At 74.4% G+C, this 92,534-nt stretch carries 43 protein-coding genes and 1 pseudogene; 29 read left to right on the top strand and 15 right to left on the bottom strand.

All coding sequences use genetic code 11. From position 1 onward, the window contains the following. Positions 1 to 118 precede the first annotated feature (118 nt). The 9 genes from ACFVIU_RS14915 to ACFVIU_RS14875 all read right to left on the bottom strand — a co-directional run bounded on the left by ACFVIU_RS14915 (position 119) and on the right by ACFVIU_RS14875 (position 13,088). A complete protein-coding gene (locus tag ACFVIU_RS14915) occupies positions 119 to 1,315 on the bottom strand; it encodes a pyridoxal phosphate-dependent aminotransferase (protein WP_385842845.1) in 1,197 nt (398 codons plus the stop codon). Further along, the gene (locus ACFVIU_RS14910; protein WP_385842844.1) at positions 1,312 to 2,133 is read right to left on the bottom strand and encodes an S-methyl-5'-thioadenosine phosphorylase; all 822 of its coding nucleotides are present in this window, start codon (positions 2,131 to 2,133) and stop codon (positions 1,312 to 1,314) included. Before ACFVIU_RS14910 ends, ACFVIU_RS14915 begins: the two co-directional genes overlap by 4 nt. Before the next feature lie 44 nt (positions 2,134 to 2,177). After that, entirely contained in the window at positions 2,178 to 2,867 is a 690-nt protein-coding gene (gene mtnB, locus ACFVIU_RS14905; protein WP_385842843.1) for a methylthioribulose 1-phosphate dehydratase, read from the bottom strand. Continuing rightward, positions 2,864 to 4,426 (bottom strand): S-methyl-5-thioribose-1-phosphate isomerase, encoded by a 1,563-nt coding sequence (mtnA, locus tag ACFVIU_RS14900; RefSeq protein ID WP_385842842.1) that lies wholly within the window; start codon positions 4,424 to 4,426, stop codon positions 2,864 to 2,866. The genes mtnB and mtnA overlap by 4 nt, the downstream gene beginning before the upstream one ends. Then, positions 4,423 to 5,646 carry a methionine adenosyltransferase gene (gene metK, locus ACFVIU_RS14895; protein ID WP_385842841.1) on the bottom strand — a complete coding sequence of 408 codons (1,224 nt, stop codon included), beginning with the start codon at positions 5,644 to 5,646 and terminating at the stop codon, positions 4,423 to 4,425. Before metK ends, mtnA begins: the two co-directional genes overlap by 4 nt. A gap of 43 nt (positions 5,647 to 5,689) precedes the next feature. Continuing rightward, positions 5,690 to 6,442: a thioesterase II family protein gene (locus ACFVIU_RS14890; RefSeq protein WP_385842840.1), complete on the bottom strand. Its 753-nt coding sequence runs from the start codon at positions 6,440 to 6,442 to the stop codon at positions 5,690 to 5,692. Then, a complete protein-coding gene (locus tag ACFVIU_RS14885; protein ID WP_385842839.1) occupies positions 6,439 to 7,650 on the bottom strand; it encodes an aminotransferase class V-fold PLP-dependent enzyme in 1,212 nt (403 codons plus the stop codon). Before ACFVIU_RS14885 ends, ACFVIU_RS14890 begins: the two co-directional genes overlap by 4 nt. A 74-nt stretch (positions 7,651 to 7,724) precedes the next feature. Then, the gene (locus ACFVIU_RS14880) at positions 7,725 to 11,285 is read right to left on the bottom strand and encodes an SDR family NAD(P)-dependent oxidoreductase (protein WP_385842838.1); all 3,561 of its coding nucleotides are present in this window, start codon (positions 11,283 to 11,285) and stop codon (positions 7,725 to 7,727) included. A gap of 6 nt (positions 11,286 to 11,291) precedes the next feature. Continuing rightward, entirely contained in the window at positions 11,292 to 13,088 is a 1,797-nt protein-coding gene (locus ACFVIU_RS14875; protein ID WP_385842837.1) for an amino acid adenylation domain-containing protein, read from the bottom strand. 374 nt (positions 13,089 to 13,462) lie between these two features. Between ACFVIU_RS14875 and ACFVIU_RS14870 the strand changes: the two genes are divergently transcribed. The 6 genes from ACFVIU_RS14870 to ACFVIU_RS14845 all read left to right on the top strand — a co-directional run bounded on the left by ACFVIU_RS14870 (position 13,463) and on the right by ACFVIU_RS14845 (position 20,130). Next, positions 13,463 to 14,056: an acireductone dioxygenase gene (locus ACFVIU_RS14870; RefSeq protein ID WP_385842836.1), complete on the top strand. Its 594-nt coding sequence runs from the start codon at positions 13,463 to 13,465 to the stop codon at positions 14,054 to 14,056. Then, positions 14,053 to 14,778, top strand: a complete 726-nt coding sequence (mtnC, locus tag ACFVIU_RS14865) for an acireductone synthase (RefSeq protein ID WP_385842835.1) — start codon at positions 14,053 to 14,055, stop codon at positions 14,776 to 14,778. Before ACFVIU_RS14870 ends, mtnC begins: the two co-directional genes overlap by 4 nt. Next, positions 14,775 to 16,055: an ATP-grasp domain-containing protein gene (locus ACFVIU_RS14860; RefSeq protein ID WP_385842834.1), complete on the top strand. Its 1,281-nt coding sequence runs from the start codon at positions 14,775 to 14,777 to the stop codon at positions 16,053 to 16,055. The genes mtnC and ACFVIU_RS14860 overlap by 4 nt, the downstream gene beginning before the upstream one ends. A 193-nt stretch (positions 16,056 to 16,248) precedes the next feature. Beyond that, positions 16,249 to 17,490, top strand: a complete 1,242-nt coding sequence (locus ACFVIU_RS14855) for an ATP-grasp domain-containing protein (protein ID WP_385842833.1) — start codon at positions 16,249 to 16,251, stop codon at positions 17,488 to 17,490. Beyond that, positions 17,487 to 18,791, top strand: coding sequence for an MFS transporter (locus tag ACFVIU_RS14850; protein ID WP_385842832.1), 1,305 nt, complete (start codon positions 17,487 to 17,489; stop codon positions 18,789 to 18,791). The genes ACFVIU_RS14855 and ACFVIU_RS14850 overlap by 4 nt, the downstream gene beginning before the upstream one ends. Before the next feature lie 109 nt (positions 18,792 to 18,900). After that, positions 18,901 to 20,130 (top strand): cysteine desulfurase, encoded by a 1,230-nt coding sequence (locus ACFVIU_RS14845; protein WP_385842831.1) that lies wholly within the window; start codon positions 18,901 to 18,903, stop codon positions 20,128 to 20,130. A gap of 101 nt (positions 20,131 to 20,231) precedes the next feature. On the opposite strand, the gene ACFVIU_RS14840 is transcribed toward ACFVIU_RS14845, so the two are convergent. After that, positions 20,232 to 20,822: a helix-turn-helix domain-containing protein gene (locus ACFVIU_RS14840; protein ID WP_385842830.1), complete on the bottom strand. Its 591-nt coding sequence runs from the start codon at positions 20,820 to 20,822 to the stop codon at positions 20,232 to 20,234. Between ACFVIU_RS14840 and ACFVIU_RS14835 the strand changes: the two genes are divergently transcribed. The 9 genes from ACFVIU_RS14835 to ACFVIU_RS14795 all read left to right on the top strand — a co-directional run bounded on the left by ACFVIU_RS14835 (position 20,821) and on the right by ACFVIU_RS14795 (position 72,331). Then, on the top strand, positions 20,821 to 21,342 hold the full coding sequence (locus ACFVIU_RS14835) for a GNAT family N-acetyltransferase (protein ID WP_385842829.1): 522 nt from the start codon (positions 20,821 to 20,823) through the stop codon (positions 21,340 to 21,342). The genes ACFVIU_RS14840 and ACFVIU_RS14835 overlap by 2 nt on opposite strands. A gap of 295 nt (positions 21,343 to 21,637) precedes the next feature. Beyond that, complete coding sequence (locus tag ACFVIU_RS14830; protein ID WP_385842828.1) at positions 21,638 to 22,870, top strand: cytochrome P450; 1,233 nt, start codon at positions 21,638 to 21,640, stop codon at positions 22,868 to 22,870. A 360-nt stretch (positions 22,871 to 23,230) separates the two neighbouring features. Continuing rightward, positions 23,231 to 35,983, top strand: coding sequence for a type I polyketide synthase (locus ACFVIU_RS14825; RefSeq protein WP_385842827.1), 12,753 nt, complete (start codon positions 23,231 to 23,233; stop codon positions 35,981 to 35,983). Positions 35,984 to 35,995: 12 nt separating this feature from the next. After that, entirely contained in the window at positions 35,996 to 46,321 is a 10,326-nt protein-coding gene (locus ACFVIU_RS14820) for an SDR family NAD(P)-dependent oxidoreductase (RefSeq protein WP_385842826.1), read from the top strand. A 20-nt stretch (positions 46,322 to 46,341) separates the two neighbouring features. Next, positions 46,342 to 62,736, top strand: coding sequence for an SDR family NAD(P)-dependent oxidoreductase (locus tag ACFVIU_RS14815; RefSeq protein WP_385842825.1), 16,395 nt, complete (start codon positions 46,342 to 46,344; stop codon positions 62,734 to 62,736). Continuing rightward, the gene (locus ACFVIU_RS14810) at positions 62,736 to 68,216 is read left to right on the top strand and encodes a type I polyketide synthase (protein WP_385843020.1); all 5,481 of its coding nucleotides are present in this window, start codon (positions 62,736 to 62,738) and stop codon (positions 68,214 to 68,216) included. Before ACFVIU_RS14815 ends, ACFVIU_RS14810 begins: the two co-directional genes overlap by 1 nt. Further along, complete coding sequence (locus ACFVIU_RS14805; RefSeq protein ID WP_385842824.1) at positions 68,213 to 69,718, top strand: FAD-dependent oxidoreductase; 1,506 nt, start codon at positions 68,213 to 68,215, stop codon at positions 69,716 to 69,718. Before ACFVIU_RS14810 ends, ACFVIU_RS14805 begins: the two co-directional genes overlap by 4 nt. A 43-nt stretch (positions 69,719 to 69,761) precedes the next feature. Further along, positions 69,762 to 70,997: a cytochrome P450 gene (locus tag ACFVIU_RS14800; protein ID WP_385842823.1), complete on the top strand. Its 1,236-nt coding sequence runs from the start codon at positions 69,762 to 69,764 to the stop codon at positions 70,995 to 70,997. A gap of 101 nt (positions 70,998 to 71,098) precedes the next feature. Beyond that, positions 71,099 to 72,331 carry a cytochrome P450 gene (locus ACFVIU_RS14795; protein WP_385842822.1) on the top strand — a complete coding sequence of 411 codons (1,233 nt, stop codon included), beginning with the start codon at positions 71,099 to 71,101 and terminating at the stop codon, positions 72,329 to 72,331. Between the two features lie 70 nt (positions 72,332 to 72,401). Here ACFVIU_RS14795 and ACFVIU_RS14790 read toward each other — a convergent pair whose 3' ends face one another. Continuing rightward, entirely contained in the window at positions 72,402 to 73,661 is a 1,260-nt protein-coding gene (locus tag ACFVIU_RS14790; protein ID WP_385842821.1) for a S8 family serine peptidase, read from the bottom strand. 242 nt (positions 73,662 to 73,903) lie between these two features. On the opposite strand from ACFVIU_RS14790, the gene ACFVIU_RS14785 reads away from it, so the two are divergent. The 7 genes from ACFVIU_RS14785 (at position 73,904) to ACFVIU_RS14755 (ending at position 81,822) form a co-directional block, all read left to right on the top strand. Beyond that, complete coding sequence (locus tag ACFVIU_RS14785) at positions 73,904 to 74,719, top strand: TrmB family transcriptional regulator (protein WP_385842820.1); 816 nt, start codon at positions 73,904 to 73,906, stop codon at positions 74,717 to 74,719. 168 nt (positions 74,720 to 74,887) lie between these two features. Next, positions 74,888 to 75,454 carry a histidine phosphatase family protein gene (locus ACFVIU_RS14780; protein ID WP_385842819.1) on the top strand — a complete coding sequence of 189 codons (567 nt, stop codon included), beginning with the start codon at positions 74,888 to 74,890 and terminating at the stop codon, positions 75,452 to 75,454. A gap of 46 nt (positions 75,455 to 75,500) precedes the next feature. Beyond that, positions 75,501 to 76,466 (top strand): D-2-hydroxyacid dehydrogenase family protein, encoded by a 966-nt coding sequence (locus ACFVIU_RS14775; protein ID WP_385842818.1) that lies wholly within the window; start codon positions 75,501 to 75,503, stop codon positions 76,464 to 76,466. Between the two features lie 286 nt (positions 76,467 to 76,752). Continuing rightward, positions 76,753 to 77,493 (top strand): class I SAM-dependent methyltransferase, encoded by a 741-nt coding sequence (locus tag ACFVIU_RS14770; protein WP_385842817.1) that lies wholly within the window; start codon positions 76,753 to 76,755, stop codon positions 77,491 to 77,493. 390 nt (positions 77,494 to 77,883) lie between these two features. Further along, positions 77,884 to 79,941: an elongation factor G gene (gene fusA / locus ACFVIU_RS14765; RefSeq protein ID WP_385842816.1), complete on the top strand. Its 2,058-nt coding sequence runs from the start codon at positions 77,884 to 77,886 to the stop codon at positions 79,939 to 79,941. Between the two features lie 565 nt (positions 79,942 to 80,506). Then, positions 80,507 to 81,070: a hypothetical protein gene (locus ACFVIU_RS14760; protein ID WP_385842815.1), complete on the top strand. Its 564-nt coding sequence runs from the start codon at positions 80,507 to 80,509 to the stop codon at positions 81,068 to 81,070. A gap of 41 nt (positions 81,071 to 81,111) precedes the next feature. Continuing rightward, positions 81,112 to 81,822, top strand: coding sequence for a YcnI family protein (locus ACFVIU_RS14755; protein WP_385842814.1), 711 nt, complete (start codon positions 81,112 to 81,114; stop codon positions 81,820 to 81,822). Between the two features lie 78 nt (positions 81,823 to 81,900). Here the strand turns inward: ACFVIU_RS14755 and ACFVIU_RS14750 are convergent, their stop codons facing one another. Then, positions 81,901 to 82,671, bottom strand: coding sequence for a CDP-alcohol phosphatidyltransferase family protein (locus tag ACFVIU_RS14750; RefSeq protein ID WP_385842813.1), 771 nt, complete (start codon positions 82,669 to 82,671; stop codon positions 81,901 to 81,903). A 129-nt stretch (positions 82,672 to 82,800) separates the two neighbouring features. On the opposite strand from ACFVIU_RS14750, the gene ACFVIU_RS14745 reads away from it, so the two are divergent. The 5 genes and pseudogenes from ACFVIU_RS14745 to ACFVIU_RS14725 form a co-directional block, all read left to right on the top strand. Next, positions 82,801 to 83,784 carry a zinc-binding alcohol dehydrogenase gene (locus tag ACFVIU_RS14745; protein WP_385842812.1) on the top strand — a complete coding sequence of 328 codons (984 nt, stop codon included), beginning with the start codon at positions 82,801 to 82,803 and terminating at the stop codon, positions 83,782 to 83,784. Positions 83,785 to 83,924: 140 nt separating this feature from the next. Further along, entirely contained in the window at positions 83,925 to 84,323 is a 399-nt protein-coding gene (locus tag ACFVIU_RS14740; protein ID WP_385842811.1) for a 6-pyruvoyl tetrahydropterin synthase family protein, read from the top strand. Beyond that, positions 84,320 to 85,501, top strand: coding sequence for a glycosyltransferase family 4 protein (locus ACFVIU_RS14735; RefSeq protein ID WP_385842810.1), 1,182 nt, complete (start codon positions 84,320 to 84,322; stop codon positions 85,499 to 85,501). Before ACFVIU_RS14740 ends, ACFVIU_RS14735 begins: the two co-directional genes overlap by 4 nt. Beyond that, positions 85,498 to 86,448: a hypothetical protein gene (locus tag ACFVIU_RS14730; protein WP_385842809.1), complete on the top strand. Its 951-nt coding sequence runs from the start codon at positions 85,498 to 85,500 to the stop codon at positions 86,446 to 86,448. The genes ACFVIU_RS14735 and ACFVIU_RS14730 overlap by 4 nt, the downstream gene beginning before the upstream one ends. Further along, positions 86,445 to 87,404: pseudogene (locus ACFVIU_RS14725) on the top strand (lysylphosphatidylglycerol synthase transmembrane domain-containing protein); the annotation flags it as partial. The gene ACFVIU_RS14730 and the pseudogene ACFVIU_RS14725, both read left to right, overlap by 4 nt. Positions 87,405 to 87,457: 53 nt before the next feature. On the opposite strand, the gene ACFVIU_RS14720 reads toward ACFVIU_RS14725, so the two are convergent. Further along, the gene (locus ACFVIU_RS14720) at positions 87,458 to 88,249 is read right to left on the bottom strand and encodes a creatininase family protein (protein ID WP_385843019.1); all 792 of its coding nucleotides are present in this window, start codon (positions 88,247 to 88,249) and stop codon (positions 87,458 to 87,460) included. 39 nt (positions 88,250 to 88,288) lie between these two features. On the opposite strand from ACFVIU_RS14720, the gene ribA reads away from it, so the two are divergent. Next, positions 88,289 to 88,960, top strand: coding sequence for a GTP cyclohydrolase II (gene ribA / locus ACFVIU_RS14715; RefSeq protein ID WP_385842808.1), 672 nt, complete (start codon positions 88,289 to 88,291; stop codon positions 88,958 to 88,960). 78 nt (positions 88,961 to 89,038) lie between these two features. Next, positions 89,039 to 90,184, top strand: coding sequence for an NAD(P)/FAD-dependent oxidoreductase (locus ACFVIU_RS14710; protein ID WP_385842807.1), 1,146 nt, complete (start codon positions 89,039 to 89,041; stop codon positions 90,182 to 90,184). 13 nt (positions 90,185 to 90,197) lie between these two features. On the opposite strand, the gene ACFVIU_RS14705 is transcribed toward ACFVIU_RS14710, so the two are convergent. Beyond that, positions 90,198 to 91,421 (bottom strand): serine hydrolase domain-containing protein, encoded by a 1,224-nt coding sequence (locus ACFVIU_RS14705; RefSeq protein WP_385842806.1) that lies wholly within the window; start codon positions 91,419 to 91,421, stop codon positions 90,198 to 90,200. Positions 91,422 to 91,485: 64 nt separating this feature from the next. Further along, positions 91,486 to 92,343 (bottom strand): MFS transporter, encoded by an 858-nt coding sequence (locus ACFVIU_RS14700; RefSeq protein ID WP_385842805.1) that lies wholly within the window; start codon positions 92,341 to 92,343, stop codon positions 91,486 to 91,488. Positions 92,344 to 92,534: the final 191 nt, after the last annotated feature.

The raw sequence follows: 92,534 nt of genomic DNA, 5'->3' as shown, positions 1-92,534 counted from the left end.
TCCGCGTGGTGGGTTTGGTCTGAGTGTGATCCGGGGGGGGGGCCGCCCGGGTAACCCCGGGACTCCTCGGCCGGGCCCGCGGGGGCCGGTCGGAGGAGTCCGTGATGTGCGCGCCGTACTAGGCGAGCGCCGTGAGCCGCTGTACGGCTTCCTCCAGCACCGCCGTCCGCTTGCAGAACGCGAACCGCACAAAGGGCGCGCCCGCCTCCCGGTGGTCGTAGAAGACCGCGTTGGGGATGGCGACGACCCCGGCACGCGCCGGCAGCGTCCGGCAGAACGCGAAGCCGTCGCTCTCGCCCAGCGGGCGGATGTCGGTCGTGACGAAGTACGTGCCCACGGGCCGGAACACCTCGAAGCCCGCCCGGGACAGGCCCGCCGCCAGCAGGTCCCGCTTGGCCCGCATGTCCTCCCGCAGCGCCTCGAAGTAGCTGTCGGGAAGCGCGAGCGCCTCCGCGACGGCGTACTGGAACGGCCCCGACGAGACGTACGTCAGGAACTGCTTCGCGGAGCGGACCGCCGTGAGCAGATGGGGGGCCGCCGTCACCCAGCCGACCTTCCAGCCGGTGAAGGAGAACGTCTTGCCCGCAGAACTGATGGCGACCGTCCGCTCGCGCATGCCGGGCAGCGCGGCGAGGGGCTGATGCCGGACGCCGTCGAAGACCAGGTGCTCGTACACCTCGTCGGTCACCACGAGGAGGTCCCGCTCCACGGCGAGCTCCGCGATGGCGGTGAGTTCGGCGTGGTCCAGGACGGTGCCGGTCGGATTGTGCGGGGTGTTGACGAGGAGCAGCCGGGTGCGGTCGGTGACCGCGGCCCGCAGTTCGTCGGGGTCGAGGCGGAAGCTGCCGTCGTACGGCCTCAGGGTGACCGGCACCCGGGTGGCGCCCGCCATCGCGATACAGGCCGCGTACGAGTCGTAGTACGGCTCCAGGGCGATCACCTCGTCGCCCGGCTCCAGCAGGGCGAGCAGCGCCGCGGCGATCGCCTCGGTGGCTCCCGCGGTGACCAGGACCTCGGTGTCGGGGTCGTAGGACAGGCCGTACCACCGTTGCTGGTGGGCGGCGATCGCCGTACGCAGTTCGGGCACCCCCGGCCCCGGCGGGTACTGGTTGCCGCGACCGTCGCGCAGGGCGCGTACGGCTGCCTCCCTGATCTCCTCCGGGCCGTCCGTGTCCGGGAAGCCCTGGCCCAGGTTGATCGCCCCGGTCCGCGCGGCCAGGGCGGACATCTCCGCGAAGATCGTCGTCCCGAACTCGGCGAGCCGGCGGTTCAGCGGGCCGCGCGGCTGGGTCCGCGGCGGTGTCGCGGCGGTCACGGGAGTTCCAGCGGCAGCTGCATTCCGTCCAGCGCCGTGGAGCAACGGCACCGGCGCTCTTCGGGCAGGCGCTTGACGGCTTCGAGGACGATGCCGCGCAGGTGTTCGATGTTCTGTGCGAACACCTTGAAGACCTCCTCCTGGGCGACGCTCTCCTCGGCGTCGATGCCGGCGTCCAGGTCCGTCACCAGGGCCACCGAGGTGTAGCAGAGGGCCAGTTCACGGGCGAGGACGGCCTCCGGGTGCCCGGTCATGTTGACCAGGGACCAGCCCTGGGCGGCGTACCACTGGGACTCCGCACGCGTGGAGAACCGGGGCCCGTCGATGACCACCATGGCGCCACCGTCGATCGCCTCGGCGCCGCGGGCGGCCGCCGCCTTCAGAACGGTGTCACGGCCGTCCGCGCAGTAGGGATCCGCGAAGGACACGTGGACCGCGTTCTCGTCGTAGTACGTCTGGATCCGGCCGCCGGTGCGGTCCACCAGCTGGTCGGGCACCACCACGGACCCGGGACCCAGCTCGCGGCGCAGCGAACCGACCGCGCACGGTGCCAGGATCTGACGGACGCCGAGGGAGCGCAGTGCCCAGAGGTTGGCCCGGTAGTTGATCTTGTGGGCGGGGAACGCGTGGTCCTTGCCGTGCCGCGGCAGGAACGCCACCCGGCGGCCCGCGACGCTGCCGACGGCGACCGCGTCCGACGGCCGGCCGTAGGGGGTCTCCACCTCGACGCGCTCGGCGTCGTCCAGCAGCTGGTAGAAGCCGCTGCCGCCGATCACCGCCACCTCGGCCACGGGGGTGTTATCGGATGTACCGCTCATGTGATGTCATGCCTCTTTGTGTCGAGTTCGTGATGATCGGGGGATCAGGGCCGCGTCCGCAGGTCCGCCGCGCCGAGGGTGAGCAGCTGGCAGATGGCCTCGAAACACTCCAGACGGTTGCGCGCCTGAGCGAGGTCCTCACCCCACACGGTGATGCCGTGGTCCACGATGAGCAGTCCCGGAACCACCTCCGTACGGCTGCTCACGTGCTCGGCGACCTCGGCTGCGATCCGCGGCACGTCCGGCCAGTTCGGGAAGACGGGCACGTCGGCCCGGGAGGGATCGGCGAGGCCGAGTCCCTTGAGGAGCTCGAAGTGCGTGAGTTCCAGCGTCGTACGACGGGACCGGTCACCCGCGCGGCAGGCCACCACGGTGGAGTACGGCGCATGGACGTGGATGACCGCGCCGGCCCGCGTGGTGCGGTAGACCGCGGAGTGGATCGAGGTCTCCGCCGACGCGCGCAGTCCGTCGGGCGCCAGGACCGTCTCACCGCTCTCGGCGCCGACGACGACCATGTGCTGGGCGGCGAGTTCGCCCTTGCCCAGCCCGCTGGCGGTGATCAGCGCCTTGTCCTGGTCGCTTCCGGCCAGACGCACCGACAGGTTCCCGGAGGTTCCCGGCATCCAGCCGCGCAGGTACAGGTCGCGGGCGAGCGCGGCCAGATCGGCCGCGGCCCGGTGGTCCCCGGGGTGTTCGCGGACGTCCCGGGCGTCGTGCCCGGTGGATGTCGTCATGCCGGCACCTCGCAGAGGGACAGCACCTCGTGCGACGCCAGCCGCTCGGCCCCGCCGAGTCCGGTGAGCTCGACCACCACCGCCATCCCGGCGACCTGCGCGCCGCAGGCTTCGGTCAGTTCGGCCGCGGCACCGAGGGTGCCACCGGTGGCCAGCACGTCGTCCACACACAGCACCCGGTCGCCCGGACCGATGCCGTCCTTGCGCACCTCCAGCCGGTCCTCCCCGTATTCCAGCGCGTAGCTCGCCGAGTGCACCGCCCCCGGCAGCTTCCCCGGCTTGCGCGCCAGGGTCAGCGGGACACCGGCGTGCGCGGCCAGGGCGCTGCCCAGCAGGAAGCCGCGGGCCTCGACGGCCAGGACCCGGTCGTACCGGCCACGGAACTCGTCCGCGACCCGGGCCGCCATCGCTGCCAGCAGCCCCGGTTCGGCGTAGAGACCGCCCAGGTCACGGAAGACCACGCCCGGGGTCGGATGGTCGGGAAACTCCTCCAGCAGCCCCGCTATCCGCTCCGCCAGAGCGGTGGTCCCCGCTGCCCGGCCGGCCGAGTGGCCCGGCCGGAACACCCGCTGCTCGGTCACGATCGCGGTGATCAGTTCGGCGGGTGTGACGTCGAAGGCGGGGTTGTACGCCTTGGCCCCGGCCGGTGCGCTCGGGCTCCCCTGCCAGCCGGTGACCTCGGCGTCGGCCCGCTCTTCGATCACGATCCCGGAACCGTCGGCCAGCCCCTCGTCCCAGGTGGACTCCGGGGCCACGACCACGAACGGGACGCCGTGCCGGGCCGCGGCCACGGCGAGCCCGTAGGTGCCGATCTTGTTGGCGGTATCGCCGTTCGCCGCGATCCGGTCCGCGCCGACCAGGACGCAGTCGACCAGCCCCTGCGACATGGCCGCCGCGGCGGCCGAGTCGATGCACAGGCGGTACGGGACCCCGGCCTCGCCGAGCTCCCAGGCCGTCAGGCGGGCGCCCTGGAGCAGCGGACGGGTTTCGTCGACGAGCACCTCGGCCACGCGCCCGCGCGCCGCGAGTTCCAGGATCGCGCCCAGCGCCGTCCCCACGGCGGCGGTTGCCAGCCGGCCGGTGTTGCAGTGCGTCAGGAGCCGCAGCGGCCGGGCGGGCGCGATCGACTCCACCAGCTCCACGGTCCGGGCGACGGCGGCCGAGTTCACCGCGATGTCCTCGTCCAGCATGGCCATGGCCTCGGCCAGCACGGCCTGCGGTCCCTCGTCCAGTCTGCCGAGCACGCGGCGTACTGCCCAGGCGAGGTTCACCGCGGTGGGGCGTGCCGCGGCGATGCGTTCGGCGTCGGCCCGCACCGCCGACTCGTCCCGGCGCCCGCCGGCCCAGTGCCGGTGGGCACTCTGGGCCACGCCCAGGGCCCCGGCCAGGCCGATGGCGGGGGCCCCGCGCACGGCGAGCGACGTGATGGCCTCGATGAGCTGGTCGGTGTTCTCCAGCCGCAACTGCCGGTACTCGTGCGGGAGTCCGCGCTGGTCGACGGCCACGATCGTGCCGTCGTCCCAGGCGAGTGACGCCTTGGAGGTGAGGGCGGCGCTCATGCCGACACCGCCGCACGGAGCGCCTCGGCCCGGTCGACCCGCTCCCAGGTGAAGTCGGGCAGTTCACGGCCGAAATGACCGTAGGCCGCGGTCCGGGCGTAGATCGGGCGGAGCAGGTCCAGGTCGCGGATGATCGCGGCCGGCCGCAGGTCGAAGACCTCGGTGACCGCCCGCTGGATCTCCAGCACCGGCACGGTCTCGGTCCCGAAGGTCTCCACGAACAGGCCCACCGGCTCGGCCTTGCCGATCGCATAGGCGACCTGCACCTCGGCACGCCGGGCCAGACCCGCCGCGACGATGTTCTTGGCCACCCAGCGCATCGCGTACGCGGCCGAGCGGTCGACCTTGGACGGGTCCTTGCCGGAGAAGGCGCCGCCGCCATGGCGGGCCATGCCACCGTAGGTGTCGATGATGATCTTGCGGCCGGTCAGGCCCGCGTCACCCATCGGGCCGCCGATCTCGAAGCGGCCGGTCGGGTTCACCAGCAGGCGATAGCCGGCGGTCTCCAGCTTGATCCCGTCGTGCTCGCACTCGGCCAGCACATGCTCGACGACATGGGTGCGGATGGCAGGCGTCAGCTGCGCGTCGAGGTCGACGTCGGCCGCATGCTGACTGGACACCACCACCGTGTCGAGACGAACGGCCCGATCGCCGTCGTACTCGATGGTGACCTGCGTCTTGCCGTCGGGGCGCAGGTAGGGAACGGTGCCGTTCTTGCGCACCTCGGTCAGCCGGCGGGACAGCCGGTGGGCCAGGGTGATCGGCAGCGGCATCAGCTCAGGGGTCTCGTCGCTGGCGTAGCCGAACATCAGCCCCTGGTCGCCGGCACCCTGCCGGCTCAGCTCGTCGGAGTCGCCCGGCCGGTCGGCGTCCTTGGTGCGGACCTCGTGTGCCGAGTCCACACCCTGCGCGATGTCCGGCGACTGAGCGCCGATCGACACCGAGACACCGCACGAGGCGCCGTCGAAGCCCTTCTGCGAGGAGTCGTAGCCGATCTCCAGGATCTTGTCGCGCACCAGCTGGGCGATCGGCGCGTAGGCCGTGGTGGTCACCTCACCGGCCACATGGACCTGGCCGGTGGTGATCAGGGTCTCCACGGCGACCCGCGAGGACGGGTCGGCGCTCAGCAGCGCGTCGAGGATGGTGTCGCTGATCTGGTCGGCGATCTTGTCGGGATGTCCCTCGGTGACGGACTCCGAGGTGAAAAGGCGGCGGGACACGGTGCTCCAGGGATGTGATGAGGAAAGGGGGGATGACGTCCGCTCAGCCGGCGCTGTCCAGCGCTTCCAGGCCGAGACTCTCGCGGATGAGCCGCTGCACCGTGGCACGCTCGTCGTTGAGGAAGAAGTGGCCGCCGGGGAACACCTGAACCCGGCAGTCGCCGCTGGTCAGTTCGGCCCAGCGGCCCAGCGAGCCGACCGGCGCCAGGGGGTCGGCGTCGCCACCCATGACCGTGACGGGACAGGTGAGCTTCTCGGGCTGCTGCCAGCGGTAGTTCTCGTACGCGGCGAAGTCGGCACGGATCGACGGCAGCATGAGCCGCATCAGATCGGCGTCCTGCCAGATCACCTCGGGAATGCCGTCGTAGGTACGACGCACCTCCGCCAGGAACTCCTGGTCCGGCAGATGCGAGACCGGGGGTTCGTCCTCCAGACGATGCGGTGCGGACGAGGCGGAGGCGAACAGGTGGCGGGGCCCGGTCGGCAGCAGCTGTGCGGTCTCGTAGGCGATGACCGCGCCCATGCTGTGCCCCAGGAAGGCGAACGGCCGGTCCAGCAGGGAGCCGACCTCCTCCGCCACCCGCTTCGCGATCAGGTGCATGTCGTCGAGCGGCTGTTCGCGCAGCCGGGACTCGCGGCCCGGCAGGTGCACCAGGCAGACCTCCACGTCGGGCGCCAGTTCCGGGATCCAGCGGGCGAACGAGGAGGGGCCGCCACCGCCGTGCGGTACGCAGAACAGCCGTGCCTGCGCGTCGGGGAGCGGCCGCGGGCGCTTGATCCACAGCGAGGTCGTCACGCGACCACCTGCGCGACCCGGCGAACCGTCATGATCTCTTCCAGGGCCGTACACAACCGGGCCAGCTCCTCCGGCGAGTTGTAGTAGTGAGGGGAGATGCGGAGCAGGGTGCTCAGGTCGCGCTGCTGCATGTCGACGCAGGCCGCGTTCTCCAGACACACCCAGGTGTTGATACCGGCGCGCTGGAGGCCCTCCCGGACCTCGTACGCGTCACGGTCCTCGAACGTCAGCGCGATGTTGGCGCAGCGTTCCCGGCCCCGGTCCGCCACGATGACGCCCGGGATGCCGGCGAGATCCTGGCGCAGCTTCCGCGTGAGCCGCCGGAGCAACCCCGAGGTGCGCTCCACGCCCCAGCCGAGCGCGTAGTCGATGGCCACACCCAGGCCGATACGGGAGGCGCAGTTCGTCTCCCAGGTCTCGAACCGGCGGGCACCGGGGGCCAGCCGGTAGGTGCCGGAGAGCCACTCGGCGCCGTCGAGGCCGAGAATGGCCGGCGTCAGCTGGTGGGCGATCTCCTGGCGCACATAGAGGAAGCCCGTCCCGCGCGGCCCGCGCAGATACTTCCGGCCGGTGCCCACCAGCAGGTCACAGCCGATCTCGGCCACGTCCACCGGCAGTTGGCCCACCGACTGGCAGGCGTCCACCAGGTAGGTGATGCCATGCCGACAGGCGACCCGGCCGATCTCGGCGACCGGGTTGATCAGGCCGTCGTGCATCGGTACATGGGCCACGGCTATCAGGCGCACGCGTTCGTCGAGCCGCTGCTCCAGCTCCGCCACGTCCACGAGGCCGTCCTCGTCGACCGGCAGGACCTCCAGCTCCAGATCCAGCCGCTGGGCGAGATGGAGCAGGGATATGTAGTTGCTGCCGTACTCGACCGCCGAGGTGAGAATCCGGTCGCCCGCGCGCAGCGGGATGCTGGACAGCGCCATGGCCCAGGCCCGGCTGGCGCTGTCCAGGATCGCGACCTCGAACCGGGTGCAGTTGAGCAGTGCGGCGATGGCGTCGTGCGTGTGGTCGATCGCCTCCTGGGCGTGCTCGGCCGCCTCGTACGAACCGATGCGGCTCTCCAGGTTCAGATGGCTCGTCATGGCGTCGACCACCGGCCGCGGTGCCAGCGCGGCACCGGCGTTGTTCAGATGGACCACGTGCTCCACACCGGGTGTGTCCGCGCGTGCCCTGGCCAGATCGAACGTGTCGTAGAACAAAGAGGACCCCCGTCTGGTGTTTCTGCGTGAGGCATGGCGAGTTGCAAGCTCCTATGGACCGGCCGGGCAACGCCTTAGCCGACCAGGTAGCGGAGCGCCTCCTGCCCGGCGTCTTCTGCGGCGTCCGTGTCCTCGGCGACCGGGGCGACGGCCTGCCAGCTCACCTCGACCAGTTCGCCGACGGTGGTACAGCCCCAGAACTCCGCCAGGGGCACCTTCGTCCGGAGGGCGCTCTCCGCCCGGGTGACCACCTCGAGCAGAGCCAGCGAGTCGCAGCCGACGGCCAGCAGCTCGTCCTCGTCCGCCACGTCGCCCGCCTCGGTGACCTCGGAGACGATCCGGCGGACCGTCACCCCGACCTCCTCACGGGAGAGCTGGACCTGCGGCTCGGCGCCGGTCGCCACGGCCTCCCTGCGCCGGGCGAACGAGGCGTTCACCCGCTCGATCCGCTCCGCCAGTGGAACCGTCGACACCACGCACTGGGGTTCGCCGGACAGGACGATCGCCCCCAGCAGTTCCCCACCCTGATCGGCCCTGATCGCGGTCCGGGCCGCCGCGGCACCGATCCGGGCGCTGCCGGACGCGTCGAAGCGCCACGAGTCCCAGTCGATGCTCACCCAGGGAGCACCCTGCGCCCGCCGTCGGTGGGCGTAGCTGTCGAGGTAGCGGTTGGCCGTCGTGTAGATGCCGAACGCGATACCGCCCAGGAGGGTGTCGAGGCTGGAACAGAGCAGACAGAAGTCGAGAGGCTGCGAGCGGGTGACCCGGTCCAGCACGGCGATGCCGGGAACCTTGGGCCGCAGCGCGGCGACCGCCCGTTCGGTGCTGGTGTCGGCGATGAGCGAGAAGTTCTGGCCCTCCTCGATACCGGCCGCGTGCACCACGCCGTTGATCGGCCCCCATCGCTCGTTGACCTCGGCCACCACCCGGCTCATCTGCTCTTCGTCGGCGACGTCCGCGGCGAAGGCGGCGACCTCCGCACCCAGGTCCCGCAGCCGGCGAAGCGGATCCGGGGCGTCGTCACCCTGCGCCGGCGCGCCACGACGGGAGACCAGGGCGATCCGCACGTCGCCCGACCGGGCGAGCTGCTCCGCGATCACCTGCCCGATCCGCCCCGATCCACCGGTGATCAGATAGACCCCGCCGGACTGGAGGGGGAGCGGCGCACCGGTCTTGACCTCGACCGGTTCCACGGTGCCGACCAGGCGATCCACCCCGCGGTACACCACTTCCAGCTCGTCGTCCGGGTTCGCCATCTCGGCCAGCAGCCGCGGCACCACGTCCGTCTTGGTGCTGCCGGTCGAGAAGTCGACGCAACGGCAGCGGATACCGGGGTGCTCCTGCGGGATGACACGGCACAGACCGAGCAGAGCGGAGGCCTCCAGATGGAGGGAGTGCGCGGCGCCCTGGGCGGCCTGGGCGTTCTCGGTCACCACCCAGAGCTCGGGAGTCTGGCGGGCTGCGGCGAGGGCCTGGACCACGGCCAGCACGGTCAGCGTGCCCCGTCGTATCCCGGCGTCCTGGCCGCCGAGCTGCGGGCCGTACGACCAGAGGTGGATCACCTTGCGGACCGGACCCGTCCCGGCCACGGTCCACTCGACCAGCCTGGCCGCGTCCCGCGCCTCCCCGGGGCGCACACTGACCCGGTCGGCGGCGAGGACCTGGAACCCGTCTCCCTGCTCGACGAGCACGGTGGTCAGACCCGCCGCGGCCAGCTCCGCGCGGAGCGCCTCCGTCAGCTGTCCGCCGTCGCCGAACACCAGGCATGCGCCGTCGGTCTCCGGCAGGTCGCCCAGATGGTACGGACGCGGCAGCGAGGTCCGGGACCAGGCCGGACGGTAGAGCCATTCGGCGAGCGGTGCCTGCTCCTCGGGCTCGAGCAGTCCGGCGGCGTCGGCGCTCGCCCCCGCGGCGCTCTCCACCCAGAGCCGCTCGCCCTGCCAGGGGTAGGTCGGCAGCGGAACCCGCCGGCGCCGCTCGTCCCGGTAGAGCACGGCCCAGTCCCTGGACTCGCCGCGTACCCAGCTCAGGGCGAGGCTCTCCGGCGTGACCTCGTCCGGCTCCGCGCCCTGCGCGCCGGTGTCGGGGCTGTCGCCCGTCTCGAGCCCGGGTATGTCCCCGGTGCCGTCGAGAGCGGCCGCCAGTTCCTCGGCCGAGCCCACCACGGCCGCCCAGCGGTGAGCCAGCGGGCGGCGGCCCGCGGCGAGCGTGAACGCGATGTCGGCGAGTTCGGCGTCGGGCCGTGCGGTCAGCCAGGTGCGCAGCCGCCCCTTCACCTCCGCCAGCGCTTCCTCGGTCCGGGCGGACAGCAGCACCGCGTGGCGCCGCACCGCGCTCGGCGCGGCCGGCTGCGGCGCGGGCGCCTGCTCCAGCACGAAGTGGGTGTTGGTGCCGCCCATGCCGAAGCTGCTCACGCCGGCCCGGCGCGGGCTCTGTTCCCAGGGACGCAGTTCACGGTTGAGGTAGAACGGCGTCGCCTCGAAGTCGATGTCGGGGTTGCTCTCCTCGAGGACGGCCATCGGCGGCAGCTCGGCGTTCTTCAGACAGAGAATCGCCTTGAGCAGACCGGCGATGCCGGAGGCGAAGCAGAGGTGTCCGATGTTCGCCTTCACCGAACCCAGCGAGCAGTAGCCACGCTCGTCCGTGTGGCGACGGAACGCGCGGGTCAGCGCGCGCACCTCGATCGGGTCGCCGACGAGGGTGCCCGTGCCATGTCCTTCCAGCAGCCCGATGGACTCGGCCGACACCCCGGCTTCGTCGAGCGCGGCCTGGATGACCCGGGCCTGCCCCTCGACGCTGGGCGCCGAGAAACCCGCCTTCACCCGCCCGTCGTTGTTCATGGCGCTGCCCTTGATGACCGCGTGGATGTGGTCGCCCGCGGCCAGCGCGTCCTCCAGGCGGCGCAGTACCAGCACGCCGACGCCGTCCCCCTCCACATACCCGGACGCCTTGCTGTCATAGGCCCGGGTGCTGCCGTCGGCGGAGAGGATGAAGCCTTCCTGGTGCTCGTAGGCGAGGGTCTCCGCGGTGCCGATGCTGGCGGCGCCCACCAGCGCCATCCCCGCCCGGCCCTCGCGCAGTGCCTCACAGGCGAGGTGTACGGCGGCGGCCGCGGAGGAGCAGGCGGACTGGACGTTGACGCTCTCGCCGGTCAGGCCGAGCTTGTAGGAGATCCTGGTCGGGACGGTGTCCGGACCGTTGGAGAGCTGGATCAGCATCCGCTCGGCGGCCGAGCGCTGACCGAAGTCCCGTCCCTCGTAGTAGGTGTTGGGCCCGACCGAGGTGTAGACGGCGACGTCCTGGCCCACGCGGTACGGGTCGTAGCCGGCGTCCTCCATCGCGTTCCAGGCGCACTCCAGCAGGTGCCGGTGTTGCGGGTCGAGCACCTCGGCCTCGCGCCGCGGGATGCCGAAGAACTCCGCGTCGAAGCGTCGGATGTCCTCCAGCACACCCCGGGCGAAGACCCAGCGACGGCCGCTGCTGTCCTCCTTGACCCGGGGAGAGCCGTGGCGGATGGATTCCCTGCCCGCGCGGATGTTGGCCCAGAAGTCGTCCAGGTCCGCCGCGTCGGGAAGGGTGGCTGCCATACCGATGACGGCGATCTCGGGTCGGTTCCGGCCTGTGGTCCGGTTCACTGTCGTCTATACCTCGGAGTTCTTGATGGCCTGGGCCAGGTACCGGACGGTCGGGTACTCGTAGAGCGCGGTGCTGGGCAGCCTGATGCCGAGCCGTGCCTCCAGCTGCGTCTGCGCCTGCTTGATCGAGAGTGAAGTCCCGCCCAGGTCGAAGTAGTTGTCGTCGATACCGATGGCCGGCGTCTTCAGGATGCCGGACCAGATCTCGCCGATGATCTGCTCCAGCTCGGAGACGGCGGGGATGAACGCGACGCCGAGGGGCAGTTCGTCCGCCGGCACACCGGCGCGCAGTGCGTTGCGGTCGGTCTTGCCGTTGCCGTTCATCGGCAGTCGGCCGAGACGGAACAGCTTCGACGGGATCATGTACTCGGGGAGGCGCTTGGCCAGCCGTTGCCGGAGGTCGGTGACGGTGGGGCTGGTTCCTTCGGCGGGGACCAGATAGGCGACGAGGACGCGTTCGGCGCCCTGCTGCCGGTCGACCACGGCGGCCTGCTGCACCTCGGGCGCCTCCAGCAGTGCCGACTCGACCTCGGTCAGTTCGACTCGGTTGCCGCGGATCTTCACCTGGCTGTCCAGGCGGCCCAGGATCTGGATCAGGCCGCCGGGCAGCGCACGGGCGAGGTCGCCGGAACGGTACACGCGCGCCCCCGTGCCGTCCTCGAACGGGTTCGGCAGAAAGGCCTTCTCGGTCAGGTCCGGCCGCCGGTGGTAGCCGTGGGCGAGGGCGTCGCCGCCGATGTACAGCTCGCCCAGCTCTCCCTCGGGCACCGGCCGGAGCTGTTCGTCCAGGACCCAGACGCGGGTGCCGGGCAGCGGCGGGCCGACCGGCGGCGGCGAGTACGCCAGGTCGGACTCCTCGAACACCTTGCAGCAGGTGAACACACCGGCCTCGGTGGGACCGTAGCCGTTGGAGAAGCGGATGTCCGTCGTGTGCATCGCCTTGGCGAGGTGCGGGGTGGAGACCACCTCGCCGCCGATGACGACCTGACGCAGACCGGTACCCACGAGCAGACCGTCGTCGACGATCTGGTTGAACAGGGTCGGCGTCAGCCACAGCGTGGTGACTCCGTAGCGGCGCACGGCGTCGATGACGGCGTCGGACGAGACCCGCTGATCCGGCAACAGCACCAGTCTGCCGCCGTTCGCCAGGGCGCCCCACACCTCGAGCACCGAGGCGTCGAACGAGAGGGGACAGGCCTGGAGAAAGGTCTGCTCGGCGTCGAAGTCCCCGTAGACGCCGGTACGGACGATCCTGGCGGCGGCCCGGTGCGGGACGGCGACGCCCTTGGGGGTGCCGGTCGTGCCGGAGGTGTAGATGACGTAGGCGAGATTCTCGGCCGTGGGGTGGTCCCAGGACTCGGCGGAGCCGATCCCGGAGATCTCGGGTGCGGCGTCCGCCCGGACCCGGGTGCCGTCGAGGGCGGCCAGCCGGCCGTCCGTCGTGGCAGAGGTCAGCACCACCTCCACCCCGGCCTCGCCGAGAATGGTCGACACCCGCTCGACCGGGTCGTCGGTGCGCAGGGGCAGATACGCGCCGCCGGCCTGAAGGATCCCCAGCATGCCGGTCACCATGGCGATGGAGCGCTCGACGTAGAGCCCGACGACCACATCGGGGCCTACGCCCAGCTCGCGCAGTCGCGAGGCGAGAAGGCGGGCCCTGGAATGCAATTCTCCGTATGTGACGGACTCTTCACCATGGACGACGGCGGTGGCCTCCGGAGCCGTTTCTGCATGCTTCGCAAATTGTTCATGAAGGCAGGATGTCGACCTTCCCTGAACCCGTATATGAGCGTCCTGAATCATCCAGACATCTCCCCCGTTATGTCCCACATAAGCACGCTGAATTGTCGATCCGATCTGAAGTGGACAACAGGATTATTCGCTCCGTCAAGGAGATTCCCGAGGCGAGTGGCTTGAGTCACAACGTCGGCTCGGTCGAGTCAATGGCTTGTTTTTGCCCATCCGTAAAGGGTGGAAAACCGGACAAAGAGATCCCTGTCATCTGATTCGAGGACGCCGAGTCCGGCGGTAGGCGGAGGTGATTTTCGACGTGACACAAAGCTGAAACATTTGCCCTCGCGCAAGGTGTGGGGTACGTATAGTTTCACGGGGGAGGTATCCAGTTCGTATTCGGGCCGGGTGGTACGCCCCTACGTTCCGAACCACTGGAGACTTCAATGACTCTGCTGACCACATGGGTGGATTCCGAACCGCGGAAAGCCGTCCTCCGCACGACTGATCCATCCGAGATCGCGGCAGCTCTCTCGGGGATCGGTGTGCGCTATGAACAGTGGCCGGTCCGCGACGACCTGCCCGACGGCTCCGACAGCGCCACCGTGCTGGCCGCCTACCGCGCCGAGGTCGACAAGCTGGTGGCGGAGGAGAGCTTCACCACGGTCGACGTCGTCTCGCTGTTCCCCAGCGACGCACCGGACTGGCCGGACACCGCCAAGGCCGCCCGGGAACGGTTCCTGCGCGAGCACACCCACGACGATGACGACGAGGTCCGCTTCTTCGTGGCCGGTGCCGGCATCTTCTACCTGCATGTGAACGGCGAGGTGCACGCGGTCTACTGCGAGAAGGGCGATCTGCTCGGCGTACCGCGCGGAACCACCCACTGGTTCGACATGGGCACGGTGCCCGCGTTCACGGCGATCCGCTTCTTCCACGAAGAGGACGGCTGGATCGGCAACTTCACCGGCAGTGACATCGCCACCCGCTTCCCCGACTTCGACGAGATCCACGCGGGGTACCGGGGAGAGACCCCTTGAGCCAGCGGTTCGAAGCGGACTGTGTCGTTCTCGACATCGAGGGCACCACGAGTGCCACGGGCTTCGTCGTGGACGTGCTGTACCCCTATGCGCAGGCACGGTTCGGCGCACTGCTCAGCGAGCGTGCCGACGACCCCGATGTCCGGGACGCCGTCGACCGGATCCGGGAACTGGCCGGGGAACCGGATGCCGACGCCGCACGGATCGAGCAGGTGCTGGGCGCATGGGTGAGTGAGGACCGCAAGGCCTCGCCGCTGAAGAAGCTCCAGGGCATCCTGTGGTCCGAGGGCTTCGCCAAGGGCGAGCTGGTCTCGCACTTCTACGACGATGTCATCCCGGCGATACGGGCCTGGCACGCCCGGAGGGTCCGGCTCTTCGTCTACTCCTCCGGGTCGGTCGCCGCCCAGCGGTCGTGGTTCGCGCACAGCCCCCACGGCGACCTGATGCCGCTGGTGGAAGGGCTCTTCGACACCGAGAACGCCGGGCCCAAGGTGTCGTCCGACTCCTACCGGGCGATCTCCAAGTCCATCGCCGCGGCCCCGGAACGGACTCTCTTCCTGTCCGACCGGACAGCCGAACTGGACGCCGCCCGGTCCGCGGACTGGCTGACGCTGCGGATCCGGCGCCCGGGGGAGCCGTACTACGAACAAGACACCGGTGAACACCCCGAGGCCCTGTCTTTCGCCGACATTGACGTCACCAGCGCAAGGAGTGCCCGATGACAGCGGAACACATCGATCCGGCCTCGACCGGGTCCCAGCCGGTCGCGGTGGTCGTCGACAGCTACACCACGGCCAACCACCTGCCTCCGGCCTTCGCCCGGCTCGGCGTGGCCGCTGTGCACGTACAGAGCACCCCCGAGCTGCTGACCTCCATGCCGGCCCCGAACCTGGCCGCCTACCAGGCCAACTTCATCTGCGACACGCCCGAGGACACCGCCGCCCGGCTGGCTCCGCTGGACCCCGTCTGTGTCGTGGCCGGCCAGGAGGGGCCGGGAGTGAACCTGGCCGACACCCTCTCCGCGCTGCTGGACGTGCCGACCAACGGAACCGCTCTCTCCCTCGCCCGGCGCGACAAGTTCCTGATGATCGAGACGCTGCGCCGGGCCGGGGTCCGCTGTGCCGACCAGTTCCGCAGCAGCGATCCCGGCGACCTGGTGGCCTGGGCCGAGGAGCGCGGCTCGTACCCCGTCGTGGTCAAGCCGCTGCGGTCCGCGGCGAGCAACGGTGTGGCCGTGTGCGCAGGCCCGAGCGAGATCCGCAAAGCGGCCGAGGAGATCCTCGGCGTACCGGACTTCTTCGGTCAGCCCAACCGGGAGGTGCTGATCCAGTCCTACCTGGCGGGCGAGGAGTACAAGGTCGACATGGTGTCCTACGAGGGACGCCGGTACACCTGTGGCGTCTGGCGGTACGGAAAGAGGCTCGTCGGCACCCGCAACATCTACGACCGTGACTCCCTGTGCGCGCCCGATGAGGGTCCGGTGCCCGAGATCATCGCGTACGTGGACACCGTACTGGCGGCTCTCGGCATCGAGTTCGGCCCCAGCCATGCCGAGGTCATCGTCACCCCCGAGGGTCCCACCCTGGTCGAGGTCGGCACCCGGATCGCCGGGGGCACGGTCCCGGACTTCCACGACCTGTGCCTGGGCACCAACCAGGCCGATGCGACCGCCCTCGCCTACGCCAGACCGCAGGAGTTCCTGAGCCGTCTCGCCGGACGCTCCTACCGGCGGCTCCGGCACGCGAGCCAGTACCTGGTGCCGACCACCGCGGAAGGCGTGGTCGCGGGCGTCGACGAGCAGGTGGTCCAGGAGATCGAAGCTCTGGAGACGGTCTTCCGGCTCACCGTCAAGCTCACGGCGGGGGACCGGATCCGGCCGACCGTCGACCTGCCCAGCGCGACCATGGTGGTCCACATGGCCGGTGACCACCCCGCCGCCCTGGAACGCGACCACGAGCGCATCCGGCAGCTCAAGGACCGGGTCTACCGGCTCGCCTAGGGCCTTTCTTTCGGATCAGGTCGGCTTCGGCTGGCGGTGCCTTCTCGGCCGACCTGTGCGTGCCAGGGCCCGCGACGCCGGCACGATCCGAAAGAGAGGCCCTAGTTCGCACCGGAGCACGGCCGGGTCTGGTCCGCAGCCGCTTCCCACCCTTACCGAGCCACCCAGGCAGAACCACCCAGGAGACCTCAGCATGCCCACAGAACCGAACCCCTCTACGTTGCTGCTGGTCGGCGGGGCCCGAGCGATTCCGCTCAGCATCGACATGACGGTCCAGGCCCTGTCCCAGGCCGGTTCCCGCGGGATTCGTGCCCATGTGACCAGTGAGGCGGCCTCCCTGGCGGGCACGCCGGACGTCGTGGCGCTGGCGGACGCCGCTTCCGCGGTGGACTTCTCGCAGCCCGGGACGACCGCGCAGTGGGCCGCGGACCGGGTGGCCGAGGGCGACCGCTTCGACCTGGTGTTCGGCATCCAGGAAATGGCACAGACCGCGGTCGCCGAGACCGCCGAGGCGATCGGCGCACCGGGCAACCCGCCCGAGGTGATCCGGCGGATCCGCACCAAGGACGCCTGCCGGGAGGCACTTGCCGCGGCGGGGTTCCCGCAGCCCGCCGTACGGCTCTGCGCCGACCAGGCGGAGGCGGCCGCGTTCCTGAGGGAGACGGCCGGCCCCTGGATCGTCAAGCCCCGCGACGCGATGGGCAGCGTCGGGGTGAGCCAGGTCTCCGACCCCGCACAACTTCCCGCGGCGCTGGCGCTGTTGCCGAGCGCCGAACCGTTCCTGGTGGAGGAGTTCGTCGAAGGCCCGGAGTACAGCGTGGAGGGCGTCTTCCAGGGCGGGAAGCCCACCATCCTCGCCATCACCGCGAAGGAGAAGGTCGCCCCGCCGTTCTTCGTCGAGGTGGGGCATGTGCTGCCGGCCGAGCTGGATCCGGCCGTGCAGACCGAGATCGAACAGCAGGTCGGCGACGCTCTGACCACGCTGGGGCTGCGCTTCGGAGGCTTCCACGTCGAGCTGTGGCTCACACCGGCCGGCGTGGTGCTCGGCGAGGTGCACGGCCGGTTCGGCGGCGACTGGATCCACCGGATGCTCGCCCACGCCATCCCCGGACTGGAACTCTTCGGCGTCATCTACGACGACATGCTCGGCCGAGCCGACACCTCCCACGAACTGCGGCCGGTACGCGGCGCGGCGGCCCGCTACCTGACACCACCTCCCGGCCGGCTGACGGCAGTCGAGGGCTGGGACGAGGTGCGGGCGCATCCGGCCGTGCTGTACGCCGCCCTCACGGTCGAGGTCGGTGACCGGATCAACCCGGTCCAGAAGTCCGGCGACCGGGTGGGAGTGGTGGTCGTCGGAGCGGACACCCCCGCCGCCGCCCGGGAACTGGCGCTGGAGCTGACGTCCTCCGTGCGTTTCGTGGTGGAGTCATGAGCACCACCACACCGGCCCGGCCGAGCAGGGGACCGGTGGCCAAGGCCTTCGGCTCACTCGGCCGTTCGCTGGTCCCGGGCTCGAAGCAGGGCCGTATCGTGGCCGTCGGCGCGGCGGCGGACTCGATCGCCAACGGCCTCTATCTCGCCGCGGCGACGCTCTACTTCGTGCACTTCCTCCATGTGTCCGCCGTGGCCATCGGCAGCGCCATCGCGCTCGCGAACGTCGTCGGCCTGGCCACGCCGATGATCTTCGGTCCGCTGGCGGACCGGTACGGCTCGCGCACCGTCTACGTGGGGCTGACCCTGGTCCGGGCGGCCGGCTTCGTCGCCTACGGGTTCGTCACGAACTACGTCGGCTACCTGATCGTCACCTGCCTGGTCACCGGTGCCACCCGGGCCTGCTCACCGCTGCTCCAGGTCATCGTGGGCGAGTTCGAGGCGGGCACCGAGCGGACCCGGACGATGGCGTCGCTGCGTGCGATCGGCAACATCGGCCTGACCGTCGGGTTCTTCCTGGCGGCCGTGGTGCAGGCGGCCCAGTCCCGGATCGCCTTCATCGCGTTCTTCTGCTTCAACGCGGTCGTGTTCGTGGGCGTCGCCCTCTCCGTGGTGACGGCGGGACGGGTGGCCGCCCCCGCCGCTCCGGCGCCCGTCGAGGCCACGCCGCACGGCGCCGATCCACCCGCCGCGCCCGCCAGGTCGCCGTACCGCGACCTGAGGTTCCTCGTCGTCACCTGCGCCAACGGCGTGCTGATGCTGCACGACTGCGTGCTGTTCATCCTGCTGCCGCTGTGGATCGTGCAGCGGGCCGGGCTGCCGGCCAGCGTCAGCTCCGGGCTGCTGGCCGTGAACACCGTGCTGACCGTCGTCTTCCAGATGGCCATCGGCCGGCTCGCCCAGGGCGTGGACAAGGCGCTGCGCATCCTGCGGTTCGCCTGTGTGTGTCTGGTGCTCGCCTGTGCCTGCTTCGCGGGCGCGGACGGGCGCAGCACACTGCCGGCGCTGGGCGGAGCGGTCGTGGCCGTCGCCCTGCTCACCGCGGGGGAGAACCTGCACGCGGTCGCGCGCTGGGAACTCTCGTACGAGATGTCACCGCCCAAGGCCCGCGCCCAGTATCTCTCCCTCTTCAGCACGGGCATGAGTGTGCAGCTCGTGGTGGGCCCCTTCCTGATGACCGCCGTCCTGCTGCCGATCGGTGCCCTCGGCTGGCTCGCGCTCGCCGGACTGTTCGCCGTGGCGACTCTGGTCACCGTGGTCGCGGCCCGGCCCGCGTCCGTGGCCACGGAACGCAGCGGTTAGGATGCCGGCCGGGTGCCCCGGCTTCTGCTGTCCTTGTCTTCTTCAGGACAGACGGCATTTCCCAGAGCGAAGCAAGTGAAGAGCGAACTCGCGCGAGAGGCGGCTCGTCTTGGCTGTTGATTTCGATGCGCTCCGTAAGGACTTTCCGATCCTCGAGCGGAGGATCCGCGACGGAGCGCGCCTGGTCTACCTGGACTCCGGTGCGACCACCCATAAGCCGCTCCAAGTCCTCGACGCCGAGCGGGAGTTCTACGTGACGCGGAACGCCGCTGTGCACCGGGGCGCGCACCAGCTCGCGGAAGAGGCCACAGAGGCCTACGAGGAGGCGCGGGCGACGATCGCCCGATTCATCGGGGCCGCGGAGAACGAGATCGTCTTCACCAAGAACGCGACCGAGAGCATCAATCTCGTCGCCTACGGGCTCGGCAATTCCCGATTCGTCGGACCCGGTGACAAGATCGTGGTCACCGAAATGGAGCACCACGCCAACCTGGTGCCCTGGCAGCAACTGGCCGAGCGGACCGGGGCCCAGCTCGACTGGTTCGGGCTGACGGACGACGGACGGCTCGACCTGGACGGCATCGACCGGCTGATCGACGACCGCACCAAGGTCGTCGCCCTCACCCACCAGTCGAACGTCCTCGGCACGCTCAACCCGGTCCGGCTCATCGCCGACCGAGCGCACGCCGTGGGTGCGCTCGTGCTGGTCGACGGCGCCCAGTCCGTGCCGCACCGCCCGGTCGACGTCACGGAGCTCGGCGCGGACTTCGTCGCCTTCTCCGGCCACAAGATGCTCGGTCCCAGCGGGGTCGGCGTCCTGTGGGGCCGGCGTGCGGCTCTGGAGTCCCTGCCGCCGTTCCTCACCGGCGGTTCGATCGTCGAGATCGTGGAGATGGACCGGACCACGTTCCTGCCGCCGCCGCAGCGGTTCGAGGCCGGTGTGCCGATGACGGCACAGGCGGTGGGGCTGGCCGCGGCCGTCGACTACCTGAGCGCGGTCGGTATGGCCGAGGTGGCGGCGCACGAGGAAGCGCTGACCGCGCGCACCCTGGAACTCCTCACCGAGATCCCCGGGGTGCGGATCGTCGGCCCGACCGACCTCGTCGACCGGGGGTCAGCGGTCTCCTTCACCGTCGAGGGCATCCACCCGCACGACCTCGGGCAGGTGCTGGACGACCGGGGCGTGGCCGTCCGGGTCGGTCACCACTGCGCCCGCCCGATCACCCGCCGCTACGGCGTTCCTGCCACGGCACGGGCCACCTTCTATCTGTACAACACCTTGGACGACGTGGACGCGCTGGCGGCCGGCGTCCGGGCGGCGCAGGCGTACTTCGGCTGAGACGGCGACCGGTAGCCCCCATCAGCCGTACGTGCGTGAGCAGTTGAGGTGGCGGCGCTGCGGGCAGGCGCCGAACCGGCGGCGCGCCGAGCGCGGGCGGGTCACGGGGTCGTGCTCCGGGTGAGGATCACGGCGTACCGGCACTCGGTGTCGGTGGTGTTGGCGAAGACGCGGTCGGTGGGCTCGCCCAGCTCGACGGTGTCGCCCGCCTCGAGTTCGTGCACCGTGCCGCCGTCGTGGAAGGTGAGGCGGCCGTCGAGGACCCAGACGAGCTGTCGTACGAAGGCGAAGGCGGCGGCCGGATACGGCACCCGGGCGCCGGCCGGCAGCCGGATCTCGGCGACCTCGGCGGGGAAGCGCGCGCTGGTGATCTGGCGGCGCCGGTAGCCGGTCGCCGGGTCGCGCCACTCCGCCCGGTCCGCCACGCGGCGCACGCCCGCCACCGGCTCGCCGTCGTCCGGTGTCCCCTCGGCGAGGGCGAGCAGCGAGGCCACGCTGAGCCGGAAGGCGGCGGACAGCTTGCCCAGCACGACCGCGGTGGGGCTGCTCTCCGCGCGCTCGATCCGGCTGATCATCGCCTGCGACACCCCGGAGGCCTCGGCGAGCTGGGCCAGCGTCCACCGGCGGCGTTCCCGTTCGGTCCGGACACGGGCTGCGATCCGCTCCACCAGGGGATCTACTATGTTGGACATGGCTGCAATATACGCAAGAGACGGTGCCGTCGTGACGGTGCGTCCCGCCCGGCCCGGCGACGTGGAGGCCGTCCGCGCGATCCGCAACCACGCCATCGAGCACTCGACCGCCCTGTGGACGCAGACCCCGCAGACCTCCGCCGAGGCGGTCGCCTGGCTGGCCGCCCACCTCGCACGCGGTTCGGCCTTCGTCGCCGAGACCGGTGGCGAGGTCGCCGGGTTCGCCGTCTACGGCCCCTGGCGGCCGCTGGACGGCTACCGCCACACGGTGGAGAACTCGGTCTACGTCCGCGAGGGCCGGCACGGACTCGGCATCGGCTCCGCCCTGCTGGCCGCCGTCGTCGCCGCCGCCCGGGACGCCGGCCACCATGTCATGATCGCCGGCATCGAGGCCGGGAACACCGCCTCGATCCGGCTGCACGAGCGGTTCGGGTTCCAGCACGCCGGCACGGTCGCCGAGGCCGGTACCAAGTTCGGCCGCTGGCTGGACCTGACGCTCATGCGGCTGCCGCTGGACTGAGCCGAGGGCGCGTGCCCGGGGCCGCGCGGCCACCGGCGTTCGCCGCCGACGGCCCCAACCCTGCACGTCCGTACGCATGTTGCCCGGTCCACGCGGCAACAAGCGTACGGCGTACGGAGATCCACGACACCTCGGCAAGTGCTTGACGGAATTTCCACCACCGGGTGACACTGCTGCTGCTTTTGACGTCCCTCGCTACGTCAGTGCACAACCTGGAGAGCTCATGTCCGTGGAACAGCCCGCCCTCCCCTTATCACGAAGCGCCACCGAGGTTCGCCAAAGCGACCTACCCGCCGTGCTCGACGGGTTCGACCTCAGCGATCAGGACCGGTTCGGCGACGGTTTTCCCCACGAGGTCTTCGCCCGGCTCCGCCGGGAAGCCCCCATCCTGCTGCACCCGCCCGGCCGTACCCGCGACGGCGAGAACTTCTGGGTGCTCTCCCGCTACGCCGACGTGGTCGAGGCCGCGGCCCATCCGCTGCTGTCCTCCCAGGGTGGCGGCGACCGCAAGGGCGGCGGAACCCACCTCGACGACCTGCCCGCCGGCACCTACTCCGGCGCGATGCTCAACATGATGGACGACCCGCGCCACCGGCTGCTGCGCGACCTCGTCACCCCCTCGGTCACCGGCCCCGTACTGGACGCCCTGACCCCGCTCATCACCGAACGCGCCGAGCGAATCGTCTCCGAGGTCGTGGAGCGCGGCTCCTGCGACTTCCAGAACGACGTCGCCGGCCGGTTCTCCGTCGAGGTCATGGCCGCACTGCTCGGCGTACCGCGCGCGGACTGGCCGCAGTTCGTCGACTGGACCGAAGTGGTGATGGGCTACGAGGACCGCGAGTCCGGCGAGGCCTCCTCCCGCAGCCAGGCCGCCCTGCTGGCCATGTACGAGTACGGCGTGAAACTGATCGCAGAGAAACGGGCGAACCCGGCACAGGACTTCCTGTCCCTGGTCGCCGTCGGCGACCTGCCCGCGGACCAGGGCGAACCGCCGCTGCGCGAGTACGAACGCGAGGTGTTCGTCAACCTGCTCACCCTGGCCGGGAGCGAACCCACCCGCAATGTGATCGCGGTGGGACTTCAGGCCCTGGCCGAACGGCCGGACCAGTGGCAGGCGCTGCGCGCCGACCGCTCCCTGCTGGGCAGCGCGGTCGAGGAGATGATGCGCTGGTCCACGCCGACGCCGTACAACCGGCGGACCGCCACCGAGGACTTCACCTTCCGCGATGTGCAGTTCCGCCGCGGGGACAAGGTGACGCTGTGGTGGTCCTCGGCCAACCGGGACGAGAGCGTGTTCACCGACGCCATGACCTTCGACGTGCGCCGGGACCCCAACCCGCACCTGGCCTTCGGCTGGGGGCCGCACAGCTGCCTCGCCACCGATCTGGCCCGCCTCGAACTACGCACGCTGTTCGGCGCGTTGCTCGACCGGGTCGCCGAGGTGCGGCTCACCGGCCCGGTGCCCTGGGCCAACAACAGCAAGCACACCGTGGCGCTGCGCGTGCCGGTGGAGTTCGTCCGGGCCTGACGCCGGCCGGGCCCTGGCGGCAACGCCCTGAGCGGAGAGACGCCGAGCACACGGGCGTCGAGTAGACAGGCGGCGAGCGGAGAGGCGCCGGGCGGAGCGGCCCCTTGGCGGGGCCCAGGCCGCCCCATGCCCTGCCGCACGCGGCGGACGCCGTGACCACGACCGCCGCGGCGGTCCGGGGAACCGTGGTCACGGCGCGCCCGCCGCCCGCACGCGCCGGGTGGGGAGCGCCCGTACGACCGGACGCTCCGGCCTGCCCGCGACGCCGCCGGCGCGGTCCGCCCCGAGCGCGCGCCTGCCCGGCAGTTCCGACGTGTCGCCGTCGAGGCGACCTGGGGGGAAATTCAGGTGGGTAACCGAGTGGGTAACGCTGCTGTCCAGGAACCGGTCGCGATCGTCGGCCTGGCCTGCCGGCTGCCGGGGGCGCCGGATCCGGCCGCGTTCTGGCAGCTGCTGCGCGACGGCCGGGACGCCCTCGGCGAACCCGGTCCGGGGCGCTGCCGTCCGGACGGCCCGGCCGCGCCCGCGCTGCCCTCCGGCGCGCCGGTACGGGCCGGATTCCTGGACCAGGTCGACTCCTTCGACGCCTCCTTCTTCGGCATCTCACCGGGTGAGGCCGCGGTGCTGGACCCCCAGCAGCGGCTGGCGCTGGAGCTGGCCTGGGAAGCCTTCGAGGACGCCGGGATCGTCCCCGGCGACCACGGCACCGACGGCGGCACCGGGGTGTACATCGGCGCCACCTACGACGACTACGCCGCCCTGCGCGGCACCCGGCTCAGCCCGCACTCGGCGACCGGCCGCAACCGGGCGATGATCGCCAACCGGGTCTCCTACGCCCTGGGCCTGGGCGGACCGAGCCTGGTGGTGGACAGCGCCCAGTCCTCCTCGCTGCTCGCGGTGCACCTGGCCTGCCGCGCGCTGGCGGCGGGGGAGTGCACGGTGGCGCTGGCCGGCGGCGTCCAGCTCAACATCACCCAGGACGGCTATGACCTGACCCGGGCGCTCGGCGCGATCTCACCGGACGGCCGCTGCCACACCTTCGACGAACGGGCCAACGGGTTCGTGCGCGGCGAGGGCGGCGCCGTGCTGGTGCTCAAACCGCTCGCGGCAGCCCTGGCCGACGGGGACACCGTGCACGCCGTCATCCGGGGCAGCGCCACCAACAACGACGGCGGCGGAGACACCCTCACCGCCCCCCGCCAGGAAGCCCAGACCGAGGTGGTGAGGCTGGCCTGCGCCGCCGCCGGGATCACCCCGGACGAGCTGCGCTACGTCGAACTGCACGGCACGGGAACGCCGTTGGGCGACCCGGTCGAGGCCGCGGGGCTCGGCGCGGCGGCCCGCCGCGCACAGCCGCTGGCGGTCGGCTCGGTGAAGACCAACATCGGCCACCTGGAGGGCGCGGCCGGCATCGCCGGACTCCTCAAGACGGTCCTCTGCCTGTCCCACCGGGAACTGGTCCCCAGCCTGAACTTCCGCACCCCCAACCCGCGCATCCCGCTGGCCGAGCTGGGGCTGCGGGTGGTCACCGAGACCGGGCCGTGGCCCGCCGGGGACGGCCCGCTGCTGGCCGGGGTGAGCGCGTTCGGCATGGGCGGCGCCAACTGCCATGTCGTCCTGGCCGAACCGCCGGCCCCGGACGCGGTGCCGCCCAGCGAGACCGGGCGGTACGACGGCCCGGTGCTCGTGCCGCTGTCCGCGCGGTCCCCGGCGGCGCTGACCGAGCTGGCCGGCCGGCTCGCCGAACCGGCCGCCGCGAACCCGGTGGATGTGGCCTACTCGCTGGCCACCACGCGCACCCCGCTGGACCGGCGCGCCGTGCTGGTCGCCGAGTCGGCCGAGGAGGTGCCCGGCCTGCTGGCGGCGCTGGCCGGCGACACGGCGAACGCACGGGTGGTGCGCGGCACCCCGGTCGAGGGGCGGACCGTGTTCCTCTTCGCCGGCCAGGGCAACCAACGGCCGGGAATGGGCCGGGAGATCTACCGGCGCCACCCCGTGTTCGCCGCCGCCGTGGACGAGGTCTGCGCCGGCCTGCGCCCGCATCTGCCCCGGCCGCTGCCGGAGGTGCTCTTCGCCCCGGAGGGCTCCGCCGAGGCGGCGCTGCTGGACGAGCCGCTGTACACCCAGCCGGCGCTGTTCGCCGTACAGGTCGGGCTGTTCCGGCTGGTGGAGAGCTGGGGGATCACCCCGGACGCGGTGCTCGGCCACTCCTTCGGCGAGCTGGCCGCCCTGCATGTCGCCGGGGCGATGTCCCTGTCCGACGCCTGCGCGCTGGTCGCCGCCCGCGGCCGGCTGATGCAGGACATCCCGCCCGGCGGGGCGATGGTGCTGGTGGAGGCGTCCGAGGCCGAGCTGCTGCCGGACGTCGAAGGCACCGCCGGACTGGTGTCGGTCGCCGCCCTCAACAGCCCCACGGCGACCGTGATTTCGGGCGACGAGGACGCCACGCTGGCGATCGCCGGCCGCTGGGCCGCGCAGGGCCGGCGGACCCGGCGGATCCAGGTCCCGATGGCCAGCCACTCGGCCCATGTGGACGGCATCCTGGACGGGATGCGCGCGGCCGCGGCCCGGGTGGACTGGCGGCGGCCGGACCTGCCCGTCGTCTCCTCGCTGACCGGCGCCGAGCTGGACGTGACCGGGCTGGACTGGCCGGAGTTCTGGGCGCGGCACACCCGGGGCACGGTCCGGTTCGCCGACGCGATCGCCACGGCCTGCGCGGGCGGCGCGCGCACCTTCCTGGAGCTGGGCCCGGACGGCACGCTGTGCGCGATGGGCCCGGGCAGCGCACCGGAGGACGTCGCGTTCGTCTCCGCGCTGACCGGCGGGGAACGCCCGGACGAACGGTCGCTGCTCACCGCGGTCGCCCGGCTGCACACGCGCGGGGTGCCGGTGGACTGGGCGCGGTTCTACGCCGGTTCCGGCGCCCGGCGGATCCCGCTGCCCACCTATCCGTTCCAGCGGCGCCGGCACTGGATCACCGGGGTGACGGGCACCGACAGCACGGTGCCCGCCGCGTCGGCGGCGCCGGCGCCCGAGGTGTCCCGGCTGGCGGCGCTGCCCGCGGACGAGCGGGAGCAGGCGGTGCGCGCGCTGGTGCGGGCCGAGGTGGCCGCCGCGCTGGAACTGGACTCCGCCGAGGCCGTGGACGGACACCGCCCGTTCCGGGAGCTGGGCTTCGGTTCCCTGATGGCGGTGGAACTGGGGCAGCGGCTGGCCGAGTCGGCCGGACTGCGGCTGCCCGCCACCGTCGTACTGGACCACCCGACCCCGGAGCGGATCACCGCGTACCTGATCGACCGGCTGGCCGCCCAGGCCCCGGCGACCACCGAGGCACCGGTGGCCACCGCGGCCGCCGCAGAGGCTCCCGCCGTACCGGTGGCCGCCGACGAGCCGATCGCCATCGTCGGGATGGCCTGCCGGTTCCCCGGCGGGGTCGGCTCACCGGCGGAGCTGTGGGACCTGGTGGCCGCGGGCGGCGACGCGATCGGCGCCTTCCCCACCGACCGCGGCTGGGACCTGGACGGGCTGTTCGACCCGGACCCGGACCGGCCGGGCCGCAGCTACGCCCGCACCGGCGGCTTCCTGTACGACGCCGCCGAGTTCGACGCGGGTCTGTTCGGCATCTCGCCGCGCGAGGCGCTGGCCATGGACCCGCAGCAGCGGTTGCTCCTGGAGACCTCCTGGGAGGCGCTGGAGCGGGCCGGGATCGACCCGCTGTCCCTGCGCGACACCGCGACCGGGGTGTTCGCCGGGATGATGGCGCAGGACTACGGCCCGCGGATGCACGAGGGCGCCGCCGGCCTGGACGGCTATGTGCTCACCGGCACCACGGCCAGCGTCGCCTCCGGCCGGATCGCCTACAGCCTGGGCCTGCGCGGCCCGGCCGTCACCGTGGACACCGCGTGCTCCTCGTCGCTGGTCGCGGTGCACCTGGCGGCGCAGGCGCTGCGCGCGGGGGAGTGCTCGCTGGCCCTGGCCGGAGGCGTGACGGTGATGTCCACGCCGGGCATCTTCGTGGAGTTCTCCCGGCAGCGCGGCCTCGCGCCGGACGGGCGGTGCAAGTCCTTCGCGGCCGCGGCCGACGGCACCGGCTGGGCGGAGGGCGCCGGACAGCTGGTGCTGGAACGGCTCTCCGACGCACGGGCCAACGGCCACCCCGTGCTGGCGGTGCTGCGCGGCTCGGCGGTGAACCAGGACGGCGCCTCCAACGGGCTCACCGCCCCCAACGGCCCCGCACAGGAGCGCGTGATCCGCTCCGCGCTGGCCGCCGCCGGTCTCTCCCCGGCCGACGTCGACCTGGTCGAGGCGCACGGCACCGGCACCACCCTCGGCGACCCGATCGAGGCCCAGGCCCTGCTCGCCACCTACGGCCAGGGCCGCACCGGTGAGCCGCTCTGGCTGGGGTCGCTCAAGTCCAACATCGGCCACACCCAGGCCGCCGCCGGCGTCGCCGGGGTGATCAAGGTCGTGGAGGCGCTGCGGCACGGGGTGCTGCCGCGCACCCTGCACGTGGACGAGCCCTCGCCGTACGTGGACTGGTCGGCCGGCGGGGTACGGCTGCTCGACGAGGCCCGGCCGTGGCCGGAGCACGACCGGCCGCGCCGCGCCGCGGTGTCCTCCTTCGGCATCAGCGGCACCAACGCCCATGTCGTCATCGAACAGGCCGCGCCCGCGACCGTCTCCCCGGCGACACCGCACCCCGTGCTGCGCTCCGGCCCGGTGCCGGTGGTCGTGTCCGGGCACACCGCCGCCGCGCTGCGCGCCCAGGCCGAGCGGCTGGCCGTCCATCTGGAACAGCTGGAGCCGGAGTCCGCGCCGGCCCTGGCGGACATCGCGCGCGCCGCCGCCACCGGCAGGGCCGGGCTGGCCCACCGCGCCGTACTCACCGCCACCGACCACGCCGACCTGGTACGCGGCCTGCGCACCCTCGCCGCCGACGCCGACGCGCCTGCCCTGGTGCGCGGAGTCGCCGACGCGGACGGCCGTACGGTGTTCGTGTTTCCGGGGCAGGGGGCGCAGTGGGCGGGGATGGCGGTGGAACTGCTGGACTCTTCCCCGGTGTTCGCGGCGCGGATGGCGGAGTGTGCGGAGGCTTTGGGGGAGTTCGCGGACTGGTCGCTGCTGGGTGTGTTGCGGGGGGAGGCGGGTGAGCCGGGGCTGGACCGGGTGGATGTGGTGCAGCCGGTGTCGTTCGCGGTGATGGTGTCGTTGGCGGCGTTGTGGCGGTCGTTCGGGGTGGAGCCGGATGCGGTGGTGGGGCATTCGCAGGGGGAGATCGCGGCGGCCTGTGTGGCGGGGGCGCTGTCCCTGCGCGACGCCGCCGCGGTGGTGTGCCTGCGCAGCCGCGCGCTGACCCGACTGTCCGGCCAGGGCGGCATGATGTCCGTGTCGCTGCCGGTCGCCGAGCTGGAACCCCGGCTGGCCCGCCGGGCCGACCAGGTGTCGGTGGCCGCGGTCAACGGGCCCGCCGCGGTGGTGCTGTCCGGCGCCCCCGGCCCGCTGCGCGAACTCGCCGCCGAGCTGACCGCCGACGGAGTGCGGGCCCGGCTGGTCGCCGTGGACTACGCCTCGCACTCCCCGCAGGTGGAACGTATCCGCACCGAACTGCTGGACCGGCTCGCCGGCATCCGCCCGCGCACCGCCGAGATCCCCTTCTACTCCACGGTGACCGGCGAACGGCTGGACACCGCGGGCCTGGACGCCGACTACTGGTACCGGAACCTGCGCGGGACCGTCCGCTTCGAGGAGACCGTCCGCGCCCTGGACCGGGCCGGGCACCGGGTGTTCGTGGAGGCCAGCCCGCACCCCATCCTCACCGCCGCCGTGCAGGACACCGTCGAGTCAGCGGGCAGCACCGCCGTGGTGGTCGGCTCCCTCCGCCGCGACCAGGGCGGCCCCGGCCGGTTCCTGCTGTCGCTGGCCGAGGCCCATGTGCGCGGCGTCCGGGTCGACTGGACCGCCGCCCTCGGCGCCACCGGCCGACGGGTGGAACTGCCCACCTACGCCTTCCAGCGGGAGCGCTACTGGCTCGCCACCCCGGCGGGCGGCACGGACCCGGCCGGGTTCGGACTGGACGCCACCGCACACCCGTTGCTCGGCGCGGCCGCACCGGTGGCCTCCACCGGGGAACTGCTGCTGACCGGGGAGCTGTCCCGGCAGCGCCACCCCTGGCTTACCGACCACACGGTGTTCGGAACCGCCGTGCTGCCCGGCACCGCCTTCGTCGAACTGGCCGTACGGGCCGGGGACCAGGCCGGCTGCACGGTCCTGGAGGAGCTGACCGTGCACGCCCCGCTGCCGCTGCCGGAGCGCGGCGGCGTACGGGTGCAGGTGGTGCTCGGCGCGCCCGGCGAGGACGGCGGCCGCACCGTGGACGTGTACTCCCGGCCGGGCGGCGCCGAAGCGGCCCTGGCACCGGGGTCCGGCGGCCCGCAGTGGACGCACCACGCCACGGGCCGGCTCGGCGTGGCCGAGGCACCCGCACCCGCACCCGTAGCCGGCGGCTGGCTGCCGGACGGCGCCACCCCGGTCGATCTCACCGGCCACTACCCGGAGCTGGCGCGCCGCGGCTACGGCTACGGACCGGCGTTCCAGGGCCTGCGCCGACTGTGGCGGCACGGCGAGGAGCTGTACGCCGAGATCGCCCTGCCCGAGCCGGAGGCACCGGACGCGGCAGCCTTCGGCCTGCACCCGGCACTCCTGGACGCGGCGCTGCACGCGGCGGTCCCGGCCGAGGGCACCGGTGCGTCCGCCGACGGCACCGCCGCCCTGCCCTTCGCGTTCTCCGGGGTCCGGCTGTACCGGAGCGGTGCCGCCGCGGCCCGGGTGCGGCTGCGGCCCGCGGGCGCGGGGGCCGTGTCGCTCACCGTGACCGACGCGGCGGACCAGCCCGTCATGGCGATCGACTCGCTGGCCTTCCGGCCGGTGCACGCCGGACAGCTCGCCGCCGGGCGCCGGGACCACCTGTACCGCACCGACTGGGTGCCCGTGCCGGCCCCGGCGCAGGCCGGTGCCGTACAGCTGACGGCGGGACCGGAGGGGCTGGACGAGCTGGGCGACCGGGTGCCCGCCGCGGTGGGCGTTCCGGTGGCCGACGTGACCGAGGCCCTGGTCGTGGCCCAGCGCTGGCTGGCCGAGGAGCGGTTCGCCGCATCCCGGCTGGTGCTGCTCACCCGCGCCGCGGTCGCCACCCGGACCGGGGAGCCGGCCGACCCCGAGGCCGCGGCGGTGTGGGGCCTCGTCCGCAGCGCCCAGACGGAACACCCGGACCGTTTCGTGCTGCTGGACAGCGACGGCAGCGTGCCCGACGGGGTCGCCCTGACCACGGGTGAGCCCCAACTGGCGGTGCGAGACGGACAGTTGCTGGTGCCTCGGTTGGTGCGGGTGACGGAGGCGGCGCCCGAGTCGACGCCCTGGTCGGCGGATGGCACGGTGCTGGTGACTGGGGCGAGTGGCACGCTCGGTCGGCTGGTGGCGCGGCATCTGGTGGAGCGGCACGGGGTGCGTGCCCTGGTGCTGGCGTCCCGGCGGGGCGGTGACGCGCCCGGCATGGGTGAGCTGCTCGCCGACCTCGCGGAACTCGGCGCCTCGGCGCGGGCTGTGGCCTGCGATGTGGCCGACCGGGACGCGGTGGCCGCGCTGCTCGCCGAGCACCCGGTCACGGCCGTGGTGCACACCGCCGGAATCCTCGACGACGGCGTACTGGCCGCGCTCACCCCGCAGCGGGTGGCCGAGGTCTGCCGCGCCAAGACGGACGGCGCCCGGCACCTGGCCGAGCTGACCGGCCCGGACCTCACCGCCTTCGTCCTGTTCTCCTCGGTGGCCGGCACCCTGGGCAACGCCGGGCAGGCCGCCTACGCGGCCGCCAACGCCGCACTCGACGCCCTGGCCGCCCAGCGCCGCGCCGCCGGACTCCCCGCCACCTCGGTGGCCTGGGGACTGTGGGCCGAAACCAGCGGGATGACCGGCCGGATGGCGGACACCGACCGGACCAGGCTGGCCCGCGCCGGGGTCGTACCGCTCGACTCCGGCACCGCGCTCGACCTGTTCGACGCGGCCACCGCACGGCACGAACCGGTACTGCTGGCCGCCCGGCTGGACCCGGCGGCCCTGCGCGAACGGGCGGCCGAGGGCGTGCTCGCCCCGGTGCTGCGCACCCTCGTACCCGCGGTGCGCCGTACCGCAGCCGCGGACGGGGCGGCGGACGGCGGGGACGCCCTGCGCCGGCGGCTGGCCGAGGGCGAGCCGCTGCGGGTGCTCCAGGACCTGGTGCTGACCCAGGCCGCGGTGGTCCTCGGCCACACCGACCCCGGCGGCCTGTCACCGGACCGGCCCTTCAAGGACTTCGGCTTCGACTCGCTCACCGCGGTGGAGCTGCGCAACCGGCTGGGCCGCGCCACCGGGACCCGGCTGCCCGCGACGGTCGTCTTCGACCACCCCACCGCCGCCGCACTCGCCGCCTACCTGCACGCCGAACTCGTCGGCGACACCGCCCCCGCGGCCCACGCCCCGGCGCCGGCCGTGACCGCGGACGAGCCGATCGCGATCATCGGCATGGCCTGCCGGTTCCCGGGCGGCATCGCCTCTCCCGAGGACCTGTGGAACCTGGTGGCCGCCGGCGGCGACGCCATCGGCGGCTTCCCCACCGACCGCGGCTGGGACGTGGCCGGCCTGTACGACCCGGACCCCGACCGGGCCGGCCACACCTACACCCGGCACGGCGGCTTCCTCCACGACGCCGGCCTCTTCGACGCCGGACTGTTCGGGATCTCGCCGCGCGAGGCGCTGGCCATGGACCCGCAGCAGCGGCTGCTGCTGGAGACCTCCTGGGAGGCGCTGGAGCGGGCCGGGATCGACCCGACCTCCCTGCGCGGCAGCCGCACCGGCGTGTTCACCGGCGTGATGTACCACGACTACGCCAGCACGCTGCGCGAACTGCCCGAGGGCGTCGAAGGACACCTGCTCACCGGCACCGCCGCGAGCGTCGCCTCCGGCCGGGTCGCCTACACCCTCGGCCTCCAGGGCCCCGCGGTCACCCTGGACACCGCCTGCTCCTCCTCGCTGGTGGCCCTGCACCTGGCGGCGCAGGCACTGCGCGCGGGCGAGTGCACGCTGGCCCTGGCCGGAGGCGTCACGGTGATGGCCGAGCCGACCACCTTCACCGCGTTCTCCCGGCAGCGCGGGCTCGCCGTGGACGGCCGGTGCAAGTCCTTCGCCGGGGCGGCCGACGGCACCGGCTGGTCCGAGGGCGTCGGCCTGCTGCTGCTCGAACCGCTGTCCGCGGCCCGCCGGGCCGGCCACCGCGTGCTGGCCGTGCTGCGCGGCTCGGCCGTCAACCAGGACGGCGCCTCCAACGGCCTGACCGCCCCCAACGGCCCCTCCCAGGAACGCGTGATCCGCGCCGCCCTCGACGCCGCCGGACTGACCCCCGCGGACGTCGACGCCGTCGAGGGCCACGGCACCGGCACGCCGCTCGGCGACCCCATCGAGGCCCAGGCGCTGCTCGCCACGTACGGCGCCGAGCGCGACCGGCCGCTCTGGCTGGGCTCGGTCAAGTCCAACATCGGGCACGCCCAGGCCGCCGCCGGCGTCGCCGGGGTGATCAAGGTCGTGGAGGCGATGCGGCACGGGGTGCTGCCCCGCACCCTGCACGTGGACGAGCCGTCCCCGCACGTGGACTGGGCGTCCGGCGAGGTGCGGCTGCTCACCGAGGAACAGCCCTGGCCGGACACCGGCCGCCCGCGCCGCGCCGCGGTGTCCTCCTTCGGCATCAGCGGCACCAACGCGCACGTCGTCGTCGAGCAGGCCGACGACACCGAACCCGCCGCGCCGGAACCGGCCACCGGGCCGGTGCCGCTGCCGCTGCCGGTCGCGCTGTCCGGCCGGACCGAGGACGCCCTGCGCGCCCAGGCCGCCCGGCTCGCCGGCCATCTCGCCGGCCACCCGGGCACCCCGCTGCTGGACATCGCCTGGTCCAGCGTGACCGCCCGGGCCGCCCTGGAACACCGCGCGGTCGTGCTGGCCGACGGCAGGGAGCAGCTGGCCGAGCGGCTCGGCGCGCTGGCCGAGGGCCGGGACACCCCGGGCGTGCTGCGTGGCACCGCGGCCGACGCGGCCCGACGGGTGGCGTTCGTGTTCCCCGGGCAGGGCGCGCAGTGGGCCGGCATGGCCCTGGAACTGCTGGACTCCGCACCGGTGTTCGCCGCCCGGTTCGCCGAGTGCGCCGCCGCGATCGAGACCCACGTGGACTTCTCGGTGCTGGACGTCCTGCGCGGCGCCCCCGGCGCGCCCCCGCTGGAACGGGTGGACGTGGTGCAGCCGGTGACCTTCGCCGTCACCGTGTCGCTGGCCGCGCTGTGGCGCGCCTACGGCGTCGAACCCGAAGCGGTGATCGGCCACTCGCAGGGCGAGATCGCCGCGGCCTGCGTAGCCGGGGCGCTGTCCCTCGCCGACGCCGCCGCGGTGGTGTGCCTGCGCAGCCGCGCGCTGACCGAGCTGTCCGGCAAGGGCGGCATGATGTCGGTGGCCCTGCCCGCCGAGGAGGTCCGCGCGCTGTTCGCCGACGACCGGCTCGCGGTGGCCGCGGTCAACAGCCCCACCTCCACCGTCGTATCCGGCGACCCGACCGCCCTGGAGGAACTGGCGGCCGACTGCGCGGCCCGCGGGGTACGGACCCGGCGCATCGCCGTGGACTACGCCTCGCACTCCCCGCAGGTCGCCGCCGTCGAGGACAGCCTCGCCGGGCTGCTCGCCGGGATCACCCCGCGCGCCGCCCGCACCGAGCTGTACTCCACCGTCACCGGGCAGCGGCTCGACACCCGCGAGCTGACCGGCGCCTACTGGTACACCAACCTGCGCGAGACCGTCCGCTTCGCCGACGCGGTACGCGCCGCGCTGGACGCCGGGATCGGCACCTTCCTCGAGGTCAGCCCGCACCCGGTGGCCGCCCCGGGCGTCCAGGAGACCGTGGACGCCGCCGGCGCGCGGGCCGCCGTCCTGTCCACGCTGCGCCGCGACGACGGCGGCTGGCCGCGGTTCGCCCAGGCACTGGCCGAGGCGCAGGTGCGCGGGGCCGGGGTGCGGCTCGCCGAGGTGTTCACCGGAACCGGCGCCCGGCCGGCGGACCTGCCCACCTACGCCTTCCAGCACGAGTGGTACTGGCTGGCCGAACAGGCCCGCTCCCGGACCGACTCCTGGCGCTACCGCGTCGAGTGGCGCCCGGCGGACGCACCCGAACGCACCGCACCGGACGGCGTGTGGCTGGCCCTGGTGCCCGGCTCCGGCGCGGACCGCACCTGGCTGGAGACCCTCACCGGCGGCCTCCCGGTGCGCGTCGTCACCGTGGACACCGAACACGCCGACCGCACCGCACTGACCGGCCTGCTGCGCCGCGCGCTGGCCGAGCACACCCCGCGCGGCGTGCTGTCCCTGCTCGCCGCCGACCGCCGCCCGCACCCCCGGCACCCCGTGGTACCGGCCGGGGCGGCCGCCACCCTGGCCGTCGTCCAGGCCCTCGGCGACCTGGCCGCGACCCTCCCTCTGTGGCTGGTGACCTCCGGCGCCGTGGCCACCGGCCAGGCCGATCCGCCGCGCGAGCCGAGCGCCGCCCAGGTGTGGGGCCTGGGCCGGGTCGCGATGCTGGAACACCCGGCGTTCTGGGGCGGCCTGGTCGACCTGCCCGCCGGCCTGGACGAGGCCGCACTGGACCAGCTGCGCGCCGTACTCGCCGGCGGCCGGGGCGACGAGGACCAGCTCGCGATACGCGCCTCGGGCACCCTCGTACGACGCCTGGTGCACGCCCCGCCCACCCCTGGCGCCGCCGGCCGCTGGCAGGCCCGGGACACCGCGCTCGTCACCGGCGGCACCGGCGCCCTCGGCCCCGAGGTCGCCCGCTGGCTGGCCGGGCTCGGCGCCCGGCACGTCGTCCTGGTCAGCCGCAGCGGCCCGGACGCCGAAGGGGTCGCCGACCTCGCGGCCGAACTCGACGGCCTGGGCGTACGGCTGACCGCCCACGCCTGCGACATCGCCGACCGGGACGCCGTGGCCGCACTGCTGGCCGGGCTGCGCGAACAGGGCGAGACCGTGCGCACCGTCGTGCACGCCGCCGCCCTGATGCGGCTGGCCGCGCTGCCCGACACCGACCTCGCCGAGTACGCCGACGTCCTCACCGCCAAGGTCCAGGGCGCCCGGAACCTCATCGAACTCCTCGACCCGGCCGAACTCGACGCGCTCGTCCTCTACTCCTCCATCGCCGGGGTCTGGGGCAGCGGCGACCACGGCGCCTACGCCGCGGCCAACGCCGAACTGGACGCCCTGGCCGAGCAGGCCCGCGCCGCCGGACTGCCGGTGACCTCGGTCGCCTGGGGCGTCTGGGACGGCGCCCGCTTCCCCGACGGAGTCGACGCCGACCAGCTGCGCCGCCAGGGCCTGCCGCTGATCGCCCCCGGCCCGGCGCTGGACGCGCTGCGCACCGTCCTCGAACACGCCGAGACCGGACTGTCGGTCGCCGACGTCGACTGGGCCAGGTTCATGCCCCTGTTCAGCTCGGCCCGCACCCGGCCGCTGTTCGCCGAGATCCCCGAGGCACAGCGCGCCCTGCACACCACCGCCACAGCGGAGGAACGGCCGTCCGGTTCCGGCTGGGCCGAACGGCTGGCCGGACTGCCGGACACCGAGCGCCGCAACGCCCTGATCCGGCTGGTGCGCGAGCAGGCCGCCGTGGTGCTGGGCCACTCCGGCGCCGGCGCGATCGGCGCCGACCGGGCCTTCCGCGACCTGGGCTACGACTCGCTGACCGGCATGGAACTGCGCAACCGGCTCGCCGAGGCCACCGGCCTCACCCTGCCGGCCACCCTGGTCTTCGACCAGCCCACCCCGGCCGCGGTGGCCGACTATCTGCGCACCCGGCTGGCGCCCCCCGAACCACCCCTCCTCGCCGAACTCGACCGGCTCACCGAACGGCTGACCACGGTGGCCGACGACGGCGACCGGGCCGAGATCGAACGGCGGCTGCGGGCGATGCTCACGCTGGTCGGCGGCGACGAGGACGACTTCGACCCCGCGTCGAACGAGGAGATCTACGACCTCATCGAACGCGAACTCGGGGAGAGCTGAAGGGCGTTGGACATGTCCGAGGAAGAGAAGCTCCGGGGCTATCTGAAGCGGGTCATGGTCGACCTGCGCAAGGCCAACCGCCGCCTGGAGGAGGCCGAACGCTCCCGCACCGAGCCCATCGCCGTCGTCGGCATGGCCTGCCGCTACCCGGGCGGGGTGCGCTCACCGGAGGACCTGTGGCGGGTGCTGGCCGACGGCCGGGACGTCACCGGCGACCTGCCCACCGACCGCGGCTGGGACATCGAGGCCCTCTACGACCCCGACCCGGACCGCTCCGGCCACACCTATGTGCGCCGCGGCGGCTTCCTGGACGACCCCGGTGACTTCGACGCAGGCTTCTTCGGGATCTCCCCGCGCGAGGCGCTGGCGATGGACCCCCAGCAGCGGCTGCTCCTGGAGACGTCCTGGGAGGCGCTGGAGCGGGCCGGGATCGACCCCACCTCGCTGCGCGGCAGCCGCACCGGTGTGTTCGTCGGCCAGAACCACCAGGAGTACGGCACCCGGCTCGCCGAGGCCCCGGCCGGCGTCGAGGGCCACCTCGTCACCGGCGTGGTCTCCAGCGTGCTGTCCGGCCGCGTCTCCTACACCCTCGGCCTCGAAGGCCCCGCGATCAGCGTCGACACCGCCTGCTCCACCTCGCTGGTCACCCTGCACCTCGCCGTGCGCTCGCTGCGCGACGGGGAGTCCTCGCTGGCCCTGTCGGGCGGAGTGACCGTGCTGGCCGGCCCCGGGCCGCTCGTCGAGTTCAGCCGCCAGCGGGTCCTGGCCCCCGACGGCCGCTGCAAGGCGTTCTCCGCCGCCGCCGACGGCATGGGCATGGCCGAGGGCGTCGGCGTGCTCGTCCTGGAACGGCTGTCCGACGCTCAGGCCAACGGGCACCCCGTGCTCGCCGTCATCCGCGGCTCCGCCGTCAACCAGGACGGCGCCTCCAACGGACTCACCGCCCCCAACGGCCCCTCCCAGCAACGGGTGATCCGGGCCGCGCTCGGCGCCGCCGGGCTGTCCCCGGCGGACGTCGACCTGATCGAGGCACACGGCACCGGCACCGCCCTCGGCGACCCGATCGAGGCCCAGGCACTGCTGGCGACGTACGGCGCCGACCGCGACCGACCGCTGTGGCTGGGGTCGGTCAAGTCGAACATCGGACACACCCTCGCCGCCGCCGGCGTCGCCGGTGTCATCAAGTCCGTGCTGGCGCTCCGGCACGAGACCGTGCCCAGGACGCTGCACGCGGACACCCCGTCCCCGCACATCGACTGGTCCTCCGGCACCCTGTCACCGGCCACCGAGCCGGTGCCCTGGCCCCGCGCCGAACGCCCCCGCCGCGCCGCGGTGTCCGCCTTCGGCATCAGCGGCACCAACGCCCACGTCATCCTGGAGGAAGCTCCCGATCCCGAGCCCGTCGCCGAGCCGTCGGCGGTCGCGGGGCCGGTGCCGGTGGTGGTGTCGGGGCGCAGTGCGGAGGCGCTGCGGGACCAGGCGGTGAGGCTGCGCGAGTTCGTCGCCGGGGACTCCGGCGTGTCGGTCGCGGGGGTGGCGCGGGCGGCCGGTGTGTCGCGGGCCGCCCTGGAACACCGGGGTGCGGTGGTGGCGGGTGATCGGGAGGAGTTGCTGGCCGGGCTGGCGGCGCTGGCGGAGGGCCGCCCGGGGGCGGTCAGCGGGGTGGCTGACCGGAGCGGGCTGAGCGGGTTCCTGTTCTCGGGTCAGGGGTCGCAGTGGTCGGGAATGGGCCGGGAGCTGGCCGAGCGGTATCCGGTGTTCGCGGAGGCGTTCGGTGATGTCTGCGGGCGGTTGGAGGGGGTGCTGAAGCGCCCGGTCCGGGATGTGGTCCTGGACGGTGGGGAGCGGCTGGATCAGACCTTGTTCGCGCAGTGTGGTCTGTTCGCGTTCGAGGTGGCGTTGTTCCGGCTCCTCGAATCCTTCGGCGTGATGCCGGACTTTGTGGTGGGTCATTCGGTGGGTGAGGTGGCGGCTGCGCATGTGGCGGGGGTGTTGTCGCTGGATGACGCGGTGGTGTTGGTGTGTGCGCGGGCTGGGTTGATGCAGGAGTTGCCGGCGGGTGGGGCGATGCTGGCGGTGAACGCCTCCGAGGACGAAGTCGCCGGCCTCCTGTCGGGTGAGGTGGGGATTGCGGCTGTCAATGGGGTGCGGTCGGTGGTGGTGTCGGGTGCGGTGGCTGCGGTGGAGGCTGTTGCGGAGCGGGCGGGGGAGCGGGGGTGGCGGCACACCCGGCTTCGGGTGAGTCATGCCTTCCATTCGCCGTTGGTGGAGCCGGTGTTGGAGCGGTTCCGTGCCGCGATAGCCGGTGTGGAGTTTGCTGCGCCGCGTATTGCGTTCGTGTCGACGGTGGATGTCGGTGCGGCGCCGGTGGACGCCGACTATTGGGTGCGGAACGTCCGGGACACGGTTCGTTTCGCCGATGCGGTGGCTCATCTGCATGCGCAGGGTGTGACGCGGTTCGTGGAGGTCGGTCCGGACACCGCGCTCACTGCTGCCGGTCCGGGGTGTGTGCCGGAGGACAGTACGGCGGTGTTCGTGCCGTTGCTGCGCCGTGAGCAGCCGGAGGTGCGTGCGCTGGCCGCCGGGTTGGCCCGGTTCCATGTGTATGGCGGTACGGTCGACTGGGCGTCGTATCTGCCCCCCGCCCAGCCGGTCGACCTGCCCACCTACGCCTTCCAGCACCGCCGCTACTGGCTGGAGTCCGCCGCACCGGCCGATCCGGCCGCGCTCGGTGCCCAGCCCGCCGGGCACCCGCTGCTCGGCGCTCTGGTCGCCCTCCCCGGCCCCATCGACACCGTCCTCACCGGGCGGCTGAGCCTGCGCACCCAGCCCTGGCTGGCCGACCACCGGGTCACCGGCACCCCGCTGCTGCCCGGCACCGCGTTCGTGGAACTCGCCCGGCACGCCGCCGAACTCCTCGGTGACGCCCGGATCGACGAACTGACCCTCGAGGTCCCGTTGGCGTTGCCCGCCGACGGCGCCCTCGCCCTCCGGGTCGGCATCGGAGAACCCGACGACACCGGGCGCCGCGGCATCGAGGTGCACTCCCGGCCGGAGGGGGCCACCCTGCCCTGGACCCGGCACGCCACCGGCGTCCTGGCCGAGGACACACAGGACACGGGGGACACGGAGGACGGGTTCGGCACGGACCTGGTGCAGTGGCCCCCGGCCGGCGCCGAAGCCCTCCCGCTGGACGCGTTCTACCCCCGGCTCGCCGACACCGGTCTCGGATACGGTCCGGCCTTCCAGGGGCTGCGCGCGGCCTGGCGACGCGGCGACGCGACCTACGCCGAGATCGCCCTGCCCGAGCAACTGACCGGTCAGGCCGACGAGTTCGGTCTGCATCCCGCCCTGCTGGACGCCGCGCTGCACGCCCTGGCCCTGCGCGGCGACGACGCCACCCTCCGGCTGCCCTTCGCCTTCCACGGGGTCCGCTGGTACGCCGAGGGCGCCGCGGCCCTGCGGGTCCGGCTCACCGTCACCGGGGACGACGCGGTCCGGGTCGACCTCGCCGACGACAGCGGCGCCCCCGTCGGCACCGTCGAGCGCGTGGTGCTGCGCGCCCTCACCGGCACCCTGCGCCCGCCCGCGGGACAGGACTCGATGTACCGGCTGGACTGGACGTCCGCCCCTGCCGGGGGGAACCGCGACACCGGGGCCGACGTGCTGGTCGGGGTCGAGGGCGGCCCGGTGGCCGAGTGCACCGCCGCCGTGCTGGAGCGCGTGCGTGGTTGGCTGGCCGAGGACCCCGCGCCCGGTGCCCGGCTGGCCGTGCTCACCCGCGGCGCGGTCGCCGCCACCGCCGCGGAGGTGCCCGATCCGGCCGGTGCCGCCGTCTGGGGCCTGGTGCGCTCGGTGCAGGCCGAGTGGCCCGACCGTTTCGTGCTGCTGGACAGCGACGGCAGCGTGCCCGACGGGGTCGCCCTGGCCACCGGTGAACCACAACTGGCAGTGCGGGACGGCAAGTTGCTGGTGCCTCGGTTGGTGCGGGTGACGGAGGCGGCTCCCGAGTCGACGCCCTGGTCGGCGGATGACACGGTGCTGGTCACGGGGGCGAGCGGCACGCTCGGGCGGCTGGTGGCGCGGCATCTGGTGGAGCGGCACGGGGTGCGTGCCCTGGTGCTGGCGTCCCGGCGGGGCGGTGACGCGCCCGGCATGGGTGAGCTGCTCGCCGACCTCGCGGAACTCGGCGCCTCGGCGCGGGCTGTGGCCTGCGATGTGGCCGACCGGGACGCGGTGGCCGCGCTGCTGGCCGAGCACCCGGTGACGGCGGTGGTGCACGCGGCCGGGGTGGTGGACGACGGTCTGGTCACCGGTCTCACCGAGGAGCGGTTGCGGGCGGTGCTGGCGCCGAAGGTGCTGGGTGCCCGCTGGCTGGACGAGCTGACCCGCGACCGGGACCTCACCCGGTTCGTGCTGTTCTCCTCCGCCTCGGCGACCCTCGGCAACGCCGGCCAGGCCGCCTACTCCGCCGCCAACGCGGCACTCGACGCCCTGGCCGCCCGGCGCCGCGCCGCCGGACTCCCCGCACACGCGCTCGGCTGGGGCCTGTGGGAGCAGCGCAGCGGCATCACCGGAACATTGGCCGATGCCGACCTCGCCCGCATCGCCCGCAACGGCATCGCCCCCCTGCCCACCGAGGAGGCGCTGGCGCTGCTGGACACCGCCGTCGGGCTCGGCGATCCGGTCGTCCTGCCGATGCGGCTGGACACCGCCGCCCTGCACCGGATGGACCCGCTGCCCCCGGTCTTCGCGGGCCTGGTCCGGCGCCGCCGCCGCACCCGGCGGCAGCAGTCCGGCTGGGCCGACCGGCTGCGCGCCCTGCCCGCGCCGGAACGCCGCCGGGCCGCCCTGGACCTCGTCCGCACCCAGGCCGCCGCGGTCCTGGACCTGGCCGGGGCCGGGCAGGTCGGCGACGGCCAGTCCTTCGCCGACCTCGGCTTCGACTCGCTCACCGCGCTGGAACTGCGCAACCGGCTCGGCACGGCCACCGGACTGCGGCTGCCCGCCACCCTGGTCTTCGACCACCCCACCCCGGCCGCGCTGGCCGCGTTCGTGCTCGCCGAGGCCGGGGACCTGGACACCGCACCGCTCACGGCACCGACGGCCCCCGCGCCCGCGGCCGCGGCGGACGAGCCGATCGCCATCGTCGGCATGGCCTGCCGCTACCCCGGCGGGATCACCACCCCCGAACAGCTGTGGGACCTGGTCGCCGCGGGCCGGGACGGGATCTCCGGGTTCCCCGCCGACCGCGGCTGGGACCTCGGAACCCTGCCGGTCGGACGCGGCGGATTCCTGGCCGGCGCCGGTGACTTCGACCCCGGCTTCTTCGGTATCTCGCCGCGCGAGGCGCTGGCGATGGACCCGCAGCAGCGGCTGCTGCTGGAGCTGTCCTGGGAGGCGTTCGAACGCGCCGGGATCGATCCGCTCGGTCTGCGCGGCAGCCGTACCGGTGTGTTCGCCGGGGTGATGTACCACGACTACGCGACCAGGCTGGCGCACGTCCCCGAGGAGCTGGAGGGCTACCTGGGCAACGGCAACCTGGGCAGCGTCGCCACCGGGCGGGTCGCCTACACCTTCGGCCTCAACGGCCCGGCGGTCACCGTGGACACGGCCTGCTCCTCCTCGCTGGTCGCGCTGCACCTGGCCGCCCAGTCGCTGCGCTCCGGCGAGTCCACCCTGGCGCTGGCCGGCGGGGTGACGGTGATGTCCAGCCCCACCCCGTTCCGTGAGTTCGACCGGCAGGGCGGCCTGGCCGCCGACGGCCGCTGCAAGTCCTTCTCCGCCGCCGCCGACGGCACCGGCTGGTCCGAGGGCATCGGCATCCTGGTGCTGGAGCGGCTGTCCGACGCGCGCGCCAACGGCCATGAGGTACTGGCCGTCCTGCGCGGCTCGGCCGTCAACTCCGACGGCGCCTCCAACGGGCTCACCGCGCCCAACGGCCCCGCGCAGGAACGTGTCATCCGCGCCGCGCTGAGCGCCGCCGGACTGTCCTCCGAGGACGTCGACATGGTGGAGGCGCACGGCACGGGCACCGCGCTGGGCGACCCGATCGAGGCCCAGGCGCTGCTGGCGACGTACGGCGCGGAGCGTGAGCGGCCGCTGTGGCTGGGGTCGGTGAAGTCGAACATCGGGCACACCCAGGCGGCTGCCGGGGTCGCCGGTGTGATCAAGGTCGTGGAGGCGATGCGTCGCGGGATGCTGCCGCGCACCCTGCACGTGGACACCCCGTCCCCGCATGTCGACTGGACGGCCGCCCCGGTGCGGCTGCTCACCGAGGCGACCGACTGGCCGGAGACGGAGGTCCGCCGGGCGGCCGTGTCGGCGTTCGGGGTCAGCGGCACCAACGCCCACGTGATCATCGAGCAGGCCCCCGTCACCGAGCCCGTGTCCGCGCCGCCGGTGGTCGCGGTGCCGGTGCCGGTGGTGGTGTCGGGTCGCAGCGAGGAGGCGCTGCGGGAGCAGGCGGCGCGGCTGTCGGAGCGGGTGGCGGCGGATGCCGAACTGAGCGTTACACAGGTGGCGTTCGCGGCTGCCACGACGAGGGCCGCGTTGGAGTACCGGGGTGCGGTGGTGGCCGCCGACCGGGCGGAGCTGTTGGCGGGGCTGGAGGGGCTGGCCTCCGGGGCGATCAGCGGGATGGCCGCCGGGCGTGGCGGTGGCACCGGGTTCCTGTTCTCGGGTCAGGGGTCGCAGCGCCCGGCGATGGGGCGTGAACTCGCCGAGCACTACCCGGTGTTCGCGGACGCCTTCGATGACGTCTGCGGGCGGTTGGAGGCGGTGCTGGGCCGTCCGGTGCGGGATGTGGTCCTGGGCGGCGGGGAGCGGCTGGATCAGACCTTGTTCGCGCAGTGTGGTCTGTTCGCGTTCGAGGTGGCGTTGTTCCGGCTGCTGGAGTCGTTCGGTGTGGTGCCGGACTTTGTGGTCGGTCACTCGGTGGGTGAGGTGGCGGCTGCGCATGTGGCGGGGGTGTTGTCGCTGGATGACGCGGTCGGCCTGGTGTGTGCGCGGGCTGGGTTGATGCAGGAGCTGCCTCCGGGCGGGGCGATGCTGGCGGTGAACGCCCCCGAAGGTGAAGTCGCCGGCATCCTGTCCGGCGAGGTGAGCATCGCGGCCGTGAACGGGGTGCGGTCGGTCGTGGTCTCGGGCGCGGTGCCGGCGGTCGAGGCCGTCGCCGGGCGGGCGAAGGAGAGGGGGTGGCGGCACACGCGGCTGCGGGTGAGCCATGCCTTCCATTCGCCGCTGATGGAACCGGTGTTGGAACGGTTCCGTGCCGCGATAGCCGGTGTCGAGTTTGCTGCCCCGCGTATTCCGTTCGTGTCGACGGTGGATGTCGGTGCGGCCCCGGTGGACGCCGACTATTGGGTGCGTAATGTCCGGGACACCGTCCGCTTTGCCGATGCGGTGGCTCATCTGCATGCGCAGGGTGTGACGCGGTTCGTGGAGGTCGGTCCGGACACCGCGCTCACCGCTGCGGGTCCGGACTGTGTGCCGGAGGACAGTACGGCGGTGTTCGTGCCGTTGCTGCGCCGTGAGCAGCCGGAGGTGCGTGCGCTGGCCGCCGGGTTGGCCCGGTTCCATGTGTATGGCGGTACGGTCGACTGGGCGTCGTATCTGCCCCCCGCCCAGCCGGTCGAGCTGCCTACCTACGCCTTCCAGCGCCGCCGCTACTGGCTCGACGACGCCGGACCGGTGCGCCCCGGCGGCCATCCGCTGCTGGACGCGGCCGTGGAGTTCGCCGAGGAGGACGGGTTCCTGCTGTCCGGCCGGCTGTCCACCCGGGCGCAGTCCTGGCTGGGGGAGCACACCGTGCTCGGCGCGAGCGTGGTGCCGGGGAGCGTGTTCGCCGAACTGGCCCTGCACGCCGCCGTGGTGGCCGGAGCCGGTGCGGTCGCGGAACTGTCCCTCCAGTCACCCCTGGTGCTGCCCGAGGACGGCACGGTCGAGGTGCAGCTGAGGGTCGGCGCGCCCGGCGCGACGGGGTACCGGCCGCTGACCGTGCACGCCCGTCCGGCCGCACCCGGCACTCCGTGGACCTGCTACGCCCGCGCCGAGCTGGGCCCGGCGGAGACCGCCGTACCCCAGGCCGAGCAGCTCGCCTGGCCGCCGCCGGACGCCACCGCACTCGACGTAACGTCGGCCTACGACGGGTTCGCCGCCGCCGGGCTGGAGTACGGTCCGGCGTTCCGGGGCCTGCGCGCGGCCTGGCGGCGCGGCGACGAGATCCTCGCCGACATCGCCCTGCCCGACCTCACCGACACCGGCCGCTACGGGCTGCACCCCGCCCTGCTGGACGCGGCGCTGCACGCCCTGCGCTGGCTGCGCGGGGACGCGGGCGACGACCGTACCCTGCTGCCGTTCGCCTGGACCGGGCTGGCGCTGCACCGCACCGGGGCGTCCGCGCTGCGGGTGCGGATCTCGCCGGTGGCCGCCGACACGGCCCGGATCGAACTGGCCGATGCCACGGGCGTACCGGTCGGGGTGGTGGAATCCCTCGCCGTACGGCCGGTCTCGGCCGGGCAGCTCGGCCGGCGGGCCGCGCTGTACACCGAGGAGCTGGTGCCCGCGCCCGCGTCGGCCGGACCGGAGCCCGCCGTACTGGTCTGCACCGATCTGGCCGAACTCACCGACCGGGAGGAGCTGCCCGGGGTGGTGGTGCTGCCGGCCGGGACCGAGGCCGACCCGGTCGCCGCGGCGGCGGGGGCGCTGAGCGCGGTGCGCGGCTGGCTGGCCGAGGACCGCTTCGCGGGTACCCGGCTGGCGCTGCGCACCCGGGGAGCGCGCACCGATCCGGCCGCCGCCGCGGTCTGGGGCCTCGTGCGCTCGGTGCAGCAGGAACACCCGGACCGCTTCCTGCTGGCCGACATCGAGGACGACACCGAGGACGACACCGAGGTGCCCGCCGCCGCGTGGCAGGTGCCCGGCGGGCAGCTGGTGCTGCGCGACGGCGAGGTGCTCGTGCCACGGCTGGTCCCCGTCCCGGCGGCCCTCACCGACCGGAACGGCACCGGGCCGGACGGCGCCGAGCGGCAGGGCACCGACCGGGACCCGGGCGGCCCGGTGCTGATCACCGGCGGACTGGGTGCGCTCGGCGCGACCGTGGCCCGGCACCTGGTCACCGCGCGCGGGGTGCGTGAACTGGTGCTCACCGGTCGCCGCGGCCCGGACACCCCGGGCGCGGACGAACTGGCCGCCGAACTCAGGAAGTTGGGCGCCGAGGTGTCGGTGGTGGCGTGCGATGTGGCCGACCGGGACGCGGTGGCCGCGCTGCTGGCCGAGCACCCGGTGACGGCGGTGGTGCACGCGGCCGGGGTGGTGGACGACGGTGTGGTCACCGGTCTCACCGAGGAGCGGTTGCGGGCGGTGCTGGCGCCGAAGGTGCTGGGTGCCCGCTGGCTGGACGAGCTGACCCGTGACCGGGAGCTGACCGACTTCGTGCTGTTCTCCTCCGCCGCCGGGGTGCTCGGCGCGGCCGGGCAGAGCGCCTACGCCGCCGCCAACGCCGCTCTGGACGCGCTGGCCCGGGCCAGGCACGCGGCAGGGCTCCCGGCCACCTCGCTGGCCTGGGGCCTGTGGGAGCAGCGCAGCGGCATCACCGGCGCGCTGGCCGAAGCCGACCTCGCCCGTATCACCCGCAACGGGATACGGCCGCTGGACACCGCCGAGGCCCTCGAACTCTTCGACCTGGCCCGCGCCGTCGACGCACCGGTCCTCGCGCCGCTGCACCTCGACCGGGCCGCCGTCCGGTCCGGTGGGCCGGTCCCGGCGGTGCTGCGCGGCCTGGTCCGGGACACCGCCGCCCCGGCCGCCGCCGCAGCCCCGGCCCCGGCCCCCGGCGCCGCGCTCGCCGCGCTGACGGGACCGGACCGGGAGAAGGCGCTGCTGGAGCTGGTGCGCGCCGAAGCGGCCGGGGTACTGGCCTACGACTCGGCGGCCGCCGTGGCCGAACACCGCACCTTCGCCGAACTCGGCGTCGACTCACTGGCCGCGCTGGAGCTGCGCAACCGGCTCTCCGCGGCCACCGGCGTCCGGCTGCCCGCGGCGGTGGTGTTCGAGTACGCCACCCCGGCGGCGCTCGCCGCCCATCTGCACGCATCCATGCCCGCGGCGGACGGCGCGCCTTCCGCGCCGGTGCTCGCCGGGCTCGACCAGCTCGAAGCGGCCCTGGCCGACGCCGAACCCGGCGCCGTGGACCGGGCGAAGCTGCGCATGCGGCTCACCGCGCTGCTGGCCAAGTACGGCGGCGAGGAGCAGACCGCTGCCGCCGCGGAGCACGACCTGTCGTCGGCCTCCGACGACGAACTGTTCGGCCTCGTCGACGACCTCGGCGCCAGCTAGGGGCAGGGAAGGAAGACCGCGTGGCAAACGAGGACAAGCTCCGGGAGTATCTCCGGCGCGCACTGGCCGAGGCGCAGAGCGCCCAGCGCAGGCTGGCCGAGATCGAACAGGCCCGGCGCGAGCCGATCGCGATCGTGGGCATGGCCTGCCGCTTCCCCGGCGGGGTCAGCACCCCCGAGCAGCTGTGGGAGCTGCTGGCCGCGGGCCGGGACGGGATCTCCGGGTTCCCCGCCGACCGCGGCTGGGACCTGACCGGACTGCCGGTCGGGCTCGGCGGGTTCGTCACCGGCGCCGGTGACTTCGACCCCGGCTTCTTCGGCATCTCGCCGCGCGAGGCGCTGGCGATGGACCCGCAGCAGCGGCTGCTGCTGGAGACCTCCTGGGAGGCGTTCGAACGCGCCGGGATCGACCCCACCTCGCTGCGCGGCAGCCGTACCGGTGTGTTCGCCGGGGTGATGTACCACGACTACGCGACGCTGATGGACAGCGTGCCCGAGGAGCTGCACGGCTTCATCGGCAACGGGAACGCCGCCAGCATCGCCACCGGCCGGGTCGCCTACACCTTCGGCCTCGAAGGCCCTGCGGTCACCGTGGACACCGCCTGCTCCTCCTCGCTGGTCACCCTGCATCTGGCGGTGCAGTCGCTGCGCTCCGGGGAGACGTCGCTGGCGCTGGCCGGCGGCGTGACCATCATGTCCACTCCGGGCACCTATGTGGAGTTCGACCGCCTCGGCGGCCTCGCCGCCGACGGCCGCTGCAAGGCGTTCTCCGCCGCCGCCGACGGCACCGGCTGGTCCGAGGGCGTCGGCATGCTGCTGCTGGAGCGGCTGTCCGACGCACAGGCCAACGGGCACCCGGTGCTCGCCGTCATCCGCGGCTCCGCCGTCAACCAGGACGGCGCCTCCAACGGGCTGACCGCACCCAACGGCCAGGCACAGCGCCGGGTCATCGTCGAGGCGCTGACCAACGCGGCCCTGTCCCCCGAGGACGTCGACGCAGTGGAGGCGCACGGCACGGGCACCGCGCTGGGCGACCCCGTCGAGGCACAGGCACTGCTGGCGACGTACGGCGCCGACCGCGACCGGCCGCTGTGGCTGGGGTCGGTGAAGTCCAACATCGGACACACCCAGGCGGCTGCCGGGGTCGCCGGTGTGATCAAGGTCGTGCAAGCGATGCGCCATGGGGTGCTGCCGCGCACCCTGCACGTGGACACCCCGTCCCCGCACGTCGACTGGTCCGGTGGCCCGCTGCGGCTGCTCACCGAGACGACCGACTGGCCGGAGACGGAGGTCCGCCGGGCGGCGGTCTCCGCGTTCGGGGTCAGCGGCACCAACGCCCACCTGATCATCGAACAGGCCCCCGCCACCGAGCCCGTCGCCGAGCCGCCTGCGGTCGCGGGGCCGGTGCCGGTGCTCGTGTCCGGTCGCAGCGCCGACGCCTTGCGCGCGCAGGCGGCACGTTTGCGGGACCACCTGCTCGCCGAACCCGCGCCCACCGCCACCGAGGTGGCCCGCGCGGCGGCGCTGTCCCGGGCCGCTCTGGAGCACCGCGGTGCCGTGGTCGCCACCGACCGCGAGGAGTTGCTGGCGGGGCTGGCCGCGCTGGCCGACGGCGCCTCCGGGGTGATCAGCGGCGTCGCCGGGCGCGGCGGTGGTACCGGGTTCCTGTTCTCGGGTCAGGGGTCGCAGTGGTCGGGGATGGGCCGGGAGCTGGCCGAGCGGTATCCGGTGTTCGCGGAGGCGTTCGGTGATGTCTGCGGGCGGTTGGAGGGGGTGCTGAAGCTCCCGGTGCGGGATGTGGTCCTGGACGGTGGGGGGCGGCTGGATCAGACCTTGTTCGCGCAGTGTGGTCTGTTCGCGTTCGAGGTGGCGTTGTTCCGGTTGCTGGAGTCGTTCGGTGTGGTGCCGGACTTTGTGGTGGGTCATTCGGTGGGTGAGGTGGCGGCCGCGCATGTGGCGGGGGTGTTGTCGCTGGATGACGCGGTGGTGTTGGTGTGTGCGCGGGCTGGGTTGATGCAGGAGTTGCCTCCGGGTGGGGCGATGCTGGCGGTGAACGCCCCCGAGGGCGAAGTCGCCGGCATCCTGTCGGGTGAGGTGAGTATCGCGGCCGTCAATGGGGTGCGGTCGGTGGTGGTGTCGGGTGCGGTGGCGGCGGTGGAGGCTGTTGCGGAGCGGGCGGGGGAGCGGGGGTGGCGGCACACGCGGCTGCGGGTGAGCCATGCCTTCCATTCGCCGCTGGTGGAGCCGGTGTTGGAGCGGTTCCGTGCCGCGATAGCCGGTGTCGAGTTTGCTGCCCCGCGTATTCCGTTCGTGTCGACGGTGGATGTCGGTGCGGCCCCGGTGGATGCCGACTATTGGGTGCGTAATGTCCGGGACACTGTTCGTTTCGCTGATGCGGTGGCTCATCTGCATGCGCAGGGTGTGACGCGGTTCGTGGAGGTCGGTCCGGACACCGCGCTCACCGCTGCCGGTCCGGACTGTGTGCCGGAGGACAGTACGGCGGTGTTCGTGCCGTTGCTGCGCCGTGAGCAGCCGGAGGTGCGTGCGCTGGCCGCCGGGTTGGCCCGGTTCCATGTGTATGGCGGTACGGTCGACTGGGCGTCGTATCTGCCCGCCGCGGCCCGCATCGAGCTGCCCACGTACGCGTTCCAACGCCGTCGCTACTGGCTGGAGTCGGCCTCCGGCGGCAATGTCGGCGCCGTCGGGCTGCTTCCGGCGGGCACCCCGCTGCTCGGCGCGGCCACCGCGCTGGCCGGGTCCGACGCCTACCTGCTCACCGGGCGGCTGTCGGTGCCGTCCCAGCCCTGGCTGGCCGACCACCGGGTCTCCGGCGCGATCGTGCTGCCCGGCGCGGCCTTCCTGGAACTCGCCCTGCAAGCCGCCGACCGGGTCGGCTGCGACCGGGTCGAGGAACTCGTCCTGCGGGCGCCGCTGTTGCTCACCGACACCGGCGCGGTCCGGCTGCAACTGGCCGTCCGCGAGGCACAGGACGACGGCCGTCGCGCCGTGGAGATCTACTCGCTGGCCGAGGACGCCTCCGAGGACGAGCCGTGGACGCTGCACGCCACCGGCACCCTGACCGCCGACACCCGTACCGGCGCGGCGGCCACCCTGACGGCCTGGCCGCCGCAGGGCGCCGTACCGCTGGCCGTGGACCCGGTGTACGACGGTCTCGCCGCCCGCGGACTGGGCTACGGCCCGGCGTTCCAGGGGCTGCGCGCGGCCTGGCGGTGCGGCGCGGACATCCTCGCCGAGGTCGCCCTGCCCGGCGAACACCGCGACCGTGCCGGCCGGTTCGGGCTGCACCCGGCGCTGCTGGACGCAGCGCTGCACGCGCTCGCGCTGACCGACGACACCGGCACCGCGCGGCTGCCGTTCTCCTGGGCCGATGTCCGGCTGCACGCCGCCGGAGCGGCCGCCGCCCGGGTCCGGCTCACGCCCACCGGTGACGGGACCGTCGCGCTGTACCTGTTCGACGCCTCCGGTGCTCCCGTCGCCTCGGTCGGCTCGCTCACGCTGCGCGCCGCCACCGGCCCCGACACGAACGGACCGCTCCACGACGCGCTGTTCCGGCTGGACTGGGACGGCATCCAGGCCCCCGACCGGCCCGTCGCCGGCCCCTGGTCGGTGCACGGGGAGCTGCCCGAGCCGCTGGCCGCCGAGCTGCGCGCCGCCGGTACCGATCTGACCGGGGACGGCGGTCCCGCCGACGTCACCGTGCTGGCCGTCGCGCCGGGGCAGCCCGTCGAGCAGGTCACCACGGCCGTGCTGGGCCAGGTGCAGGACTGGCTGGCCGGCAGCGCGGCGCCCGCCCGGCTGCTGGTCGTCACCACCGGCGCGGTCGCCACCGGACCCGCCGACGGCCCCGCCGATCCGGGCGGCGCGGCGGTGTGGGGGCTGCTGCGGGCCGCGCAGGCCGAACAGCCCGACCGGATCCTGCTGGCCGACCTCGACGGCACCCCCGCGTCCCGGCGCGCACTCGGCGCCGTACCGGCCGCCGGGCGGCCCGAGGTGGCGGTGCGTGACGGCGCGCTGCTCGCCCCCCGGCTGGTCCGGCCCCAGCTGGTGCCGCCCGCCGACCGGCACTGGCGGCTGGCCGTCACCCGGCCGGGCACCCTGGACCACATCGCGCTGGTGCCCGCCCCGGCCGCGGCCGGCCCGCTGGGACCGGGGCAGGTGCGCATCGCGGTGCGCGCGGCCGGGCTGAACTTCCGCGATGTGCTCATCGCCCTGGGCATGTACCCGGGCGAGGTGGCGCTGGGCGGCGAGGGCGCCGGTGTGGTCACCGAGGTGGCCGCCGATGTCACCGACCTCGCCCCGGGCACCCGGGTGCTGGGCCTGTTCGGTGACGCGTTCGCCCCGGTCGCGGTCGCCGACCGGGCCGCCGTGGCACCGATCCCGGACGGCTGGACGTTCGAGCAGGCCGCCGCCATGCCGATCGCCCATCTCACCGCCCACCTCGGGCTGGTCGGGCTCGCCGGGCTGCGGGCCGGCGAGTCGGTGCTGATCCACTCCGCGGCGGGCGGCGTCGGCATGGCCGCCGTACAGCTCGCCCGGCACCTGGGCGCCGAGGTCTACGGCACCGCCAGCCCCGGCAAGTGGCAGGTGCTGCGCGACCTCGGGCTGGACGACGCGCACATCGCCTCCTCCCGCGACACCTCCTTCGCCGAGAAGTTCGGCCCCGTCGACGTCGTACTCAACTCGCTGTCCGGTGAGTTCGTCGACGCCTCCGCGCAACTGCTGCGCCCCGGTGGCCGGTTCCTGGAGATGGGCAAGACCGATCTGCGCGACCCGGCCGCGTTCCCGGAGATCGTCTACCAGCCGTTCGACCTGATGGAGCTGGCGCCGGACGAGATGCGGCAGTTGCTGGCCGCGGTGCTGGAGCTGTTCGCCGCCGGCGCGCTGACCCCGCCGGAGCCGTCGGTGTGGCCGGTCGCCCGGGCCGCGGACGCCTTCCGGTACCTCAGCCAGGCCCGGCACACCGGCAAACTGGTGCTCGCCCTGCCCCGCCCGCTCGACCCCGACGGCACCGCGCTGATCACCGGCGGCACCGGCACGCTCGGCGCGCTGGTCGCCCGGCACCTGGTGCGCGAGCACGGCGTACGGCATCTGCTGCTCACCGGCCGCCGCGGCCCCGACACCCCGGGCGCGCGTGAACTGACCGACGAGCTGGCCGCGTCGGGTGCCCGTGCCGAGGTGGTGGCCTGCGACGCCGCCGACCGGGAGGCGCTGGCCGCGCTGCTGGCCGGCATACCCGAGGAACACCCGCTCACCGCCGTGGTGCACGCGGCCGGGGTCGCCGACGACGGGCTGTTCACCGCGCTGACCCCGGAGCGCCTGACCGCGGTGCTCCGGCCCAAGGTGGCCGCCGCACAGCACCTGGACGAGCTGACCCGCGGCCACGACCTCGCGGCCTTCGTGCTGTTCTCCTCGGCCACCGGCACCCTCGGCGGCCCCGGCCAGGCCAACTACGCCGCCGCCAACGCCTGCCTGGACGCGCTGGCCGGCCGGCGGCGCGCGGCCGGGCTGCCCGCCCAGTCGCTCGCCTGGGGTCTGTGGGCCCCGCCCAGCGGCATCACCGGGGAGCTGTCCGCGGCGGACCTGGCCCGGATGGCCCGCGCCGGAGTGCAGGCGCTGTCCGCCGAGGAGGCGCTGGCCCTGTTCGACACGGCGCTCGCCGTGGACGAGCCGGTGCTGCTGCCCGCCAAGGTCCGGGTGCGCACCGCCGACCCCGCGCTGCTGCCCCCGCTGTTGCGCGGCCTGGTCCGCGCCCCCCGCCGCCGGGCCGCCGCCGCGACCGGGCCCGAGGCGGCCAGCGGGCCGGCCGCCCGCACCGCCGAGGAGCTGCTGGCGCTGGTGCGCGCCGAGGCCGCCGCCGTGCTCGGCCACACCGACGCCGACGCCATCGACCCGCAGGCGGAGTTCCGCGCGCTGGGCGTGGACTCGCTGTCCGCGGTGGAGCTGCGCAACCGGCTCACCGCGGCCACCGGCACCACTCTGCCCGCCACCCTCGTCTTCGACTACCCGACCCCCGCCGCCCTCGCCGCCCATCTCGGCGCGGACGAGCCCGCGCAGGCCGCGCAGGCCGCGCTGGCCGCCGCCGGCGTCGTCACCGACGAGCCCATCGCGATCGTCGGCATGGCCTGCCGGTTCCCGCCCGAGCTGCGCTCCCCGGAGGAGCTGTGGCGGTTCCTGCTGGACGGCGGCGACGGCATCACCGAGTTCCCCACGGACCGCGGCTGGGACCTGGACGCCCTGTTCGACGCCGACCCCGACCGGCCCGGAACGTCGTACACCCGGCACGGCGGATTCCTGCGCGACGCCGCCGGGTTCGACGCCGAGTTCTTCGGCATCAACCCGCGCGAGGCGCTCGCCACCGACCCGCAGCAGCGGCTGCTGCTGGAGACCTCCTGGGAGACCTTCGAACGCGCCGGGATCGATCCGGCCACCGTGCGCGGCAGCCGCACCGGCGTGTTCGTCGGCGTGATGCGCCAGGACTACGGCCCGATGCTGCACCGCGCCGCCGAGGGCGTGGAGGGCTACCGGCTCACCGGGAACGCGGCCAGCGTCGCCTCCGGCCGGCTCGCCTACGCGTTCGGACTCGAGGGCCCCACCCTGACCGTCGACACCGCCTGCTCGTCCTCGCTGGTGGCGCTGCACCTGGCCGCCCAGGCGCTGCGCCGCGGCGAGTGCGACCTGGCGCTGACCGGCGGCGCCACCGTGATGGCCACCCCGGGGCTGTTCGTGGAGTTCTCCCGGCAGCGCGGCCTGGCCGCCGACGGCCGGGTGAAGGCGTTCTCCGCCGCCGCCGACGGCACCGCGTGGTCGGAGGGCGCCGGCATGCTGCTGGTGGAGCGGCTGTCCGACGCACGCGCCGCCGGTCACCCGGTACTGGCCGTGGTGCGCGGCTCCGCCGTCAACTCCGACGGCGCCTCCAACGGGCTCACCGCCCCCAACGGCCCCTCCCAGCAGCGGGTGATCCGCACCGCGCTGGCCTCGGCCGGACTGACACCGCAGGACGTCGACGCCGTCGAGGCACACGGCACCGGCACCACCCTCGGCGACCCGATCGAGGCCCAGGCGCTGCTCGCCACCTACGGCCAGGACCGGGACGGCGAACCGCTCTGGCTCGGCTCGGTCAAGTCCAACATCGGGCACACCCAGGCCGCCTCCGGTGTCGCCGGGATCATCAAGACCGTCCTGGCCCTGCGGGCCGGGCTGCTGCCCCGCTCCCTGCACATCGCCGAACCCAGCCCGCACGTGGACTGGACCGCCGGCGCGGTGTCGTTGCTGACCGAACCGCGCCCCTGGCCGGAGACCGGCCGGGCCCGCCGGGCCGCCGTCTCCTCCTTCGGCGTCAGCGGCACCAACGCACACATCATCCTCGAACAGGCCCCGCCCGGGGAACCGGCGCCGGCCCCGGCCCGGCCGGCGCTGCCGCTGCCGGTCGTGGTCTCGGCCCGCACCGAACCGGCGCTGCGCGCGCAGGCCGCCGCGCTGCTGACCCACCTCACCGAGCACCCCGCCCTCGAACCGCACGTCGTCGCCCACTCGTTGCTGACCACCCGCGCCACACACCCCTACCGGGCCGCCGTCCTGGCCGACCCGCACCGCGGGCTGGCCGCCCTCGCCGCAGGCACCCCCGACCCCGACGTCGTCACCGGTCGCGCCGCCGACGCCGGGAAACTCGCCTTCCTCTTCCCCGGCCAGGGCTCCCAGCGGCTCGGCGCCGGCCGCGCACTGGCCGCGGAGTTCCCCGCCTACGCCGAAGCGCTCGACACGGTGTGCGCCGCGCTCGACCCGCATCTGCCCCGGCCGCTGCGCGAGGTGCTGTACGCCGCCGAAGGCAGCCCCGAGGCCGCACTCCTCGACCGCACCGACTTCACCCAGGCGGCGCTGTTCGCCGTGGAAGTCGCCCTGGTCCGGTGTGCGGAGAGCTGGGGCCTGCGCCCGGACCTGGTGGCCGGCCACTCGGTCGGCGAGATCGTCGCCGCACATGTCGCCGGGGCGCTGACCCTGGCCGACGCCGCCACCCTGGTCACCGCCCGCGGCCGGCTGATGGCGCGGGCCACACAGGGCGGCGCGATGGTCGCCGTCGAGGCCACCGAGGACGAACTCGCCCCCCAGCTGGCCGAACACACCGGCCGGATCCGGCTGGCCGCCGTCAACGGCCCCCGCTCGGTGGTGGTGTCCGGCGACGCCGACACGGTCGCCGGGATAGGCGCCCACTGGCGTGCGCAGGGCCGCCGTACCCGGCAGCTGCGGGTCACCATGGCCCCGCACTCCCCGCACGTGGACGGCATCCTCGCCGAGTACCGGGAGATCGTCGCCGGACTGCCGATCGGCGCGCCCCGGCTGCCGGTCGTGTCCACCGTGACCGGGGCGCCGCTGACCGAGCGGGAGATCACCGACCCCGAGCACTGGGTCGCCAATGTCCGCGACAGCGTGCGCTTCCTGCCCGCGGTACGCGCCCTGGCCGAGGCCGGAGCCACCGCGTTCGTCGAGATCGGCCCGGGCGCCGCGCTGACCGCGATGGCCCGCGACTGCCTGCCCGCCGAGGCCGGGGAGGAGACCGGGCAGGGCGTGGAACGGGTGGTGCTGCCCACCCTGCGCGACGGCCGGGACGAGCTTCCGGCCCTGCTGGACACCCTGGCCCGGCTGCATGTGCACGGCATCTCCGCGGACTGGACCGCGCTCACCGAGGGCCGCGCCCCGGCGCCGGTCCCGCTGCCCACCTACTCGTTCCAGCACCGCCGGTTCTGGCTGACCGGCGAGAGCGCCGCCGACGCCGGAGCGATCGGCCTCGGCCCGGTCGGGCACCCGCTGCTCGGCGCGGCCGTGGCCCTCGCCGACGGCGCCGGAGTGCTCTTCACCGGACGGCTGTCCCTCGCCACCCAGCCCTGGCTCGCCGACCATGTGGTGGCCGGCCGGACCGTGCTGCCCGGCACCGCGTTCCTCGACCTCGTCGCCCGCGCCGGGGCGGAACTGGGCTGCGGCCGGATCACCGAACTCACCCTGGACACCCCGCTGGTGCTGGCCGAGCGGGGCGCCGCCGCCCTGCAACTGGTCCTCGGCGCGCCCGACGAACAGGGCCGCCGCGCGGTGAGCGTGTACTCCCGTACCGAGACCGGAGTCGCCGAGGAACCGTGGACCCGGCACGCCACCGGCACCGTCGAACCGCCCGCCGGCACCGCACCGCAGCCGGCGGACTGGTCCCCGGCCGGCGCCGACGGCGCCGAGACGGTCGAGACCGAGCCGGCCGAGCTGTACGAGCTGCTGGCCGACCGCGGGCTCGCCTACGGCCCGGTGTTCCGCGGGCTGCGCGCCGTGCGGCGCCGGGACACCGCCACCGGCACCGAGCTGTTCGCCGAGGTGACCCTGCCCGCCCCGGCCGAACCCGGCGGCTTCGGGGTGCACCCGGCGCTGCTGGACGCCGCGTTGCACGCGCTGGCCACCGACCCCGGAGCGAGCCGGGCCGCCCTGCCCTTCGCCTGGTCCGGGGTGACCCTCTGGCAGCCCGCCGCCCCGACGACCCTGCGGGTACGGCTGACCCCGGCCGACGGCGCGTTCGCGATCACCGCGTACGACGGGCAGGGCGCCCCGGTGCTCACCGTGGACGGCCTGGCACTGCGCCCGGTCCCGGAGGGGCTGCACACCGCGGACCCTGCGACCGAGGCGCTGTACACGCTGGGCTGGACGCCGCTGCCCGGCGGACCCACGCCCGCCGGCCTTCCCGAGCTCACCGACCTCGGTACCGGCCTCGACCTCGCCGCCGTCACCGACCCGCCCGGACCGTGGCTGCTGGCCGCGCTGCCGGCCACCGCGGACGACCCGGCCCTGATCGCCGCCGCCACCCACCGGGTCCTGGCTCTCACCCAGCGGTTCCTGGCGGACGAGCGGTTCACCGGGAGCACGCTGGTGCTGCGCACCTCCGGCTCCACCGACGGCACCGACCTGGGCGCCGCGGCCGTCTGGGGCCTGGCCCGCTCGGCCCAGTCGGAGCACCCGGGCCGCATCGTGCTGCTGGACAGCGACGGCAGCCTGCCCGACGCCGCCGCCCTCGCCACCGGCGAGCCCCAACTGGCCGTCCGACACGGCGCGTTGCTCGTGCCGCGGCTGCTCCGAGGGGCAGCACACCGTGAGCCTGCCCCAGGGGACCGCGAGGCATGGGACCCGGAAGGCACTGTACTGATCACCGGCGGCGCCGGGGCACTCGGCTCGGTACTGGCCCGGCACCTGGCCGCCGAGCACGGCGTACGGCACCTGCTGCTCGCCGGGCGCCGCGGACCGGACACCCCGGGCGCGGCCGAACTGGTCGCCGAACTCGCCGAGTTGGGTGCCGACGCCCAGGTGGTGGCCTGCGACGTGGCCGACCGCGAGGCGCTGGCCGCGCTGCTGGCCGGGATCCCGGCCGAGCGCCCGCTGCGGGGCGTGGTGCACGCCGCCGGAGTGCTGGACGACGGGATGCTCGCCGCCCAGACCCCCGACCGCATCGACCAGGTCCTCGGGCCCAAAGCGGCCGCCGCGCTGCACCTCGACGAGCTGACCCGCGGTCACCACCTCACCGCCTTCGTGCTGTTCTCCTCGGCCGCCGGGATCCTCGGCAGCCCCGGACAGAGCGGCTACGCCGCCGCCAACGCCGTACTCGACGGCCTGGCCGCCCGGCGGCGCACGGCCGGGCTGCCCGCCGTCTCCCTGGCCTGGGGCCTGTGGAGCGGCGCGGGCGGCATGGGCGACACCGCGGACGGCGCCGCACGGCAGCGCATCGAACGGCTCGGTGTGGTGCCGCTCGAACCCGCCGAGGGAATGCGGCTGTTCGACACCGCCGTCCCGGCCGGCACCGCACTGGCCGTCCCCGTCCGGCTGAACCTGCCCGCGCTGCGCGAGCAGGCCCGCACCGTGCCACCGGCCCCGGTGCTGCGCGGCCTGGTCCGCGTCCCCGCCCGCAGCGCCGCCGGCACCGGCGCCCTCCGGGCCGCACTGGCCGACCGCGACGAGGCCGCCCGCCGCAGACTGGTCCGCGACACCGTGCGTACGGCGGTGGCCGCCACCCTCGGCCACGACAGCGCGGCCGGACCCGGCGACCGGCGCGCCTTCACCGACCTCGGCTTCGACTCGCTGACCTCGGTGGAACTGCGCAACCGGCTGGCGGCGAGCACCGGACTGACGCTGCCCGCCACGCTGGCCTTCGACCACCCGAGCATCGAGGCCACCGCCGAGTACCTGCTCGGCAGGCTCACCGAGGCCGCCACCCCGGCCCGCACCACGCCCCGCCGCACCGGCCCGGCCGACGAGCCGATCGCCATCGTCGGCATGGCCTGCCGCTACCCCGGCGGAGTGCGCTCCCCGGAGGACCTCTGGCGGCTGGTGACCGGGGACGGCGACGGCATCTCCCCGTTCCCCACCGACCGCGGCTGGGACACCGACCGGCTCTACGACCCCGACCCCGACCGGGCCGGACACACCTACCTGACCAGGGGCGGCTTCCTGCACGACGCCGCCGAGTTCGACGCGGGCCTGTTCGGCATCTCGCCGCGCGAGGCGCTCGCCATGGACCCGCAGCAGCGGCTGCTCCTGGAGACCTCCTGGGAGGCGCTGGAACGCACCGGCATCGACCCGCTGTCGCTGCGCGACACCGACACCGGTGTGTTCGTCGGCGTCATGTACCACGACTACGCCACCCGGCTGCCCAGCACACCGCAGGACGTCGAGGGCTACCTCGGCGCGGGCACCGCGGGCAGCGTCGCCTCCGGCCGCATCGCCTACACCTTCGGTCTCCAGGGGCCCGCGGTGACCGTGGACACCGCCTGCTCCTCCTCACTGGTCACCCTGCACCTGGCGGCGCAGGCGCTGCGCGCGGGGGAGTGCTCGCTGGCCCTGGCCGGCGGCGCCACCGTGATGGCCACGCCGGGCACCTTCATCGAGTTCTCCCGGCAGCGCGGCCTGGCCGCCGACGGCCGGGTGAAGGCGTTCTCCGCGGACGCGGACGGCACCGTCTGGTCCGAGGGCGTCGGCCTGCTGGTGGTCGAGCGGCTGTCCGACGCGCGCCGCAACGGCCACCGGATCCTCGGCGTGCTGCGCGGCTCGGCGGTGAACCAGGACGGCGCCTCCAACGGGCTCACCGCCCCCAACGGCCCCTCCCAGGAACGGGTCATCCGCTCCGCGCTGGCCGCCGCCGGTCTGTCCCCGGCCGAGGTCGACCTGGTGGAGGCGCACGGCACCGGCACCGCGCTCGGCGACCCGATCGAGGCGCAGGCCCTGCTCGCCACCTACGGCCAGGGCCGCGAGGACGACCCGCTGTGGCTCGGCTCGGTCAAGTCCAACCTGGGCCACACCCAGGCCGCCGCCGGCGTCGCCGGGGTGATCAAGGTCGTGGAGGCGCTGCGGCACGGCGTGCTGCCGCGCACCCTCCACCTCGGCGAACCCACCCCGCACGTCGACTGGTCGGCCGGCGGGGTACGGCTGCTCGACGAGGCCCGGCCCTGGCCGGAGCGCGAGCGGCCGCGCCGCGCCGCGGTGTCCTCCTTCGGCATCAGCGGCACCAACGCGCACGTGATCATCGAACAGGCCCCGCAGCCGCCCGCCCGGCCGGCGGAGCCGCAGCGGGTCGTCCCGGTGCCGCTGTCCGGCGACACCCCGGCCGCGCTGCGCGCCCAGGCCGGCCGGCTGCGCGGCTGGCTGGCCGACCGGCCGGACATCGCACCGGCCGAACCGGCCGCCGCCCTGGCCGCCGGGCGCGCCGCACTCACCCATCGCGCCGTGGTCGTCGCCTCCGGACGCGACGACCTCCTCACCGGGCTGACCGCGCTGGCGGCCGGCGAGCCCGCCCCGCACGTCGTCACCGGCACCGCCGGCGATGTCGGCCGTACGGTGTTCGTGTTTCCGGGGCAGGGGGCGCAGTGGGCGGGGATGGCGGTGGAACTGCTGGAGTCCTCGCCGGTGTTCGCGGCGCGGATGGCGGAGTGTGCGGAGGCTTTGGGGGAGTTCGCGGACTGGTCGCTGCTGGGTGTGTTGCGGGGGGAGGTGGGTGAGCCGGGGCTGGACCGGGTGGATGTGGTGCAGCCGGTGTCGTTCGCGGTGATGGTGTCGTTGGCGGCGTTGTGGCGGTCGTTCGGGGTGGAGCCGGATGCGGTGGTGGGGCATTCGCAGGGGGAGATCGCGGCGGCCTGTGTGGCGGGGGCGCTGTCCCTGCGTGACGCCGCCGCGGTGGTCTGCGTACGCAGCGGACTGATCGCCGAGGAACTCACCGGCCACGGCGGGATGGTGTCCGTGGCGCTGCCCGCCGACGAGGTGACCGGTATGCTGCCCGCCGACGGCGGGGCGACCGTCGCCGCGGTCAACGGCGCCGCCTCCACGGTCGTGTCCGGCGCCCCCGAGGCCCTGGAGCGACTGCTGGCCGACTGCGCCGAGCGCGGCGTACGGGCCCGCCGGATCGCGGTCGACTACGCCTCGCACTCCGCCCAGGTCGAACGCATCGAAGCCCGGCTGGTCGAGGCGCTGTCCGGGATACGGCCCCGGCAGGCGACGGTGCCCCTGTTCTCCACCGTCACCGCCGACTGGGCCGACCCGGCCGCGCTGGACGCCGGCTACTGGTACCGCAACCTGCGCCGGACCGTCCGCTTCGCCGACGCCGTGCGCGCCCTCGCCGAGCAGGGCCACCGCGCCTTCGTCGAGGTCAGCCCCCACCCGGTGCTGGTGCCCGGGATCGACGGCACGCTGGACGAGGTGACCGTCGTCGGCTCGCTGCGCCGCGACGAGGGCGGCCTCGACCGGTTCCTGCACTCCGTCGCCGAGGCCCAGGTCGCCGGGGTGCCGGTGCGGCTGGCCGCCGCCTTCGACACCTCGCGGCCCGCCCCGGCGGACCTGCCGACGTACGCCTTCCAGCGGCAGCGCTACTGGCTCGCCGCCCCGGAGCCCACCGGCACCGGTACCGGCACGATGGACGGCGCGTTCTGGACGGCGGTCGACGGCGCCGACCCCGACGACCCCAAGGCGCTGGCCGACCTGCTCGGCGTCCCGGCGCAGCCGCTCGCCGAGGTACTGCCCGGCCTGGCCGCCTGGCGCGCCGCCAGGGAGGCGTCCGCCACCGCCGACGGCCGGCGCTACACCGTGGGCTGGCGACCGGCCGACCCGCCCGAGGCCGTACTGACCGGCACCTGGCTCGTGGTCGCCCCCGACGGCCTGCCCCTCGCCGAGGAATGCGCCGCCGCCCTCACCCGCGCCGGCGCCGAGGCCCATGTGATCGGTCCCGAGGCGGTACGCGCGGTGGTCACTGGCAATGCGGTAACCGCCGTTGCGGGGACAGGAGTTCCTCCGTTCGCCGGATCGGGATCGGACGCCTTGTCTGCTGGGTCGGGCTTGGACGTCGGCCCGGGCGGGCCGGGATCGGACGCCCTCCTCGCCGCGTCGGAATCGGACGCCGTGTCTCCCGGGAACGGCCCGGGTGCTGTGCCACCCGGCACCCCCTCCTTGGCCGACCCCACCGGCACCGCACCGGCTGCCGCCGACACCGGCACCGCATCGGTCGCCGACCGCACTGGCACCGCACCGGTCGCCGCCGACACCGGCACCGCACCGGCTGCCGCCCACACCGGCACCGCACCCGGCAGCACCCCTACGTCCGCCCTGTCCCCTGGCACCGCACCCGGTGTCGTACCGCCCGCAAGCGGGCCGGTGCGGGGGGTCGTCTCGTTGCTGGGGTTGGTCGACGGGCCGCATCCGGAGGAGGCCGCCGTGCCCGCCGGGCTGGCCGCCACCCTGGAGCTGGTGCGGGACCTGGCCGGCACGGACACCGCGCTGTGGCTGGTCACCAGTGGGGCGGTCGCCGCCACCCCGGCCGACCGGGTGCCGCACCCCGAACAGGCCATGCTCTGGGGCCTCGGCCGCACGCTCGCGCTGGAACACCCGAAGCTCTTCGGCGGCATCGTCGACCTGCCCGAGGATCCGCGCCGCGGGCTGGACCGGCTGGCCGCGCTGCTGGCCGGAGCCGAGGACCAGGCCGCGGTGCGCGACACCGGAGTGCTGGTGCCGCGCCTGGCGCACGCACCGCTCGCCGGGCGCACCCCGGCCCGGCAGTGGCGGCCCACCGGCACCGTCCTCGTCACCGACGGCCTCGGCCCGATGGGGCTGCCGGTGGCCCGCTGGCTGGCCGGGAACGGCGCCCAGGCGCTCGTCCTGACCACCGACGACCCCGCCGCCACCGCCCCCGACGACCTCGGCGTCCCGGTCACCCTGAGCACCTGCGACCCGGCCGACGAGACCGCCCTGGCCGAACTCCTCGCCGGGATACCCGCACAGCTGCCGCTGACCGCGGTGGTGCACACCGCGGGCACCCTGCGCTCCGGCCCGCTGACCGGCACCGGCCTCGCCGAGGTCGCCGCCACCCTCGCCACCAAGGCGCGCGGCGCGGCCAACCTGCACCGGCTCACCGCCGACCTGGACGCGTTCGTGCTGTTCTCCTCCGTCGCGGCCACCTGGGGCGGCAGCGAACAGGGCGCGTTCGCCGCCGCCAACGCCTACCTCGACGCGCTGGCCCGGCACCGGCAGGCCCGCGGGCTGCCCGCCACCGCCATCGCCTGGGGCCCCTGGCAGGGCGCCGGGCTCGGCGCGGCGGACGCCGGCGTCGAGGCGCAGCGCCGCGAACAGCTGCGCCGGCGGGGCGTGCTGGCCCTGGACCCCGAGCAGGCGCTCGCCGCGCTGGCCGACGCCGTCCGGCACGCCGACACCGCGGTGACCGTGGCCGACGTGGACTGGGCCGTCCTCGCCCCCGCGTTCACCGCCGCCCGGCCCAGCCCGCTGCTGAGCGAGCTGCCCGAGGTCCGCGACAGCCTCGCCACCGAAGCCGGCGGCACCGGTGGCACCGGCGGCCCCGGCGACCCGGAGGAAGCCGCGGACGGCTCCGCCACGGCGGCCCGGCTCGCCGCGCTGCCCGAGGCCGACCAGCGCCGTGAACTCGTCGCGCTGGTACGCCGGGAGGCCGCCGTCGTCCTCGGCCACGACGACCCCGAGGCACTGCCCACCGGGCGACCCTTCACCGACCTCGGCTTCGACTCGCTGGCCGCGGTCAACCTGCGCAACCGGCTGCGCGCCGCCACCGGCGTACGGCTGTCGGCCACGGCGGTGTTCGACCACCCCACCCCCGACGGGCTCGCCGACCATCTGCGCGGGCAGCTGGCGGCCCCCGCCCCGGCGGCCGTCGGCTCGCTGGACGAGGAACTCGACCGGCTGGCCGGCGTCCTGGCCGAGGTGTCCGACGAGGACGACCGGCGGCGCGCACTGACCCGGCTGCAAGCCCTGGCGGGCCGGCTGGCCCCGGAGCCGGACGCGGGCCACGCGTCGGCGGAGTCGGTCAGCGAGCAGCTCGCGGACGCCGACGACGAAGAGATCTTCCGGTTCATCGACTCGGAGTTGAGCTGATCATGAGTGATGCCGACCGTCTCCGCGACTACCTGCGCAAGGTCACCGTCGACCTGCACGAGACCCGGCAGCGGTTGCGCGCGTACGAGCAGCGCGACACCGAGCCGGTGGCCGTCGTCGGCATGGCCTGCCGCTTTCCCGGCGGCATCGGCTCGCCCGAGGACCTGTGGGAGGTGGTGGCCGACGGCCGCGATGTGATGGCGGCCTTCCCCGCCGACCGGGGCTGGCCGCTGGACCGCCTCTTCGACCCCGACCCGGACCGGCCCGGCACCACCTACGTCAAGGAGGGCGGGTTCCTCTACGACGTGGCCGACTTCGACGCACCGTTCTTCGGGATCTCGCCGCGCGAGGCGCTGGCGATGGACCCGCAGCAGCGGCTGCTCCTGGAGACCTCCTGGGAGGCGCTGGAGCGGGCCGGGATCGACCCCACCTCGCTGCGCGGCAGCCGCACCGGCGTGTTCGTGGGCAGCGGCGCGCAGGACTACGGGATGCTCGCCGCGCAGGCCGCCGAGGACCTGGAGGGCTATCTGCTGACCGGCAACGCGATCAGCGTGCTGTCCGGGCGGCTGTCCTACACCCTCGGCCTGGAGGGCCCCGCGCTGTCCGTGGACACCGCCTGCTCGGCCTCCCTGGTCGCCCTGCACCTGGCCCGCCAGTCCCTGCTCCGCGGCGAGTGCTCGCTGGCGCTGGCCGGGGGAGCCTCGGTGCTGTCCACCCCGGCCGGGTTCGTGGAGCTGTCCCGGCAGCGCGGCCTGGCGCCCGACGGCCGTGCCAAGGCCTTCGCCGCGGCCGCCGACGGCACCGCCTGGGGCGAGGGTGCCGGGATGCTGGTGCTGGAGCGGCTGTCCGACGCGCGCCGCAACGGACACCGGGTGCTGGCCGTGGTGCGCGGCTCGGCGGTGAACCAGGACGGCGCCTCCAACGGGCTCACCGCCCCCAACGGCCCCTCCCAGGAACGGGTCATCCGCGCCGCGCTCGCCGACGCGGGCCTGGCCGCCGCCGACATCGACGCGGTCGAGGCGCACGGCACCGGTACCGCGCTCGGCGACCCGATCGAGGCCAACGCGCTGCTGGCCACCTACGGCCGCAACCGGCCCGCCGACCGCCCGCTGTGGCTGGGCTCGCTGAAGTCCAACCTCGGTCACACCGGCGCGGCCGCCGGGGTCGGCGGTGTCATCAAGATGGTGATGGCGCTGCGCGGCGACCGGCTGCCGCGCACCCTGCACGTGGACGCGCCGACCCCCGAGGCGGACTTCGCCTCCGGCGGGGTGGCGCTGCTGACCGAGCCCCGCCCCTGGCCGGAGACCGGCCGCCCGCGCCGCGCCGGGGTGTCCGCGTTCGGCATCAGCGGCACCAACGCCCACGTACTCCTGGAACAGTGCGAGGACTTCGCGCCGGCCGAAACCCCGGCGACCACCGAAGCCCCCGCCACCTCCGAGGCCTCGGAGACCTCCAAGGCCGCCGCCCCCGCCGGCACCGCCGAGACCGATCGTCGTACGACCGTCCCCGCCGCCCCCGTCCCCCTCGCCCTCTCCGCCCGCACCCCCGAAGCGCTGCGGGCGCAGGCCGAGCGGTTGCTGCCGCTCGTGCAGGCCGGGACCCCGTTGCCGGATCTCGCCGGCGCCCTGCTGCGCTCCCGCGCCCTCTTCGACCACCGTGCCGTGGTCGTCGCCGACGCTCCGGACACCGCCGCCGAGGCACTGCGCGCCCTGGTCGAGGGCAGGCCGCACGACGCCGTGACCGGCGCCACCGCCGCGCCCGTCGACCGGGTCGTGTTCGTCTTCCCCGGCCAGGGCTCCCAGTGGGCCGGCATGGCCGCCGGACTGCTGGACTCCGCGCCCGTGTTCGCCGCCCGCGTCGCCGAGTGCGACACCGCGGCCCGCGCCTTCGTGGACTGGTCGATCGTCGACGTGCTGCGCGGGGCGCCCGGCGCGCCCTCCATGGAGCGCATCGAGATCCTGCAACCGGTGCTGTTCGCGGTGATGGTGTCCCTCGCCGAACTGTGGCGCTCCTACGGCCTCACCCCGGCCGCGGTGGTCGGCAGCAGCCAGGGCGAGATCGCCGCCGCCTGCACGGCGGGCGCGCTGTCCCTGCACGACGCGCTGAAGATCGTCGTACTGCGCAGCCGGCTGTTCGCCGAGGAACTGCTCGGCCGTGGCGCGGTCGTGTCGGTGGCCGCGTCCGAGCAGCAGGTCCGCGCCCGGCTGGCCGCCCAGGGCGACGCGCTGCACATCGGCGGCGTCAACGGCCCGAACGCGGTGACCGTGGTCGGCGCGACGGACGCGCTGGAACGGTTCGTCGCCGAGGCCACCGCCGACGGGCTGCGCGCCCGGCTGGTCGGCTCCACCGTCGCCTCGCACTGCGACCAGGTCGACCCGCTGCGCGAGCGCATCCTGGACCTGTTCGCCGACGTACGGCCCACCGCGGCAGAGGTGCCGTTCTGCTCCACCGTCACCGGCGGCTTCACCGACACGGCCGGCCTGGGTGCCGCGTACTGGTTCGAGAACGCCCGCCGGCCGGTGGCCTTCGACCCGGCCGTGCGCACCCTGCTGGCCGCCGGCTACCGCTTCTTCGTCGAGGTCAGCCCGCACCCGGTGCTGGTCACCGCGGTGCAGGACATCGCCGAGGACGCCGGGACCGAGGCCGCCGCCGTCGGCTCGCTGCGCCGCGACGAGGGCGGCCTCGACCGCTTCCTGCGCTCGGTGGCCGACGCGCACACCCGCGGCGCCCCGGTCGACCTCGGCGCCGCCCTGGCCGGCCGGGACCCCGCCTGGGTGGATCTGCCCACCTACCCCTTCCAGCGGCAGCGCTACTGGCCCGAGCCCGACCCGGCCGCCGTACCCGGCACCGCGGACCCGGTGGAGTCCGCCTTCTGGACCGCGGTGGAGAACGCCGACCTGCCCGGCCTCACCGACGCGCTCGACCTGGCCGCCCCGGAGGCCGAACCCCTGGCCGCCGTGCTGCCCGCGCTGTCGGCCTGGCGGCGGCGGCGCCGCGAGCGGTCCGTCGTGGACTCCTGGCGCCACACGCTTCAGTGGCGGCCGGTGCCCGACCCGGCGAGCGCGCGGCTGACCGGCGACTGGCTGGTCGCCGTACCCCCCGGGCACATCGGACCGGAACCCGGCGCGCTGGCCCGGCACGGCGCCCGGGTGATCCGGGTCGAACTCACCGGGGACTCAACGGACGTGGCGGAGCTGCGGGACGCGCTGGCCGGCGTCCGGCCCGCCGGGGTGCTCGCCCTGCTGGGCTGGCCGGCCGCCGTGACCCTGGTCCGCGCCCTGGCCGAACTGGGCGTGGCGGCCCCCCTGTGGTTCACCACGACGGAGGCGGTGGCGCTGGACGCGGCGCCGGACGGCGACCCGGACCGGGCCGCGCTGTGGGGCCTGGCGCCGACGGTGTCCCTGGAACACCCCGACCTCGCCGGCGGCATCGTCGACCTGCCCGCCCGGCCCGACGAACGGGCGCTGACCCGCTGGTGCGCGGCGCTGTCCGGGCGCACCGGCGAGGAACAGCTCGCCGTCCGCCCGGCCGGACTGTTCGCCCGCCGCCTGGTGCGCAGCCCGCTGACCGAACTGACCGGCGACACCTGGCGGCCCACCGGCACCACCCTGGTCACCGGCGCGGACACCACGACGGGCGCGGCCGTGGCCCGCTGGCTGGCCGCCGCGGGCGCCCCCGCGCTGCTGCTCACCGCCGCACCCGGCGGCGCGGTGCCCGAGGAGACGGTCGCCGCGCTGCGCGCCGACGGCACCGAGGTGCACACCGCCGTCTGTGACCTGACCGACCCCGCTGCGGTGGCCGCGCTGCCGGCGTCGCTGCCCGCCGGGCAGCCGCTCAGCGCCGTGGTGCACACCGCCGTACCGCTCACCGAAGCCCCGCTGACCAGCCTCGACGGCGCCGCCGCCGCGGCCGCCCTGAACCCCGGCGTCACCGCCGCCTGGCAGCTGCACCACCTCACCCGGGAGCTGCCGCTCACCGCGTTCGTGCTGTTCTCCTCGGTCTCCGGCACCTTCGGCGGCGTCGGCCAGGCCGGTTACGCCGCGGCCACCGCCGCGCTGGACGCGCTCGCCGAGCACCGCGCCGCGGCCGGGCTGCCCGCCCTGTCGGTGGCCTGGGCGCCCTGGGCCGACCCCGACGACACCAGCGGCGTGGCGGCCACCCGCCGGGACCGGCTGGCGAGCCGGGGCATCGCCGTACTGGACGAGCAGCGCGCCCTCGCCGCGCTCGGCACCGCGCTCACCGCCGGGGACACCCGCCTGCTGCTGGCCGAGGTGGACTGGCCGCGGTTCCACGCCGCGTACACCCTCACCGGCCCGCGCCCGCTGATCGCCGAGTTCGCCCCCGACCGCGGCCGCCGCGAGGCCGGCGGCCCGGCCGTGCCGGGCGCCGGCGCGCTGGCCGGGCTGCCCGCCGCCGAGCGGTACGGCGCGCTGCTCACCGCGGTCACCGGCCAGGCCGCGGCCGTCCTCGGCTTCCCGGACGGCTCCGCGCTCGACCCGGCCCGCCGCTTCCTGGAACACGGCTTCGACTCGCTGACCACCCTGGAGCTGCGCAACCGGCTGTCCGCGGCCACCGGGGTACGGCTGACCGCGGCCACCCTGTTCGAGCACGACACCCCGCAGGCGCTGGCCCGCCACCTGAACGGCGAACTCGGCCCCGACCCGGCCGCCAGCGCCGCCCCCGGCGTGTTCGAGGGCCTGTACCGGCAGGCGGCCGAGGCCGGGAAGACCGGCGCGTTCGTGGAGCTGCTCGGCGCCGCCGCCCGGCTGCGTCCCGGCTTCGCCGAGGGGGCCGGCGGCCCGCTGCCCGAACCGGTGCCGCTGACCGCGCACGAGGACGGCCCGCTGCTGGTCTGCCTGCCCACCGTGCTGGCCACCTCCGGCCCGCACCAGTACGCCCGGTTCGCCGCCGCGCTGCGCGACCGGCGCGCCGTCACCGCCCTCGCCCTGCCCGGCTACCTCGACGGCGAACCGCTGCCCGCCGACCGGCCCGCCGCGCTGGAGGCCGTCACCCGCCAGGTGCGGCAGGCGGCGGGGGAGCGGCCGGTGGTGCTGGTCGGCTACTCCTCGGGCGGCCTGCTGGCCGACGGCGTCGCCGCCCGGCTGGCCGCCGAGGGCCGCCCGGCCGCCGCGCTGGTGCTCATCGACACCTTCCTGTTCGGGCCCGAACTGACCGTCACCGGAACCGCCTTGTTCGAGCAGATGTTCGCCCGGCTGGCGGAGGGCGGCGGGGTGACCGACGCCCGGCTCACCGCGATGGGCGGCTATCTGCCGCTGCTCACCGACTGGCGGCCCGCCGACTCCACGACCCCGCTGCTGGTGGCCCGTACCACCGAACCCCTCGCCGGATTCGACCGTCCCCCGGCCGACTGGCCCCGCCCGCACGATGAGGTGGAGCTGACCGGCGACCACTTCACCGTCCTCGAGGAACACGCCGAGCGCACCGCCCAGGCGGTGCACGAGTGGTTGGAGAAGCGATGACACGGCGTACGACGGTCCTGGTCGTCGGCGCGGGCCCGTGCGGCCTTGCCATGGCCGCACAGCTGAGCAGGCTCGGTGTGCAGGTCACCGTGGTGGACGCGGCGGACCAGCCGCACACCGGCTCCCGGGCGATCCTGCTGTGGCCGCCGGTGCGGGAGGTGCTCGGCGAACTCGGCCTCGCCGAGCGCGCCGCCCGCGAGGCCATCCAGCCCGTCGCCCTCCACTACCACCTGGGCTCCGGGGGCAGCGTGCGGGTACCGCTCAGCGACGTCAACGCCCCGCTGGTGCTGCCCCAGGAGCGCACCGGCCGGCTGCTGGCCGAGGCGCTGGCCGACCGCGGCGTCGGCGTCGAGTGGGGCACCCGGGTCACCAAGGTCGTCCCGGACGAGCACACGGTCACCGTCACCGCGACCCGGGCGGACGGCAGCACCACCGAGTTCGAGGCCGACTGGCTGGTGGGCGCGGACGGGCTGCACAGCCGGGTCCGCGCCGAGCTGGGCATCGACTTCACCGGCGCCCGCTTCCCGGCCACCTTCCTGCTCGCCGAGGGACGCATCACCGGCGAGCCGGGCACCGGGTGGAGCGCGGACGAGGTGCACTACTTCCTCGGCGACACCGGCACCGCGGTGCTCGCCCCGCTGCCGGGCGGCGAGTTCCGCATCTCCGGCGCCGTACCGGAGGGCACCCCGGCCACCGCCGAGCAGGCCCAGGTGCTGCTGGACGAGCGCGGCCCCGGCGGGCTCCGCTTCACCGAGGTGCGCACCGTCACCCTGTTCTCCAGCGACGAGCGGGTGGCCGGCGCGCTGCGCTCCGGCCGCTGCTTCCTCGTCGGCGACGCCGCGCATGTGCACAGCCCGATCGGCGGCCAGGGCCTCAGCCTCGGCATCCCGGACACCCGCAACCTGGCCTGGAAGCTCGCGGGCGTGGTGCACGGCCGGCTGAACCCGTCGATCCTGGACAGTTACGACCCCGAGCGGCGGGCCGCGATCGCCCAGACCCTCCAGGCCACCGGCCGGATGGCCCGGCAGGCCGTGGCCGGCCCGGCGGCCCGCCGGGTGCGCGACCTCAGCTGGCGCCTGCTGGGCGCCTCCGGCGCGCTGGCCCGCGGCTACGCACCGCTGCTCGCCGGCTGGCGCAGCCGCTACCCCGACGTGCTGTTCGGCACCGGGCCGGCCGACCGCCCGCAACGCTCCCGGCCGCGCCCCGGCACCCGCGACCCCCGCTGGCTCCCGCACCCCTCCGACGAGCTGGCCGGCCGCTTCCAGCTCCTCACCTACGGCGGCCCGCACAGCCGACTCGCGCAGGACGCCGCGGAGTTGGCCGGCAGCCTGCCCGGCCTGGTCGCGCACTTCCCGCTGGCCGGCCCGCGGCAGCGGTTCGTGCTGCTGCGGCCGGACGGCCATGTGGCCGCCTCCGGCGAGGCCGGCCGGTTCCCCGCCGTCGCCGCGCGGCTCGCCGCACTGGCCGCCACCCCGCCGTCCCCGTCGTCGGGCACCCCCTGACGACGGAGCACCAACCCCGCACCAAGGAAAGGAAACACACGTCATGCCGAACCCCGACGCAGACGTGGCCACCGGCTGCCCCGCGCACGCCGGCGCCACGGCGGGCCCCCGCCCCTGGGCGCCCGGGCTGCCCGAACCCGGCCCGGTCGAACAGCTGCTGCTGCCCGACGGCAACCCGGTGTGGATGGTCACCCGGTACGAGGACGCGCTCGCCGCGCTGACCAACCGCAAGCTGAGCAAGAACCTCGACAACGCGCTGCCCGAACTGTGGCCCTCCCTCGGCTACGACGGCCGCAAGTCCATCCTCAACCAGCACATGAACCTCGCCGACCCGCCCGAGCACACCCGGCTGCGCCGACTGGTGTCCAAGGCGTTCACCCCGCGCCGGGTCGCCGACCTCGGCACCCGGATCCAGCAGATCAGCGACGAACTGCTCGACGCCGTAGCCGAGAAGGGCACCGCCGACCTGAAGGACGCGTTCATCTCGCCGTTGATCTCCACGGTGCTCTACGAGATGCTCGGCGTCCCGCTGGCCGACATCGAGGAGTTCGAGCGCAACACCTACATCTTCGTCGGCCTGGGCAACTCCTCCAGCCCGGAGGAGGTCGTCGCCTCGGTCGGCTGGTTCGAGACGTACCTGACCGACCTCACCGCGCAGCGCCGGGCCCACCCCGGCGACGACCTCATATCCGGTCTGGTGCAGGCCAACGAGGACGGCGACGCCCTCGCCGACCTGGAGATCCGCTCCACGGTCATGCTGCTGCTCCTCGCCGGCGCGGAGACCACCATCAACCTGCTGTCCAACGGCATCCTCGCGCTGCTGCGCCACCCCGAGCAGCTCGCCGAGGTCAAGGCCGACCCCGAGCTGCTCGGCCCGGCCGTCGAGGAACTGCTCCGGCTGACCAGCCCGGTCTTCACCGTGGTGTACCGCTTCGCCACGGAGGACATGGAGCTGGGCGGCGCGAAGGTCAGGGCGGGCGAGCACGTGATGATCTCGCTGGCCGCGGCCAACCACGACGCCGCCCAGTTCGGCGACCCGGAGACGCTCGACATCCACCGCGACGCGTCCCGGCACCTGGCGCTCGGCCACGGCACGCACTTCTGCATCGGCGCCCCGCTGGCCCGGCTCAAGGCCCGGATCGCGCTGCGCACCCTGTTCGACCGCTTCGACGACCTCCGGCTGGCCGTTCCCGAGGAGCAGCTGACCTGGACGCCGAGCCTGGTGGCCAACAGCCTGGACCAGCTGCCGGTGACCTTCACCCCCGTCGCCGTGGGCTGACCCCCGGCACGCACCCGACACCCCCCACACCCCCCTCGAACCGAGACGAGAGACGTCCCGCGCGGCGACCGTGTCCCGCGCGGAGTTGGGAACCGCCCGCCATGACCGAAGCACCCCAGCTCGACCCGGCCTTCATCGCCCAGCTGCTGCCCTTCGACCCCTTCGACCCGGCCTTCCTGGCCGACCCCTACCCGGTCTACGCGCAGATCCGGGAGAAGGGCCCGGTGACCCGCACCCCGCTGGGCCTGTGGGCGGTGACCGGGCACGAGGCGTGCTCGGCCGTGCTGCGCGACCAGCGGTTCGGCTGGGGCGACGGCGCCACCGTCGCCGACCACTTCCGTCACGAGGCCGACGGCTCGGTGGTCCGGCCGTTCATCTTCGCCGACCCGCCGGAGCACACCCGGATCCGCGCCCTGGTGAGCAAGGCGTTCGCGGCCCGCCAGGTGGACCGGATGCGCGCCACCGCCGAGCGGATCGTCCGCGAGCTGATCGAGACCGCCCGCGCCGAGGCCGGCGACGGCCCCGTCGACCTGATGCGCGCGGTGGCCCACCCGCTGCCCGGCCGGATGCAGAACGCGCTGCTGGACGTCCCCGCCGAACACGCCGCCCGCTTCGACGAGTTGTCCGCCGACATCGCCCGCGGCCTGGACCCCAGCTTCCTGCTCGGTCCGGAGGAGGTCGCCCGGCGGGACGCCGCCCGCGCCGAGCTGTACCAGTACATCGGCGAGCTGGCCGAGCAGCGCCGCGCGGCGCCGGGCACCGACCTGATCAGCGAGCTGGTCGCCGCCGAGGAGGGCGGGGACACGCTGACCCCGCACGAGCTGGAGGTCACCTGCACCCTGCTGCTGTCGGCCGGTTACGCCACCACCGTCAACCTGATCGGCAACGGCATGTTCGCCCTGCTGAGCCGCCCCGACCAGCGGGACTGGCTGCGCGCCCACCCGGAGCAGGTGCCGGGCGCGGTGGAGGAGATGCTGCGCTTCGACGCGCCCGTGCAGATGATCTCCCGGGTCGCCCTGGCCGAGGCCGAGATCGCCGGGCAGACGGTCCAGCCGGGCGAGCAGGTCATGCTGTTGATCGGTGCGGCCAGCCACGACCCGGCGGTCCACGAGGACCCCGACGAGCTGAGGCTGGACCGGCCGGCCGGCCGCAATCTCGGCTTCGGCCTGGGCATCCACTTCTGCGTCGGCGCGCCGCTGGCCCGGCTCACCGCCCAGGCCGCGGTCTCCGCCCTGACCGCCCTGGACATGGAGCTGCTGACCGAGGCACCGCCCCGGGTGCCCAACATCGTCATGCGCGGCCTGTCCGAACTGCCCGTCCGGATCACCGGCTGAGGCACCCGCTCGCAGCACTGCGCCCCGCCGGACGGCCGGCGGGGCGCAGCGGACAAGATGGTGTCAGGGGTTACTTGGTGAAGGCGGCGACACCGTTGGGGGTGCCGAGACCCGTCGGGCCGTCGTAGCCCTTGCCCGCCTTGCACAGGTAGGTGTCGCAGGACCCGTTGGCGCCGTCACCGACGTCGTTCAGCTGGTCCGGGTGGGCGTAGGGGTAGGAGGCCGGGGTGTCACCGGAACCCGGGGTGCCCGCGAGGGCGTAGACACCGGCGATGAACGGCGCGGAGGCGGAGGTGCCGCCGTACACGTTCCAGCCGCCCGACTGGTAGGTGTCGTAGACGGCGAGACCGGTGGCCGGGTCCGCCACGGCCGCGACATCGGCGACGCTGCGCTTGCCGCAGCCGGTGTCCTTCTGCCAGGACGGCTTCGCCTCGTACTGCGAGCAGCCGGAGCCCGCGCCGTCACCGCCGGCGGAGGTGCCCCAGACGGACTCGGACCAGCCGCGGGTGCTGCTGTCCTTCTTGAGCGAGGTGCCGCCGACGGCGGTCACGTACGGGGACGCGGCCGGGTACTCGACGCCGTAGCCGCTGTCGCCGGAGCTGACCGTGATGGCGACACCGGGGTGCTTGAAGTACGAGTCGTCGGCGGTGGCGTCGTCGGACGCCTCGCTGCCGCCGTAGCTGTTGGAGACGTACTTGGCGCCCTGCTTGACCGCCTGGTTCACGGCCGCGCCGAGGTCCTCCATGTTGGCGGACTTGGCCTCGACGAGCAGGATGTGGCACTGCGGGCAGGCCGCGCTGACCATGTCCACATCGAGGGATATCTCACCGGCCCAACCGGCGTCCGGGGCCGGGTAGTTGGTGCCGCCGTCCTGGTCGATCTTCTTGAAGCAGCCGTTGCCCGTGGTGCACTCCGGAAGGCCGTACTGGGAGCGGTAGGCCGCGAGGTCCTTCTCGGCGTTCGGGTCGTCGTTGGCGTCCACGATCGCGACGGTGGCGCCCTTGCCGCCGTCCTTGGGCAGGTGGTAGGCGGACTGGAGGTCGGCCGGGCCGAAGCCCTTGGGGGTGTCGTGGCGGCCGAGGGTCCTGTTGGCCTTCAGGTCGGTGCGCACCACCGCCTCGCACGCCATGTAGCCCGGCTTGCTCGGCTCGGAGCAGAGCCGGTGGGTGTGCGCGGTGGCGACGGCGGCGGTCGTGGTCGACGTGGTGCTCGTGGTCGCGAAGGCCGACGACTGGGCGGCGACGGCGAGGCCGCTGGTGATCAGGGCCGCCGCGGACAGCAGCGCGGGCGCGCTGCGGTGGATCGGCTTCCTTCTGCGCTGAGAACGCAATGAACTGCCCTCCGTGGGGGGATGGGTGACTCCGCACCGACGGCCGGATCGCAGTGTCATGCGCATGACAACCGCTTACCGTTGGGGGTGGCCGGGCGGAGTCGGATTCGGGCTTGGTGCTTGGTGCCACCCCGGTCAGTGGTGGCTATGAGGAGCCTATGGACACTTCGCCGGTGAGAACAGGGCCAGTTGGTAAAACCTTGGCCTGGACGTCACCGCGCCGACGGGTACCTTGTGCAGCCATGGAGCTGGAGGACACCACCGTCAACGACCTGATGTCGCTGGGCCTGCCCCGGTACGAGGCACGGGTCTACCTCACACTCATCAGACGCGGCACCTACACCGCCGCCGAGGTGGCACGCGAGGCCGACGTGCCACGCCAACGCGTCTACGACGTACTGGACGCGCTGGTACGCAGACAACTGGCCACCGCCCACCCCGGGCGCGTGGCCACCTACTCGGCCGTCACACCGGAGCTGGCGCTGTCCCGGCTGATGACCGTTCAGCGGGAGTCGGTCGAGCGGCTGGAACGGGTCTCGCAGGGGCTCGCCGGCCTGCTGCAACCCCTGTGGTCGCAGGGGCGGGCGCACACCGATCCGCTGGACTACATCGAGATCCTGCGCGACCCGAAGGCCATCGCCGAACGCTTCGCCGACATCCAGCGGCAGGCCCGGCACGAACTGCTCACCTTCTGCAAACCGCCGTTCGTCGCCCCCGCCGAGAACACCGAGGGCATCGCGGTGGTCCGCCGACTGCACCGGGCGGGCGGCACGGTCCGGGCGATCTACCTCGACGAGGCGCTGACCGACCCCGGAACGCAGGAGCACGTGAGCCGCTTCGCCGCCGCCGGGGAGGAGGCCCGCTTCGCCCCCGACCTGCCGCTGAAACTCGTCATCGCCGACGCCTCCCTGGTGCTGTGCGACATGCCGGACCCGGTGGCCGGCGCCGGCACCACCACCACGCTCTTCATCGAGCACCCGGCCCTCGCGACCTGCCTGCGCCTGGCCTTCCACACGGTGTGGCAGGACGCCAGGCCCGCCCCGGAGCCCGCCGGCTGATCCGGGCGGAGCGGTTCGCGGGTGCGTACGGCGTCGCTCAGCGGACCCGGGCCGCGCCCCCGTCCTCCCGACCGGCCTGTGATCATGAGCGCGGACGTGCGCCCCGCGGGCCGCCGGTTCCATGAAGTCCCTGTGCCGGCACGGCCGTACGACGAGGAGAGCGCGCGTATGACAAGCCGAGTGGTGTTGATCTCACCCGCCATGAACGCGGACCTGCGCGAGGCCCGGTTCGACGACTCCGGCCCGCTCGACCCGGCCGCGGCGGACCGTGCCCGCGCGGCGGCGGCCGCCCTTCCTCGCGCCGAGCGTGCGCTGGTGTCCCCCTCCGGGCGCTGCCGGCACACGGCGGCCGCGCTCGGCCTGGACGCTACCGAGACCGCCGAACTGGCCGGTGCCGGCATGGGCCGCTGGCGCGGCCGGACCCTTCAGGAGGTGACGGCCGCCGAACCGGACGCGGTGGCCCGGTGGCTGACCGACCCGGCGTCCGCCCCGCACGGCGGGGAGTCGGTGCACGAGCTGTGCGCACGGGTCGGCGCCTGGCTGGACCGGGCCGCGGACTTCACCGGCCGGACCCTCGCGGTGGTCGAACCGGACGTCGTACGCGCCGCGACCGTCCGGCTGCTGGCAGCCCCCGAGTCCGCCTTCTGGCGGATCGACGTACGCCCCCTGCACACGGTCGAGTTCACCGGCCGCGCCCACCGCTGGAACCTCACCCTGGGCCGCCCGCTCACCTGACCCCCGGGGCGGCCGGGGATGATCGGAGGGGAGGCAGAATGCCCGCATGACCATCCACTGTGCCGTGCTCGACGACTACCAGGGCGCTGCCCTGAACCTGGCCGACTGGAGTCCGCTCGCCGACCGGGTCGAGGTGCGCACGCTCCGCGAGCACATCACCGACCGGGACGAACTCGTCGCCGCACTCGCCGACTGCGAGATCGTCGTGGCCATGCGGGAGCGCACCCCCTTCGACGCGGACCTGCTGGACAGGCTGCCCCGGCTGCGCCTGCTGGTGACCACGGGCATGCGCAACGCCTCCATCGACCTCGCCGCGGCCGCGGCCCGGGGAGTGACGGTCTGCGGCACCGCCAGCAGCCCCACCCCGCCCGTCGAGCTGACCTGGGCCCTCCTCCTCGGCCTCGCCCGGCACCTCACCGCCGAACACCGGGCCCTGCGCGAGGGCGGCCCCTGGCAGTCCACCGTCGGCCAGGACCTGCACGGCCGCACCCTCGGCCTGCTCGGCCTCGGCAAGATCGGCTCCCGGGTCGCCCGCGTCGCCACCGCCTTCGGCATGGACGTCCTCGCCTGGAGCGAGCACCTCACCGCCGAGCGCGCCGCCGACGCCGGGGCCCGGCTCGCCGACAGCAAGCAGGACCTGCTGGGCCGCAGCGACTTCGTCTCCGTCCACCTCGTGCTGTCCGACCGCACCCGCGGCCTGATCGGCGAGCCGGAACTGCGCGCCATGCGCCCGCACGCCTACCTCGTCAACACCTCCCGCGCCGCCATCGTCGACCGGCAGGCCCTGCTGCGCGCCCTGCGCGAGGGCTGGATCGCCGGAGCCGGTCTCGACGTCTTCGACACCGAGCCGCTGCCCGCCGACGACCCCCTGCACTCCCTGCCCAACGTGCTGGCCACCCCGCACCTCGGATACGTCACCGAGCGCAACTACCGCACCTTCTACACGCAGGCGGTGGAGGACATCGCCGCCTTCCTCGCCGGTACACCGGTGCGGTCGCTGACACACGACTGATCATCAAACCCCTTCCTCTGGCAGGAAGTTGACAGGACGCGCCGCCCGACGCGACGGCGGGGTGCCGCCGGAGAAGATCCGTTACGATGCCGAAGGCGCCCCGCCGTCCACCCCGCACCGTCCACCGACCCCGGTCGCCCGGCGCCCCGCACCTGCCCGCTCCGAGACCCCGCGCGACGCCCCGCAACCCCCGGGCGGTGTCGAGGCCCAGCCGCCATGCCCCCAGCGCGTCGCCGCCCCTGCCCATGGCCGCGGCAGCGGCCCGACCCATCTGGAGGACAGGACCATGACCGCTCCCGACCCGCAGCAGCCGCTCGTCTGGGACACCCCCGACGCGGCGGCCGCCTACCGCGACCGCGACATGCGCCTGGCCCGGCAGCTCATCTTCCCCACCGTGCTGGACCGCGTCGGCCCCTGTCCGGGCCCCGGCGCCACGGTGCTGGACATCGGCTGCGGCACCGGCGCGCTCTCCCTCGAACTGGCGCAGGCCGGCAACTGGTCGGTGCAGGGCGTCGACCCCTCGGCACACATGCTGGACATCGCCCGCGCCGACCGCCCCCACCCGCGCGTCGACTACCGCCGCTTCGACGGCCGTTCCCTGGACTGGATCCCGGACGCCAGCATCGACGCGGCCGTGTGCTGCCTGGTCTACTGCACCGACGCCGACTCCGCCCGGCTCGCCGCACTGACCGCCGAGATCCACCGCGTGCTCCGGCCGGGCGCGCCCTATGTCCTCGCCGACCTCAACCCCGCCGCGGTGGGGGAGGAGTTCTCCACCCTCCGGTACGGCGACGCCGGCGTCTCCTACGCCGAGGGCGACCCCGTGCCCACCGTCCTGCGCCAGCTCGACGGCACCCCCGTCACCACCGGCTGCTACTACCGTCCGCTGTCCGCCTACACCGAGCTGTACACCAAGGCCGGCTTCCCCGAGCCCGTCACGGACACCCCGGCCGCCCCGGAGGCCGAGCGGGTCAGCGCGTCCGCCCTCGCCCCGTACATGATCCTCAGCTCCGCCCGCCGGGCCTGAGCCTTCCGACACCCCCGCGGACGCCGCCCGGCACGGAAAACCGGTACGCGGCGTCCGCTCCTTTTTCCTAGACTCGGCGAAGTACCGCGCAGCCCCGGCCCGTTCACACCCCGGCGTCGCGCATCAGACCAGTCGAGGACCGAGGGGAGCCGGACGTGCGTGACCGTACCGTCGTCGTCGTTCCCCCTTCGCGGTCCGAGGTGATCCTGGTGTCCTCGGCCCTCCGGTGCCCGCTGCGCGGCCGGCACCGGATTCCCGTGCCGCCGCACTGACCTTCCGGCGACCTTTCGGCGACCTTACGGCGTTCGCCGTACCGTCACCTTCCGCCACCCGGCCACGGGACATCGCGCTGCCCCTTTCCAGCACCACCCTTTCGAAAGGCACCGCGCCGTGCGTACGCACACCAGCACCCTCGCCACCGTCCGCAACCTCGGCATCCTCGCCCACGTCGACGCCGGCAAGACCACCGTCACCGAGCGGATCCTGTACGCGACGGGCACCACCCACAAGCGGGGCGAGGTGCACGACGGCACCACCGTCACCGACTTCGACCCGCAGGAACGCGACCGCGGCATCACCATCTTCGCCGCCGCGGTGAGCTGCGCCTGGGACGGCCACCGCATCACCCTCATCGACACCCCCGGACATGTCGACTTCGCCGACGAGGTCGAGCGCTCGCTGCGGGTCCTGGACGGGGCGATCGCCGTCTTCGACGCCGTCGCCGGGGTCGAGCCGCAGAGCGAGTCGGTGTGGCGGCAGGCCGAGCGGCACGGCGTACCGAGGATCGCCTTCGTCAACAAGCTGGACCGCGCGGGCGCCGACCTCGACCGGGCCGTCGCCTCGATCCGCGACCGGCTGCACCCCGCCCCGCTCCTCGTCCAGCTGCCGATCGGCGCGGAGGACGGCTTCACCGGCGTGGTGGACCTGGTCCGGATGCGCTCCGTGGTCTGGCCCGCGGGCGAGGGTACGGCGGTGCGGGGTCCGGTGCCCGAGGAACTGCGGGAGGAGGCGGTACGACGGCGCCGGGCGCTGGAGGAGGCGGTCGCCGAACGGCACCCGGCCGCGCTGGAGGAGTTCTGCGACCGCGAGACCCTCTCCGCCGCCACCCTCACCACCGCCCTGCGCGACCTCACCCGCAGCGGCGACGGCGTGGTCGTCCTGTGCGGCTCCGCCTACCGCAACCGCGGCATCGAACCACTGCTGGACGCGGTCGTGGACTATCTGCCCTCCCCGCTGGACGTGCCCGCCGTACGCGGTGAACACCAGGGCACCGAGCAGCGGCGGGCCGCCGACCCGCGAGCGCCGTTCGCGGGGCTGGTGTTCAAGGTGAACGCGCACAGCACCGGGCGCCTGGCCCATGTGCGCGTCTACTCGGGCACGATCGAACAGGGGGACACCGTGTGGGACCCGGGCACCGGCCGCACCGAACGCGTGGCGCGGATCCTGCGCGTCATGGCGGACCGGCACGACCGGCTCGAACGCGCCGTCGCCGGGGACATCGTCGCGCTCGCCGGGGTGAAGACGGCCCGGGCCGGCGCCACGCTCTGCGACCCCGGCGCGCCGCTGCTGCTGGAACCGCCCGCGGCCGCCGAGCCCGTGGTGTCCGTGGCCGTCGAGGCGCGCCGCAGCACCGACACCGGCCGGCTCACGGCGGCGCTCGCGCGGCTGGCGGAGGAGGACCCCTCGCTGGTGGTGCGCACCGACGCGGAGACCGGGCAGACCGTGCTGTCCGGCCGGGGGGAACTCCATCTGGAGGTCGCGGTGGAGAAGATCCGCCGGGACGGCGGCCCGGACGCCGTCGTCGGCCGGCCGCGGGTCGCCTTGCGCGAGACCGTCGTGCGCGGGGTGCGGGGATTCGTGTACCGGCACGTCAAACAAGACGGCGGGGCAGGGCAGTTCGCGCATGTCGTCCTCGACGTGGAGCCGCTCGGCCCGGAGGCCGGCGTCACCGGGTTCGCGTTCCGGTCGGCGGTGGTCGGTGGCCGGGTGCCGCAGGAGTACATCCGCGCGGTGGAGGCCGGATGCCGGGACGCGCTCGCCGAGGGACCCCTCGGCGGGCACCCGGTGACCGGGCTGCGGGTCACCCTGACCGACGGCTCCACCCATGTGAAGGACTCCTCCGACACGGCCTTCCGCACCGCCGGCCGGCTCGGGCTCCGCGCGGCCCTGCGCGACTGCGCGGCGGTCCTGCTGGAACCGGTCGCGGACGTCACCGTCAGCGTGCCGGAGGACGCGGTCGGCGGGGTCCTCGGCGACCTGGCCGCCCGCCGCGGCCGGGTCACCGGCTCCACGACCCGCGCCGGTACGGCCGTCCTGACGGCGCGTGTCCCCCTGGCCGAGCTGTTCGGCTACGCCACCCGCCTACGCAGCCGCACCCAGGGCCGAGGCACCTTCACCACCCGCCCAGCGGGCTACACCCCGGCGCCGGGCCCGGCGCCGGTCCGGTAGGCGGGTGCCGCTCCGCTGCCGCCGGCCGGGCTGGAGGCAGCGGGCGGCTACCCGGTGGGCCGTACCGGCGCTGCCGCCGGTGGGCTCTGGCGGGTGGCTGCGGGTGGTCGGCTGCGGGTGAGCTGGTGGGCTGTGTCCCGGTGCCAGGGGCGATGCCGGTCCGGTGGGCGGGCTGGTCCGGTGGTTCGTCCCAGGTGCCGCTGCGTTGTGGCCCGCTGGGCCTGAGGCGGCGGCCGGTTACGTCGGCGGTCTGTGTCGGCGTGGGTGGGCGGCGGGCTGCGGCCCGGTGCCAGGAGCGGTGCCGGTCGGGTAGGCGTGGTTCGTGTCACGTGCCGTTCCGCTGTCGCCCGCCGGGTCTGGCCGAGGCGGTGGTCGGCCACCTCGGTGAGCCGTGTCGGCGTCGGTGGTGCCGGGGTTTGGGGGTAGCCGCTCGCGGGCGGCGCAGGGTGTGGCGGCCGTCGTGTGTCGGTTTTCTGCGGGACGCGGATCGCCGCCGTTCGGTCGGGGATGGTGAACGGCCGGGAGCTGCCCTGCGTATCAGGCGACCGTGGGAGGATGCCTCGTCATGAGCGCGTCGCCGGCGGTGAGAGCCCTGCGCGCCGCGGTGTTCGCCGCGGTGTGCGTGCTGCTCGCTGTCGCCGGGCACGGCCTCGCCATGGGCGACCTGCCGCCGCTCGGTGCCGACGCGGCCGCCTTCGGCGCGGTGTTCGGGCTCGGCTGGACGCTCGGTGGACGGGAGCGGTCCCTGCCCGGCATCGGCGCGGCCATGCTGCTCACCCAGGCGGGGCTCCACCTCGGCTTCGACGCCGCCCACCGGGGCACGGGCGCCACCCCCATGGCCCCCATGCACGCCCACACCGCCGTCGCCCACGCCACCGCCGCCCATCTGCTCGCCGCGCTGGCCGCCTCCTGGTGGCTGTGGCGGGGCGAGGCCGCGCTGTGGTCGCTGCTGCGCCGGGCCGGCACGCTCCTTCCCGGTCTCGTCGCCTGGTGGCGGGACGCCCCGCTGCCCACTGCCCGCGGGCCCGTGTTGCGCGCGTTCGCCGGTCCCGGGCCCCTGCGCCGCCTCCGGCTGCGGCACACCGTGCACCGCCGCGGGCCCCCGGCCCCGATCCCGTACCCGGTCTGACCAGACACCTCACCCGACACCCGTACGGAGATCGATCCCCCATGCCCGCAAGCCGTATCACCCTCCGCCGGGCCGGCACCGTGACCGCCCTGGCCGCCGGCGCGGTCCTGTGCGCCGCCGGTGCCGCCGCCGCGCATGTCACCGTGCACCCCGAGAGCTACGCCAAGGGAGCCACCGACGGGTTGCTCACCCTGCGCGTGCCCAACGAGGAGGACACCGCCGCCACCACCAAGGTCCAGGTGTTCCTGCCCACCGACCACCCCGTCCTCGGTGTCCTGGTGCACCCGCAGGACGGCTGGACCGCCAAGGTCACCACCAGCAAGCTCAAGAAGCCGGTCAAGACGGACGACGGCACCATCACCGAGGCCGCCTCCGCGATCACCTTCACGGGCGGCAGGATCGGCCCCGGCCAGTACGAGGACTTCGACGTCGCCTTCGGCCGGCTCCCGGACGACACCGGCACGCTGGTCTTCAAGACGCTGCAAACCTACTCCGACGGCAAGGTCGTCCGCTGGATCGAGGAGCCGTCCGGCGGCGACGAGCCGGAGAACCCGGCGCCGGTGCTGAAACTGACGGCCGGTGACCCGAGCGCCGCCCCCGCGCCCGCCCGGACCGCCGCCGCCCGGGCCACGGCGTCCGGCAGCAGTGACTCCACCGCCCGCGGGCTGGGCATCGCCGGTCTGATCGCCGGTGTGCTGGGCCTCGCCGGCGCGGTCTTCGCGATCGTACGGACCCGGTCCGCGCGGCCGTGACACCGGCTGCCGGACGGTAGCAGGCGGCCGGGCCCGTCCCCTCGCAGGAGGGAACGGGCCCGGCCGTCGCCGTCGGACTCAACGCGCCGCAGGCACCAGCGGTTCCAGGCAAGGCTCCGGGGCCGACGCTCGGACCGCTGCCCGGGAGGTCCGCCACAGCCAGCGCACATCCCGGCCGAAGGACCACACCAACGAGCCCAGCGCCAGCAGCACGACCGCGAGGTTCACCGCCCGCGGCAGCAGCTCCGCGCCCGCCAGCAGCAGGCAGACGCCCTGGACGGCCGCGACCGTCTTGCGGGCGAAGGACGGCGGCAGCGGGGCGTTCAGCCAGGGCGCCACCCGGGCCGCGGCGACGAACGCGTACCGCATCCCGCCGATCAGCAGCACCCACGGGCCGAGCTGCATGGCGACGTACACGCTCAGCACCAGGATCAGGAACGCGTCGACCTCCATGTCGAAGCGCGCGCCGAGCGCGGTCGCGGTGCCCGTGCGCCGGGCCACCTTGCCGTCCACGCCGTCGAGCAGCAGGGCCACGGCGGTCAGGGCGACCAGCAGCGTCACCGGCGGTGCGCTCTCGAAGGAGTCCGCGACCAGCGCGGTCACCCCGCCGACCAGCGTGGCCCGGCCGAGGGTGACCCGGTTCGCGGCGCCGAAGGAGCTGAGCCGGGACCGGTGCAGCGCACGGGAGAGCACCGCCCAGGTGGCGAACGCGAACGCCAGCCCCGTCAGCCAGCCGGCCGGCCCCATGCCGATCGCCGTGCCGAGCAGGGCCAGCAGCAGGATCTGGACGCCCGCTCCCACCGCGGTCTCCTGCTGCGACCTCGCGTCATATGTGTTGTTCAGGGCCACCGCACACCCTCCGGCCGAGTGACAGAGTCGATCAACGCCGCGTACTGTGCGCGGCCTGTGCACTTCTCGGTACGTGAACCACTTCCCGATCGTTCAGGAGACACCGATGAACCGTTGCGGAGAACGCCGGTGAACCGTACGGCCCGCGCCTTCTGGCTCCGCTCGCCGGGCCAGGGCGAGCTGCGCGACCTCACCCTCGAGGCGCCCGCGGCGGACCAGGTCCTGGTCCGCACCCTGTACTCGGGCGTCAGCCGCGGCACCGAGACGCTCGTCTTCCGCGGCCAGGTGCCGGAGAGTCAGCACGCCGCGATGCGCGCCCCGTTCCAGGAAGGCGACTTCCCCGGCCCGGTGAAGTACGGCTATCTCAGCGTCGGCGTGGTCGAGGAGGGCCCGGCCGCGCTGCTCGGCCGTACCGTCTTCTGCCTGTACCCGCACCAGAGCCGGTACGTCGTCCCCGCGAGCGCCGTCACCGTCGTACCCGACGCCGTGCCCGCCGAACGGGCCGTGCTCGCCGGGACCGTGGAGACCGCCGTGAACGCCCTGTGGGACGCCGCGCCCCTGATCGGCGACCGGATCGCGGTGGTGGGCGGCGGCATGGTCGGCTGCTCGGTGGCCGCGCTGCTGGCCCGCTTCCCCGGCGTACGGCTGCAACTCGTCGACGCCGACCCGGCCCGCGCCGCGACCGCCGCGGCACTCGGCGTCGACTTCGCCGCCCCCGCCGACGCCCTCGGCGACTGCGACCTCGTCGTCCACGCCAGCGCCACCGAGGCCGGCCTCGACCGCGCCCTGCAACTCCTCGCCCCCGAGGGCACGGTGGTGGAACTGAGCTGGTACGGCGACCGGCGCGTGACCCTGCCGCTCGGCGAGGCATTCCACTCCCGCCGGCTCACCGTGCGCAGCAGCCAGGTCGGCACGGTCTCCCCGGCCGCCCGGCCCGGCCGCGGCTACGCCGAGCGGATGGCGCTCGCCCTCGACCTGCTCGCCGACCCGGCACTGGACGCGCTCATCACCGGCGAGAGCGGCTTCGAACAGCTCCCTGAGGTGCTGCCGCGGCTCGCCGCCGGCGAGATCCCCGCCCTGTGCCACCGCATCCGCTATCCAGGGGCGGCCTGACCTCGCCGAAGAGCAGCGCCTGACCTGAGGAAAAAGGGTGAGAGAGGCTGAACACGGGGAAGCGAAGAGCCGTACTACACGGCATCCCCCGGCGGGCAAGGGCAGGGGGACCAGACGCGCCGCACCTGGAGGGTCGTCCGTTGTTCAGCATCACCGTCCGCGATCACCTCATGATCGCCCACAGCTTCCGCGGCGAGGTGTTCGGGCCCGCGCAGCGACTGCACGGCGCCACGTTCCTCGTCGACGCGTCCTTCCGCCGCGCCCAGCTGGACGAGGACGGCATCGTGGTCGACATCGGCCTGGCCACGAAGGAACTGGGCGCGGTCGTCGCCGAGTTGAACTACCGCAACCTGGACGAGGAGCCCGCGTTCGCCGGGGTCAACACCTCCACCGAGTTCCTCGCCAAGGTCATCGCCGACCGGCTCGCCGAACGCGTCCACAAGGGCGCCCTCGGCGAGGGCGCCCGGGGCATCGCCGGCCTCACCGTCACCCTGCACGAGTCGCACATCGCCTGGGCGAGTTACGAGCGTGCCCTGTGACCGACCTGACCGTACGGCGGCCGGCGCCGCCCCGCCCGCACGCGCGGCCCCCCGCCGCCCAGAACCCCGGGATCATCCCGATGTCCCTGCGCACCGTGCACTTCGTGCTGCCCGGCGGCGTGGACGACCCGGCCGCGCCCAGTGGCGGCAACGTCTACGACCGCCGCGTCTGCCTGGACCTGCCCGGCTTCGGCTGGCAGGTCACCCGGCACCCGCTCCCAGGCGGCTGGCCGCGCCCGGACGGCACCGCCCGCGAGCGGCTCGCCCGCACCCTGCGGGAGCTGCCGGACGACTCGGTCGTGCTGCTCGACGGGCTGGTCGCCTGCGGTGTGCCGGAGCTCGTCGTGCCCGCGGCCGAACGCCTGCGCCTCGCGGTCCTCGTGCACCTCCCGCTCGGCGACGAGACCGGCCTGGACCCGGCGGTCGCCGCCGAACTCGACACCCGCGAGCGGGCCGTGCTGCGCGCGGTCCCCGCCGTCGTCGCCACCAGCGACTGGGCGGTCCGCCGCCTCGTCGCCCACCACGGGCTCGCCCCCGACCGGGTGCACCTGGCCGCGCCCGGCGCCGACATCGCCCCCGTCGCCCCCGGCACCGACGGCGTCTCCCGGCTGCTGTGCGTGGCCTCCGTGACCCCGCGCAAGGGCCAGCACCTGCTGATCGAGGCGCTGGCGACGGTCCGCGACCTGCCGTGGACCTGCGAGTGCGTCGGCGGCCTCGGCCACGACCCCGAGTACGTCGCCCGGCTGCGGACCCTCATCGACCGGTACGGCCTCGCCGGCCGGCTGCGCCTCACCGGCCCGCGCGCCGGCGCCGACCTCGACGCCCACTACGCCGCCGCCGACCTGATGGTGCTCCCCTCGCACGCCGAGACCTACGGCATGGCGGTCACCGAGGCGCTCGCCCGCGGCATCCCGGTGCTCGCCACCGACGTCGGCGGACTGCCCGAGGCGGTCGGCCGCGCCCCCGACGGCGGTGTGCCCGGCATCCTCGTCCCGCCGGCGGACCCCGGCGCGCTCGCCGCGGAACTGCGCGGCTGGTTCGGCGAGCCCGACGTACGCCGCCGGCTGAAGCAGGCCGCCCGCGGCCGTCGTTCGGCCCTCGGCGGCTGGGCCGCCACCGCGCGCAGCCTGGCCGGAGTGCTGGGCCACCTCCCCACCAGCCCGAGGAGGGCCGCATGAACACCCCGAAGACCGAGGTCGTACCTCTGGAGCCGCCGGTCGTCGCGGGCGCCGGGCCGGTGCCCCGCACCGGCGAGCGGGAGACCGTACGACTGCGGGACAGCGCCCCCGACGAGCCGCCGCGGTACGCCCCCGAGTGGCTGCGGCTGCGCGAACCGGCCGACGCCGCCGCCCGGGCGCCGGAACTGCTCGACCTGCTCCGGGACCGGCCGGCCGCCGGGCCCGGCGGGAGCGGCGGAGCGGCCGTGCACGACCTGGGCTGCGGCACCGGCTCGATGGGCCGCTGGCTCGCCCCCCGCCTCGCCGGCGCCCAGCACTGGATCCTGCACGACCGCGACCCCTACCTGCTGCACTTCGCGGCCGTGGCCACTCCGACCGCGGCGGCCGACGGCAGCCGGGTCACCGTCGAGACCCGGCTCGCCGACGTGGCCCGGCTCACCCCGGAAGCGCTGACCGGAGCCTCGCTGGTGACCGCCTCCGCGCTGCTCGACGTCCTCACCCGGGACGAGCTGGACACCCTCGCCGACGCCTGTACGGCGGCCGGCTGCCCGGCGCTGCTCACCCTGTCCGTCGTGGGACGCGTCGAACTGACCCCCGCCGACCCGCTGGACGCCGAGATCACCGAGGCGTTCAACGCCCACCAGCGGCGCACCGGGATGCTCGGCCCGGACGCGGTGACCGCGGCCTGCGAGGCGTTCGCCGAACGCGGCGCGACGGTCCATCTGCGGCCCAGCCCCTGGCGACTCGGCCCCGCACACGCCGCGCTGACCGAGCAGTGGCTGCGCGGCTGGGTGGGCGCGGCCGTGGAACAGCGCCCCGAGCTGCGGCAGCGGGCGGAACGTTACCTCCAGGCCCGGCTGGCGGCGTGCGCGGCCGGCGAGCTGCGGGCCGTGGTCCACCACACCGACCTGCTGGCCCTGCCCCGCCCGACGGACGGCACGCCATGAGCACGCGGACGGCGGTGGCGAGCCACCGCACCGTGGCAGCGGCACCGCACGGCGAGCGGCGCCCCGAACCGGCCGCACCCCGCCGGTCTCTGAACAGCCGTACGCTGCGCCGGCACCTCGGCACCACCGTCGGCCTGGCCCTCGTCACGCTGCTGCTGTGGCGGCTCGGCACCGGACCGCTCCTCGACGGCCTGCGCCGCATCGACCTCGCCACGGTGCTGGCCGCCCTCGGCATCGGCGCGCTCACCACCGTGTGCAGCGCCTGGCGCTGGCAGCTGGTCGCCCGCGCCCTGGGCATCCGGCTGCCCCTGGGACCCGCCGTGGCCGACTACTACCGCGCGCTGTTCCTGAACGCGGCCCTGCCCGGCGGCATCCTGGGCGATGTGCACCGGGCGGTACGGCACGGACAGAGCGCCGGCGACCTGCGGCGCGGGGTGAAGGCGGTGGTACTGGAGCGGGTCGCCGGACAGCTCGCGCTCACCGTGGTCGGCGCGACGGTGCTGCTGACCCTGCCGTCCCCGGTCCGCGCCACCGCCCGCGGCCTGGCACCGCTGCTGGCCCTGGCCGCCGCCGGCGCCCTCGCCATCGTCCTCGCGGTACGGATGAACCGCGCCCCCGGCCGTCGTGGCGGAGCCGTGCGCAGCGCGCTGAGCGAGGTGCGCCAGGGGCTGCTGTCCCGGCCCGGCGGACCCTGGGTGGCCCTCGCCTCCGCGGTCGTCCTGGCCGGACATCTGGCGGTGTTCGTCGTCGCCGCCCGGGTCGCAGGCTGCGCCGCTCCGGTCGTGGTGCTGCTGCCGCTCGCCGTCCTCGCCCTGGCCGCCATGGGCCTGCCGCTGAACGTCGGCGGCTTCGGCCCCCGCGAGGGCGTCACCGCCTGGGCGTTCGGCGCCGCCGGGCTCGGCGCGAGCACCGGCGTCGCCGTGGCCGTCGTCTACGGCGTGCTCAGCCTGGTGGCGAGCCTGCCCGGCGCCGGCGTCCTCCTCGCGCGCTGGTACGGCGGACTGCGCCGCTATTCCACCGTCCCGTCCGAGCCGGCGGCCGACGGCGCCGTGAGCAACGCGAAATACGGCGCGAACGATTCGGCGAGGCTCGCCAGCAGTTCCTTCCCCTTTTCCGCGGATCCCAGCGAAGGACGGCCGATGACACCCGACGCGGTATAGCCGGACATTCCCACGGTGAGCAGATGACGCCGGTCGTCGGCGGTGAAATCGGCGGACTCGTAACCAGGACGGACGAATTCGGGATGAGCGTGCAGCAGAATGGACGTCTCGATTTCCCCGGCATGCATGTCGGTGAGCAGCGAGGTGACCACCCCGGCCCGCTCCCGTGCCGTCTCCCAGTCCTCCGCCGCCGGGAACAGCGCCGCCTTCTCGCCCCGCGCGGAGGCCTCCTGGACGACGTTGCCGAGCACGTAGTTCCCGCCGTGCCCGTTGACCACGACGAGCGCCTCGACGCCCGAGCGGCGCAGCGAGTCCGCGATGTCCCGCACCACCGCGTGCAGGGTCACCGCCGAGATGCTGACCGTTCCCGGCCAGCCGGCGTGCTCGTGCGAGCAGCCGACGGTCACCGGAGGAAGGAGGTGCACCGGGTACGCGGCCGCGATCTCCCGCGCCACGGCACACGCGACCAGCGTGTCCGTCGCCAGCGGAAGGTACGGGCCGTGCTGTTCGTAAGCGCCGACGGGAAGGACGGCGACCTGTGCTGAGCCGCCCGCCCCCCGCGCCCGTACGTCCTCGGTGGTGTCCGTCGGCAGCACCCCGTACGCCGCCCCGTCTGCCGCCCGCGCGCCCGAACCACTCATCTTCTTCACGGCCTTTCGTCTCTGCTTAGGAATCAGATCATGACAGAAAACACCGGTGTCACCCTCGGCGTCCTCAACGCGAAGTCCCCGCGGCGTTCCGGAGCGGAACGCGTCGTGAATGCGCCCCTGCCCACCGCGTACGGGAAATTCCAGGCGATCGGCTACCTGGACCACGACCGCGGCGACGAACAAGTCGCGCTGGTGTACGGCGAGATCGGCACCGAGAACGTGCTGACCCGGCTGCACTCGGAGTGCCTGACCGGGGACGCGTTCGGCTCCCGGCACTGCGAGTGCGGGGACCAGCTGGAGGCGGCGCTGCGCGCGGTGGTGGCCGAGGGCAGCGGCGTCGTCGTCTACCTGCGGGGCCACGAGGGCCGTGGCATCGGACTGCTGGCCAAGCTGCGCGCCATGGCGCTCCAGGCGGAGGGCCTGGACACGGTGGAGGCGAACCTCGCCCTCGGCCTGCCGGTCGACGCCCGCGACTACGGCGTGGCGGCACAGATCCTGCACGACCTCGGGGTGCGCTCGGTGCGGCTGATGTCCAACAACCCGCGCAAGCGGGAGGCGTTGGTCCGGCACGGGGTCCAGGTCGCCGAGCAGGTGCCGCTGCTGATCGAGCCGTGCGAGAGCAACATCACCTACCTGCGGACCAAGCGGGAGCGGATGGACCACCATCTGCCGCACCTGGACGCGGTCGGCCACGGTTCCTGACCCGGTGCGCCGGTTCGGGGCGCGCCCGGCGGGACAGGATCCCTGGGCGACAGCGATCCGCGCGGTGAAGGAGGCGGCGTGAAGCCCAGAGCCCGGGTGGTCATCGTCGGCGGCGGGGTGATGGGCACGAGCATCGCCTACCACCTCGCCCGCGCCGGAGTGCCGGACGTCGTCCTCGTGGAGCGGGACGAACTCGCGGCCGGCTCCACCTCCAAGGCCGCGGGCGGGGTGCGGGCGCAGTTCTCCGACGAGCTGAACATCCGGCTCGGCGCCCGCAGCCTGGCCGCCTTCGCCCGGTTCGAGCGGGAGACCGGCCAGGACATCGGACTGCACCGGGTCGGCTATCTCTTCCTGCTCTCCACCCCCGAACAGGTGGCGTCGTTCGAGGCGGGCGTGCGGTTGCAGAACTCCCTCGGGGTGCCGAGCCGGCTGATCACCCCCGAGGAGGCCCGCCGGCTGTCCCCGCTGATCCGCACCGACGGGCTGCTCGCCGCCGCCTACTCACCCGACGACGGCCACTGCACCCCGGAGGCCGTCGTCCACGGGTACGCCACCGCCGCCCGCGTTCGCGGCGCCCGCGTCCTGCGCCACACCGAGGTCACCGGCATCGAACTGCGCGGCACCACGATCACCGCCGTCGCCACCACCCGCGGCCGCATCGAGACCGGCACGGTGATCTGCGCCGCCGGCGCCTGGTCGCGGGCGCTCGGAGCGCTGGTGGGGGTCGAGCTGCCGGTACGGCCGCTGCGCCGGCAGATCGCCGTCACCGAGCCGGTGCGGGACCTGCCGCCGACGCTGCCGATGACCATCGACTTCACCACCAGCCTCTACTTCCACCGGGAGGGCCCGGGCCTGCTGCTCGGCATGTCCGACCCGGACGAGACACCGGGCTTCGCCACCGGCACCCACGACCGCTGGATCCCCGGGCTGTGCGCGGCGATGGAGCAGCGCGCCCCCGCCCTGCTGGAGCTGCGCCGCACCGGCGGCTGGGCGGGCCTGTACGAGGTGACGCCCGACCACAACGCCCTGATCGGCGAGGCGGGTTCGGTCTCCCGCTTCCTGTACGCCACCGGCTTCTCCGGCCATGGCTTCCTCCAGGGCCCGGCCGTGGGTGAGCTGGTCCGCGACCTCTACCTGGGCCGCACCCCGTTCCTGGACGTCCGCCCGCTGAGCGCCGACCGGTTCGCGGCCGGCGCCGCACGCCCGGAGACCAACGTGGTCTGACGGCCGGCCGGGGTCAGTCCCGTACCGCCGCGTGCACCAGCCGCCGCAGCTCCGGGAAGACCTTGAGGCCCTTCGGCCGCAGCTGGGTCATGAACTGCACGGTGAGATCCTGGCGGGGCGCGACCCAGAACGCGGTGGTGGCCGCGCCGGTCCAGCCGTAGGTGCCGGCACTGGACGGGGCCAGGGTGCGGGCCGGGTCGATCACGACGGAGACGTTGAAGCCGAAGCCCAGCCCGTCGTTGCCGGGTTCCCGGTGCGCGGGGGCGCCGAACTCGCGCAGGACGGCGTTGCCGGGCAGCCGGTTGCCCGTCATCAGGGCGAGCGTGTCCGGGGACAGCAGCCGCACACCGTCGAGTTCGCCGCCGCGGCGCAGCATCTCCATGAACCGGTGGAAGTCGTACGCCGAGGAGACCAGACCGCCGCTGCCGGACAGGAACCGCGGCCGGCCGTGCACCGGCAGCCCCGCCACCGGGGTGATCCCGCCCTCGTCGGTCTCCCGGTACAACTCGGCCAGCCTGTCCGCCTGTTCCGGCACGATGTGGAAGCCGGTGTCGGTCATGCCGAGCGGGCCGAGGATCCGCTCGGCGAAGAACGCGTCCAGCGGCTGCCCGGTGACCACCTCGATCACCCGGCCCAGCACATTGGAGGCCACCGAGTAGTTCCACTGCGTCCCCGGGTCGAACTGCAACGGCATCTTCGCGTACACCTCGACGGTCTCGGCGAGGTCCGCACCCGGCGGCACCGAGTACTCGAGCCCCGACTCCCGGTAGAGGGCGTCCACCGGGTGCTTGTAGTAGAAGCCGAAGGTCAGGCCCGCGGTGTGGGTGAGCAGGTGCCGGATCAGGACCGGGCCGGCGGCCGGCCGGGTGCGCATCCCCGCGCCCTCCCCGCCGTCGTACACCCGCGGGGCGGCGAAGGCGGGCAGATGCTTCTCCAGCGGATCGTCCAGGCCGAGTCTGCCCTCCTCCACCAGCAGCAGCACCGCCACGGCGGTGACCGGCTTGGTCATCGAGTAGATCCGCCAGAGCGTGTCCGCCTGCACCGGCAGCCCCGCCGCGACATCGCGCTGTCCGTACGTGGTGAGGTGGGCGACCCGGCCGCCGCGGGCCAGGGCCAGCAGATAGCCGGGCAGCCGCCCCTCGTCGACGTGGCGGGCCAGGTGCTGGTCCAGGCGGTCCAGCGCCTGCGGGTCCAGCCCCGCCTCACCCGGGTCGACTTCCTGCCGCAGCTGTGCCATCGCTCTCCTCCGCTCACGTCGTCCGCGGTGCGCCCCGGCGTGACCGCCGGAACGCACACGGTGCTCATCGTCGCGCAGGAACCCCCTCCGACACCCGCTCATCAGTGGTGTGTGTGATCGACACGACGCCGTCGCGGCCCGGCAGCGCCCACGCCAGCGGCACCCCGAGCGCGGCCACGGCTGCGAGCACCCCGAGCGCCGTCCCGCTGCCCGCGCCGGTCAGCGCGGTCGCCGTGGCCACCCCGACGGCCGGCCCGGCATTGAGCGCCGTCTGCTGGAGACCGCCCGCCACCCCGGCCACCGCCACCTCGGCCTGCCGTACGACCACCTGGGTCGCCGCCACCATCACCGTCCCGAACCCGGCGCCCAGCAAGGCGAATCCGCACGCCAGGGCGGCTGGGGCGGCGGACCCCGCCAGCACCAGCACGCCGAGCGCGAGCACCGCCGCCGCCACCGCGGTGGTGACCCGCGCCCCGAAGCGGCGCAGAGCCACCGGGCACAGCGCGGCGGACGCCACCATCAGCACCGCCAGCGGCAGGCTGCGCACCGCGCTCTGGAACGCGTCCAGGCCGAGCCGCCGTTGCAGCACATAGGTGGCGGTGAACAGGGTGCCGGACAGGGCGGCGGACACGACGACCAGGACGCCCAGCGCCGCCGCGGCCGGCCGGGAACCGAGCACCGAGGGCGGCAGCAGCGGGCTCGCCGTACGCCGCTCGTGGACCACCAGCACGGCGGTGGCCAGCGCCGCGGCGAGCGGCCACACCACGGAACCGGGCCGCCCGCCGGGCAGGTGCAGCAGACAGGCCAGGGCCACCGCGAGCAGCACCGCACCCGGCAGGTCCAGCGCCGTCCCGGCGCCCGGCGGACGCCGCTCAGGGCCTCTCTTTCGGATCTTGCCGGCGTCGCGGGCCCTGGCACGCACATCTGCTGCGATGTCGTCCCTCGCCGACTCCCCCACGCTCGGCTTCGCTCGCGCGGGGGGACCCCCATCGCGTCGACTCGGTCGTCCGCCTTGCAGCTGCACGCTCCCCCAAGCTCTCGACTCCTCCCCCACTCTCGGCTCCGCTCGAGCGGGGGGACCCCCATGAGCAGGGGGCACCCCCATGACCCCGC

The organism is Streptomyces sp. NPDC127190 (assembly GCF_042672505.1).
Lineage (GTDB): Bacteria > Actinomycetota > Actinomycetes > Streptomycetales > Streptomycetaceae > Streptomyces.
Note: the sequence above shows the minus strand (reverse complement) of the source record. Positions and strands in the feature narration are given on the sequence as shown.

Excerpts from the sequence above, each read along its gene's own strand:
- ACFVIU_RS14910 (WP_385842844.1), bottom strand. The coding sequence starts at position 2,133 with ATGAGCGGTACATCCGATAACACCCCCGTGGCCGAGGTGGCGGTGATC.
- mtnB (WP_385842843.1), bottom strand. The coding sequence starts at position 2,867 with ATGACGACATCCACCGGGCACGACGCCCGGGACGTCCGCGAACACCCC.
- mtnA (WP_385842842.1), bottom strand. The coding sequence starts at position 4,426 with ATGAGCGCCGCCCTCACCTCCAAGGCGTCACTCGCCTGGGACGACGGC.
- ACFVIU_RS14875 (WP_385842837.1), bottom strand. The coding sequence starts at position 13,088 with ATGATTCAGGACGCTCATATACGGGTTCAGGGAAGGTCGACATCCTGC.
- ACFVIU_RS14870 (WP_385842836.1), top strand. The coding sequence starts at position 13,463 with ATGACTCTGCTGACCACATGGGTGGATTCCGAACCGCGGAAAGCCGTC.
- ACFVIU_RS14860 (WP_385842834.1), top strand. The coding sequence starts at position 14,775 with ATGACAGCGGAACACATCGATCCGGCCTCGACCGGGTCCCAGCCGGTC.
- ACFVIU_RS14855 (WP_385842833.1), top strand. The coding sequence starts at position 16,249 with ATGCCCACAGAACCGAACCCCTCTACGTTGCTGCTGGTCGGCGGGGCC.
- ACFVIU_RS14850 (WP_385842832.1), top strand. The coding sequence starts at position 17,487 with ATGAGCACCACCACACCGGCCCGGCCGAGCAGGGGACCGGTGGCCAAG.
- ACFVIU_RS14835 (WP_385842829.1), top strand. The coding sequence starts at position 20,821 with ATGGCTGCAATATACGCAAGAGACGGTGCCGTCGTGACGGTGCGTCCC.
- ACFVIU_RS14840 (WP_385842830.1), bottom strand. The coding sequence starts at position 20,822 with ATGTCCAACATAGTAGATCCCCTGGTGGAGCGGATCGCAGCCCGTGTC.
- ACFVIU_RS14820 (WP_385842826.1), top strand. The coding sequence starts at position 35,996 with ATGTCCGAGGAAGAGAAGCTCCGGGGCTATCTGAAGCGGGTCATGGTC.
- ACFVIU_RS14805 (WP_385842824.1), top strand. The coding sequence starts at position 68,213 with ATGACACGGCGTACGACGGTCCTGGTCGTCGGCGCGGGCCCGTGCGGC.
- ACFVIU_RS14800 (WP_385842823.1), top strand. The coding sequence starts at position 69,762 with ATGCCGAACCCCGACGCAGACGTGGCCACCGGCTGCCCCGCGCACGCC.
- ACFVIU_RS14795 (WP_385842822.1), top strand. The coding sequence starts at position 71,099 with ATGACCGAAGCACCCCAGCTCGACCCGGCCTTCATCGCCCAGCTGCTG.
- ACFVIU_RS14785 (WP_385842820.1), top strand. The coding sequence starts at position 73,904 with ATGGAGCTGGAGGACACCACCGTCAACGACCTGATGTCGCTGGGCCTG.
- ACFVIU_RS14780 (WP_385842819.1), top strand. The coding sequence starts at position 74,888 with ATGACAAGCCGAGTGGTGTTGATCTCACCCGCCATGAACGCGGACCTG.
- ACFVIU_RS14775 (WP_385842818.1), top strand. The coding sequence starts at position 75,501 with ATGACCATCCACTGTGCCGTGCTCGACGACTACCAGGGCGCTGCCCTG.
- ACFVIU_RS14770 (WP_385842817.1), top strand. The coding sequence starts at position 76,753 with ATGACCGCTCCCGACCCGCAGCAGCCGCTCGTCTGGGACACCCCCGAC.
- ACFVIU_RS14760 (WP_385842815.1), top strand. The coding sequence starts at position 80,507 with ATGAGCGCGTCGCCGGCGGTGAGAGCCCTGCGCGCCGCGGTGTTCGCC.
- ACFVIU_RS14755 (WP_385842814.1), top strand. The coding sequence starts at position 81,112 with ATGCCCGCAAGCCGTATCACCCTCCGCCGGGCCGGCACCGTGACCGCC.
- ACFVIU_RS14730 (WP_385842809.1), top strand. The coding sequence starts at position 85,498 with ATGAACACCCCGAAGACCGAGGTCGTACCTCTGGAGCCGCCGGTCGTC.
- ACFVIU_RS14720 (WP_385843019.1), bottom strand. The coding sequence starts at position 88,249 with ATGAGTGGTTCGGGCGCGCGGGCGGCAGACGGGGCGGCGTACGGGGTG.
- ribA (WP_385842808.1), top strand. The coding sequence starts at position 88,289 with ATGACAGAAAACACCGGTGTCACCCTCGGCGTCCTCAACGCGAAGTCC.
- ACFVIU_RS14705 (WP_385842806.1), bottom strand. The coding sequence starts at position 91,421 with ATGGCACAGCTGCGGCAGGAAGTCGACCCGGGTGAGGCGGGGCTGGAC.